This window comes from Lachnoclostridium sp. An76 (assembly GCF_002161355.1).
GTDB lineage: Bacteria > Bacillota > Clostridia > Lachnospirales > Lachnospiraceae > Mediterraneibacter > Mediterraneibacter caccavium.
In genome coordinates this window covers 57,672-173,014 of sequence record NZ_NFHL01000002.1, presented here as the reverse complement: position 1 = coordinate 173,014, position 115,343 = coordinate 57,672, and the positions used below count along the sequence as shown (strand labels likewise).

Below are 115,343 nucleotides of genomic sequence, written 5' to 3'. Positions count from 1 at the left end.
GCGGAAGTGATCTGCAAGACCGCAGACGGGACTGTGGACGGTAAGGGCAATCCGATAGACGGTACAGAGGAAGTGGTTGACTACCGTTCGGTAAAGGGCGAGACGTCATCTGCCGGACTTGTATATGAGAGAAACGGATATGTCCTGGACGGTCCGGAGTACCTGACTCTGTTTGACGGTGAGACCGGAGAAGCTCTTGATACGGTCGATTATGACCCGGGCAGAGGAGATGTGGCTTCCTGGGGCGACAAATACGGAAACCGTGTAGACCGTTTCCTGGCAGGGGTTGCATACCTGGACGGAGAACATCCGAGCGCGGTCTTCTCAAGAGGATATTATACGCGCGCAGTGGTATGCGCATATGATGTAGTAGATGATAAACTGGTCCAGCGCTGGAAGATCGACTCAAATGATGAGGAGAGTGCAGCGCTTTACGGACAGGGCGCGCATTCCCTTACATCTGCGGATGTGGATGGGGATGGATGCCAGGAAGTCGTTTACGGGTCGGCTACCATCGATCATGACGGTACTCTTCTCTATTCGCTCAGCCAGAAAGGCGACCGCCACGGCGGACACGGGGATGCAGAGCGCGTCAGCGACTTCAATCTGAAAAATCCGGGACTGGAAATCTTTATGGTACATGAGAATCATCCGTGGGATGCAGGAGTGGAAATGCACGATGCGGAGACCGGTGATTACCAGTTTGCTCTTCCGACGACAGATGACACAGGAAGAGGCGCGACCGGAGACATCGATCCGCGATATGAAGGAGCAGAGTCCTGGGCGGTTGGCACGAATACATGGAATTCAAGATCCGGAAGACTTGTCTCTCAGGACGGAGAACTGATCTCGGAGACCATCCCGGCGGCAAACTTCATGATCTGGTGGGACGGCGATCTGGGAAGAGAGATCCTGGATCATACCTATGATGACAAGCCGGTTTCCGTAAATATTTCCAAGTGGAACTGGGAGACAGAGAAAGAGGAAGTGCTTCTGGAATCAGATGAAGTATACTCCAATAACGGCACCAAAGGAAATCCATGCTTCCAGGCGGATATTTTCGGCGACTGGAGAGAAGAGGCGGCGTGGAGGACGGCAGACGGAAATGCGATCCGTATTTACACGACGACAGATCTGACAGACTACCGCCTGTACACACTGATGCACGATACTCAGTACAGGACTCAGGTGGCGTGCGAGGCGACAGGCTACAATCAGCCGCCGACAACCAGCTTCTATATCGGATTTGACGAGGATCTGATGAATGTGCCGGTGCCGACGCTGGATATCGTAAACAACCGTCAGGGCGAAGTCGTGGAAGAGCCGGAACAGCCGGAGCTGAACACAGACGAGCTGAAAGATGCGGTCAGTGCGGCGGAAGGGCTTGACTCTTCAGACTATACGGCTGAGAGCTGGCAGGCGCTCCAGGAAGCCCTGGCAGCGGCAAAAGACGCTCTGGCAAATGCATCTGCCCAGGAGGAGATCGACGCGGCATTCGCTGCTCTGGCGGGTGCGCTTGAAGACCTGAAACCGGCAGGCGGTTCCGGTCAGACTCAGGATCCGTCAGATACACCGGATAAGGATACTTCTAAGCCGGACAGCGGGAAGGCTGCGCAGACAGGGGATGATATGTCGGCGATCTGGAGTGTTCTCGCGGTGATGGCGGCGGCAGTGCTGGTATCCGGCGGAGTCCTGGCATACAGGAGAAAGCGCGGATAAATCCCGGCGGTATAAAATTACACATTAGATGGAAAAAGGACAGGATCTGAACGGCAGGTTCTGCCCTTTTTTATTGTACTTGCCGCCGCCCTGTGCTAAAATTTACATGGACAGCCCGGCAGAAGACGGAGCCGGACGGCCGTGACATCTGAAGATTGTTTTGAGGCAGGGACAGCCGGTGGAGGGCAGAACATGATCAATGACGCGATGGAGTTTGCAGCGAAGGCACACGAGGGACAGTTTCGCAAAGGGACGAGGCGGCCCTATATCGTCCATCCCATCGAGGTGGCGGATATCGTGTCCACGATGACAAAGGATGAGGAGGTGATCTGCGCTGCCGTGCTGCACGATACGATCGAGGACTGCCGCGGGATCACATGGGATGTGTTAAAGCTCCGGTTCGGGAGCCGCGTGGCGGACATGGTCGCCCAGGAGAGCGAGGATAAGTCGAAGACATGGGAAGAGCGCAAAGGCGCGACGATCAGCCGGCTGAAAGACGCACCGGTGGAAGTGCAGATGATCGGGCTTGCGGACAAGCTTTCCAATATGCGCGATATCGACCGCGATTACCCGAAGGAGGGGGACGCACTCTGGGCGCGGTTCCGCATGCAGAGCAAAGCGGCCCTGGCGTGGTACTACAAAGGCATACGGGATGTGCTGGAGGAACGGTTCTCCGGCGTGCCGGCATTTGAGGAATACTGCCGGCTTATTGATAAGAATTTCGGACCGGGGTCGGCGCATACGGAGTGGATGAAAAGTGAGAAAGTATAAGAAAGATGGCTGGATACAAGGAAAGGAGACGGGCGGCAGATGGGGACAGGCACAAGAGTAATCTGTTTTGCGAATAACAAAGGAGGGAGCGGGAAGTCAACGACGTGTTCCAATGTGGGGTACGCTCTGGCACAGGCAGGGCACAGGGTGCTCCTGATCGACGGGGATATGCAGATGAACCTTTCCCTTTCCCTTTTTGATGAGGATACTGTGCTGGGGTTTGCACAGGGAGATAAAAATCTTTACGAAGGGATCCGCAGGCAGGATGATCTGGCGGAGTATATCGTACACACGCCCTACGAGGGGCTGGACCTGATCCCGTCCTCCACGCTGATGAGCTCCATAGAATATGAACTGTTCACAAAGTGGCAGAGAGAGTACATCCTGAAAAAAGGGCTTAAAATGACCCGGGAGTCGGGAGAGTATGATTATATCCTGATCGATGCCCCGCCTACGCTGGGCGGATGGGTGATGAATATCCTCTGTGCGTCGGATGAGATCATCATCCCGGTGGAGGCTTCTCCCTGGGGGCTCTTTGGCCTGGGGAATATGTTTGAATTCCTGGACGACGTAAAGGAGATCGCCCCGGACCTGAAGCTGGGCGGCATTGTGATCACAAAGGTAGACACGAGGAAGAATTATTTCCGCCAGACACTTGATACGCTGAAAGAGCTGGATGATGTGAAGGTGTTTGACACCTACATCCGTGTGGACAGCGGGATCGAGTGGTCGCAGGATAATAATGCCCCGGTCATAGCGTATAAGAAGGGGAGCCGGAGCGCGAAGGAATACATGGCGCTTGCGCAGGAGATCGATGCTGCCCGGTAAAACCACGGAAACTGCATGGTAAATAAACTGCATGGCAAATGTCTGCCGGATCCCCGGTAAACAGCGCTGTGCGGCCGCATTATGGAATGAAAGGCAGCAGGATGCATCAGGAATTGCTCAGGGAGCTCTCGGTCATCACGGAAGAGGAACAGAGGATCCTCGACGGACGGCAGGAGATCGACCCGCAGATTTACACAGAAAAGAAGGACATGGTCATTGACAGCGGTAAGCTTCTCCAGAGGGGGAAGCTTATTCAGGTGCGTCCGCATACGAGGTTCGTTCATTTCCCGGAGCACACCCATAATTATATCGAAGTGATCTATATGTGCCAGGGCAGTACGACCCATATCCTGAACGGGCGCGAGGTTGTGTTAAAGGAGGGAGATCTGCTCTTCCTGAACCAGAACGCGGTCCAGGAGATCCTGCCTGCCGGGAGAGATGATATTGCGGTGAATTTTATCATCCTGCCGGAATTCCTTGATACGGCGTTTGAGATGATGGGGAAGGAAGAAAACCAGCTCCGGGATTTCCTTGTCGGCGCGCTCTGCGGGCGGGACGGGGAGACGGGGTGGATGTATTTTCATGTGGCGGACATCCTGCCGGTGCAGAATCTGATAGAAAACATGGTGTGGACGATCTTTTACGATTCGTCCAACAAGCGGAGCTGTACGCAGATCACCATGGGCCTCCTTTTACTCCAGCTTCTGGACTGCATGGACAAGATGGAGTCCGGCGGGCGGAAGTTTGACAATGAGATCACAGCGGCAGTGCTCAGTTATATCGGGGAGCATTATAAGAACGGGACTCTCTCCGAGCTGGCGGAGCAGATGGGATACGACGTATACTGGCTGAGCCGGGAGATCCGCAGGAGAACGGGCAGGACTTATAAGGAACTGCTCCAGGAGAAGCGGATGCAGCAGGCAGTGTATCTCCTGGGGAACAGCCGGATCCCGGTGACAGACATCATCGAGTCCGTGGGCTATGACAATACGAGCTATTTTTACAGGAAGTTCCGCGAGCGGTACGGGATGAGCCCGAAAGAATACAGAGGCAATTTATACAAAATGCCGGAAAAAGATTTGTGAAAAATGCAAGAAAGAACGCTAAAATAAAGAAGAACTGCAAATGAGGACGCTGTTTTATATAAATAGCGTCCTTTTTTTGTCTATTTCTTCTAATTATAATAAAAACAGACAATGATAAGCAAAGAAGGAGGCACAAGAGATGGACAGATATTATTTGGCTGTTGATATCGGGGCATCCAGCGGGCGCCACATGCTTGCCAGCATGCAGGACGGGAAGATGCAGCTCGAAGAGGTGTACCGTTTCCCCAACGGGATGGACGATAAGAACGGCACCCTCTGCTGGGATGTGGACCGTCTTTTCGCGGAGATCAAAAATGGTCTTAAAAAATGTAAAGAGATCGGCAAGATCCCGGTTTCCGTGGCCATCGACACATGGGGCGTTGACTATGTGCTGCTCGATAAAGACGACAGGATCCTGGGCGATACCGTGGGATACCGTGACAGCCGCACAGAGGGCATGGACGAGAAAGTGTATGAGGTGATCCCCCAGGATGAGCTGTACGCTCGGACCGGGATCCAGAAGCAGATCTTTAATACCGTCTATCAGCTCATGGCAGTGAAAGAGTCGCATCCGGAGTACCTGGAGCAGGCAGAGAGCATCCTGATGATCCCGGATTATTTCCATTTCCTGCTCACAGGCGTGAAGAAAAATGAGTACACCAACGCCACGACAGGACAGCTGGTAAGCCCGAAGACAAATGACTGGGACTATGAGCTGATCGAGATGCTCGGGTACAATCCTAAAATGTTCCGCCCGGTATCCATGCCTGGGACCGTGGTCGGAGAATTTACGGAAGAAGTGCAGAAAGAAGTGGGATTCAACTGTACTGTCGTGCTCCCGGCGACCCATGATACGGGGAGCGCGGTGCTGGCCGTCCCGACCAATGACGACGACGCGGTGTACATCAGCTCCGGCACGTGGTCGCTGATGGGCATCGAGCGCAAAGAGGCGGACTGCTCCATGGAGAGCATGAAAGCGAACTTTACAAACGAAGGCGGATATGATCACAGGTTCCGCTATCTCAAAAACATTATGGGGCTCTGGATGATCCAGTCCGTGAAAAAAGAATTTACCGAAGACCTGTCGTTTGCCCAGATCTGCGAGATGGCGTCCAAAGAGACGATCCCCTCGATCGTAGACTGCAATGACGACTGCTTCCTGGCTCCGAAGAGCATGATCAAAGCAGTCCAGGACTTCTGCAGCAGGGCAGGGCAGCAGGTGCCGGAGACTGTGGGCGAGATCTCATCCGTGATCTACAACAGCCTGGCAAAATGCTACGGGGATACGGTGCAGGAGATCGAAGAGATCACCGGAAAGAAATACAGCACCATCTACGTGGTGGGCGGCGGTTCCAATGCAGGCTACTTAAACGAACTCACCGCAAAATATACAGGAAAGAAAGTCTCCGCAGGACCGTCCGAGGCGACCGCCATCGGAAATGTCATCGTACAGATGCTCCATGACGGTGTATTCAAAGACCTGCCCGAGGCAAGGACATGCGTGAGAGAGTCCTTTGACGTTGTAATGTACTAAAGGGGTCAGACCCCTTTGAGGCAAAATATCCAAACAGGAGGAATTAACATGTTAGTTGAAACAAAAGCAAAAATTGGTGTATTTTCAATCGCGTTAGGCGCGTACCTTCCGCAGTTCCCGTCGCTTGTGCCGGAGTTTGAGGCGCAGTATGAGGCATTTAAGAAGACGATCCCGGATACGGTGGAGATCATTGACGGCGGTATGGTGACGACAAAAGAGCAGTCGCAGGCAGCAGGCGACCTGTTCCGCGCGGCGGACGTGGATCTGGTGTTCCTTCAGCTCCTTACATACGCTACATCCTACAACATGCTCCCGGCTGTGAAGGACCTGGATGTGCCGGTTGTGCTCGTGAATATCCAGAAGCTGAAAGCTCTGGACTATGACCACACAGATATCGCGACATGGCTCGGAGAGGGCTATGCGTGCGGCGCTGTGGGCGAGATGGTGGCTGACCTTGAGAGATACGGCAAGAGACATGCGGTGATCACCGGTGTTGTAGAGGGCGGAGATCCGGCTGTCCAGGCGGAGATCGAAGACTGGTGCCGCGCCGCGCAGACGAGAAGGAGATTCCGTGACACGAATATCGCTCAGATCGGCAGGCCGTACCCGGGCATGATGGATCTCTACATTGATGAGTCCAACCTGTACAGAAGGATGCACCTGTATACAAAGCAGTTTGACTGGGAGAAAATGTGGGCCATCGCCGACGATATCACAGACGATAACGCGATCCGCGCGAAAGCGCAGGACATCCTTGATACGTTTGACATCGAGGGCGGCGGAAGCATCGAAGAAGTCTGGGAAATGGCAAAATATGTCGTTGCGTTTGAGAAATGGGTGAAAGACGAGAAACTGGGCCTCATCGCGTCCCACTACGACGGGTTCGCTCAGGGCAAGGCCGGCGTCCTTGACAGTATGCTCATCCCGGCGTTCTCCATGCTGATCAAGCAGGGAACTGCATGTGCGGTAGAAGGCGATATGAAGGTTGCGATGGCGATGAGCATCTTAAAGACGATCTCAGGCACAGGTCAGCTTGCGGAGATGTACTCCATTGACTTTAATGATGATATCGCGATCATCGGCCACAGCGGCTCAGGAGACGCGGATATCTCTGATAAGAAACCGACCATGAAGATCGTGAAAGTGTTCCATGGAAAGACAGGCGGCGGCTACCTGACCCAGTTCTATCCGTACACGGGACCGGTAACTTACCTGGCGATCACACAGGACGGCGACGGACACTTCAAGTTCATCGTGGCGGAAGGCGTCAATGAGGAAGGCCCGATCCTCTCCTTCGGAGATACAAATATGAGGACACGCTTTACATGCGGCGCGAGAGAGTTCGTGACCCGCTGGAGCGAATGCGGCCCGACCCACCACTTTGCCGCTGCTACAGGAAGACATATCGATACGATCCTGAAAGTGGCGAAGATCTTTAATGTACCGGTAGACATTGTCACAAGGTAGCATCAGACAGGAAACCGATAGACAGGAAAGCATCAGACGGGAAGACGGGGCGGTCGGAGAAGTCATGGTTCGGCGAACAGACCGATATCCGGCGGGGCAAAGGTAAAGAGGAAAAATGCAAGGAGCATCACAGCGCTGATAAACAGGATAAATGGGCAGACTTTTTCGGCGCGCTCCGAATCCCGCAGTTTCCGGGCGGTCCAAAAGGCTGCGAGGACAGCGGCATAGAAGATCCCGATGTCGATCAAAGCGAGATCCCTTCCGAGGATCCCGGAATATGTGTAAAACAGCACCGGCACGAGCCATGTCCCGAGCAGCCCTCCGGCAAGGAGGGCGCACCGCATGGCGGGAAAATCCTTTCGGATCCCGGCGGGGAGGAGAAGGCTCCAGACCAGGATCGGGAAGAAGACAAGCTTCATGTGCTCCCATGTGGATTCATTGATCGGAGAAAACAGGGCAACCACAGGGTTCTGCCCGGACCATTCGTAGAAAAAGTGCGACAGAGTCCCTAAAACTGCGCTGAAGATCACGCCTGCCGCAAGATAGATTTTTAGAGATTTCATATTTTCATTATCCATAAAATACCCCCGCATACTGTATTTGCAGAGAAGTCTGTGTAATACAGTATGCGGGGGTATCATGGTTTTATTCGTTTTACCTGTCTTCCGGCAAGCTTGATTTTACCTGTCTTCCGAAAAACTTCATTTTATCTTCCGTCCAGAAAACTGAGGAATGCTTTCGCGGAATAATTCAGGATCAGCGAGCGGGGCACGCCGGCAAGCCTTGCTGCGTCTGCCGCGTATGTAAAATCACCGACATGCTTTGTGCCGTGGCTGTCGCTGGAAAAGAGCACAGGATAATTGAAATGGCAGCAAAGGTTCAGGATCAGCAGGTCGTTGAATTTTGTGTCTCCCCGGTATCCCTCAGGGCTTAAGGAACTGTTGTTGATCTCCAGGAGGACGCGGTGTTCCATAGCAGCCTGAAACAGCCTGAAATAATCCACGGGAAATCTGGTGTCATCACAGTGTCCGATGACAGCTACGCGGGGATTTTTCATGGCGTTGATATAAACCGCTGTATTTTCTTCCTCTGTGCCTGGTTTTATGGCCGGCTTATGCATGCTGGCGATCACATAGTCCAGATGTCCGAGCACACTGTCATCCAGATCCAGATGCCCTTTTCGGTCAATGATATTGGCTTCCGCCCCGTAAAGCATGCGCACGCCCAGGCGCTCCTTCTGTGCGTATGCGAGATTGCGGAAATAGGAGACCCTGCCTCCGCCCAGCGTGGCGGGACCGTGGTCGGATATGCCCAGCATTTTCAGGTTCCGGGCCGCCGCGGCTTTCGCCATATCCGTGATAGTCGCTGCGGAGCCGTGCCCGCTGGCGATGGTATGTGTGTGGATGTCGAATTCATACCGCTCAAGAGGCGCGGAAGGACCTTCTGCTGTATGGCAGCCGTGAAAAATGACGCCCGTATGAGATTGCATAGCCATAAAACAAAGCCTCGCTTTCCTGGCGCTCTCTTTGCATGAGAACGGTAAAATGCATGCAGAGTTCCTGCACTGTTTTTAGTATGGGACATTTCCTATATAATGTCAATGCAGAAACATAAAAATCAAATAAAAAACAACAGAAAACATGTTGGTTTGTGTGGGAAACCCCTGTTTTTCGGCAAAAAGGTCATTTTTTTCTATGCGAAACAGGGCCGGCGTGATATAATAAAAGAAGCAGTTCCGATGGGCGGGAGCGGATGTGAAGGGAGGCATTGCCCCGGGTCCGTACGGGAAGGATATGACGGCACAAAACCAGTAGCTTAACGATGAATCTCACTAAAAACCAACATCAAAACCAGTTGACTATTGTGGGTTTGTGTGGTAATATTCTAGCAGAAACAACACAAAACAAAATGTTTTGTAGAATCCAAGGAGGAGAAAAGATGCAAAACGAATACGAAATCAAAAAAGAAATGTGTGAGATCGGCAGGCGCGTATACAACCGCGGAATGGTTGCTGCAAATGACGGTAACTTTTCCGTAAAGCTTAACGACCATGAGTTTTTATGCACGCCGACAGGAGTCAGCAAAGGATTTATGACACCGGAGTACATCTGCAAGGTTGATGAGAACGGAAATGTGCTCCAGGCAAACAAAGGCTTCAGACCTTCTTCAGAGATCAAGATGCACATGCGTGTATATCAGAAGAGACCGGATGTGAAATCCGTTGTACATGCTCATCCGCTGTATGCTACAACATTTGCTATCGCGGGCATCCCGCTGACACAGCCGATCATGCCGGAAGCAGTTATCGCTCTCGGATGCGTGCCGATCACTCCTTACGGAACACCAGGGACAATGGAAATCCCGGATGCAGTTGAGCCGTACCTCGAGCACTTCGATGCAGTTCTGCTTGAGAACCACGGCGCGCTGACATATTCTGACAGCCTTCTCGCTGCATATATGAAGATGGAGTCCGTAGAGTTCTACGCACAGCTGTTATGGCAGACGATGCAGGTAGGCGGACCGCAGGAGTTCAGCCCGGAGCAGGTTGAGACGCTGTACGAGGTAAGAAGGAAAATGGGACTTCCGGGAAAACATCCGGCTAATCTTTGCCCGAACGCAAAAGCAGGAAAGCCGAGCTGCCATACATGCGGCGGAAGCTGCGCGGCTAAGGCGGCACCGGCAGCAGAAGGGACAGACGCTGACCTGATCGCATCCATCACAAAGAAAGTTATGGAACAGCTGGGAATGTAAGAACAACAAAGTGAGGCAGAGCTATGAACGAACAGGACATCACCAATGCGGTGAGAGCTGTGCTTGACCAGATGAAAGATACAGCTCCCGCACAGGAGAAAAAGCATGTCTGTAAATGTAAAAAGCATGCGATGACTCTGGCACTTGCCAATGCCCTGATCGAAAGAGTAAAGGCAAAGGCAGCCGAGATGGGCGTCAACATTGTCGCTGCTGTCTCGGACAAGGCCGGCAGGCCCGTATCTGTCCAGTGCATGGACGATGCGTACATAGCAAGCTTTGACATTGCAATCAACAAGACCTATACTTCCGCGAGCCTTAAAATGTCCACTGCGCAGCTTGCAGAGTTAAGCCAGCCGGGACAGGACCTCTACGGGATCCAGTTCACGAACAACGGAAAGATCGTGATCTTCGGCGGCGGCGAAGTACTGGAAGCTGACGGACAGATTGTCGGGGCACTCGGAGTGAGCGGCGGAACAGCGGCGGAAGATACCGCGATCGCGGCTTACGGGAAGTCAGTCTTTAAGGAGGTATTAGAGTGTCTGTAAATGAACAGATGGTTCAGGACATTGTGCAGGAGGTTGTGGCAAAGATGCAGATCGCCGCGGATGTATCCGGGGACAGAGGCGTGTTCTCAGATATGAATGAGGCGATCGAAGCAGCGAAGAAGTCACAGAAGATCGTAGCAAGGATGTCTCTGGACCACAGAGAAAAAGTGATCTCCAATATCCGCAAAAAGATCATGGAGAACGCAGAGATCCTGGCGCGTATGGGCGTACAGGAGACAGGCATGGGAAATGTCGGTCACAAGATCCTGAAACACCAGCTCGTCGCTGAGAAGACTCCGGGAACAGAGGATATCACAACGACAGCGTGGTCAGGGGACAGAGGACTTACCCTCATCGAGATGGGACCGTTCGGAGTCATCGGCGCGATCACGCCGTGCACGAACCCGAGTGAGACAGTCCTGTGCAATACGATCGGAATGTTCGCGGCGGGGAACACAGTTGTGTTCAATCCCCATCCGGCAGCGATCAAGACTTCCATCTATGCGATCAACCTCTTAAACGAGGCATCCGTAGAGGCGGGCGGTCCGGACAATATCGCATGCACGGTAGAGCATCCGACCCTTGAGACAAGCAATATCATGATGAAACATAAAGCGATCCAGCTCATCGCGGCGACCGGCGGACCGGGAGTCGTGACAGCGGTACTCTCCTCAGGACGCAGAGGGATCGGGGCAGGCGCGGGAAATCCGCCGGCGCTGGTTGACGAGACAGCGGATCTGAGAAAGGCGGCAGAGGACATCGTAAACGGATGTACTTTTGACAACAACCTTCCCTGTATCGCAGAGAAAGAGATCGTGGCAGTGGACTCCGTCGTTGACGAGCTGATGAATTACATGATCACAGAGCAGGGCTGCTACCTTGCGTCAAAGGAAGAGCAGGACGCTCTCACAGCAGTCGTCCTCAAAGACGGAAAGCTGAACAGAAAATGTGTGGGACGCGACGCGAAGACCCTTCTGGGGATGATCGGCGTGACTGTACCGGACAATATCAGATGTATTACATTTGAAGGTCCGAAGGAGCACCCGCTGATCGCTACAGAGCTCATGATGCCGATCCTCGGCGTTGTGAGGGCAAAGGACTTTGACGATGCAGTGGAACAGGCCGTATGGCTTGAGCACGGCAACCGCCACTCCGCACATATCCATTCAAAGAATGTAGACAATATCACAAAGTATGCGAAAGCGATCGACACAGCGATCCTCGTAAAGAACGGTCCGTCCTACGCGGCGCTCGGATTCGGAGGAGAAGGCTTCTGTACATTCACGATCGCCAGCAGGACAGGCGAAGGCCTTACAAGCGCAAGCACCTTCACAAAAAGAAGACGCTGCGTCATGACCGACAGTTTGTGCATACGATAAGCCATGCGCTTACGGCACAGAAATGGGTATGCAGGCTGGCCTGCAATACACATTTCTGGGACGGAAGCATACGGCGCACGCCGACAGCGAGATGAAGCGGAGCGGAATCGAGCTGTGCATGGCGCAAACCGCCGAAATGCAAGGAAGCATATGGCGCACGCCATCAGCGAGATGAAGCGGAGCGGAATCGAGCTGGCACGGCGCAGACCGCCGAAATGCAAGGAAGCATACGGCGCACGCCGACAGCGAGATGAAGCGGAGCGGAATCGAGCTGGCACGGCGTAAACAGAAATAGGAGGTAGATAACATGGAAATGAATTCCGCTAATGTGGAAGCCGTCGTTAAACAGGTGCTGGAAAGCATGCTGGACAAGAAGATCCCTTCACCGTCCGCACAGCCGGCTGCAAGCCAGGCAATCCCGAAGACAGCACACGTTGCGATGCTGACATCACTTGAGCATTATGACATCAAGGAATTCCCGATCCCGGAAGTGGGAGACGGAGACATCCTCGTAAAAGTAGAAGGCTGCGGTATCTGCGGGACAGATGCCCATGAATTCAAGAGAGACCCGTTCGGACTGATCCCGGTAGCGCTCGGACACGAGGGGACCGGCGAGATCGTCAAGATGGGCAAGAACGTAAAGGCTGACAGCGCGGGCAAACCGCTGAAGGTCGGCGACAAAGTCGTTACATGTATGATCTTTAAGGATGACCCGGATATCGAGATGTTCGACCTGAACAAGAAGAACATCGGCGGGGCTGACGTATACGGACTTCTTCCGGACGATGATATCCATCTGAACGGATGGTTTTCCGATTACATCCTGGTCCGCGAAGGATCTTCCATCTTCAACGTAAGCGACCTGGATCTTGATTCCAGGATCCTCATTGAGCCATGTGCAGTGCTTGTACATGCAGTTGAGAGGGCAAAGACGACAGGAATCTTAAGATTCAACAGCAGAGTAGTCGTACAGGGCTGCGGACCGATCGGTCTGATCTGCATCGCAGTTCTCCGCACGATGGGCATCGAGAACATCGTTGCAGTGGACGGCAACCAGCAGAGACTCGACTTCGCGAAGAAGATGGGTGCTGACAAGTCTGTAAACTTTATGGAGTACAAAGGGATCGACGCTCTTTCAGGAGCAGTGAAGGAAGCCTTCGGCGGACACCTTGCAGATTTTGCGTTCCAGTGCACAGGATCACCGGTAGCACACTCAAATATCTACAAGTTCATCCGCAACGGCGGCGGTTTATGTGAACTCGGATTCTTCATCAACGGCGGAGACGCCACGATCAATCCGCACTTTGACCTCTGCTCCAAAGAGATCACACTGGTCGGCTCCTGGGTATATACACTGAGGGATTACGCGACTACATTTGATTTCCTGAAGAGAGCGCAGGCGATCGGCCTTCCGATGAAGGAGCTGATCACGCACAAGTTCCCGCTCGAGGAGATCAATGAGGCCCACCAGACGAACCTTGCACAGAAAGGCCTTAAGATCGCGATCGTGAATAAATAGGTGAATCATTATGGGAGATGCAGTAGGCATGTTGGAGGTTTTCGGGCTTGCCACAGCTTTTGCGGCGGCGGACGCCGGATGCAAGGCAGGCAATGTATGGCTCGAAAAGTTCGACAAAAACAAACCGGCGAATGCAGATGAACTGCCCGTACCACTGATCGTTATGGTTAAATTCCGCGGAAGCGTATCCGATGTCACGGCGGCGCTTGAGGCGGCAAAGGCAAGAGCCGAAGAGCTTGCGGGTGTTGTGAACGAATATGAGATCGCAAGACCGACAGAGGATACGGAAAAAATGCTGAAGATCACCGGACTGGACAAAGGTGAACCACATATCATCAACGAAAAAGATATCGAAGAGATTTAGGAGGAAATGAACAATGGCAATGGCACAGCAGGCATTAGGAATGGTTGAAACAAGAGGACTTACAGCAGCGATCGAGGCTGCAGATGCAATGACAAAGGCAGCTGAGGTAACACTGGTAGGAACAGAGAAGATCGGAAGCGGACTCGTAACAGTTATGGTGCGCGGAGATGTAGGAGCTGTCAAGGCAGCAGTAGAGACAGGCGCTGACGCTGCAGGAAGACTCGGCGAGCTTGTAGCAACACACGTGATCCCGAGACCGCACAATGACGTAGAGAAGATCCTTCCGTCTATCTAAGCCGGAGTGAATGAGGAAAGTCTTCAGATCACAGTAAAGGAGCAGTCTCATGGGTAAAGCGTATGGATTCTTTGAGATCCCGAGTGTAACGGCAGCGGTAGTTGCCATTGATATCATGTGCAAGACCGCCGAAGTCGAGCTTGTCACATGGGAGAAAAAACTGGGCGGACGACTGGTCACGATCATCATCCGCGGCGACGTATCCGCTGTCAAGCAGGCCATTGAAGCTGCCGCAGCGAACGGAATCAAAGATCCTGTCTGCAAGGTTGTGATCCCGAGCCCTCATGAAGAGATACTCAAGATCGTCAATGACAGTGCAAACAGGGTGAGTTAGGAGGCAGTTTGAAATGGCAGAGGAAAAGAAAACAACAACAGCCAAAGCGCCGGCGAAAACTGTACGAAGAGTGAGAAAGACGGCGCAGAAAGCAGAAACAACGGTTCAGGAACAACCGACGATTCAGAAGGAGGAGAGAAGAATGTCACAGGAAGCATTAGGAATGGTTGAAACAAGAGGTCTGGTAGCATCGATCGAGGCTGCAGATACAATGTTAAAGGCTGCGAACGTAGTTCTCGTAGGAACAGAGAAGATCGGAAGCGGACTCGTAACAGTTATGGTACGCGGAGATGTAGGAGCTGTAAAATCCGCAGTTGAGTCCGGAGCAGAGGCAGCAGGAAGACTTGGCGAGCTCGTAGCTACACATGTGATCCCGAGACCGCACAACGATGTGGAGAAGATCCTTCCGGTCCTGAAATAATCACAGTAATTATTGACAGACCCCGCAGGAAACAGCCGCAGAGACAGGCTGTTTCCTGCATATGAGAAAAACGGATGATGCAGATCCGTTTTTGGAGGAGAATTGAGATATGGATAACAGTAATGTAGCATTAATTACAAAACTGGTCCTGGAAGCAGTTGAAAAGCAGAAATCCTCTGAAGGGGCAGGATACATGGTGCCGATCGGAGTGTCCGCAAGACATATCCATCTTACTCAGGAACATGTGGAAGCGCTGTTCGGTGAAGGATACCATCTGACACGGAAAAAAGGCCTTATGGGCGGACAGTTCGCGGCCAATGAGACAGTGACCATCGTCGGCCTCAAGCTCAGGGCGATCGAAAATGTGCGTGTGCTCGGACCTGTGAGGAAGCAGACGCAGGTTGAGATCTCCGCTACCGATGCGATCCGCCTGGGAGTGAACGCTCCGATCCGGGAGTCCGGAAAGATCGAGGGAAGCGCCCCGATCGCGGTCGTAGGGCCGAAGGGCGCGATCTATCTGAATGAGGGCTGCATCATCGCGATGCGCCATATACATATGTCCCCGAAGGATGCCATGGCGGCAGGAGTGCACGACGGCGATATCGTCTCCGTGAAGGCGGACAATGAGAGAGGAACGATCTTCAACCGCGTGAAGATCCGCGTGGACGACAGCTTTACCCTTGAAATGCATATCGATACGGATGAGGCGAACGCTGCAAAGATTGCGACCGGCGACACGGTGAGGATAATATCATGCTGATAGGGAAAGTTGTTGGAAGTGTTGTTTCAACACGCAAATGTGAAAATTTGATCGGCAATAAATTCATGATCGTAGACGTTCTGGAGCATATGCACTCCGGCGCGAAACAGCTCATCGCCATCGACAAGATCGGCGCGGGCATCGGCGAGTATGTGCTCGTCGCCCAGGGCAGCGCGGCAAGGATCGGCAGCGGGATGCCAGACGCGCCTGTCGATGCGGCGATCGTAGGAATTATTGACGACGGATCAGGACTGGAGTAGTGAAATTATGGATATGAAAGAATTGAGCAGCATATTGCAGCAGAACGGCATCGTTGGCGCAGGTGGTGCGGGATTTCCGACATATGCCAAGCTTGATGAGCGTGCGGATACGATCATCCTGAACTGTGCGGAGTGCGAGCCGCTCTTAAGACTGCACAGACAGCTGCTTGAAAAATATGCGAAAGAGATCATTGATACATTCCATATGATCGGCGAGACAGTCGGTGCAAAGGAAGTTATCATCGGCATCAAGAAAGCGTATAAAAAGACGATCGAGGCAGTGAGCGCCGTGATCGATAAATATCCGGAAGTGAGGCTGGGGCTGCTGGATGAAGTGTATCCGGCAGGCGATGAAGTCGTACTGATCTATGAAGTGACCGGCAAGGTAGTCCGCCCGGGCGGGCTCCCGATCGAGAGCGGTGTCGCGGTGTTCAATGTAGAGACTGTATACAATGTATACAGGGCACTGAACGAGAAGACACCGGTGGAAGACAAGCTGGTGTCTGTCGTAGCGGAAGTTGAGCATCCGGTGACTGTACGCGTGCCGATCGGGACGCCGCTGGATGAGGTGGTCGCGCTTGCAGGCCATGTGACGACACCGAACCCGGTCTACTTTGTAGGCGGACCGATGATGGGAAATATCGGCACAGGAGCGCAGCCTGTCACTAAGACAACGAACGCGATCCTCGTACTGCCGGAGGACCATTATATCATACAGAAAAAATTAAAGAAAAACTCCATCGACATGAAACGCGCAGCAGCGTGCTGCTGTCAGTGTTCGATGTGTACAGATCTCTGTCCGAGACATCTGCTCGGGCATCCGATCGAGCCGAATAAGTTCATGCTTGCAGCCACATGCAAGGATATCCAGGAGCCAAACATCTTTGTAAATACGATGTTCTGCTCATCCTGTGGCGTCTGTGAACTGTATTCCTGTTTCCAGGGCCTTTCACCCAGAAGCCTTATGGCAGAGTACAAGGCAGGCTTAAGGGCAAACGGCATCCGTCCGCCGCAGGTGGAGGCGAAGCCGGTAGGACCGGAGAGAGAATACAGGAAAGTCCCGATGGAGAGGCTGATGGCAAGACTTGACCTGACCAAATACAACAAAGAGGCTCCTCTCGATGAGTCAGAGGTGCCGGTCAAGAGAGTCCGCATCATGCTGAGCCAGCATATCGGAGCGCCTGCGTCAGCTGTCGTAAAAGAAGGCGACAAGGTGACAAAGGGACAGATGATCGCTGAGCCGGCGAAGGGGCTGAGCGTGGGGATCCATGCATCAGTTACCGGTACAGTGACAGAAGTAAATGATAAATATGTGATCATAGAAACTTAGGAAGGACGTGCAGGCAATGAGTAAGGCAATTGGAATGGTAGAATATAAGACTGTTTCAGCAGGTATCACCGCGGCGGACGCCATGGTAAAGACCTCTGAAGTCAGCATAATCGAAGCTCAGACCGTATGTCCGGGCAAATATATTGCGATCATTACAGGTGACTTGAGTGCCGTAAAAGCAGCGGTAGACAATGCCAGAGAGCTGCACGGCTTCCATCTGATCGACAGTTTTGTGCTCGGAAACCCGCATGAATCTATTTTCCCGGCGATCTATGGAGCGGCAAAGATTGAAGATGTGTCCGCACTGGGCATCTTTGAGACATATGATGCGGCATCCATCATCGTGGCAGCGGATGAGGCGGCTAAGACAGCCATCGTAGACCTGATCGAGCTGCGTATCGCAAGAGGTATGTGCGGAAAATCATACATGCTCCTGACAGGAGAAGTAGCTGCTGTTGAAGCAGCGATCGAGAGGGCAAAGGAAGCAGTGAAGGACAGAGGAATGTTCCTCGATTCTTCCGTTATCGCTCACCCGGATGCCCAGATCCGCGATGCAATTTTATAATATGCTATAAAACAGACAGGCTCTCCCCTGCTTATCCCTGCATCACAGCGGCGTAATGAAACCGCCGGAAATTGAGCAGAGCGGCCGGAGGGCCTGTTTTGGCATAAACAGGAGGCAGCGATATGCTTGCGATAGAGAGACGAAATGAGATCCTGGAAAAACTGCAGACCGACAGACGGGTTGTTGTAAGTGAACTGAGCCAGATCTATGATGTCTCTGAGGAGACGATCCGAAGGGACCTTGAGAAACTGGTAAACGACGGATATGCGATCAAAAGTTACGGCGGGGCTGTCATTAATGAAAATGTCAATATCGAACTGCCGTTTAACATCAGAAAGAACCGCAATATCGTAGGGAAGCAGCGCATCGCAGAACTGGTGAGCCGGATCGTGAAGGACGGGGACAGCATCATGCTGGACGCAAGCTCCACGGCAGTGTATATTGCAAAAGCACTGCAGGAGAAGGGCAAAAAGAACCTGACAGTCATTACAAATTCGATCGAGATCATCATCGAACTGTTTGACGCCCAGGACTGGACAGTCATGTCGACAGGAGGGGCGTCCAGGGAAGGGTCTTTTGCTCTTGTGGGACCGCAGACGGATAAGGCGATCCGTTCCTATCATGTGGATAAGGCGATCATCTCCTGCAAAGGGGTCGATGCTGACGCGGGCATGACAGACTCGGATGAACTCCACGCGAATAACAAGGCGACAATGCTGGCAGCGGCGACGGAGAAGATCCTGGCGGTCGACAGCAGTAAATTCGACAAGACTGCATTTACCAATATCGGTCCTCTGGATGACCTTACAATGGTAGTCACGGACGAAAAGCCGGAGGACAGATGGCTCAGGACATTTAAAGAGTCAGAAATAAAATGTATTTATTCTGAATAGAGAGGACAGCTATGAAGAGCTTTGATATTAAGACAAAAATATTTTTCGGGGATCAGGCGCTGGACCGTCTGGCGGAGATCCCTTATCAGAAAGTACTGGTCGTGACAGACCCGTTCATCGCCCAGGGTGAGATGATCGAACTCGTGACAGAGCCTCTTCGGAGAGGAAACAAGGAGTTCGAGATCTTCAAGGACGTTGTGCCGGATCCGCCGATCGAGAAGATCAGCGAAGGCGTCAAAAAGATGCTCGAGTACCGGCCGGATGCCATCGTGGCAGTGGGCGGCGGCTCAGCCATCGATTCATCGAAATCGATCCGTGAGTTCGCCCTGAGGGTAGACCACTATGCAGATGTAGGTCTGATCGCGATCCCCACGACAAGCGGGACGGGTTCAGAGGTGACTTCCTTTGCGGTAGTTACTGACCCGGCAGAACAGGTAAAATATCCCCTTGTATCAAAAGATCTGATGCCCGATGAGGCGATCCTGGACGCGGAGCTGGTAAAGAGCGTTCCGCCGTCGATCACGGCAGATACGGGGATGGATGTGTTTACACACGCTCTTGAAGCATGTGTCAGCACAAACAGAAATGATTTCTCGACCGCGCTCGCAGAGAAGGCGATCGAGATCTGCGGCGTATTCCTTTTAAGGGCATACCTGGACGGGAATGATACGCACGCGCGCCAGAAGATGCATTCCGCATCCTGCCTGGCAGGACTTGCATTCAACTGTGCGTCACTCGGACTGAACCACGGCATGGCGCATCAGCTCGGAGCTACGTTCCACATCCCGCACGGACGCGCGAACGCGATGCTCCTGCCGCATATCATTGAATTCAACAGTGATATCAACAAACACAGCAAGAGCCGCTCTGAATATCTCCCGGCAGTGAAGCGTTACTCCACAGTGGCGCAGATCCTCGGGCTGAGCAGCTATAACAAGATCATGACAGTAAGGTCACTCGTAAACTGGGTACAGTTCATGTTAAAAGAGATGGACATCCCGCTGTCGATCTCCCAGATGGGAACGATCACAGAGGAAGAGTATTTCAAGGCCATTGACCATATGGCGGACGCAGCGCTGGAAGACGCGTGCACCGCGACAAACCCCAGAGTGCCGAGCAAGGCAGATGTGATACAGATCTACAAGAAACTTTGGTAGGAAATCTGTATTTGCGGGGAGCCGGCCGATTGGATGTACGTCCGAAAACAGTGAAGCGCAGATATCGGAGACGTATTCAGCGCGGGAATATGGCTGGCATCGGCTCCGCTCCATGAGGCAGGAAAAACTAGAAAATCTGCAAGTACGCTAAAAACAAAACAGGGCATCGGACAACTCGACTTCGTCTCAGACAATTCCGATGCCCTGTTTAACGCGTACTTGCAGATTTTAAGTTCTTCCAGGCCTCATTCCGAAGTCGCCTCAACCACCCATATCCCCGCGCTGAAAGATGTTCCGAAAAGGCGCTTCGCTGTTTTCTGATTTCGCTCAAGACGGAAGACCCCCGACAAAAGATAATCCTTCCCCCATCCACCAGAAACTTATCACAAGTAGAGAGGCACAGCCTGCTGGGCCAAATCGAACGGCTAATCCTCTTCCGGAAGTCCGTGTTACCTTCCGTTTGGTAAAGCTTCCTGTTCCGCCGTTGAAGCTCCCCTCTCACCCAACTTTCGAAATCCTGCATTTGCCTGCGGGGACCTTCCGATCGGATGCACGCAGAAAACCGTTCCCCTTTGATGCACCTTTCGCGGCGGACGGGGATATGGCGACGGTGACTTGGAGTAATCTGATGGAAAGACTTAAAAGAATGGGATGCGGCGTTAATTTCAAAGCGGATGCCTGAGCCGCAGGCGAATCTTCCGCTTTGAAATTGTCCTTAGCCGTATCCCATTCTTTTTATGTCTTTCCCGGATTACGGAACCGGAACCTGAGCCATATCCCCGCCCGCCGCGAAAACGTCCTTGATCAAATCAACGGTTTTCGGACGGTACATATGAAGGAAGGCTCCCCCACAAATCCAGATTCAATTCCAAAAGTCTGTCTTATCCCTGAGCTCTATATCCCTTGCTCTGAACACGGGATCTTTTCCTTCTTTTTTCTGCTTCATATAATCTTTCATGGCGCGGATCGCCGGGCCGCCCAGGATGAGGATGACGGGCAGGTTGATGAGCGCCATCAGTCCCATGAGCACATCCGCCATATTCCATACAAGGCCGAATTCCATCGTTGCGCCGGCCAGCACGATCAGGGCGGCGATGACGCGGAAGGCATTGATCAGAGCCTTTCCGGGCTTTCTGCCGCAGAGGAACTTCAGTCCCATCTCCGCGTAGTAGAAGTTCCCGATCAGGGTAGTGAAGGCGAACAGGCAGAGTGCGATCGTGATGAATATGGTGCCGAATCCGCCGAGGGAATTGGAAGCGGCGGCCTGCACCCAGGGCATCCCCGCAAGGTCAGCGCCCGGAGCTACGCCGGAGCACAGGAGCATGAACGCAGTGGCCGAGCAGATGAGGATCGTGTCAATGAATACAGAGAGCATCTGCACAAGTCCCTGCTTGACCGGGTGGGAGACAGCCGCGCTGGCAGCCGCATTCGGCGCGGATCCGACGCCGGCCTCGTTGGAGAAGAGGCCTCGTTTGATGCCGTGCATGACGCAGGAGCCTGCGAAGCCGCCAAAGATCGCCTGCAGGTCAAAGGCATTCCCGAAGATATCCGCAAACATCTGCGGGATCGCCTGATAGTGTGTAACAACGATAAAGAGAGAGGCCGCAAGATAGAAGATCCCCATCACAGGGACAAGGACGCCCGTGATCTTTGATATCTGTCTGCTTCCCCCGAAAATCGCTGCGGCGAAAATGAGAGCCAGCACCACGCCTACTGCAAGAGGTGTGTTCTTCGGGTCAAAGAAGCTGTAAGCGCGGAAGGAGTCGGCGATATTAAAGGAAGCGACCAGGTTAAATCCGCCCATATAGGTCAGGATGAGCGTTACTGCGAACAGTACGCCGATCCAGTGCTTTTTGAGCGCCGCCTGGATGTAGTAGGCGGGACCGCCGTAAGAGCTGCCGTCCTCTGCTTTGTGCTTGTAGATCTGGGCAAGCGTGCTCTCGATAAACGCGGACGCGCTGCCGAGAAGGGCGGTCAGCCACATCCAGAATACAGCTCCGGGACCTCCGAGGCAGATTGCGGTCGAGATCCCGGCGATATTGCCTGTCCCCACTCTGGAAGCTGTGGATACCATGAGCGCCTGGAAGGACGAAAGTCCGTTTTTGTCGCTGCCCGGCTGGGCCACAACGCGGAGTGATTCGATAAACATACGGAACTGGACAAAGCGTGTGCGTATGGAAAACCAGATGCCCGCGCCCAGAAGAAGGATGATCAGGATGTAGCTGTAAAGGAGATCGCTGATCGTGTTGATGATTTCTGCAAACAAAATATTTTCCTCTCTTTCTGTCAGCGCTTTCAGACGCGCTGTTGATGAAATTATGTCTTCCGGTGTGAGAGTGACAAGCCGGACTGATATCGCCGGAGAGACACAGACGTTTTTACATTATATAGCATTTCCCGGCCGTTGTCCATATGCGGAGCCATCGGTAACAATCCAGCCGCGCCATTTGGAAAACCGCATAGCCTGAAAGACAAACTGTGGATAAACTGCTATGCAGATGTTATGCAGATCGCGCTTTCCTTTCTTTGCATCAGCGCAGAGTTTGTGTTATCCTAGTATGTACGGTACAATAAAATAAATTAAAAAGATTGATCCATGAAAAGATCAGGAGGGATCCGACATGAAATTGAATAAACTTTTGGAGCGTCTGGAATACGATGTGGTGCAGGGGACGGATGAGGCGGAAGTCACGACCCTTGTCAATGATTCGCGGAAGGTAGAGGATGGCAGTGTCTTCGTCTGCATCAGCGGGGCAGTTTCCGACGGGCACAGATTCGCGGCGGATGTAGCTGCGAAGGGAGCGGCGGCAGTCGTGGTGGAAAAGGATGTGGAAGTGCCGGAGGACGTGACGGTCATCCGCGTGCCGGATACGAGGTATGCGCTGGCGCTCATGTCAGCGGCTTATTTCGGCTATCCGGCGGAGAAGCTGAAGATCATCGGCATTACCGGGACAAAGGGAAAGACAACGACAACTTATATGATCCGTTCCATCCTGGAGGGAGTGGGGCACAAAGTAGGGCTGATCGGAACTATCGAGGCGATCATCGGGGATGAGAAGATCCCTGCGGCGAATACCACGCCGGAATCCTTTACCATCCATCAGTATTTCGCGCGGATGGTGGAGGAAGGCTGCGACAGCGTGGTCATGGAAGTGTCCTCCCAGGGGCTGATGCTCCACCGGACTGCGGGGATCCCCTTTGAGATCGGGATTTTTACGAACCTGGGCAAGGACCACATCGGACCGAACGAGCACAAAGATTTCGAGGATTACAAACGGTGCAAGGCAATGCTGTTCCAGCAGTGCAGGCTCGGCATCGCAAATGTGGATGACAAATATTTCCATGATATCTTCAAAAATGCCACATGCAAAGTGGAGACATTCGGTTTCTCCAAAGACGCGGATCTGCGGGCGGAAAACGTGCAGCTCGTGTCCAGGCCGGGATATCTGGGAGTGGCGTACCATGTTGCCGGACTGATGGACTTTGATGTGGAGATCGATATACCGGGGACATTCAGCGTGTATAATTCCCTGACCGCGATCGCTGTGTGCAGGCATTTCGGCGTGCCGGTGGAGAAGATAAAAGAAGCGCTGAAAAAAGCGAAAGTAAAAGGGCGCATCGAGATGATCAAAGTGTCGGATGAATTCACCCTGATGATCGATTACGCTCACAATGCCATGAGCCTGGAGAGCCTGCTGACGACACTAAAAGAATACCATCCGAAACGGCTTGTCTGCCTGTTCGGATGCGGGGGCAACCGCTCAAAGGACAGGAGATATGAGATGGGCGAGGTGTCGGGACGCCTTGCGGACCTGACGATCATCACATCAGATAACCCCAGGTTTGAGGAGCCCCAGGCGATCATCGATGACATTAAGACCGGGATCGGCAGGACAGACGGAAAATATGTGGAGATCTGCGACCGCAAGGAAGCGATCAAATATGCGATCCAGCACGGGCAGCCCGGGGATGTGATCGTGCTGGCAGGAAAAGGGCATGAGGATTATCAGGAGATCAAAGGCGTGAAGTATCCCATGGATGAGCGGGTCCTGATCGCGGAGGTCCTGGAAGAACTGAAAGAAGGATGAAGACCGAGTGTTTGCGGATGTGATCATAGACATACAACATGAAAAACTGGATAAGATCTTTCAGTACCGCGTGCCGGAGAGTATGGTGGATGAGCTGGAGCCGGGGATGGAAGTGGTCGTGCCCTTCGGCAGGGGCAACCGGCGGATCAAAGGATATGTGACCGGGCTTGCGGAGACGTGTGATTATGACCTCTCGAAAGTGAAGGAGATCCTGGAAATCTCCAGGACCGGGGTGGAGATCGAGGCGAAACTGATCGCCCTTGCCGCGTGGATGAAGGAAAACTACGGGGGCACGATGATCCAGGCACTGAAGACAGTCCTCCCCATCAAGCAGAAAGAGAATGCCAGGGTAAAGAAGAGGCTGAGGCTCCTGCTCGACCGGGAGACAGGGGAGAGGCAGCTCCACTATTATCTGGGGAAGAACCAGAAGGCAAGGGCGCGCCTCATGGCAGCTCTCCTGGACGATCCGGTGCTGGAGTATGAACTGGTGACAAAGAAGCTGAACATCACGGCCTCTGTCATACGGGCTCTGGAGGAGCAGAAGGTGCTTGCCGTGGAATCCGAGCAGGTATACCGAAACCCTGTGAAGCTCTCCGGCAAAAAGGCGGATGAGATCATATATACTGAGGAACAGCGGCATGCCATCGAGTCCTTCCGCAGAGACTACGCGGATGGGAAACGTGAGACTTATCTGATCCACGGCGTCACAGGGAGCGGGAAGACAGAAGTCTACATGGAGATGATCCGGACGGTGGTAGATATGGGGAAGCAGGCGATCGTCCTGATCCCGGAGATCGCCCTGACCTATCAGACGGTGATGCGGTTTTACAGGCGGTTCGGGGACCGGGTATCCATCATGAATTCCCGGCTTTCCGCGGGAGAGCGGTATGACCAGATGATGCGGGCGCGCAGCGGCCAGGTGGACGTCATGATCGGTCCAAGGTCAGCGCTGTTTACCCCGTTCCCGGACCTGGGGCTGATCGTGATCGACGAGGAACATGAACCTACCTATAAGAGTGAACAGACGCCCAGGTACCATGCCAGGGAGACTGCCATAAAGCGGGCGCAGACAGAGGGGGCGAGCGTGGTGCTGGGAAGCGCCACTCCGTCGATGGAAGCCATGTACAGGGCAAGGAGAGGAGAATATGTCCTCTTCGAGATGAAAAACCGGTCCAGGATGCAGGAGCTGGCAGACGTATATACCGTGGATCTGCGGGAAGAATTAAAAGATGGGAACCGGTCGATCCTGAGCAGGAAACTGACAGAACTGATGCGGGACCGGCTGGAGAAGAAAGAACAGATCATGCTCTTCCTGAACCGGAGAGGTTATTCTGGATTTATTTCCTGCCGGGAGTGCGGGCATGTGATCAAATGTCCCCACTGTAGTGTCTCCCTCTCCGTCCACAGAGACGGGAAGATGCGGTGCCATTACTGCGGATATTCCGTGCCCAGGGCGCGGGAGTGCCCGGAGTGCGGTTCGCCTCATATCGGTGAATTCCGGGCAGGGACCCAGCAGATCGAGGATATCGTGAAGGCAGCATTCCCGGAGGCGCGGGGGCTGAGGATGGATATGGACACCACAAGGCAGAAGGACGCCCATGAGAAGATCCTCTCCGCATTTGCCAATGAAGAGGCGGATATCCTGGTGGGGACGCAGATGATCGTGAAAGGACATGACTTTCCGAATGTCACTCTCGTGGGGATCCTGGCAGCGGATATGTCCCTTTATACAGACGACTACCGCTCCGGGGAGCGGACCTTCCAGCTGCTGACCCAGGCGGCGGGCCGGGCGGGACGCGGGGAGAGGCACGGCGAGGTGGTGATCCAGACGTACAGCCCGGACCATTATGCCATCAGGACAGCGGCAGCGCAGGACTACGAGGCATTTTATGAGGAAGAGATCCGGTACAGGGAGCTGATGGGCTACCCGCCGGCGGAGAACCTGCTGGCTGTCTTTGTCTCCTGCGGGGACGAGGCGCTGCTGGAGACGGGATGCCGCTATCTGAAGGAGTACATCCTGCGGGCGCGCGGGCAGACCGGGGCAGAGGTGATCGGTCCGGCGAGCCCGGGCATCGACAAGATCAAAGACGTATACCGGAGAGTGCTCTATGTCAAAGGAGAAAATTATGGAGCGCTCGTGGGGATAAAGGACAGAGTAGAGAAATATATTGAGATAAATTCTGGTTTTGATAAGATGAGGATACAGTTTGACTTTAATCCCATGTAGGAGAGCGGCGCAGAGTGCGCGGCAGGATGCGGGGAGAGAAGAGCCGTCACGCGGGAGGCGCGGGGCGCAGAGAAAAGGAGGAAATTATGGCGATCAGAGAGGTAAGAGAGATAGGAGACGAGATCCTGACAAAGAAGTGCAAGGATGTACCGAAGATGACCCTTCGGACAAAGATCCTGATCGGGGATATGCTGGAGACGATGTACGACAAATGCGGAGTAGGGCTTGCAGCGCCGCAGGTGGGCGTGCTTAAGAAGATTGTAGTCATCGACGTCGGAGAAGGTCCGATCGTGCTGATCAATCCGGAGATCATCGAGACATCCGGGGAGCAGACCGGGGAGGAGGGATGCCTGAGCGTGCCCGGGAAATGGGGGATCGTCACCCGCCCGGAGCATGTGAAGGTGCGCGCCCTGAACCAGGAGATGGAACCCTTTGAGATGGAAGGGGAAGGGCTTCTGGCAAGGGCATTCTGCCATGAGATCGACCATCTCTACGGGCAGCTCTATGTAGAGAAGACAGAGGACGGGCTCCACGATGTGACTTATGAGCAGGATGAAGAGGAAGAAACGGAGGAGTAAGCAGATGCGAGTGATATTTATGGGGACTCCGGATTTTTCCGTGGGGACGCTGGAAGCGCTGATCCGCGCGGGGCACGACGTGTGCCTGGCGGTGACCCAGCCTGACAAGCCGAAAGGCCGGGGGAAGGAAATGCAGTTCCCGCCGGTGAAGGAGACGGCTTTAAAGCACGGGATCCCGGTGTATCAGCCGAGGAGGATCCGTGAGCCGGAATGTGTGGAAGAACTCAGGAAATATAATGCGGACATCATGGTAGTCATAGCCTTTGGGCAGATCCTGCCAAAAGAGATCCTTGAGATGACTCCGTACGGGTGTATCAATGTGCACGCGTCCCTGCTCCCGAAATACAGGGGGGCAGCTCCCATCCAGTGGTCCATCATCAACGGGGAGAGCGTGACCGGGGTGACCACCATGCAGATGGACGAAGGGCTGGACACCGGGGACATGATCTTGAAAAAGGAAGTCCCCATCGCGGAAGACGAGACCGGGGAGAGCCTGCATGACAAGCTGGCCCAGGCGGGCGCAGAACTCTGCGTGGAGACGCTGAAAGCGCTGGAGGATCACACGGCAGTATTTGAGAAGCAGGGAGAGAGCCCGACTGCGTATGCGAAGATGCTTACAAAAGAGATGGGGGATATCGACTGGAGCAGGCCTGCGGTGCAGATCGAGCGTCTGGTGAGAGGTCTGAATTCCTGGCCCAGCGCTTACACGCACTGGAACGGCAAGGTGATGAAGATCTGGAAGGCAAAGGCAGAGGAAGCCAGGCAGGATACGTCAGTACAGCCAGGGACAGTGACCGAGGTCGCGAAGGACCATTTCACAGTGAGCACGGGGGACGGAGTCCTGAGAGTATATGAGGTACAGATACCGGGGAAGAAGAGGATGGAGACAGGTGCATTCCTGAGGGGGTATGCGATGGAGCCGGGCACAGTGCTCGGATAGCACATTGTTCCGCAAATGGCGTCCTGGTACGCTGTTCTGCAGATAACTGTGCCAGATCAGGAGGTTGATATCATGTTTTTCTATTATTATGACTGGACTTATATGCTTGTAGTGATCGGGGCAGTCATCTGCCTCGTGGCATCCGCAAGGGTGAACCGGGTGTTCGCCCGGTATTCCACGGTTCGCAGTCATTCCGGGATGACCGGGCGGGAGGCAGCGGAGCAGATCCTGCGCAGGAACGGGATCTATGACGTGCAGGTGATCCATATCCCGGGGAACCTGACGGATCATTATAACCCGGGGAAAAAGACGCTGGGGCTTTCGGATACAGTCTATAATTCTACGTCCGTGGCAGCCATCGGAGTGGCGGCCCACGAGTGCGGACACGCGGTACAGCATGCCACGGGGTATGCTCCGCTCTCGATCCGCGGGGCTCTGGTGCCGGTGGCTAATATCGGATCCTTTGCCGCATGGCCTCTGATCATTATCGGACTGTTCCTGAACGGCCAGACATCGGCATTGTTCATCAATCTTGGCATCCTGCTTTTCTCTGCGGCAGTGCTCTTTCAGCTCGTGACGCTGCCCGTGGAGTTCAATGCGTCCGGCAGGGCGGTAAAAGTGCTGGAAAACTCGGGGATGCTCTACCCGGATGAGGTAAGTTCGGTGAAAAAGGTGCTGGGAGCGGCTGCCCTTACCTATGTGGCGAGCGCGGCGGCTATGATCCTGCAGCTTCTGCGTCTCCTCATCCTGACAGGAGGAAGAAGAAGGAATGACTAAAACAGTGAATGAGCGGGAACTCGTGCTGGGTATCCTGATGGAGACAGTGGAGAACGGCCAGTACAGCCATATCGTACTCAGGGATGTGCTGGCAAAATACCAGTATCTCTCCAGGCAGGAGCGGGCATTCATCACAAGAGTGTCAGAGGGCACGCTGGAGCACCTGATCGAGATCGACTATATCCTGGATCAGTTCTCAAAAGTGAAAGTAAAGAAGATGAAGCCGGTCATCCGCAATCTCCTGCGCAGCGCGGTCTACCAGCTGAAATATATGGACAGTGTGCCGGACCGTGCCGTGTGCAGCGAGTCGGTAAAGCTGGCGGTGAAGAAAGGATTTTCCGGGCTTAGGGGATATGTAAACGGCGTGCTGCGCAGCGTGGCGAGAGGGATGGATGAGATCAGATACCCATCGGAGGGGACGCGTGCTCTCTCTGTGAGATACTCCTGCCCGGAGTGGATCATCGAGCTCTGGAAGCAGTCGTTCGATGAGGACGTGATCGAGACGATGCTGGCTGATTCCCAGAGGGTGAAGCCGGTCACAGTGCGCTGCTGTCTGAACCGGACGGCGCCGGAGGCGTTCGCGGGGATCATGGAGAAAGAGGGAGTAAAGGCAGAGCCGCACCCATATCTTCCCTATGCGTTCTCTCTCTCGGGCTATGATCATCTGGACAGCCTGGACAGCTTCCGGGAGGGGCTCTTTATGGTGCAGGATGTAAGCTCCATGCTCGTGGGCGAGCTGGCAGACCCTCAGTCAGGGGAACGGGTGATCGATGTGTGCGCGGCGCCGGGAGGAAAGGCGCTGCACATCGCGGAAAAGCTGTATGTGAAAGAGAAGCAGTGTAAAGAGAAAGCGCCGGCAGGAGACGCTGTTATGGGAGAAAGCGCGCCTCTGCGGGGGCATGTGGAAGCAAGGGACCTGACGGAATATAAGACAGACCTTATCCGGGAGAATATCGAGCGCTCCGGGCTTCCGAATATCTCGGCAGTGTGTATGGATGCTTCTGTACCGGACCCGGCGTCTGCGGGGAGCGCGGATATCGTGATCGCGGACCTGCCCTGCTCCGGGCTGGGCGTGCTCGGCAGGAAGACAGACCTGAAATATAAGGCCTCCCCGGAGGGGATCCAAAGCCTCGTTGAGCTGCAGAGGAAAATCTTAAGCTGCGCGAAGGAGTATGTGAGACTCGGCGGAGTGCTGATCTACAGCACATGTACCGTAGATCCGGCGGAGAATATGGACAATGTACACTGGTTCCTGGGGCAGTACCCGGAGTTCTCGCTGGATGATATCAGCGGAAGGCTCTGTCCCGAACTGAGGGACAGTGTGACGGAGAAGGGGTGCATCCAGCTCCTTCCGGGCGTACATCAGTCGGACGGATTTTTTATCGCAAGATTTGTAAAAAGGAAGAAACAGGCATGAAAAAGGACATCCGGGCATATGGATATGAAGAATTAAAAGCAGAGATGCAGGCGCTTGGCGAGAAACCGTTCCGGGCGGGCCAGGTGTATGACTGGCTGCATGTGAAGCTGGCGGACAGCTTTGACGAGATGACGAATCTCTCAAAGGACTTAAGGCGCCGCCTGGAGGAGGAGTATGAGATCCTCCCGGTCATCATGGAAGAGCGGCAGATCTCGAAGCTGGACGGCACGAACAAATTCCTGTTCCGCCTGTATGACGGCAACATGGTGGAGAGCGTGCTCATGCGGTATAAGCACGGGAATTCCGTATGCATTTCCTCGCAGGCGGGATGCCGGATGGGATGCGTGTTCTGCGCTTCCACGATCGGCGGGCTGAAAAGGGACCTTTCCGCGTCAGAGATGCTGGGGCAGATCTACCAGATCCAGAAGATCACAAAAGAGAGGGTGCACAATGTGGTCGTCATGGGCACCGGGGAGCCGCTGGACAATTATGACAATTTCCTCAGGTTTGTGCGGATGCTGACAGATGAGCACGGCCTGAACATCAGCCAGAGGAATGTCACAGTGTCCACCTGCGGCATTGTCCCGAAAATGCTGGAGCTGGCGGAGGAAAAACTCCAGATCACGCTCGCGCTCTCCCTGCACGGCTCGACCCAGGAGAAGCGCAGGAGGCTTATGCCCGTGGCGAATAAATACGAACTGTCCGAGGTGCTCGCGGCATGTGACACGTACTTTGAAAAGACAGGACGCAGGGTGACATTTGAGTACAGCCTGGTGCACGGAGTCAACGATACGGCTGAGGACGCGAGGGAGCTGACAGCGATCCTGAAGCCCCGGAACTGCCATCTGAACCTGATCCCGGTGAACCCGGTGAGGGAGCGTGATTTCGTGCGTCCGAGCAGGAAAAATGCCCTGAATTTCAAAAATAACCTTGAAAAAAGCGGAATTAATGTTACTATAAGAAGGGAAATGGGCTCTGACATCGACGGAGCCTGCGGCCAGCTCAGGCGGCGCTATGCGGAAGGATCCGGAGCGGATATCTCTGCCCGCGGGACGGGCTTTGTATCATCAGGGGAAGCCGGGGCAGGTCAGGACAGCCACAACAGACAGGATTAAGGAGACAGATATGAGGACATTTGCGATAACAGATGTGGGAATGGTGCGACAGGTGAATCAGGATTATGTCTTTGCGACAGACAGACCTCTGGGCATCCTCCAGAACCTGTTCGTGGTGGCGGACGGAATGGGCGGACATCAGGCAGGCGATTATGCGTCAAAATATACGGTGGAAGTGCTCCAGCGGGAGCTTAAGATGAGCGAGGGCGAGGATGTGGAGAAGTGCCTTGTGGCTGCGATCAAGACAGCCAACCGGGAGATCATCAAAGAAGCGTCCCGCGATGAACATCTCAGGGGAATGGGCACGACAGTGGTCGCTGCGACGATCATGAACCAGATGATGTATTTCGCGAATGTAGGAGACAGCCGTCTGTATCTGATCAACCAGGGGATACAGCAGCTTACGAAGGACCATTCGCTTGTGGAGGAAATGGTGCGCCTGGGCGGCATTAAGCCGGAGGAGGCAAAGCACCACCCGGATAAGAATATCATCACAAGGGCCATCGGCGCGAAAGCAGATGTGGACGCAGACTTTTATGAGCACCGTCTGAAACGGGGAGACATCATACTGATGTGTACGGACGGTCTCAGCAATATGGTGGAGGATGAAGAGCTCTTCCATATCGTCCAGGGAGGAAGGGACATCGTGGAAGCAGGGCAGGCTCTTGTGGATGCTGCAAAAGAAAACGGCGGTACGGACAATATTGGAATTGTCCTGATTGAACCGTTCGCAGATGAGGTGAGTGTATTATGATCAGAGAAGGAGTTTATTTAGGGAAGAGGTATGAGATACTGGGACGTATCGGTTCCGGCGGCATGGCGGACGTCTATAAGGGCAAGGACCATAAGCTGAACCGGTATGTGGCGATCAAAGTGCTCAAAAGTGATTACCGGCAGGATGAAGTATTTATCAAGAAGTTCTTAAGTGAGGCGCAGGCAGCGGCAGGGCTGATGCACCCGAACGTGGTCAATGTCTATGACGTGGGGCAGGACCGGGGACTGTACTATATGGTCATGGAACTTGTGGAAGGGATCACGCTGAAGGACTATATCGAGAAGAAAGGCAGGCTTTCAGCGAAGGAGACGATCAGCATCTCGATCCAGATGGTGACAGGCCTCCAGGCAGCTCACAACCAGCATATCATACACAGGGATATCAAACCCCAGAATATCATTATCTCAAAAGACGGAAAAGTGAAAGTCACAGATTTCGGCATCGCGCGCGCAACGACCGCCACACAGACGATCAGCACGAGCGTAATGGGGTCTGTGCATTATACGTCGCCGGAACAGGCGAGAGGCGGAGTGGTGGACCAGAAGAGCGATATCTACTCCATCGGTATCACCATGTACGAGATGATCACAGGCCATGTGCCCTTTGACGGCGACTCTACTGTGTCAGTGGCACTCAAGCATCTGCAGGAGGAGATCAAGTCCCCCGCAGAGGAAGTGCCGGATATCCCGTACAGCCTGGAGTGCATCATCATGAAATGTACCCAGAAAAATCCGGGACTGCGCTATCATGACTGCGCGTCTCTCCTGCTGGATCTGAAGCGGTCTCTCGTGGATCCAGAGGGCGATTTCGTCGTCCTGGGCGCGGCAGGCGGAGATACGGACCGCACGATGGTCATGTCCACGGCGGAGCTGGAGCAGGTACAGGGCAGAGGGCGCGCCGGTTACGATGATGACGACTATGACGATGATTATGATGACGATGACGACGAAGACGAGGAGGATGAGGACGAACGTCTCCGCGGCAGGCGTCAGGGACAGTATGACCGAAGGGGCAGGAAGAAAAACGATGTGAATCCGGACACGAAGCGGATCATGCGTATCCTGATGATCGTGGCGGGCGTGGTGATCGCTCTGCTCGTGCTTTTCCTCGTGGCGAATGCGGCAGGATTTTTCTCAGGTCCGGGTATCGTGGCGACAAAGGAAGAGACTGTAAAAGTGCCGGATGTCCGGGGCATGACTTACGAGGAGGCTGAAAAGGAACTGAAAAAGCATGATCTCGGAATTAAGAAGGCTTCGGAAGAAGAGCCGTCCAATGATTATGACAAGGGCGAGATCAAGAGCCAGAAGCCGGGCGCGGGAGAGAAGGCAAAGAAAAATTCAACAGTTACTGTAGTGATCAGCAGCGGAGAGGCGGCTGAGAAGGTGCAGGTGCCCAATGTAGTGGACAAGAGCGAGGCGGAAGCGGAGAAGCTGCTCCAGGACGCGGGGCTCAAGGTGACAAAGGGAGAACCTCAGAACAGCGATACCATTGCGGCGGGAAATGTGATCTCTTCTGACCCGGCAGCAAACACAGAGGTCGATGAGGGAACGAGCGTTACGATCGTGATCAGCCTTGGCAAAGAAGATGTAAAAGTACCGGATCTGAAGAACCGCAGCGCTGCGGATGCAGAGTCCGCGCTGGCAGCAGCGGGACTCGTGGGCGGCGCATCCCAGGATTACAGCGATACGGTCCCTGCGGGGAATGTCATCTCCCAGAGTCCGGACCCAGGCAGCTCCGTGGAAGCAGGTTCAACTGTGAATTATGTAGTAAGTCTTGGGCCGAAGACCCAGACAGTGGAAGTGCCGGATGTGCTGAAATCTTATCCGGATACAGCGGAGCAGGTGCTCAGTGAATCCGGGCTCAATGCAGTATACGGCGGACAGCAGTACAGTGATTATCCTGAGGGGACGGTCTGCCGGCTGAATCCGGAAGTAGGAGTGAAGGTCGAGAAGGGCAGTACGATCTATTACTGGGTGAGCATGGGACCGGAGGATACCGGTGACGGCGGAGATACCGGCGGCGATCCGGAGCTGGAATAAAGGGCAGCCCGGCGGGGCAGACCTTTCCGGCGGAAGAAAAGAGACAGAAAAACAGAAAGACCGATGACGATGCAGGGTAAGATCATGAAAGGAATTGCCGGATTCTACTACGTTCACGTAGCAGGATCCGGTGTTTATGAGTGTAAGGCAAAAGGGATTTTCCGAAAAGACGGGGTCAAACCTCTTGTGGGAGACAACGTGGAGATGGAAATTACCCACGAGAAAGATATGGAAGGAAATATCATACGCGTCCTTCCGCGGAAGAATGAACTGGTGCGCCCGGCTGTGGCGAATATCGACCAGGCGCTGGTCGTGTTTGCTGTGACAAAACCGAAACCGCATTTTAATCTCCTCGACCGTTTTCTTGTCATGATGGAGACGAAAGGGATACCGGCAGTGCTCTGTTTTAACAAGGCGGATATCGCGGCGGATCCTGAGATCGCGGGATTAAAAGAAGTTTATGAAAGCTGCGGGTATCCGCTCCTGTTTACAAGCGCAAAGGAAGAGGAAAATATCGACAGGCTTAAAGAACTCCTGCGGGGGAAGACGACTGCCATCGCAGGTCCGTCCGGGGTGGGCAAGTCTTCCCTGATCAATCTTCTCCAGAGCGGGGTGAAGATGGAGACAGGGAGCATCAGCCGTAAGATCGAGAGAGGGAAGCATACGACAAGGCATTCCGAGTTGATCATGCTTGGAGAGAGGTCCTACATTATGGACACGCCGGGATTCAGCTCCCTCTATGTAGGTGATATGGAGAAGGAAGACCTGAAATACTGCTTTCCGGAATTTGCACCCTGTGAAGGAAAGTGCCGTTTCAATGGATGCAGTCATATCCACGAGCCCGGATGTGCGGTCAAAGAGGCAGTGGTGGAAGGGAAGATACATCAGATCCGGTATGATGATTATGTGATGATGTACCGGGAGTTACAGGAAAGAAAGAGGTATTAGATGAGAAAGAATATTTTGGCGCCGTCGATGCTCTCGGCGGACTTTAAGATCCTCGGAGAACAGCTGAAACAGACAGAGGAGGCGGGCGCGCAGTATATCCATTTTGATGTGATGGACGGGATCTTCGTGCCGAGCATCTCATTCGGCATGCCGGTGCTCTCGTCTGTGAAAGGCTTCACGGACCAGGTGCTGGACGTGCACCTCATGGTCACTGAGCCCATCCGGTATATAAAGGACTTCGCTGCCTGCGGCGCGGATATCATCACCATCCACCTGGAGGCGTGTGAGGATCCGGGGAAGACTCTGGATGAGATCCATGCATGCGGCGTGCGCGCAGGCATCTCGATCAAGCCGGGCACTCCGGTGGAAGCACTCCTGCCTTATCTGGAGCAGGCGGATATGTTCCTGATCATGAGCGTGGAGCCGGGATTCGGCGGACAGGCATTTATCCCGGAGTCGCTGGGCAGGATCCGGGAGCTCAGGGACATGCTTAACGAGAGAGGGCTTGAAAAAGACGTTGAAGTAGACGGCGGCATCTACCACTCCAATGTGGCGGAAGTGCTGGACGCGGGGGCGAATGTGATCGTGTCCGGGTCAGGCGTCTATAAAGGTGATATCAGAAAAAATACTGCAGGATTTATGGAGATATTGAGGAATCATGAGTAAGCGGACTGTGATCGTAAGCGGAGGGATGCTGGAAAAAGATTTCGCCCTCCCCATCATTAAAAGTGAAGAGACGGAATTTGTGATCGGAGTGGACAGAGGACTTAAGTTTCTCTATGACCATGAGATCAAGCCGGATTATATCGTGGGTGATTTTGACAGTGTGCCAAAAGGGCTGGTGGATTATTACCGGGAAGAGGCAGATGTGCCGATCCGGGAATTTAATCCGGTCAAGGACGCGTCAGATACAGAGATCGCGCTGCGGCTCTGCATCGGGCTGAACCGGAAGGAGATCTGGATCCTGGGCGGCACGGGAAACAGGATCGACCATCTCTGGGCGAATATCCAGTGTCTGCAGATCGCGCTGGACGCGGGGGCGGACGCGCGGATCCTGGACAGCCATAACCAGATCCGCCTCCTGGACAAGGGGATCACACTGAAGCGGGAGGAAGCGTTCGGGAAGTATTTTTCCCTGTTCCCGATGGAGCTCCCGGTGGACGCGCTGTCCATCACCGGAGCGAAGTACCCGCTTAAGAATCATTTCCTCAGGCCGGATGACAGCCTCTGCGTGAGCAATGAATTCGCGGAGGATGAGGTGACGATCTCGTTTTCGTTCGGGAAGGTCATACTGATGGAGACGAGGGATTAGAAGGGAAAAATACTAAAAAAGAGTCGGTTCATCATAACCGGCTCTTTTTTGTGTGGAAAATCGAGATAAAAAATTACGTTTTATTTTTTGGTGGACATTGGAATGAATTCCAGTTTCAGCTGCATTCCTAATCCCTGTGCAAGTTTCTTTACCATACTCAGGCTGGGATTTCTTGTTCCATTTTCAATGCGGCTGATATCTGCCTGCGTGATTCCTGTTCTGGCTGATAAATCTTTCTGAGTCATGTTCTGTTCTACTCTTGCATCGATCATTGCCTGAATAATATCATATTCCGGCTGTAGTGCGTCATATTCAGCGTTTACTTCTGGATTTTGTAATGCTTTTTGTTTATAAGCTTTGTAACTACTCATTGCCATACCTCCGTTCATAATCTTCCTTATATTTTTTTGCCAGCTCCTTTTCTGCTTTTGGTGTTTTCTGCGATTTTTTAACAAATCTTGCACCGGGCATCTTCCATCTTCTGTATCATATAGGATTACTTCATACATTAGTATACTCCCTTTCTTTAATATCATAATATGTTGTATCCGACATATTGTCAAGCCAATGTGCTACGGATCCTGAATTTTTTAATTAATAGGCGCTCGGGGCCAGGGTTGTTTCATGAAAGATTTTTAAAAATATAAGAAGATTGGATTTTATCGGGGGTTATACGTGTTATACAAATACGCGTATAACTCTCGACTTTTTATTCCTGTAGAGGTATAATGTCTATATAGTATAGGTATACTCCACCTATACAGAGAGGAGGACATTATGCCAGTAACTGAGAAAAAGTATCCGGATTGGGTTCAGAAGTATCGGACAAAGGGAACTACTGTGAAGAAAAAAGGAGATTCGTATTATCTCTATAAAAGGACATCCCGACGTGTGAAAGGGAAAAAGTATCCGCAGCCAGTCGATACATATATCGGCGTGATTACTCCGGAAGGAGTCATACAAAGTAATAAAAGAAAAATATCTTTAACAGACGCAGAAGTATGGGAATACGGATTTTCGAAAGCTGTCTGGGAGTTGTGTCCGGATGATTGGAAAAAACCATTGGGGGATGATTGGAAGGATGTACTTGCCATCATTCTCTTAAAACAGTCTCCGACCTCTTATATCCAGAAAACACGGATGATAAAAAAGGAATCGGATTTCCATTATCAGTTTGCAGCTCAGATATCCTCACTTTCCCGTAGGATCCATAAAAAATGGGGCATTGGATTGGAAGAATTACATCAGTTAGAGACAATCTATTTAGTGTGCCTGGATAAAACAGAAATCATTTCGAAAGTGAGTGAGGAGCAGCGGAAACTTCTGGAGAAAATACAAGTGGTGCTGGAAATGTGCTGAAAGAACATTTGTGACAGAAAAGCTGATCCATTATTTCAGGCAGATTCCGGATTACCGGTGCGACAGAGAGAAAAAACATGACCTTGCAGAAATGCTGGTATGTGTCACTCTCGGAGTTCTTTGTGGCAGGACGACGATCCGCAGGAGCCTGAAATGGTGTAGAAACCACCTGGAAGAACTGCGGAAACATATGAAATTGAACTACGGGATTGCCTCGCCTTCCACCATTACCCGGATGCTGTCTGGGATTGATGAGGAATTAGCCTTGTATGCTTTTATGGAATGGATCGGTGAGATCGTGGACTCGAAGAATACCCATCTCGCTATTGATGGGAAAGCATTACGCGGCGCAGCGGAAAAGACGAAAAGCGGGACAGCACCGATGCTGTTGAATGTAGTGGAAACGGTTCGAGGGTTGATACTTGCACAGCTTCCGGTCGATTCAAAGACGAATGAGATTACGGTGATTCCGGAATTGTTGAAACTTCTGGATATCAGAGGGAGTGTTATAACGATTGATGCGATTGGGACACAGACAGCAATCATGGAACAGATACATGAACAGGAAGGGCATTTTGTATTTACAGTAAAGAAAAATCAGCCAGACGCTTATGAGGAGATCCATACGTTCCTGGATAAACTGGAAGAAGAAGCAGAGAAAAAAGGAAAAAGTGAAACTCCAGATCCTGTTATGCAGGATTATCTTGGGAAATATGAAGAGATCAATCAGATGGAAAAAAATCGGGACAGAAATGAGTACAGGACTTGCCAGATATGTAATAATGCATTAAATCTGACGAAAAAACAAAAAGAATGGACATACGTTCAGAGCATTGGGCGGATCAAGCAGGTGAGGATTCCTGTTGAAAAAGACAGCCAGGGGAATGATATCACTCCGACAAAAGAAGAGTTTTTGAAAAAAGGCTCAAGAAGAGTCCCAGTTCCTTCTGCTGAAGAGGGAATTGGAAAAGACATCCAGTGTACGGCACTGATCTCAGACCTTATCCTCACGGCAGAGGAACTGGGAAGCATAAAAAGAATGCACTGGTCAATAGAGAACCGGCTCCATCATGTACTGGACGACACATTCAGGGAAGATCGCTCGCCAGCCAAAAAGTCCCGAAACAATCTGTCGCTCATCAGAAAATTTGCATACAACATCCTGCGCCTGGCAATGTACGAGACAGGTCTGACAAATATAATGACAGAAATGATGGACTGCTTTTGTGACAATGCCACCTTGCGAGAACAGTATGTATTTCAAGGCATAGCCAGTCTGTATTGACTATATATAGAGAATACCTCTGAAAAAAAGTCTTGTAAAGAGATAGAGAGATAGTTTGCGTTTTTTTACGTGATCAGCTTACCAGAAACGATATGGGGATGTAATAATAAGATTATAAAAGGTAGTGCTGCTCATGAATAGTTCATGAAACAACCCTGGCTCGGGGCCCTTTGCTATTGAGGGTTCGCGGGCACTGTGATATAATTCAAATGTTGCAGTGGAACCCGTTCTGTCTGAAAGAAAGGTGTTTCATAATCAGGGAAAACAAAGGAGATAAAGGATAAATGAAACTGGGAATCGTAGGATTACCGAATGTCGGGAAAAGTACATTATTTAACTCATTGACAAAAGCAGGCGCAGAGTCAGCGAACTATCCTTTCTGTACCATTGACCCGAATGTGGGCGTGGTGACAGTGCCGGATAAGAGGCTGGATGTTCTCGGAGAGATGTATCACACGAAGAAGATCATCCCCGCGGCGATCGAGTTCGTGGATATCGCAGGGCTTGTGAAGGGAGCTTCCAAAGGAGAAGGACTGGGAAACCAGTTCCTTGCAAACATCCGTGAAGTGGATGCCATCGTCCATGTGGTGCGCTGCTTTGAAAATACCAATATCGTGCATGTAGACGGAAGTATTGATCCGATGCGCGACATTGAGACGATCAATCTGGAGCTGATCTTTTCTGATCTGGAAATCCTGGAGAGAAGGATCGCCAAGACTGTGAAGCTGTCCAGGAATGATAAGACAGCGGCAAAAGAGCTGGATCTCTTGAATCGTGTAAAAGCGCATCTGGAAGAGAATAAGCTGGCAAAGAGCTTTGTGACTGACGACGAGGACGAGCAGGCGTGGCTTGCGGGCTACAATCTGCTGACAGCGAAGCCGGTGATCTTCGCGGCAAATGTGTCTGAGGATGACCTGGCTGACGACGGCGCTTCCAACTCGGGAGTACAGGCTGTCCGCGAATACGCTGCTCAGGAGGGCTGCGAAGTATTTGTAGTGTGCGCTGAGATCGAGGAAGAGATCTCTCAGCTCGACGATGATGAGAAGAAGATGTTCCTCGATGACCTGGGGCTGGAAGAGTCGGGACTGGAGAAGCTGATCAGGGCAAGCTACCATCTGCTCGGGCTGATCAGCTATCTGACGGCGGGCGAGCCGGAAGTGCGCGCGTGGACCATCACAAGAGGAACAAAAGCGCCGCAGGCAGCAGGAAAGATCCATTCTGACTTTGAGAGAGGATTTATCCGGGCGGAAGTGGTCAGCTATGACGACCTGATGGCATGCGGTTCCCACGCGGCGGCGAAGGAAAAAGGGCTGGTGCGCCTGGAAGGAAAAGACTACGTCGTCAAGGACGGCGATATCATGCTGTTCAGGTTTAACGTATAAAACCAGTTCAGCCCATGTGGCTGTATGGACGGAGGAGTATGGATATGCATTATGACATCAGCTTCCCTAATCTGGGTATTACACTGGATCATGTGGGAAAGGACATTGACGTTTTCGGATTCAAGATCGCATATTACGGCATGATCATCGGGGCGGCGATCCTGATCGGATTTCTCATTGCCACTCATGAGGCGAAGAGGACACGGCAGAACCCGGAAGATTATCTGGATATGGGGATCGTCGGGGTGATCATGGGGATCGCCGGGGCGAGGATCTACTATGTAGTCTTCTCCTGGGATATGTACAGGGACAACCTTCTGGACATTTTTAATCTGCGGGAGGGCGGCCTTGCCATCTACGGCGGCGTGATCGGTGCGGTGATCGCTGTGTTTATCATGGCGAGGGTAAAGCGGCTTTCGCCATTCCAGATCTTTGATACAGTGGCGCTGGCGATCCTGAACGGACAGATGCTCGGGCGCTGGGGCAACTTTTTCAACAGAGAGGCATTCGGAGAATATACGGACAGCCTGTTTGCCATGAGGCTTCCGCTGGACGCAGTGCGCTCCGGGGATGTGACGGAGACTATGCGCCGCAATATAGAAACCATCGGCGGCGTGGAATATATCCAGGTCCACCCGACATTTCTGTATGAATCCGTGTGGTGCGCGGTACTGCTCATTCTCCTGGTACTTTACAGGAAACACAAAAAATACGAAGGAGAGCTGTTCCTTCTGTATGTATTCGGCTATGCGCTGGGAAGAGTATGGATCGAAGGGCTGCGCACGGACCAGCTCCTGCTCCCGGGGATCGGGCTCCCGGTATCCCAGCTCCTTGCAGGGGTGATCGTAGTGGCGGCAGGGGCGGCGCTTCTGTATCTGCGGAAGCATCACAGAAAGATGCCAATGCTTAAGAGCGGAAAAGTCTACGAGCCCATGCCGGATAAGATCGAAGGCAGCAAACCGCCCAGAAAGAAAGACCGGATCTTTAAATTTAAAGAAAAGTAAAAGATATCAATAAATAAAACGCGGAAGTATCAGACGATGCTCCCGCGTTTTTTTAGCTGCCTTTGAATGCTTAATATTCTTTATCCGATTCTGCTTAATAAATGATCTCCACCACGTCTTCGATCCGGCATTCCAGTATCTGACACAGTACTTTTACATTATCTCCGCGTTTCAGATGGTAGAGCGTGCCCTTGTTGAAATTGTAGGTATTGATCAGTTTGTAGGTTGAGATCCCTTTTCCTTTCATCGTAGCCCATAGGGGCTCATAGGAAAAGGAAGGCGCATGGTTCATAAGGTTCCTCCGTCAAAAGTCACGACTCTGTCCGTATAACTCAAAAACTCTGTTTAAGTATGCTGAAAAAGTCAGATGTGTAACTAAAAAAATTATATTTTTAATAAACAACTTGAACATACCTAAGATATTAGGCGCAATACTGTAAGTATTCACTCAAAAGAAAAAATCAATCACTATACATTAGGGAATGTCAGCAATGGAGAAAGGAAAATGGACAGAAAAATGAAAGCAGTTATATCGGTGATGGCAGGAATGCTTGCAGGAGTATTGCTTGTCTGGTTTTTCTGTGTGAACTGCAGTGTACAGATGACTTTGATCAGCAGGATCGGCGAAGTCTGCCTGCTGACTAAGATACCGGCTTCTTTTGAACTGGAATATTACAGTCCGGCGGAAAATAAGATCAGGGTATATGATGAGAATGACAGAGAAGTGGAGGCGGAATATACAGTGAGGGGAGACAGGATCAGCCTCCGGTTTCTGGAAAAACTTAAAAGAGACAGCATTTACCACTGCACTCTGCGAAGAGGAGATCAGTTCATCGTAACGTCCGTGGGAAAGAATCTGAAGAATATGTGCACGCTGTATTTTACGCGCATGAGTATAAGGGACAGGTTTTTTCAGGAACGCAGAAATGAGACGTGGATCGCCGGTGATAATCTGCCGGATATTTATGAGATGCAAAATGGAAGCATCCGCCTGAAAGATATCAGGCTTTTCCTGCAGAATGGGCTGGTGTCGTGGAAGGCAGAAGATCAGACTGGAAGAGTATGACCATGAGATCTGCCTGGATGGTAGGAAGGTGGAAATGAAAGACGGCATGGCGGACTGCCGGGGACTTGCGGCGGGGGAGCATGCGCTGAGGATAGAGATTATGGCGGGAGGGGAAACGCTGGGGTATGAAAAGGATATTTTGATAACAAAGGGAAAATAGACGATGGAGAAAGAAAACAGCTCTGCCGAGTGTATTCCAAACGGGATAACTCGGACAGGGCTGTTTCTGAATTCGAGAATGCCGAAAGGATTTAGGATCTGGTGCGAAAGTATTGAACGAGATCGTAAACGATCTGGATCTCTTTTTCGGTAAGGTGAGAGATATCCAGAGAAACATTGTCCGAGAGACCCAGCAGATAATCGGTTGATACATGGAATAACTGTGCGAGCTCAACAATATAAGTGGTCGAAGGCGTGGAAATGCCCATCTCCCATGCGTTGACGCTGCTGCGGGTAATATTCAGTTTTTTAGCAAGTTCAGTCTGCGTCATGTTGTTGGAAAGACGCAGTTGTTTGATTCTGTCAGCCACCATTTTTTTGTCCTCGTCTTTCTAAAAAATGATAGTAAACTAACCGTAATGATATTGCATTATCAAAAAGATGTTTAAAATTGACAAATGAAATTAAGAATGATAATATGATAGCAACAGTTTTTGATAAATATTCGAGGAAAGAGAGGGAAAAAACATGTTTTGCCATAAGTGCGGAAATGAGATGGGGGACAATGAAAAATATTGTAGCAAATGTGGTGCGGAAAATAAGGAGTACGATGGCGGGAGAGAACAAAATGGAAGATCTGCTCCTTCAATAGAGGCAGAGAATGATTATAATATGCAGCATAAACTGCATAGAACTGGCTCGGAAGAAAGATGTCTTCCGGCATTTATTTTAGGGCTGATTGGCTCAATTATGGGAATATTCGGAGGTTTCTGCGTTACAATGTGCGCATCCATGGCTATGGTAAATATGGGTGGCGCTGCTTTTATATTTATTTTTGGAGGCAGTGTTGTGGGGATGATTGGAGCGTGTCAGTGCTTAAAAAATGTAAAACGAGGTTCAATTTTGCAATTAATCGGAGCGGTGATGATTATAATTTGCGCTTATGGAATTACAGGAGCTGATTTGATGTCGGTCTTAGCATTTTTGCTGCTTTTGATTGGAGGCATAATAGGTCTAGTTGATTATTATGTGATTAAGAAAAAATGATGCCTTATATTGTTACTTCATTTGGAAAGATATCTACATTTACTATTATGCTGGTATGCGGTGTATTAGTGATGTTTCTTCTAGTACATATAAGATTGAGAAAAGATCCTTCGCGAGGAAATGAAGAAGCCTTTATTTTTCCCCAAATAGTATTTTGTGGTATGGCAGGTTTTTTATGGGCGGCAGTGTTTGATTCTGTATTTAAGTTTCAGGAAAATGGGGGTTTTGTTCTTAAAGGAATAACTTTTTATGGCGGACTGCTAGGGGCTTCTATTACCTTATCATTGATACTGCATCTGACAAAGTGTAAAACGGGATATACCATAAATGATTGGTTTTCAAATTTGACAATACCATTTATGGGATTTCATATTTGCGGAAGAATAGGATGCTTTTTGAGCGGCTGCTGCTATGGCAAGATTACAGATAGTTTTGTCGGGGTATATTTTCCTGATATCCCGCAATATGGAATATATCATGGCGGAATGAAGTGTTATCCTACACAGCTATTTGAGGTGGCGGCATTGCTGGTAATATTGGCGGTCGTAATAAAAGTCAGAAAGAGATTTCAAACCTATCTTTTCTTGTATGCTGTGGCACGTTTTTTAATCGAATTTTACAGAGGGGATGACAGAGGGAATTTTTTTGGACCGATTTCACCGGCACAGACAATATCAATAGTGATTGTATTGAGTTTTGTGGGAGTCAGGCTTGGCGGATATCTGAAAAGTAATAGAATAGTTTTAGAAATTGAAAAGTAAAATCTTAAAGAGGTGAAAGGATAATGTATTGTGTGAAATGTGGAAAAGAAATCAAAAACGCGACAGCTTTTTGCCCGTATTGCGGAGATAAGATCATGAACAAAAATACGATGGTCAATAGTAATGGAGTAAAGGAGTATAACGATTTTAGCCGTGATATGGTGATAGCTTTGTTCATTGGCATTTGTATTCTGATTAAAATGATGATCGGGATGGCGGTTCTTATTGTTTGGACACATTGGCCTCTAATAAGCACGATAATTGAAAGCTTTATTAGGAGATGAAAGGGAGAGCATATCAAAGAGGTACGAGATATAAAAGGGGAGTCTTTATAACGAGGTACAATGATGGCAGAGAGTAAAGAGCGGCTTGACGCGATGAAAAATTATTGCGACAGAGCGATCAGGCTGGAACGTGAAGTGAATTTCTGGAATGACCTGATAAATAAAGCAAATCAGAAAATGGATGAATATAAAAATGAACAGATGCGACTGCATAGGGAGATGTCAGAAGCACAGGCTCAGCTTGCGTCTCTAGGATTGGTGAGTCAGCAGAAGGTCAAACAAAAAAGCGAAGAGATACAAAAACATAAAAAGAACTGCAGAGTATCGGCCGTAGTTATTTTTGTGCTGTTGCTTGGAGTTGTTCTGGGTACAGGATTCATTACTATGAATACTATAGATTCTACGCAGTCAATACAGTCCCAACAAAGAATTGTTTTGATGATTTCAATGTTTTTTGGGATGCTTACTTTTTTGGCGCCACCTCTCATAATTTGTATTATTGTTTATGGACTGAATAAAGCAAAACAGAAAAATTTAGTGAGAGAAATAAGCCAAAATGCACTTGATAATGAGGGACGCAGGAAAAAAGCGATTTTACAGGACAGGTTTGAAAAGGCTGAAGAGGAAAGCGGCCAAATCGGACTCTGCCAACAAGTTCTCCGGCAGCAGCAAAGTGAGCTTTCCGAGATAGGGAAGGAAGTGGAGCAGCAAAGAGCCAGGTTTTATGCTCAAGGTGAACTGCCAAAAGTATATCAGAATCTGGAAGCGGTAATTTCATTTTTTTATTATCTTGACAATAAGATTGTAAATGAGATAGATGGAGCGGACGGCATGTATAATAAATACCATCTAGACTGCCAGCATAGAGAGCATATGGCAGAATTAAGAGGAATACGCCATGCTATCGAAGAACATGAACGACATGAACAGATGCGCCATCAGGCACTTATGGGCATGCTTGGTTTTTATGGAACGGTTATTTCAGCTCAGCTTGGGCGAATAGGAAGCGATGTGAGAGAAATCAGAAACATACATAGGAAAATATGGGATTAGTTTTGGCAGAAATGTGAGAAGATAAATTATGGATCGGATAGAGGTATATGAATATATAGAAAAAAATCGTGACTTTCTTTTTCCGAATGATACTTACTCAGAAGAAGAAATAGAAAGAGCGATGCTGTGTATTCCTCAGTATTTAAGAACATCAGTTGAAAGCCTGCGGCTCAAAAAGCCATCCACAGTGCAGCGAATTTCGGTATTTCCAGGGATGCTTGGCGTGGATCGGTTCTATTTGGGAGAAAAGGGGACCGGTTTTTTAAAGTATATAACATTGGGAGGAGTTGGTGTCTGGTGGATACTGGACATTATGTCAGCAAAGAGCAGATGCAGGACATACAACTGTCGGAAGATCCTGGAGCAGATACAGGGGCTGGACGGCGGAAGAAAACAAAATTATAAATGAAAGTTGTTTTATAGTACAAAAAATCAGGAAAGAATTCATGGGTAAGATGATTTTTCCTGATTTTTTTCAAATTAGCGCTTGCGTTGTTTGTCATTTGTATCAACCAGTGATATTATATTAAATAGATAATATATTATATATATATTGAATATATTTGTGATATGGGATAATATATTATCTATGAATGATAAATTTATTTTCAACAAAAAGACACCAAAAGAAATCGACAAGGTCATCGCCGGACGCATCCGCAGTATCCGCCGCAGACGGAAAATATCACAGAAAAGACTGAGTGAAAAATCGGGAGTAAGCTTAGGGTCTGTGAAGCGGTTTGAAAGTAGTGGGGAGATATCTTTGATCTCGCTTACCAAAATTGCTGTGGCGCTGGAACTGGAAGGAGAATTGGAGAGGCTGTTTGAAGATGCACCGTATTTATCAATTGAGGAGATAATGAATGAAGACAACTGACAGGCTGAATGTAATGTATCATGGAAGAAAAGTCGGAACTATGGCGCTTTATAAAGGGCATCTTGCGGCTTTTGAATATGACAGAGAGTGGATTGCCGAAGGATTTTCAATCAGCCCGTTCTATCTTCCGTTGGAACAAAAAGTTTTTATTCCGAAGGCGGACCCGTTTGATGGGCTTTTTGGAGTATTTGCGGACAGTCTCCCGGATGGCTGGGGAAGGCTTTTGGTTGACCGCCTCATGCTGAAAAATCATATGAATCCCTATGAGATCGGAAACCTGGAGAGGCTCGCAATCGTAGGACAGTCCGGTATGGGAGCTCTGTGCTATGAGCCGGAGCGCAGTTTTGAGACAGAAGAAAATCCGATGAATCTGGACGGGATTGCAGAAGAGTGCCGCCGTATTCTTAATACAGAGTCGATGGAGAATCTGGATGAATTGTTCCGGCTGGGCGGCTCTTCGGGAGGAGCAAGACCAAAGATCCTTACGAAGATTGACGGCGAAGAGTGGATTATTAAATTTCCGTCATCGACCGATAAGGCTGATATTGGAAAACAGGAGTATGAATATTCTCTGTGCGCCCGCGAGTGTGGGATACAGATGACAGAGACCAGGCTGTTTCCGTCAAAAAACTGCGCAGGTTATTTCGGAACAAAGAGGTTTGACAGAAGGCGAAAGCAGGATGGCAGAGAGGAGCGCGTTCACATGCTGTCTGCATCTGCAGTGTTAGAAACATCCCATCGTATACCGAATCTTGATTATGAGATCCTTATGAAGCTGACCCTGGAATTGACAAAAGACTTTTCCGAAGTGGAAAAGCTGTACAGGCTTATGTGCTTCAATGTATTTGCCCATAACCGGGACGATCACTCTAAAAATTTCACCTATCTGTATGAGGAAAAAGAAGAAAAATGGGTGCTTTCACCTGCATATGATCTTACCTTCAGCCATTCCATCGGCGGAGAGCACGCTACAACAATCCATGGAAACGGAAAAAATCCAGATGTGTGGGACTGTGCGGCAGTGGCGGATGCGATTGGTATGGACGGCAGGAAAGCAAAGCGGATTGCAGAAGAGGTAAAAGAGTGTGTGAATAGCCGACTGAGGAAATATATTAAAAGAGAATCAAGATAAAAAGCGCTTTTTGAAATATTCGGCATGATGATCCTGCACCCCAAAATATACAAAAAACCCGACCGCCCTCTATGGACTTTTGTCATTTTTGGCGATATAATAAAACCACATGTGAATATTTATATTTTCAATGTAAAATCTAAGGAGGAACAAGAAAATGGCAAGAAAAATGAAGACCATGGACGGTAACCAGGCTGCTGCTCACGTTTCCTATGCGTATACAGAAGTCGCGGCGATCTACCCGATCACACCGTCATCCGTTATGCCGGAGCATGTTGACGAATGGGCAACAGAAGGCAGAGAGAATATCTTCGGACAGACAGTCAATGTCGTAGAGATGCAGTCCGAGGCAGGTGCGGCAGGTGCTGTACACGGATCTCTGGCAGCAGGAGCCCTGACGACAACATTTACAGCGTCCCAGGGACTTCTTCTTATGATCCCGAACCTGTACAAGGTTGCCGGCGAGCAGCTTCCGGGCGTGTTCAACGTATCCGCGCGTGCGCTTGCAAGCCATGCACTTTCCATCTTTGGCGATCACTCAGATGTTTACGCCTGCCGCCAGACCGGAGCAGCTATGCTCTGCGAGTCCAGCGTACAGGAGGTTATGGACCTTACACCGGTTGCACACTGTGCAGCACTGGAAGGAAAGCTTCCTTTCATCAACTTCTTTGACGGATTCCGTACATCCCACGAGATCCAGAAGATCGAGACATGGGATTACGAAGACCTGAAAGACCTGGTAAACATGGATGCGATCGACGCTTTCCGTGCTCATGCACTGAACCCGAACCATCCGTGCCAGAGAGGTTCCGCACAGAACCCGGATATCTTCTTCCAGGCAAGAGAGGCATGCAACCCGTACTACGAGGCAATGCCGGCGATCGTCCAGAATTACATGGACAAAGTAAACGCTAAGATCGGAACAGATTACAAGCTGTTCAACTACTACGGAGCAGAGGACGCTGAGCACGTGATCGTTGCTATGGGTTCTGTCTGCGATACGATCGAGGAGACCATCGATTACCTGATGAAGGCAGGCGAGAAAGTCGGCGTTGTTAAGGTTCGTCTGTACAGACCGTTCTGCGCACAGGCTCTTATCGATGCGATCCCGGATTCTGTGAAGAAGATCTCTGTACTTGACAGGACAAAAGAGCCGGGAGCTATGGGCGAGCCGCTGTACCTTGACGTTGTCGCAGCGCTCAAAGGCTCCAAATTCGACGCAGTGCCGATCTACACAGGACGTTACGGACTTGGTTCCAAGGACACAACACCTGCTCAGATCGTTGCTGTATATCACAATGATGAGAAAGCGAAATTCACTCTCGGTATTGTCGATGATGTGACAAACCTGTCACTGACAGCGGACGAGCCGCTCGTTACAACACCGGAAGGAACGATCAACTGTAAGTTCTGGGGACTTGGCGCTGACGGTACAGTTGGAGCGAACAAGAACTCCATCAAGATCATCGGCGACAACACAGACATGTACGCACAGGCTTACTTCGATTATGACTCCAAGAAGTCCGGCGGCGTTACAATGTCTCACCTACGTTTCGGTAAGCTGCCGATCAAGTCTACATATCTGATCCATCAGGCGAACTTTGTGGCATGCCACAACCCGTCTTATGTGAACAAATACAACATGGTACAGGAGCTTGTTGACGGCGGTACATTCCTTCTGAACTGCCCGTGGGATATGGAAGGACTTGAGAAACATCTGCCGGGACAGGTGAAAGCATACATTGCGAACCACAACATCAAGTTCTACACGATCGACGGTATCAAGATCGGTAAGGAGATCGGACTTGGCGGACGTATCAACACTGTTCTTCAGTCTGCATTCTTCAAACTGGCTGCGATCATTCCGGAGGAAGAGGCGATCGACCTGATGAAGGCGGCTGCCAAGGCTACTTACGGAAGAAAAGGCGACAAGATCGTACAGATGAACTATGACGCGATCGACGCAGGCGCTAAGCAGGTCGTAGAAGTAGCTGTTCCGGAGAGCTGGAAGGACGCTGCTGACGAAGGTCTTGCTCAGCCGAAGGTAGACGAGAACGGCAGAAAAGACGTGATCGATTTCGTTAAGAATATCCAGGCGAAGGTAAATGCTCAGGAAGGAAATACTCTTCCGGTATCTGCATTCAACGATTATGTAGACGGCTCTACACCGTCCGGATCTTCTGCATACGAGAAACGCGGTATCGCAGTGGATATCCCGGTATGGAAGCCGGAGAACTGTATCCAGTGTAACCGCTGTGCATATGTATGTCCGCACGCTGTTATCCGTCCGGTAGCTCTGACAGAGGAAGAGCTTGCAAAGGCTCCGGAAGGAATGGAAGCGATCGACATGATCGGTATGCCGGGCATGAAGTTCTCCATGACAGTATCTGCTTACGACTGTACAGGATGCGGTTCCTGCGCAAATGTATGTCCGGGCAAGAAGGGCGAGAAGGCTCTCGTTATGGAAAACATGGAAGCAAATGCCGGAAAACAGGACTTCTTCGATTACGGAAGAGAGATCCCGGTGAAACCGGAAGTTGTCGCAAAATTCAAAGAGACAACTGTAAAGGGAAGCCAGTTCAAACAGCCGCTGCTTGAGTTCTCAGGAGCTTGTGCAGGATGCGGCGAGACACCGTACGCGAAGCTGATCACTCAGCTGTTCGGTGACAGGATGTACATCGCAAACGCAACAGGATGTTCCTCCATCTGGGGCAACTCTTCACCGTCCACACCTTACACAGTGAACGAGAAGGGACAGGGTCCGGCATGGTGCAACTCTCTGTTCGAGGATAACGCAGAGTTCGGTTACGGTATGCTGCTCGCTCAGAACACGATCCGTGACAGAATGAAAGCAAAAGTAGAGAAGATCGCTGAGATCGCAGAGAAAGAAGAAGTGAAGGCTGCTGCAAAAGAGTATCTTGATACATTCGGATGCGGCGCTACAAACGGAACAGCTACAGACAACCTGGTAGCAGCTCTGGAGGCTTGTGACTGCGACCTTGCTGAGAAGAACGAAGTCCTTAAGAACAAAGACTTCCTCGCTAAGAAATCCCAGTGGGTATTCGGCGGTGACGGATGGGCTTACGATATCGGATTCGGCGGTGTTGACCACGTACTTGCAAGCGGCAAGGACATCAACATCATGGTATTCGATACAGAGGTTTACTCCAACACAGGCGGACAGTCTTCCAAGGCTACGAAGACAGGTGCTACTGCACAGTTCGCGGCAGGCGGTAAAGAGACGAAGAAGAAAGACCTTGCGGGCATGGCAATGAGCTACGGATACGTATACGTTGCACAGATCGCTATGGGCGCTGACTTCAACCAGACAGTCAAAGCCATCACAGAGGCTGAGGCTTATCCGGGACCGTCACTGATCATAGCTTACGCTCCGTGTATCAACCACGGTATCAAGAAGGGTATGAGCAAGGCTCAGACAGAGGAGCAGCTCGCAGTAGAGTGCGGATACTGGAACAACTTCCGGTTCAACCCGGCTGCTGAGGGCAACAAGTTCTTCCTTGACAGCAAAGAGCCGAAGGAAGAGGATTACCAGGCATTCCTTGACGGAGAAGTCCGTTACAATGCTCTGAAGAGAGCGAACCCGGAGAAGGCAGCAAGACTGTTTGCCCTCAACGAGAAGGAAGCTATGGAGAGATACGCATACCTGAAGAAACTGGTAGACGTATACGCTGCTGACGCTGAGTAATCAGAACGCCCGGCGGCAGAAAACCGTATCATAGATAAAAACAGAAAGAAGCCGGAGAGGATCAAAACTCTCCGGCTTTCTTTGCGTGCTGTTTTCAGGATTTATGGCAGTGATCCCCGGATTGGCGGTAAGGAACCGTTCAGCCGCGCCGTTCGGGAAACCGCACAGACAGATGGCTGAACTGCTATAGATGGAAAAAATTACAAGCCCTGATTTCGTTGACAAAAATGCATCCCTCTGGATATAATCTGACCCGTGACAGCGAGTTCCGGCAGGACTGGCCGCCGGAAAACGAATGAAAAGATCACAAAATAAACATTCACCAGGAGGAACCTATGAAGAAAAAAATTTTGGCAGCCGTGATGGGTGCGGCTATGGTGGTCAACGTATCACCGGTGATTACTTTTGCTGAGACTGCGGCTGATAATGGAGCGGTATCTGCAGTAGAGGAAGCGGCAGAGACAGGGGCTGCCGGCGCGGCATCCGGAATCGGAGTGGAGATAACAGGAACGGAGACAGCAGAAGAGCCGTCGGATCATGCACAAGTGACATCAGCAAGAGCTGAGATCACAGATCAGACGTCCCTGGAAGCTGCGATCGCCCAGGGAGGCGCCATCGACCTGACAGGAAAGACGATCACCCTGGAAAGACCGCTGACAATAAGCACCAGCGTGACGGTTACAGGGGGTACGCTGGCGGGAACAGCTGCCGTCGGATACAACAATCTGGTAACGCTTACCGGAGATGAAGTTACACTTGACGGGGTTACGATCATTACGGCAGCGGAAAATAAATCCGCACTGCATGCCTACAGGACTGTGTTCAGGGCAAACAATCTTACGATCGACCACACAAACACAGCGGGCGGGGCGCCGGTCATCATCAATGGCGGGAGCGCGGCATTTACAGGAAACCTTGATCTGAAACTGGGAATGAATTCCTGGTATGGCGTGAACGTGGATAATGCGGCAGCGGATTTCTCAGGCGCGTCCATCGCAAAGATCGATACTCCTGTGGCGACACAGTCAGTCGTGTGCGTGGAAAACGGAGGAAGCGTCCCGGGCAAGGTCGCAGATACAACGGAGGTGGTGACAGCAGACGGACAGACAGCTTATGTGCAGGATGAAGACCTTCCGGGATTTCTGAAAGCGAAAAAGGAGAAAGATGTGGTATCCGTTACACTGCTGCACGATGTGGAGCTGAGTGAGCCGCTTTACCTGGAAGAGCAGATGACAGTCAACGGACAGGGATTCTATTTCAACGGAACGGCTGCGATCGGAAAGGACAATGTGGTGACCGTTATGGCAGAGGCGTCTGACGTGGTGACGCTCAAAGATCTTGGGATCAGGACAGACGCCGCAAATAAGTCGGCACTCCACATTTACAGGTCGCGGGCAGCGCTTCAGGATATTACGCTGGATAACACGGACACAGCAGGCGGAGCAGGGATGATCGTGAACGGCGGAACAGCGGACATTTCCGGCGGGCTTGAGATCATCCTCGGAGAGAATTCCTGGGGAGGCATCAATGTTGACGGGATCAACGGCGAGGCTGAAGTGAATTTTGCGGAAGGATCGAAAGTGACTGTCCAGGATACTTCGGGAAAGGAACTGGACGCGATCTATATCGAGAATGCGGACGTAAACCAGGTGGAGATAAACGGGGCTGAGAATGCAGGGCTGGTACAGGATGAAGACGGGAACTTTGTAACAGAAGACAAAGCGGAGACACCGGATCCGACACCGGAAACCCCTGGGGATCCGGAACAGAAACCGTCCGGGAATGATGGCGGGCAGAAGCCGGACGACATGAACGGCCAGGCTTCCGGCGGAAAGGAAGAGACGGCGAGTCCGAAGACTGGAGACAGCAGCGCCCTCCTTCTTGCGCTGGGTGCGCTGGCGGGATCAGGTGCGGCGGCAGGAGCAGTTGTCCGGAAGAAAAGAGGTATGTAAACTGACCGCAGATAGCGGATACAATAAGAAGAGCGAAAAGGAGCAGATAGAGTCATCTGAAAACTCTGTCTGCTCCTTTTCTTTATGAACTCACGATCACTGTCTGATATCCTGCCCGTTTCAGCCGTCGTTCCATATCCGCCGCCTCATCCAAGGTCGGAAATGTACCTACGGTCACCCGGTAGAGCCCGCCGTCCTGGCTGGTCACTGCGGGGAAATCCTGCTCTAACAGTTCTTTCTGGAGACGGTCTGCATAAGCGCCGTTGCGGAAGGCTCCTGCCTGCACGGTATACTGCGGGATCCCCCCAGAGTGCCCGGGCTCATTTCCGGGACGGCCGGGCGTGTTCCCGCCGCCGGGCATGTTATCTGTATCTCCGGGATCACTGTCCGGGAGCATGTCGTTCCCGATCAGTCCGTTCATCTGAAGCGTATCGAGTATGCCTTCTGCGATGGCAAGGGCGATGCCGCCAAAATTGTCATCGAAAAGCTGGTTGTCAGTATTAGAATTGATAAATCCGGCTTCTACGAGCACGGCGGGCATCCGGGTGCGGCGGAGGACGACCAGGCCCGGGCGCTCCTTGACCCCGAGGTTTACAAAGCCGATGGCCTCCAGCTGTTCGTCTATGTTCTCTGCCATCTGAAGCTTCAGGCCTGATCTGTCGTAGACCAGTGTTTCGACCCCTGACGCAGTGTTGTCGGTCGGGTAGGAGTTGCGGTGGATGGACACAAAGAAGTCCGCACCCGCTTCGTTCGCTTCCATGGCTTTCTGATAAGGGGATTCGTATACATCCGTAGTGCGGGTGTACAGGACATCGATCCCCCGCCCCTGCAGGATCTCTCCCACAGCAAGTGTGAGGGCAAGTGTGTCGTCCTTTTCCTGACGGCCATTGTAGACTGCCCCGGGATCCTTTCCCCCGTGTCCGGCATCCAGCATGATAGAATATGGCATATTTATAGCTCCTTGCATGAGTGTTCTATAGTAAAATATGCGTAAAAAGAAAAAATGATAATAAAACAAAAATGAATCCCATCGTAAAAAAGAAGAATTATGTTGCTTATATTTCCCTGAGATGTGCGGGCGCGGAAGCGATTACTTTGAAAGAGGGAAAGGTGAAATAAAAAAGACTGATAAACAGGGGAAGGTCTTCCCGCAGGTTATCAGTCTTTGGATCCCATTTATTGAGTATCAGATACCACGTCCTTTTCGGAGGCTTCCGCTGTGTCAGACTGTTTGCCCTCTCCGGGCTCTCCTTCTGACACCGGAACTTCCGGCAGATAAACATGCACGCTCTCCACGCGGTTTTTGTCCAGTGATTCCACGACGAGCCGGATACCGTCGTCAGTGATGACCTCGTCCCCTTTTTCCGGCAGGCGGTCGTCCAGGTATTCGATAATGAGGCCGCCGAGGGAATCATAGTCCTCAGACGCAAGCTCCGTGTGGAGACGGTCGTTGACATCGTCCAGGCTCATGGAGCCTTCGATGATATATTCCCGGTCGGAGATCCGGCGTATGAGCTCGTCCTCTGTCTCGTCATATTCATCATGGATCTCGCCCACGATCTCTTCCAGGATATCCTCCAGTGTGATCAGGCCTGCCATCTCGCCGTACTCATCGAGCACGATCGCGATATTAAAGGTAGAGTCCCTCATCTCCACGAGCAGTTCCGAAATACTTTTATACTCATAGGTAAAATGCGGCTTGCGCATGATGTCGCGGATGTGGAAGGGCTGGTTTTTATCATACAGCAGCAGATCCTTCATATTAATAATGCCGATGATATTGTCCTGGGTCTCCTCGTAGACAGGCAGGCGGGTGAACTTGTCCTTGCGGAAGATCTCGATCAGCTCTTCGTAGGTGTTGTCCACGTCCGCAAATGTAACGTGTACGCGGGGAACCATGATGTCCTTTGCGTTCGCATCGCCCAGGTCGAATACATTATAGATCATCTCTTTCTCATCGGACTCTATGATGCCGTCTTCATGGCTGACATCCACGATGGTGCGGAGCTCGTCCTCTGTGATCCCTTTGCCGGACGCATCCGGGTCTACCCGCAGCAGGAACATGATGCCCCGGGAAAACAGATTGATGATAAAGATCACAGGCGTCATGACAGTCATAAAGAAACGGATGACCCCGATATATCTGAGCGCCAGTTTTTCGGCGTTTATCGTTGCGTAGTTTTTTGGCGTGATCTCGCCGAACACAAGGATCGCAACTGTAAGGACTGCGGTCGCGATACTGACCATATAGCCGCCGAATGCGTATGCGAGCGATGTGGCAAGGGCAGATGCGGAGAGGTTGACAATGTTGTTTCCGATCAGGATCGCACTGAGCATCTTGGAAGTATGGTTTTCCGTAACATCGAGCACCATTGCGGCGCGTTTGTCCCCGGAATCTGCCCGTGTCCGCAGTTTCAGCTTGCTCACTGACATCAGCGCTGTCTCATTAGATGAAAAAAATGCAGACAGCATTAAAAGAATTATAAGTATGATTAGTTGAAAACTGTCACCAGAATCCACGGTTTTAATTTCACTCCTTTAATAAAAACACACATAATGGATCATAAAAAAATGTACAGATACTGATTCAGTATACACTGTTTTTGAAGATTATGCAAGATTTGCGGCGGCTGGCTTTACTTTGCCGCCTGTGTGCTCTATAATGAATGTCTAAGAAATAAAAAATAGAAAAAATCAAAATGGATGGAGCAATCTATGGATTTATACAGAGAATTATGTGATGTGGCGGGAGCGCAGAATGTACTTGCGGATGAGCCTATGAGCAGGCATACGACATTTCGGATCGGCGGGCCGGCCGACTATTTTGTCAGTGTGTCCTCCGTGGAGGAGATCAGGGAGGTCCTCGGGGCATGCCGCAGGAATTCAACGGCGTACTATATTATGGGAAATGGAAGCGACCTTCTCGTGGGAGACAAAGGATACAGGGGGGTCATCGTCCAGCTCTTTAAGCGGATGAGCGGGATCCGTGTAGAAGGAGAGCGGATTTACGCCCAGGCGGGCGCTCTGCTCTCAAAGACTGCGGCAGCGGCGTGCGAGGCATCGCTGACGGGGATGGAGTTCGCGTCCGGGATCCCGGGGACCCTGGGCGGCGCCCTCAGGATGAATGCGGGCGCTTACGGCGGCGAGATGAAACATATCGTGGAGTCAGCGGATATCCTTACCCCGGACGGAGAGGTAAAGACTCTGTCTGTGGAGGACCTGGGGATGGGCTACCGCACAAGCGTGATCTCGCGGAATGACTATGTGGCGCTGGGGGCGGTCCTGAAGCTCCAAAAGGGAGACCGGGAGCAGATCCGCGCGCGGATGGAAGAGCTGAAAGAAAAAAGGGTTGAAAAACAGCCTCTGGAATACGGAAGCGCCGGAAGTACGTTTAAACGTCCGGAAGGCTATTTCGCGGGAAAACTGATTGAGGATGCAGGACTTCGGGGCTACCGTGTGGGAGATGCCCAGGTATCGGAAAAACACTGCGGGTTTGTGATCAACAGGGGAAATGCGACCGCAGCAGAGGTGGCGCAGCTTATGGAAGACGTGGCGGACAGGGTAGAAGAGAAGTTCGGCGTGAGGCTGCAGCCGGAAGTTAAGAAGATAGGAGAGTTTTAAAGAATGCGTTTTGTTATAGTTACGGGAATGTCAGGGGCGGGGAAATCAACGGCCCTTAAAATGCTGGAAGATATGGGGTATTTCTGCGTGGATAATCTGCCGATCCCCCTTCTCCCGCGTTTTGTGGAGATGTTCAGGGAGCCGGATGAAGAGGTGAAAAAGATCGCCCTTGGGCTTGACGTGCGGAGCGGGCAGGATTTCTCCGGGCTGAAAGAAGTCCTGGATGAGATGGATGAGCAGGAGATCCAGTATGAGATCCTGTTCCTGGACGCCGGTGACGATGTGCTGGTCAAGCGTTACAAGGAGACGAGGAGACAGCATCCTCTGAGCGGCTCGGGGAGAGTGGACACGGGGATCGCGAAAGAGCGCGAAAAGATCATGTTCTTAAAAATGAGGGCAACTTATATACTTGATACGAGCAAGCTGCTGACAAGAGAGCTTAAGATCGAGCTGGAGAAGCTCTTTGTGGAAGGAAAGAGCTTCTGCAATCTCTATATCACTGTGATGTCTTTTGGCTTCAAGTACGGTATCCCGCAGGACTCGGACCTTGTATTTGACGTGCGTTTCCTTCCCAATCCCTATTATATAGACGGGCTGCGTGAGAAAACAGGAAATGACCCTGAGGTGCAGGATTATGTGATGGAAAATGAAAAATCCCGCATGTTCCTCGATAAGCTGAATGATATGGTTGGATTCCTGATCCCGAACTATATCCTGGAAGGGAAAAACCAGCTGGTCATATCGATCGGCTGCACCGGCGGGAAGCACCGGTCGGTGACTCTGGCGAACGCCCTGTACCAGATACTGGAAGAACAGGGAAATTACGGGGTGCGTATTGAGCACCGGGATATTGGGAAAGATACGATCACGAAAAGGAAGTGAGCCTATATGTCGTTTTCCGGGAGAGTAAAGGAAGAGCTGGCAGGCAGCATCAGCCCGGCGAGGCACTGCCGGATCGCAGAGACAGCCGCATTTATCGGGATGTGCGGGACTGTGGTCATCAACAGCTTTGACAGATACAGTATCAAGATCCATTCCGAAAATCTTCTGGCTGCAAGAAAAGTCTTTACATTGCTGCAAAAAACATTTAATATTAAAGCTGATATTTCTGTAAGGAGAAATATCAGGAAAGGAAGTGCAGCTTACGCGGTTATAGTCAGAAACCACGAAGATGCACTGCGGATCCTTCAGGCAGCGAAGATGATCGGGGATCATCAGGGGAGCGCGGACGATATACAGGCGTTCAGCCCTCTTGTGATCAGGCAGACCTGCTGTAAGAGGGCTTTCCTCAGGGGAGCATTTCAGGCAGCGGGATCTATGAGTGATCCGAAGAAGTCATATCATTTTGAGATCGTGTGCTCATCGCCGGAAGCGGCTGGGCAGATCCGGAGTGTGATATGCAGCTTCGGGCTCGATGCCAAGATCGTGCCCCGCAAGAAGACGTTCGTTGTATACCTTAAGGAAGGAGCCCAGATAGTGGATATCCTGAATGTGATGGAAGCCCATGTATCCCTGATGGAACTTGAAAATGTCAGGATCCTCAAGGAAATGCGAAATTCCGTAAACAGGAAGGTAAACTGCGAGACTGCCAATATCAATAAGACAGTGTCAGCAGCAGTGAAACAGGTAGAGGACATTACATATCTCAGGGATACGGTCGGGTTTGAGAACCTGCCGGAAAATCTGGTCGAGGCGGCGCATGCCCGTTTGGAAAATCCAGAGGCCACCCTGAAGGAACTCGGCGAGGCGCTGACCCCGCCCGTGGGTAAGTCCGGCATCAATCACAGGCTGCGCAGGCTGAGCGAGCTGGCAGACAAGGTAAGGCAGGAACACAAGGAGGATTATTATGATTAAAACACCTGTTGTAGTTAAGACAGAAGAGGGATTTGACGGAAGGCCGATCGCGCTGCTCGTGCAGGAAGCTAGCCAGTATGCGAGCAAGATCTATATCCAGATCGGCGAGAAAAATATCAATGCAAAGAGCATCATGGGCATGATGAGCCTGACTCTTACAGACGGTGAGAAGATCACTGTTGTTACAGAGGGAGAGGACGAGCAGAAGGCAGCGGAAGGCATCCGTACTTTTTTTGCAAACTGCGCATGCTGATGTGAGGGCGTACCCTGTCCGGATACGGGCGGGGAACAGATAAATAGGGAATGTTACGAGGGAGGCTGTGCGGATGGAGTACAGCCTTTTCCATTCGCGGGCACAGGGCAGGGGATGCGCTGCGTCCGTGTGTGGACACGGGGGATACACAGACGGGAGGGATGACAGGGTATGAAAAAAATGTTGTTTATCTATAATCCGAATGCGGGGACAGGAGCTCTGAAACCGAAGATTTCAGATGTGCTGGATATTTTTACGAAAGGCGGGTATGAGGTGACAGTCTATCCGACGCAGAAGGCTCACGATGCAGTGGAAAAGATCCAGTCCTTCCGAGGGGAGTATGACCTGCTCGTCTGCAGCGGAGGGGACGGCACTCTGGATGAGGCTGTGACCGGCATCCAGCTGCGGGGGACGGATATCCCGCTGGGCTATATCCCGGCAGGCACGACAAATGACTTCGCATCCAGCCTCGGGATCTCAAAGGATATCCTGGCAGCAGCGGACACCGCGGTGAACGGCGTGCCTTTTTCCTGCGATGTGGGGCTGTTTAATGGCGATCCCTTTATTTACATAGCTGCATTCGGCCTGTTTACGGATGTGTCCTATGAGACGAAGCAGAGCATGAAAAATATCCTGGGACATCTGGCCTATGTATTGGAAGGTACAAAAAGGATATTTAATATTCCGTCTTACAAGATCAAAGTGACGCATGACGGAGAAGAGTTTGAAGATGAATTTATATTCGGAATGGTGACGAATTCCAGGTCCGTGGGCGGTTTCAAGGGGATCATAGGCACGGATGTAGTATTTGATGACGGTGAGTTTGAGGTGACGCTGATCCGGACTCCGAAAAACCCGCTTGAGCTCAATGAACTGCTTGGCGCGATCGTGATGAAACAGATCAATCCCCAGAGGATGTATTCGTTTAAGTCAGGGTGCGTGCGCTTTGCGTGTGAGGAAGAGATCCCATGGACGCTGGACGGGGAGTTCGGCGGAAAGCACAGGGAGGTCACCGTAACAGACAAAAAACAGGCGCTGAGGATCATGGTCAGACAGGAGATGGCAGCCGGGTTATCCGTCTCGGGACAGGTCTCTGAAAAAGGCTCCGAAAAAGTTTCGGAAAAAAATGAAGAAAATTGATAAAAACACTTGCATTATGAAAAATCATATGGTATATTAATATTCGCTGTGAGGCACTGCTGAACAGCGGATATAAATAAGGCTCCGTGGTCAAGCGGTCAAGACGCTAGCCTCTCACGCTGGAATCAGGGGTTCGATTCCCCTCGGAGTCACTGCATGAAATCCCGTAAGGTCTTGCAAAAAGATCTCACGGGACTTTTTTGCCTGTTTTTCGGCAAAGCAGGATCATAGAGATGATGATAGATTCCTGCGTCTAAATCGGCTTGCGGAAGAAAATAAGATTGTGTTTTTATCATGGATGGGATATAATAGAAAAAGGTTCAAAACAATCAAACAATCCCGGCGGCCGGGGCTGACAGTTCCGGCTGGGAAGTTAGAATTGGAGGAAAAAAGTATGTTAGTATCAGCAACAGAAATGCTTCAGAAAGCAAAAGCAGGACACTATGCAGTGGGACAGTTCAACATTAACAATCTTGAGTGGACGAAGGCGATCCTTCTGACTGCTCAGGAGTGCAATTCTCCGGTTATCCTTGGAGTTTCAGAGGGTGCCGGGAAATATATGACAGGTTACAAGACAGTCGTTGGAATGGTTAACGGGATGCTCGAAGAGCTGAACATTACAGTTCCGGTAGCTCTTCATCTGGATCACGGCAGCTATGAAGGATGTCTGAAATGCGTAGAGGCAGGATTCTCTTCTATTATGTTTGATGGATCACACTATCCGATCGATGAGAATGTAGCTAAGACAACAGAGCTTGTTAAGATTGCACATGAGCACAATATGTCTCTTGAGGCTGAGGTCGGCTCCATCGGCGGAGAGGAAGACGGCGTGATCGGAAGAGGCGAGTGCGCGGATCCGGACGAGTGCAAGAGAATCGCAGATCTGGGTATTGATTTCCTGGCAGCAGGTATCGGAAATATCCATGGCGTATACCCGGATAACTGGGAAGGCTTAAGCTTTGAGACTCTGGACGCCATCCAGCAGAAGACAGGAACTATGCCGCTCGTACTTCACGGCGGTACAGGTATTCCGGATGACATGATCAAGAAAGCCATCGATCTCGGCGTAGCTAAGATCAACGTTAATACAGAGTGCCAGATCGTATTCGCTGAGGCTACACGCGAGTACATCGAGGCTGGCAAGGACAAACAGGGCAAGGGCTTTGATCCGCGTAAACTCCTGAAACCGGGCGCAGAAGCGATCATGGCTAAAGTGAAAGAGAAGATGGAACTGTTCGGATCTGTAGGACAGGCATAAAAAATTTTCAAAAAACACTTGCCTTTTCGGAGTGATTGTTTTATACTGTCACACGTAGACAAGAACAAGGGCGTTCCAAGGCAACTTGGAGTGCCCTTTTTATGTAGGACCCTTACGGGGCCGCTGCAGAGAGTCTGCTTCCGGAACATCCGCGCGGGTGTGAGGGACGGAGGAGCGCGTGATCCGTCTGTTCCCCGGAATGAGCATCGATATGACGAAGAAGGAAGGGATCAATATGAGCACAGAAAAGATCAATGTAGCGAAAATTTTCGGTGAAAATGTTTTCAACGATACTGTGATGCAGGAGCGTCTTCCGAAGAAAGTATACATAAAGCTGAAGAAGACGATCGAGGAGGGCAGGGAGCTGGATCTTGAGACGGCCGACGTCATTGCCCATGAGATGAAGGAATGGGCCATTGAGAAAGGCGCGACTCATTATACGCACTGGTTTCTCCCGCTGACCGGCGTAACGGCCGAGAAGCACGACTCCTTTATCTCCGCGCCGCAGCCGAGCGGCAAGGTGCTGATGAGCTTTTCCGGAAAGGAACTGATCAAGGGCGAACCGGATGCTTCTTCATTCCCGTCAGGCGGATTGAGGGCCACATTCGAGGCGAGAGGCTACACGATGTGGGACTGTACTTCACCGGCGTTCGTGAGAAAAGACGCGGCGGGCGCGATCCTCTGCATCCCGACGGCGTTCTGCTCCTACACGGGCGAGGCGCTGGATCAGAAGACGCCGCTCCTGCGTTCCATGGAAGCGATCAATGCACAGGCGCTGAGGCTCCTGAGACTCTTTGGAAATACGACATCTAAGAAAGTGACGCCCTCTGTCGGCGCGGAGCAGGAATATTTCCTTGTGGATGCGGACAAGTTCCTGCAGAGGAAGGACCTGATCTATACCGGACGCACCCTGTTCGGCGCGATGCCGCCGAAGGGCCAGGAGATGGACGATCACTACTTCGGAACGATCCGCCAGAGGATCGCATCCTTCATGAAGGATGTCAATGAAGAACTGTGGAAAGTGGGCGTGACAGCGAAGACCCAGCACAACGAGGTGGCTCCGGCGCAGCATGAGCTGGCCCCCATCTATGCCGAGGCGAATATCGCGGTGGACCACAACCAGATCATCATGCAGACGCTCAAGAGAGTGGCGTGCCAGCACGGCATGAAGTGCCTGCTCCACGAGAAGCCGTTCAAGGGTGTGAACGGATCCGGCAAGCACAACAACTGGTCCCTGACTACGGATGACGGCATCAACATGCTGGATCCGGGCAAGACGCCGCACGAGAACATCCAGTTCCTGCTGGTGCTCACCTGCATTCTGAAGGCAGTGAACCGTCATGCGGACCTGCTTCGGGAATCCGCAGCGGATCCGGGCAACGACCACAGACTTGGCGCAAATGAGGCGCCGCCGGCCATCGTATCCGTATTCCTGGGCGAGCAGCTGGAGGATGTGATCGAGCAGCTTATCAGTGCGGGCGAGGCGACCCACAGCATCAAGGGCGAGAAGCTGGCCACAAGCGTGCGCACCCTTCCGGAGTTCACAAAGGATGCGACGGACCGGAACCGTACTTCACCGTTCGCGTTTACGGGAAACAAATTCGAGTTCCGTATGGTGGGATCCAGAGATTCTGTTGCTTCCGCCAATATCGTGCTGAACACCATCGTTGCCGAGGCGTTTTCCGAGGCGTGCGACGTGCTGGAGAAAGCGGATGACTTCCAGAAGGCGGTCCACGACCTGATCAAGGAATACGCGGTGGAGAACCAGAAGATCATCTTCAACGGCGACGGATATTCCGAGGCGTGGGTTGAAGAGGCGGCCAGAAGAGGACTGCCGAACATCCGCTCCATGGTGGACGCGATCCCGGCGCTCGTGACGGACAAGTCGATCGATCTTTTCGCGAAGTTCGGCGTATTTACGAAAACCGAGCTTGAGTCCCGTGCAGAGATCCACTACGAGAACTACTCAAAGGCGATCAACATCGAAGCACGGACTATGATCGACATGGCGAGAAAGCAGTTCCTGCCGGCGATCATTAAATATACGAGAACTCTTGCAGATACAGTCAACGCGGTGAAAGAGGCGGGCGCGGATGCGAGCGTGCAGTCCGAGACGCTGGCTGAGATCACGGTGCTTCTGAAAGAGGCGCGTGCGGCGCTGATGGAGCTTGAGAAAGTGACCGGCGAAGTGGCGCAGCTTCCGGACGGACCGGAGAAAGCGAGAGCATACTATGAAGTGGTGCACCCGGCGATGGATGCGCTCCGCGATCCGGTGGATCAGCTGGAGATGATCGTTGATAAAGAGGCATGGCCGATGCCGTCCTACGGCGACCTGATCTTTGAGGTATAGCCGCCAGGATACCGGGCAGCGGATTTGTCCGGAAATATAGTTTAATACAGATACCTGTCTCCCGGCAGGGAAAGATACACCTCTCTCTCTTTCCCTGCCGGGATTTTATTGTGTAACAGTAAAAATAAACCCCCTGCTATGCAGGGGGAGGGCAGATCTTTAGATAAAAGTATGAACTCCTGTGCTAGAATAAAAGTGGGTCTGCAAAACCACAAATAAAATAGCACAGGAGGTCCTAAGAATGGACGTAAATAGTTTAGCTCATACGAAATGGGAATGCAAGTATCACATCGTTTTTGCACCGAAATACCGCAGACAGGTAATCTACAAACAAATAAAAGCCGATGTGGGGCAGATATTGGGAACGCTATGCAGAAGGAAAGGAATAGAAATCATAGAAGCAGAATGCTGCCCAGATCATATCCACATGCTGGTAAGGATACCGCCGAAGTATTCTGTATCAGAAATCGTGGGGTATTTGAAGGGGAAAAGTTCGCTCATGATATTTGAAAAGCATGCGAATCTAAAGTATAAATATGGAAATAGACATTTCTGGTGCCGAGGATATTATGTAGATACTGTAGGGAAGAATACGGCTGCAATTAAAGAGTATATTCAGAATCAATTAAAAGAGGATTTAGAATACGATCAGATGTCATTAGTAGAGTATATCGACCCGTTTACGGGTGAGCCGGTGAAGAAACACAAGAAATAAACCACTTGGAGTGGTAGTGGGAAGTCAAAGCAAACCAGTAAGCCCCTTTTGGGGCTGCGCCGGAAAAATGAAGCACTGAGTAAGCCCCTTTAGGGGCGGCTGTGAATGTGGTGCAGTTGGCAGGCCGTCAGTGCGCCTTCCGGGCGCAAGCAGGTAATGGCCCCTTATAGGGGCAGAGCAAGCCACCGGCTAAGCCGGTGGTCCTGACTGCGATTGACGGAGGAGAGGTTTTCACATATGATAAATAACAGAGGTGTGCAGGATGTACGGCAGACCGTGGAAGGAGGACGGTTATGGCCAGGAAGAAGAAACAGGTGGCGGAATTCCACTATTATCAGATGCCGGAAAACCGTGTGCTGTTCGCTCTGCTGGGAGAAAAATGGAGACAGCAGTATGGACGGGATATTGATTATCTTCATTTTCATAATTATCTTGAGATCGGTTACTGTTACGAAGGCAGCGGTTATATGACTCTTGGGGAGAGGGAAATCAGCTATCATGGGGGAACGTTTACTGTAATTCCGAAAAATTACCTGCATACGACGAACAGTATGCCGGGAAAGCTCAGCAGCTGGGAATATCTGTTTGTGGATGTGGAAAAGTTACTGGAGAAAATGGTTGCGGGAATACCGGGATGTGCGGAGCAGATGGCGCGCAGGATCAACAGTCGTGCTATCTTTACAGAAAGCAGCAAGTATCCTCATCTGGCTGATCTTATCAAAGAGATTATGAATATTATCCGCAGCGGTGAGATGTACTGCAGCAGGAAGCGGAAGGACTTATGCTGCCTTTCTCACCGAGGTGGCGCGGCGAAACGGAGAGAACAGCGAGACATACAGCCAGAATGCCAGAGCAGGGATAAAATTAAAATCCGATAACCTCTTTCTGCGTATTATAGACTATATCAGTGAACACTACGGAGAAGCACTCAAAATAAGTGATATTGCAAAGTGGGCGCATATCAGTGAGACGCAGTTCAGGAGAATGTTTTCCTCGTATATGAATATGAGTCCTCTGGAGTATATCAATGTGGTCAGAATACAGGCGGCCTGCGAGTATCTGAAGAAGACAGACGAGCCTGTGGCGATGATAGCGGCAAAGTGCGGGTTTACTGTCAGCTCTACTTTTAACCGGAATTTCCGGCATATTACGGGGGTCTCTCCGGCTGAATGGCGGAAACGCTCTGAAAATTATGAGCAGCAGATACTGAGATTTCAGATACACTCGGAGGAAGGATGGTAGAAATATGTACAGTTCAAAATTAACGGCACAGGTTGTAAGGGAAAAAAAGTCAGGAACAGGACTGCTCAAAGCGGTGATGATTATATTCGGTGTTCTGTTCGTACTTATGGGAATCGTGTTTTCCAGAGGGTTTATGCTGCCCGGATTCCTTCTTGTGGGACTTTATTTTGTTTATGATGTTTTCAGTCAGAAGGAATATGAGTATACGCTGGAAGGAAGCAATTTTTCGATAGATGTAATACTGGGCAGAAAGCACCGCAGGGAAGCACACGTGCTGAATCTCCAGGAATTGGAAATCGTGGCGCCAAACTGGCATGAAAGTGTGGCAAAATACAGAGTGAAGGGCGGAACGGAAAAACTGAAAAAGTATGATTATACATCTTATAATGATGATATTCCCTATTATACGATGATTATCGTCGAGGACGGGAGAAAAATCAAAATTTTGCTGGATCTGAACAGTGAAATGCTTCATGAGATGAAGAGAATGTGCCCGGATAAAGTATATTTTGCATAAAATATATTATCTGTAAATGGATAAAATCCACAAAAACAATCTCTGCAAGATTAAAAATAGTGCAAAATAGATAAAAATAGTTGAAAATGCACATTATGTGTATGAATATGCAAACATCTGAAGTGGACGTCTTGATATAATTACTCCATAAGAGGTCCTGAACAAAAAAAGATAAGCGGGACACAAAGGAGGTAAGTATATGAAAAAAAGAGTACTTTCAATTTTGCTTGCGGGCGTGATGGCATTTTCACTTGCTGCCTGCGGAGGCGGCTCTGACGAGGGCGACCAGCAAGAAGGCGGCGGAAACAAGCTGACAGTGTTTGCATGGGACCCGGCGTTCAACATTCCGGCTCTGGAAGCAGCGGCAGCTGACTACAAAGAGAATGTGAATTCGGATTTCGAGCTTGAAATCCTTGAGCAGGCTTCATCATCTGATGTTGAGACAGCGGTTACGACGGCTGCATCAGCAGGCGATTTCAGCAACCTGCCGGATATGGTGCTGTTCCAGGATCACTACATCCAGAGATATGTAGCTGATTATCCGGATGCATGGACACCGCTCGGAGACATCGACATCAACTGGGATGATTTTGCAGCTGAGAAACTTGACTACTCCACGATCGACGGCGAGCATTACGGAGTGCCGGTAGACAATGGTACAGTTATCTGCGCGTACCGTACAGATATTCTGCAGGAAGCAGGATATACGATCGACGACCTGACAGGCTGTACATGGGACGAGTTCATGGAGATCGGTAAAGCTGTTTACGACAAGACAGGCAAGGCTCTTCTTTGTATGAACAGCGACGGAAATGACCTTCCGTACATGATGATGCAGGCTGAGGCGTATCCCAGTTTAAGGACGGCAAGCCGTACATCACAGAGAATGAAACTCTTGTAACGATTGTAGAAAAACTGGTTCAGATGGCAAAAGACGGCACACTTCTTATGCCGAACAGCTGGTCTGACTACACAGACAAAGCAATCCAGGGCGATCAGGTTGCAGGTGTTATGAACGGTAACTGGATCATCCCGACGATTGAGAAGGTAGAAGCTAACAGCGGTAAATGGGAGATCACAACAATGCCGACACTTTCCGGTGAAGAAGGATATGCAAGTAACGGCGGCGCTTCCCTGTATATCACATCCAACTGCTCTAATGTTGACCTTGCAAAGGATTTCCTTGCATACACATTCGGCGGCAGCACAGTTACATATGACAATGCTCTGAAAGACGGCGGTGTTATTTCTACATACGCACCGGCAGGTGAGACAGATGTATACAACGAGGGCGTTGAGTACTTCAACAACCAGCCGATCTATGCTGACATCGTTGAGATGGGAACACACGTACAGATCGTTGAGCAGAGCGATTACCACTATTCAGCACGTAACTACGTCGGAACAGCGATTGTAAATATCATAAACGGTGCAGATACAATGGAAGCTCTTCAGGAAGCAGAAGATCAGCTGAACTTCGAGATGGGCAACTAACCTTTAACTAAATATAACGCTGAGAGAAAATGAGACAGGGCGGGGGACGGAGCAATCTGTTACCCTGCCCTGTCTGTCAAAGCGGTCTGCCTGCTGCTGCGGAGCAGACCTTATGAGAGTTAATGACGAAAAGGAGGGGCCCTAAGTGAAACAGAAAAAGAAAATGTCGCTGCTTGCGAAGCAGTCGGCAGCAGGCTGGGTATTTCTGACCCCCGGCTACGATCCTGATTGCCATCATGGCCTTCTGGCCGATGATCCAGGCGTTCATTATGTCACTGCAGACCGGATCCAGTGCAAACATGCATTGGAACGAGCCGATTTTTAACAACTACACAAGAATGTTCTCTGACAAGGTGTTCCTGACATCTGTCGGAAATACATTCCTGTACCTGATCATTCAGGTGCCGATCATGCTGATCCTTGCGATCCTTCTGGCACAGCTCCTGAATAACCAGCACCTGAAATTTAAAGGATTTTTCCGTACATGTGTATTCCTGCCATGTGCGACTGCTCTTGTATCCTATTCAATCATTTTCAAGTCTCTGTTCGCAACAGACGGACTTGTTAACTCGATCCTTGTAAACCTTGGAATTCTGGAACAGAACTATAACTTCCTCGGGAATTCCGCAAGCGCGAAAGTCATTATTATCATCGCCCTGATCTGGAGATGGACAGGATACAACATGGTATTCTACCTTGCCGGACTGCAGAACATCGAGTACTCTGTATATGAGGCGGCAAAGATTGACGGAGCCAACGGATGGAATACTTTCTGGAAGATTACTGTTCCGCTGCTGAAACCTACCATTATCATGACGTTCATTATGTCTATCAATGGTACGCTGCAGTTGTTCGATGAGTCTGTCAACCTGACGAACGGAGGTCCGGCAAACTCGACGATCACCATGTCGCACTACATTTTCAACAATTCATTCGGACAGGGCGCTGTTTCGAACTTCGGATACGCGACAGCAATGTGCTTCTTCGTATTCGTTATCGTAGCAGTCCTGGCATTTATCAATATGAAAGTAGGTGATACACGTGACTGAGAAAAAGAACAGAAGTATGATCCAGCGCCGGCTGATTCCTACTTACATATTTTTGATCATTGTGGCGTTTTTATCTGTATTCCCGTTCTATTGGATGATATCCGCAGCAACGAATACGTCATTCGACGTAGCCAGCGGTAAGATAACGATCGGTACACATCTGATCGAGAACTTCCAGAATCTGCTCTCCAATTATGATCTCTGGCAGGCAATGGGAAATTCTTTCCTGTATGCGGTTGTCCAGACCATTCTGGCGATCCTGATCTGTTCACTGGCGGGATTCGGATTCGAGCTGTATCATGACAAAGGGAAAGATATTGTATTCTCCATCCTGCTTCTTGCGATGATGATTCCGCAGGTTGCAACGATGATTCCGCTGTTCAAAATGCTCTCTGGCATGAAGCTTCTGAACAGTGTGTGGGGCTTTATCCTTCCGTCCCTGTCAACGCCGTTTTTGATCATGATGTTCCGACAGAACTCGAGGAACTTCCCGATCGACACTATGGAGGCGGCGCGTATTGACGGATTGAATGAATTCCAGATATTCTACCGCATGTACATGCCGATGATGAAAGCTACATATGCGGCAGCCGGTGTTATTACATTTATGAATGCATGGAATGCATATCTGTGGCCGAAGGTAATCATGACACAGCCTGACGCGCAGACAATGCCTATGCTGATCGCAAACATGTCATTCGGATATACAACGGATTACGGTATGCTGATGGTCGGCGTCCTGTTCTGTTCTGTACCGACGATGATCGTATTCTTCGTACTGCAGAAACAGTTCGCAGAAGGTATTACAGGTGCCGTAAAATAAAAAGAATAGATGCCCGGGAGGGGGAAAGAAGGCTGCCAGAAATATGGCAGCCTTCTTTATATAATAAACGTAACATGCAGGAGAAAGTGTCAGTTCTGTCTGCGAAATTCAAGCGGCGTAGCCCCGACAGCTTTTTTGAATACGGCGATAAAGTGGCTTGAATCGGAGAAGCCTGTTCTAAGGGCGATATCCTGTATCTCCAGCCGCGGACATGTGATGAGCAGTTCTTTTGCCTTGCTTATGCGGAAAGACGTCAGATACTCATAGGTAGAGCAGTTGAGATAACGGCGGAAAAGACGTGTCAGATACTGGGGAGTGACAAATACTCCTCTGCTCAGGGTTTCCACAGTCAGAGGCATGGAGAAGTTTCTTTCGATTTCTTTTATCACCGGCAGGACGTAGTTCTGATACAGGGGCTCGTCACTTGGACTGCGGATAGCTGTGCTGTCAGCAATGTTAATGAGTATGGCATAACAGTTTACGGACAGCTGCCGGCTGTTAAAGGGGAGCGCGTCGTACATTGCAACACAGTCATCGATCAGACCGGCAATCTGCGCTCCGCGGGCGCTCCCCACGGGGACGACCTGGCGGTTTCCCATGATCTGGGGGATACTTCTTTCGGCTGTGCCGGTAAATGAAGCAAACTTTGTAAACCACAGGCTGTCGTACTTCTCATATGAGTGGCGTATGAAAGGCGCGATCAGGAGCCCTTCGTTCTTCCGGAGAATATATGATCCGGAGGATGTTTCTATCTTACCGGCGCCTTTTTCCGTCTGGAGATAATGATAGAACGGATATCCTCCCGGACGGGTGACATGATCCTGCTCCCAGTCTTTTCCGATCGATTCGAATGTAAAAGGTTCAGTTACGGGGGTGCTGCGAAATATAATAGGCATATGACGCTCTCCTGTTTCGAAATATTATATTTTTTATTTTAACATGTCATACACATGTTTGTCTATTGACTGTATAATAGAGATACCAGTTTAAAGGAGGAAGCAAAATATGAGAACGTTTGATTATATGAAGGTGAAGGATCCGCAATATTTCCGGGACGGAAGAGAAGACGCCCATTCCGATCATGCGTACTACGCATCTGCGGCAGACATGATGGAAGGATCTTCGATGTTTACGGAAAGTCTGAATGGAATATGGAAATTCCATTATGCGAAGAATTATGAGTCGGCAATCCCGGGGTTTGAGAAAGAGGAATACTGCTGTGCGGACTGGGATGATATCCGCGTGCCGGCGCATATACAGATGGAGGGATATGATGCACCGCAGTATGCGAATACACAGTACCCGTGGGAAGGACGCGAAGATATCCGGCCGGGAGAGATTCCGGAGCACTTTAATCCTACGGCAAGCTATGTGAAATATTTCACTGTTCCGGAGAGAATGCAGGGTAAACGTCTCTTCATCTCTTTCCAGGGCGCAGAGAGCGGGATTGCAGTCTGGCTTAACGGAGAATTTGTGGGCTACAGTGAAGATACATTTACGCCATCGGAATTTGAGCTGACCGACTATATAAAAGAGGGAGAAAACAAGCTGGCTGCACAGGTGTTCAAGTGGACTGCCGGAAGCTGGTGTGAAGATCAGGATTTCTACCGCTTCTCGGGAATCTACCGGGATGTATATCTCTATACGGTGCCTGATGTACATATCCGCGATATGAGGATCCGCGCCATTCCGGATGAGTCTCTGGAAAAAGGAACGCTCGAGATCTGCACGGAGACCTGGGGAAAAGGCATGGCCCGCATCCGTCTCGGATATAAGGGGCAGGTCTGCTTTGAGGAAGAGAAAGCACTTGAAGGAAAAAATACCTGGACATGGGAGATTGAGAAACCGGAATTATGGAGTGCAGAGGAACCGAAATTGTATGACCTGACGATCGAGGTATACGATGCTGACGGCAGCCTGTGTGAAGTTATTCCGGAAAAGACCGGGTTCCGCAGATTTGAGATGAAAGACAGTATTATGACGCTGAACGGAAAAAGGATTGTGTTCAAAGGCGCTAACCGCCATGAATTCAGTTCTGTAAACGGCAGGTGTGTCTCTGAGGAGGAACTGCGCAAAGACCTGACTGTGATGAAGCAGAATAATATCAATGCAATACGTACCTGTCATTATCCTGACGCATCTCTGATCTACAGATTGTGTGATGAATACGGGCTGTACATGATCGACGAGACTAACCTGGAATCACACGGATCCTGGGATACGGCACAGGCGACGGGAGACTACGATTATATTGTGCCGAACAACAAACCGGAATGGCTGGACGCAATGCTGGACCGCGCGAATTCCATGTACCAGAGAGATAAGAATCATCCGTCTGTCCTGATCTGGTCCTGCGGCAATGAATCTTACGGCGGAAAAGATATCTATGAGATGTCCCGGTTTTTCCGCGGAGAGGACCCGACCCGTCTGGTACATTATGAAGGAGTATTCCATGACAGAAGTTATAATGATACAAGCGATATGGAAAGCCAGATGTATCCTTCCGTGGAATCAATCAAAGAATTCCTTGCAAAAGACCGCAGCAAGCCGTTTATCTGCTGCGAGTACACACATGCTATGGGAAATTCCTGCGGCGCGATGCATAAATATACTGACCTGACAGATACAGAACCGCTTTATCAGGGCGGATTTATCTGGGATTATATCGATCAGACTATCTGCAAGAAGGACCGGTACGGCAATGAATTCCAGGCATATGGCGGAGATTTTGACGAGCGGCCGACGGACTACAATTTCAGTGCGAACGGCATTGCGTATGGAGGAGACAGAGAACCTTCCCCGAAGATGCAGGAAGTAAAGTTCAACTATCAGAATATTACAGCCGAAGTATCCGCAGAACAGGTGAAGGTTATCAACAAGAATCTGTTCGTGAATACGGATTCGTTTGCATGTATAGTGACAGTAGCCCGAAATGGCGTGCAGATCAGGAAGGAGAACCTGGCAACTGATGTAGAGCCGCTGTGTGAAAAGACATATGATCTTCCGGTACGGCCGGAGATTGTACCGGGCGAATATACGATCACCGTATCTTTCCGGCTGAAAGAGGAGACGATATGGGCTCCTGCAGGCCATGAAGTGGCGTTCGGTCAGTATGTATATGCAGTGAAAGAAGAGAAAAAGCCCTGTGTCAGACCGGTCAGCGTAATCCGCAGCAAGCATAATATAGGTGTGAAAGGTGAGAATTTTGACGTACTGTTCTCTGTACTGGACGGAGGGCTTGTATCCTACCGCTACGCAGGTAAAGAGATGATCAAAGAAATTCCGAAGCCGAACTTCTGGAGAGCTCCGGTCGATAATGATCAGGGCAATCAGATGCCAAAACGCTGTGCACAGTGGAAGATTGCGAGCATGTATCCTTCGCACAAAGACTTCCGGGCAGGAACATACAGCCCGATCCTGGAACCGAAGGTAGAAGAGGGTGTCAGCGAAGCCGGAGTCAGCTGCGTAAAGGTAACATATACATATCTTCTGCCGACAACGCCCGTAAGCGAGTGTACTCTTGCGTATGAAGTAACAGGAGATGGAAAGGTAAAGACGACTTTGTCATATGATCCGGTGAAAGAGCTGGGAGCTATGCCGGAATTCGGAGTAATCTTCAAGTTTGACGCTGATTACGATCATGTCAAATGGTACGGACTTGGACCGGACGAGACTTATTCCGACAGAAAAAGAGGTGCAAAACTGGGAATTTACGAGAATCTTGTGAAAGATAATATGGCAAAATATATCGTACCCCAGGAGTGCGGGGCCAAAGAAGATGTGCGGTATGCATCAGTGACAGACCGCAGGGGAAGAGGCATGCTCTTTGAGATGGATGAAAAGAGCGGGCCGATGATGTTCTCTGCTCTGCCGTATACACCTCACGAACTGGAAAATGCAAAACATCCATATGAACTGCCGCAGGTACATTATACGGTAGTCCGCGCGGCGCTCGGGCAGATGGGCATTGCCGGAGACGACAGCTGGGGAGCGCCTACACATCCGGAGTATCTGCTGGACGTGCGGGACAAGATGGAATTTACATTCAGCTTCAGAGGAATCTGAGAACAGGAGGCGAAAAATGCTAGGAGGACGACTGCTCCACGGAGGAGATTATAACCCGGACCAGTGGCTGACATATCCCGAGGTGTTCGAGGAAGATGTAAGGCTTATGAAAGAAGCGAACGTAAACTGCGTAAGTCTCGGAATCTTTGCCTGGGCATCTCTTGAGCCCGAGGAAGGTACGAACTCGACTGGCTGGATCATATTATCAGCCGTCTTGAAGAAGAAGATATCCAGGTGGTGCTGGCGACTCCGTCCGGCGCCATGCCCCACTGGCTGACACAGAAATACCCGGAGGTGATGCAGGTGCAGGCGGACGGCAGGAGGAATCTGCCCGGCAAGCGGCATAATTTCTGCTATACTTCACCGGTGATGCGAAAGAAGACTGCAGCTGTAGACAGAGAACTTGCAAGGCGGTTCGGAAAGAGAAAAAATGTGATCTTGTGGCACATCTCCAATGAGCTTGGAGGCAACTTCGGAGATTCTACCTGCCATTGCGAACTGTGTCAGGAAGCGTTTCGTGAATGGCTGAAGAAGAAGTACGGAACACTGGACAATCTTAATAATGCATGGTGGAATCATTTCTGGAGTCATACGTATACTGACTGGAGCCAGATCCACAGTCCGGGCCCCTACGGGGAGATGACGAGCACAGCGCTTGTCGTGGACTGGCGCAGATTCTCTACTGAGCAGCTCAGTGACTTCTGTGAAATGGAGATCCGGACGGTGAAGGAAGAGTCGGATATACCGGAGACGACAAATTTTATGGACTTTTTCAAAGGTCTGGATTATAACAGGCTGAAAAAAGGGCTTGATATCATCTCGTGGGACAGTTATCCCTTCTGGCACGAGCAGAAGGATGAAGTCCCGGCAGCAGTGCGCACCGCTGCAAACCACAGTGTTATGCGCGCTCTGAAAAAAGCGCCGTTCCTGCTCATGGAGAGCACTCCTTCTTCCATAAGCTGGAGGGGCAGCAATCCGTTGAAACGACCGGGAATGCATATGCTCGCATCCATGCAGGCGATTGCTCACGGATCTGATTCCGTGCAGTATTTCCAATGGAGAAAGGGACGCGGCGGCTATGAAAAATTTCATGGAGCAGTGTTGGATCATAAGAACGGAAGCAATACCCGGACATTTCGTGACGTATCACAAGTAGGAGCCAGGCTGGCGGCATTGAGTGCAGCGGCGGACAATACGGTGAACCGGCCGAAGGCGGCGATTATCTTTGACTGGGAAAACTGGTGGGCTGTAGAGGACACACAGGGTCCGAGGCTTGATTTTGATTATACAGAGTGTGTGCTCTCCCATTACCGTGCTTTCTGGGAAGCGGGTATAGAGGCGGATCTTGTAAATATGGATGCGGACTTAAGCGGATACAGTCTGGTGTCTGCGCCCCTCAACTATATGTATAAAGACGGCTATGCGGAACGGGTAAGAGAGTTTGTATCCGACGGAGGAATTTATGTGACGACCTGCTTCAGCGGTGAAGTGAACGAGACGGATCTGTGCTTCCTGGAGCATCACCCGCTGGAGGATGTGCTGGGGATTGTGCCCGAGGAGATTGATGCGCCGTCAGAAGAGTTTGAAAACCAGTTTGCTTATGGCGGAACAGAGTATCCGGCAAGACGGCTGTGTGCGATCGTCCGGGCGAAGGAACATACGGAAATATTGTCTGTTTATGAGAAGGACTTTTACGCGCAATGCCCTGTGGTTACGAGAAATACATTTAGCGAAGGAAAAGCATATTACCTGGCTGCCGAATCCGATCTGGAATTTCTCCGGTCATTCTACGGAGATGTATTCAGGGAAGCCGGGCTGAACAATGCCCTCGGCGTGGAGCTGCCATATGGTGTAACTGTGACGGAACGCACCGGAACGGACGGGAAGAAGCTCGTGTTTGTGATGAACTTCAAAAACGAGCCGGTCCGCGTGGAAGGCGTCGGGAGGCAGACAGACGCCGAGAGCGGGAAGGTGTATGAGGGATATCTGGAACTGGGAGCATTCGGATGTATAGTGCTTAACTGACAGGAGAAGCGCAGCAGTCCGGTCAACCTTGGAAAGGCCGGAATGCTGCGCTATATTTTCCGGAATTCTTTTGGGCTTTTTCCGAATTCTTTTTTAAATGCCTTGTGAAAATTAGAATAGTCATTAAATCCGCACAGCATGCACGCATCCATCGCAGGCATGCCGCTGCGGATCATATTGCGCGCCGCGGTAAGCCGCTTCTTGATAATAAACTGAATGAGCGGCATGCCGGTATATGTTTTAAACTGATGGGACAGGTATGATTTGCTGATGAAACAGATTTCCGCCAGTTTCTCCAGCGACAGGTCCTGTGAGAGGTTCTCATTGATATATTCAACGACTCTGTTGATTTTTTTGTTTTCAGTCACATCTCTTCGGATGATATCTGAAGTGTCGAAGTATGCGCGGTTCAGATACACCATAAATTCAACGATGTATATAACTTCCAGAATCTCACTTCCGAAATTCTTATCATCTCTGTTTGCAATGATTTTATCCAGTTGATTTTTAAGCTGTGCTGCAAGACTGCTGTCCGGGCGGATCAGTTTGTATTTCTTGCGGCTTGCATCGGTAAAGCAGGCCGAAAGGTTTGAACCGTATTTCTGCAGGAAGTTCAGAAAATCAGGAGTGATCCAGAGCACATAGCGCTCGTAGGGTTTCCCGGGACTGATGTAAGGACGGTGGATATCCTGATTGTCGGTCAGGAGGATGTCTCCTGTCCTGAGAAGATATGTACGGCCTTCGATATTGTAAGTAACATTTCCTGACACGAAAAAGAAGACTTCGTAAAATTCATGCTCGTGAAAATCAACAGCCGGAGGAACCGTGTCACAGTAATGATGACACTCAAAATCCGGCCGGTTCATAGTCTGTCTTAAGATAACTGCAGAAGGCGGAATCGCAAAAGCTTACAAGGCAAATGTCCTTGAGCGTCAGAACCTTGATCAGGTACACGAGCAGATCCTGGCTGATTTCGGTCCGTGCGACGTGCTGATCAACGGAGCCGGAGGAAATAATCCGCGCGCTACGACAGATAATGAATTCCACTTTGAAGCAAAAGATATCGAAAACTGCAAGACGTTTTTTGATCTGGACAAAAGCGGCGTTGAGTTCGTGTTTGCACTGAACTGGCTGGGAACTCTGCTCCCGACCCAGGTGTTCGCGCCTGATATGATCGACCGCAACGGAAATATCCTGAACATAGCGTCCATGAATGCTTACACACCGCTGACAAAGATCCCCGCTTATTCAGGAGCCAAGGCGGCTATCGTTAATTTCACACAGTGGCTCGCTACCTACTTTGCAAAATCCGGTATCCGTGTCAATGCCATTGCGCCGGGATTTTTTGTAGGAAATCAGAACAGAGGACTTCTGTTTAATGAGGACGGAACTCCGACAGCCCGCACGGCAAAGATCCTTGCCGGAACACCTATGGGAAGATTCGGAGAGCTGGAAGAGCTGGTCGGCGCTGTGCTGTTCCTTGTGAACAACGATGCGGCTGGATTTATCACCGGAGTATGTATTCCGATCGACGGAGGATACGCTGCGTATTCAGGTGTATAAGCAGACAAGTAAAAAGGGTTAGTTTATGAGAGAGAGGGTTAAATAAATGATGAAGAAAAGATATAGAGCAGCTGCGCTCGCGCTGGTGTCCTTACTGCTCCTGGGCACCATGACGGGCTGCGGCAGCTCCTCCTCCGGGGGAGACAAACAGATCATCAGGATCGGACACAATCAGTCTACGAACCATCCGACACACATCGCACTCCAGGCGTTTGAAGAGTTTATCGAGAGTGAACTGGGAGATAAGTATGATGTAGAAGTGTTCCCGAGCGAACTGCTGGGATCCCAGAATGAGATGGTACAGCTGACACAGACCGGCGCGATCAATTTCTGCGTGGCATCCAATTCTCTGCTTGAGACATTCAGCGACAACTATACATTGTTTAACCTGCCGTACCTGTTCGTCTCCAGTGAGGCGTATCACGCATCTATGGATGACGAGAATATTACAGGACCGATCTTTGAATCGACGAAACAGGCCGGTTTTACGGCGGTGACATGGCTGGATGCCGGCACGCGTAATTTCTACACTGTGGATAAGCCGATCGAGACGGTGGAAGACCTCAAAGGTCTTAAGATCCGTGTACAGCAGTCCCCGACTAACATCGAGATGATGGACCGTCTTGGCGGTTCTGCTACGCCGATGGGATTCGGAGATGTGTATACATCACTCCAGGCAAATATCATCGACGGCGCGGAGAATAACGAGCTGGCGCTGACGGACAACGGACACGGGGATGTTTGTAAATACTATTCTTACAGTATGCACCAGATGATCCCTGACATCCTGATCGGCAGCAATGACTTCCTGGATGGTCTGAGCGATGACGAAAGGGCGATCTTTGAGGAAGGATTTGAGCTTGTCAACCAGGTTCAGAGAGAAGAGTGGGTCAAAGCTGTGGAAGAGTCAAAGGACCGCGCGCAGAATGAGCAGGGTGTACAGTTCAATTATCCGGATATAGAGCCTTTCAGAGAAGCATGTCTGCCGATGCATGACGATATGCTTGAAAAGTACCCGGATCTTGTACCGATTTATGATGCGATCCAGGCATATAACGAGCAGTATCCGGCTGACGAGTCATAAGGAGGGGGAGACATGAAAGCATTAAGAAATGTATTGAATAAAATCTTAAACGTACTGGCGGGAGTCAGTTTTATCGCCATGGTCGCCCTGACCTGCTGGCAGGTATTTACCCGCTATGTCCTTCAGAATCCGTCGTCATGGTCAGAGGAACTGGTATCTTACCTGTTTGCATGGGCCAGCCTTTTCGGGGCGTCTCTGATCACAGGAGAGCGCGGACATATGAACATCCCAGTCATTGTAGAAAAAATGGGGGAAAAAGCTCAGAAGTTTTTTGCTATATTTGGTGAGCTGATTGCATTTGCCTTCTCGGCAGTCATTCTCGTCTACGGCGGCATCAAGATCACGGAGCTTGCCATGGGACAGATGACATCGTCTCTCGGCGTTGCTGTCGGAGTGTTTTACATAGTGCTTCCGGTGTGCGGCGTGCTCAATATGATCTATACTGTGCTGAATATCGTGGAGATCAGCAGAGGCACTTATGAAGAGAAGAAGGAGGAGGTGTAAGTTATGGCAATGGAGTCATTATTGATCATTATAGTCATCCTTGCAGTTTTATTGATCATCGGGGTGCCGATCTCGTATGCCATCGGCATTTCCTCACTTGTTTGTATCCTGCAGACAGTATCGCTTGACATATCGGTGGTAACCGGCGCACAGCGTATCTTTGTAGGTATGAGCAAGTTCAGCCTGACAGCGATCCCGTTCTTTATCCTGGCAGGAAATCTTATGAACCAGGGCGGAATCGCAAAGCGTCTCGTAGACTTTGTTATGGCTATACTCGGCAAGATGCCGGGGGCTCTTCTTGTTACTAATATCGGAGCAAATGCACTGTTTGGTGCGATTTCCGGATCTGCTTCCGCAGCGGCAGCGGCAGTTGGAAGCATGGTTGAAAAAGGCGAGGAAGAGCAGGGATACGACAAGGCTCTGTGTGCCGCAACTAACGGAGCATCCGCACCGTCGGGACTTCTGATCCCGCCGTCCAACGCGCTGATCACCTATTCTCTGGCAGCAGGAGGAACATCTGTTGCAGCACTTTTTATGGCTGGATATGTTCCTGGAATCATCTGGGCTATCTGCTGTATGGTCGTTGCTATTCTGATCGCGAAGAAAAAGGGATATAAGGGACTTCCCGGCAAGTTTGACTGGAAAAACCTGGGCGTGTGCACATTGAAAGCTATCCCGTCCTTATCTCTTATCGTTGTCGTGATCGGCGGTATCATCGCAGGTGTGTTCACGGCTACAGAGGGTTCGGCTATTGCCGTAGTATACGCGCTGATCCTTGGTATCTGCTACCGCAATATCACATGGAAATCCTTCTGGAATATCGTGGTTGAGAGCGCGAAGATGAGCGGTATGGTAGTGTTCCTGATCGGTGTGTCCAACATCCTCGGATGGGTTATGTCCTTTACACAGATCCCGCAGGCGATTTCGGCTGCACTGCTCGGTCTGACACAGAATCCGATCATCATCCTTCTGATCATGAACGTGATCCTGCTGATCGCGGGAACATTTATGGACGTTACACCGGCGATCCTGATCTTTACGCCGCTGTTCCTTCCTGTAGTACAGACGTTCGGAATGGATCCGGTACAGTTCGGACTGATCCTTGTCTACAACCTGTGTATCGGTAATATTACACCGCCTGTTGGCAATACACTGTTTGTTGCGATCAAAGTCGGCAGGACCAGCCTGGCAAAGGTTATGCCATATATGCTAAGGTATTATATAGCGATCCTGATCGGACTGCTGCTCGTCACATATGTGCCTGCCGTCAGCCTATGGCTGCCGCAGATGGCGGGACTGCTCTGATAGACCGGCATGCGCCGTCTGTACAGTAGTGACGGGAAATATATGTTAATATAGTTTAAAAGAGGAATAAGATCCGTGCTGTTTTGTGAAAAAAATACACGAAACGGCGCGGATTTGTTATACTGTGAGCAGGATAGAAAAATACCGGGAGGAAAACGATGACATTACATACAATTTTGATTAAACCCGCTTCCGGACTGTGCAATATGCGTTGCAGTTATTGCTTTTACTGCGACGAGATGGACAAACGTGAAGAAGGCATCCGCGGAATGATGTCCGTGGATACTGTAAAAAATCTCATAAAAAAGGCTATGAGACAGGCTGGGGATGAGATATGTTTTGCCTTCCAGGGAGGGGAACCAACCCTCCGGGGACTGGATTTTTTCAGAGAAGTGATCCGGCTTGAGAAGAGGTTCAACAGAAGAGGAATCCGTGTGATTAATACGATTCAGACAAACGGGTTTGCTCTTGACGAAGAGTGGTGCCGGTTTTTTAAAGAACATGATTTTCTGATCGGTCTGTCAGTGGACGGAACACAGGAGATTCATGACCGGTACAGGCATGACGCATCAGGGGGGGCGACTTACGCCCGTGTTAAAAAGGCGGCGGATCTGCTTGACAGCTTCGGCGTGGCCTATAATATTCTCACAGTTGTGACCCGGAGCGTGTCGGAACATACCCGGGAGATATACAAAGAATACAAAAACAACGGATGGGATTACCAGCAGTATATCGCCTGTCTTGATCCGGCGGGGGAAGAGCCGGGAGGCAGGGAATACTCGCTGACGCCGGAAGCTTACGGAAAGTTTCTGACAGAGCTGTTCCGGTTATGGGAAAAGGACTGGAGAAAGGGCAGGGCGCCGTATATCCGCCAGTTTGAGAATTACATCGGAATCCTCGCGGGTATCCCTCCGGAGTCCTGCGAGCAGAGGGGAACCTGCAGTGTGCAGTGCGTAGCGGAGGCAGACGGCAGGGCATATCCCTGTGATTTCTATGCGATGGACGGATACTGTCTGGGAAATTATAACGAGAACAGAATTGAGGAATTCTTTGAGAATGAGACTGCAAAACAATTTGTGCGGGAATCTCTGAAACACGATGAAGAGTGCAGGCAGTGCCGGTGGTTTCAACTCTGCCGGAACGGGTGCCGCAGACACAGAATACGGGATGCCCAGACAGGGACGTACAGAAACTACTTCTGCGGCGGATACAGGATGTTTTTTGAAAAATGCGCACCGAGGATGAAAGAGATTGCCGGCTATCTTAGGAAATAAGACAGCCGGCAATCTCTTTGAATGTCCGGAAACAATCAGGGCGGGCTTCCGCCCCGGTCCTATCCGGTAACAGCGCAGAAGCCTTCCGCGTAGAATGCTCCGCCTGTGGGAAGGCCGTCTGTGAAGACGGTGACTTTATCTCCTTCCTGGCGGAAGAGAACCGGAGTGCCGGTACGCATACATATGACAGATTTCACCGGTTTTTCTGAGACGAGTGTGATCTGTGCCGGAAGAACAGGAGTATCTCCGTATGCGCAGAAAACATATCTTCTATTTTCTTTCTGCGTGTAGAACAGGTTATCTTTGAAATACGGGGCACAGATGCGCGTCCCATATATGCCGTCTCCGTAGATTTTAAGCCATGCGCCCATATCGCGGAGAGACCGGACTGCGGGAGCCGGAAGTTCACCGTCCGGCTGCGGGGCAATGTTAAGGGCAAGATTGCCGCCTTTGCTCACAACATCAAGCAGGAGCAGAACAAGCTGGTGTCCGCTTTTGAATGTATCTGTATAGTGGAACGAAAACTTATTCCCTACAGTCGTACAAGTTTCCCACGGAACATTAAGGGCAGTTTCAGGGACAGTTTTCTCTGGTGTGATGAAGTTTTCATACTCTCCCCCGCAGGTACGGTCAGAGACGATCAGGTGCGGCTGGGAGGAAGAGCGGATCTCCTCCACGATCTCGCCGAGACGGATGTCCTGTCCCAGATTATCGGGGCGCACCCAGCCACCGTCCAGCCAGAGCACATCGACTTTGCCGTAGTTCGTGCACAGTTCCCGGATCTGCTGATGGGCAAACTGTACATATTTCTCCCACAGATCCGGATGTTCACTGACATCATAATTTACGTTTCTGTCAGGTGCAGTGCCAAACTGCGGAGCCCAGTAATACTCGCTGTGCCAGTCCGGCTTGGAAAAGTAGACAGAGATGCCCAGCCCCTGTCTGCGGAATTCCCGGAAGAGAGCGCCGACGATGTCAGCGTCCTTATGTGTATGGAAGGGACAGCTCTCTGCTGTGATCTTATAGTCTGTTGTATCCGTGTCATACATACAGAATCCGTCATGATGCTTTGTTGTAAAAAGCAGGTATTTAAATCCGCAGTCTGCGGCGAGTGCCGCCCATCTGACGGGATCGAATTTTATAGGATTGAAAGTCCGGTTTGCATCCCAGTACTGCTGCTTGCAGGTCTCGATGTCGGCCCATGTCATATCTTCCTGGCTCCATGAGCCGTCTCCGTCGCTTAACGGCCAGCTCTCGTAAGTGCCGAGCTGGCAGCCGGGTGCCCAGTGCATCATCAGTCCCAGCTTCTGGTCCATGAACCATTCCAGATGCTCTCTGACCGCCGCTGATTTCGGGGGGATATATTCCTCCGGTGCAGTATAATTGTGAATACCATTGACAACAAGTGTTTTCGCCATATTTTTGTGCTCCTTTTCTCGTATCCGGCAAAAACAGCCGGGGGTTGATTCTAATATACCGCCCGGCTGTAATGTTTGAAAGAGTTAAATCTTATTATCAGGTGCACTTTTTTTATCTGTGCAGATCGTGAGCGTGGCGGCGAGCCGGCCGTCCGGATCTATGGAAAAGGTCAGACCGCTGTCTCCGCCGAAATGGAGCTGTATCCTCTCGTTTACATTGCGTATGCCGAACCCGTGGGATACTTTCAGATCTACATCTTCGTAGCGAAGGTAGGCGTTCAGCTTGTCCGGATCAGCACCCCTGCCTGTATCGGTGACCTGTACATAGAGATTGTCTCTATCTTCCCATGCCCGCAGGAATACGGTGATACCGGCGTCCTGCCGGGTGATCCCGTGCCGGATCGAATTCTCTACGAGCGGCTGCAGGGTAAACTTGGGGATAAAAATCTCCGTGTCCGGACGGTCTGCCGAGACTTCCAGACGGATTTCCTGACGGAAACGCAGAGTATAAATGGAGATGTATTCCCGTATATTTTCGACCTCTGTCCGGATGCTGACAAGCTGGTCCGGTTCAGTGATGCTATAGCGCATCAGATTAGCGATGGAATCAACGGTAGCGGCGATATCATCCTCTTCACGCATCAGCGCCATGTAATTTACGGTATTCATGGCGTTTAGTACAAAGTGCGGATTCATCTGTGCCTGGAGTGCCCGAAGCTCACTGATCCTCCTTTGTTCCGCAGCCTGCTGGATCTGTCCGGTCAGGCGGTTGACACGGCGGATCAGATCGCTGAAGCTGCTGTTCAGCCTTCTGATTTCCGGGGGTCCCGAACCTGAAAATGCTGACAGGTCTACATTCCGGGTATCTTCGATACGTTCAATCTTCCGTGTCAGCTGTACGACAGGAAGTGTAATTCCCCTGGAGAGCAGGAGAGAAGACAGGGCGCCGATGATCAGGAAGACAAATGAACAGAGCAGATACGGGAGCATCATCGCATGGAGTTGCTCTGTAATATCGCTGTAAGGCGTGAGGAAGAGGAGGTGGAGTCCCCAGTCAAGTTCCGCTGAGCTGTATATATATGAACTGCCATTCAGGTTCAGTTTCTGATGGGAGGTATCGCTCAGAAACTGCTCGGCTGCATCAGACAAGTCCGGCAGAGCGTCCGACTGGTACAGAAGCGCTCCGTCGCGGCTGAAAAGTGCAAATCCGCTGTTTGCAGTAAGCGGATGAAAAGAAAAAATCTGGGGGATGCGGCTTGCCGGCACACTGCAGAGAAGTACTCCGACTCCGTCTTCCAGACGGGGACCGGAATAATGGCTGTTCTGGAGCTTTTTGGCAAAGCAGAGCCGGCCTTCCGTTTCATCTACAAAAATATAATGACGTGCAACCTGATCAAGTGCATGTGTATACCAGTCCTCATTGAGAAAAGTCTCTGCGCTGAAGAGGCGGCTGACGCCCCGGACCGTTGTATTGGACCTGAAAAGAGTGCTTACAGGAAGCTCCGGATTAACATAGAGGACAGAAGAAAATCCTTTATTAGACAGTGCACTCTGGGAATTCAGCGTGTACGCCATCCGGCTGTTCAGTTCAGATTTCGTCTGGAGATCCTCCAGTCTGTCATTGCCTACGGGCATGGAGAGCAGGCTGCCCAGCTCCTCATCCGTAGTATACATATATGTAAGCTGGTCCAGTTCTTGTGTGAAGAGCCGGCACAGAGAGTTGTTGGCGTCTACAAGAGTGTCATAGGAAGTCAGGATCTGTTCGGTAATCGAATACTGGAAGAGTCCGTAAGTGACCAGGTTCAATGTGATCAGTATGCAGGATATGATCAGGCATATGATCATGAAACTGCGTTTGGTGATGCTCATGGATTGCCCTCCTTATCGCTATACTCGGGGGTAAAGTCCCTGGAGCTGTGGAGATTACGATACTCGCTGGGCGTCATCCCGGTCTGCTTTTTAAAGGATCTTGCAAAATAATGCGGATCTTCGTATCCTGACCGTGCACACACATCTTTGATAGGAATCGAGATGTCCTGCAGCAGTTTCTGGGCGCAGAGCAGCCGCTGACGGGAGAGATAGCTGCTGATCGTCTGTCCCATTGCCTGTTTAAAAACCGTACTCAGATAGGGGAGAGACAGATTGGCATGGTCTGCAAGCTGGGAGATGTTAAAGCCGGGATCAGAGAATGATTCCCGGATTACCTGAATACAGTGCGCAACGATCGGCTGCTCATATTCGCTCTTCCTGCTCTGTGCATATGTCATCAGTTCCTGACAGCGGGTATAGATGTAAGAAACACGTTCCCGGGATGAGGAGAGCAGCCAGTATTCATCCGTGCATGTTTTCTTCAGCTCATCAAGCGCAGCTTTGTCCTTGCCAATTTCATTCTGATAGGCAAAAGTGTGGTTAAGAAGTGTGGAGCCGAGAGTCCCGGCGGTATCATGGAGGAGTGCCTCTGCCAGAACTCCGTCATACAGGAAGTCATAGACCGCTTTTTCATCTCCCTGCCTCAGTAAAGAGAGCAGCCGGTCTTTGAGGACCTCGCTTCCCGTCAGACGGCGGATCTGTTTCTTTGCAGCGAGCTCCTTATCGATCTTTTTCAGAAGAGTTTCCAGTTCTTTTATCTTCTGCCGGGTGACCGGTTTGAGGATGTAATCTGTGACACGGTACTGCAGCGCTTTCTGTGCATACTCAAATTCGCTGTGGCCGCTCAGCAGAATGACGCGGGTACCGCGATGGTTTTCGTACAGATAGCGGGAAAGCTCTATACCGTTCATTCGGGGCATTTTGATGTCTGCTACGACTACGTCAGGGGGATTATCTTCAATCATGGAAACGGCATCAAGCCCGTCTGTGGCACAGCCTGACAGCTCACCGTTGAAATCATCCCAGTGAAGCATCTGGCACAGTCCCTCAAGGGCGAGGTAGTCGTCATCTACAAGCAGTATTTTGATCATAAATCTTCTCCTCCTCATTTGCAGTTCTCATTTGTGAGCTATCCGCAATAATCATCGGGTATTATAGCATACAGACGGCAGATTTGTGAATTATTTCCTAAAATTAGTGATCTCGGGTGCTCTTTTTAAGCACATAGCATCAGATAAAAAAGATGCACCTCATATAAAAATTGTGCCGTTGTTGAAGCAGGAATGTGGATGATAAACTTTATGTAGAAAGCACGGAAAGAAAAGGGGGATGTTATGAAAACTTCAACTGCTAACCCGGCTGTCGTGAAAAAAAAGAAAAAAAGTTTCTGGTATGTATTCAAAAAAAATCTTCCACTGACTGTTATGGCGGCACCGGGGCTGATCGTAATGATTCTGTTCCGCTACCTTCCGATGTCGGGACTGCTTCTCGCATTTAAGCGCTTCAGCGTAAGGGACGGCATTTTCGGAAGTGAGTGGACCGGCTTCAAAAACTTTGAATTCCTGTTCAAGACAACAGACGCCTGGATCATCACGAGAAACACACTGCTTTATAACGGTCTGTTTATCCTGCTGGATCTCGTGATGGCAGTGGCTATGGCGATCGGTCTGAACGAACTCCTGAAGAAACGCAGGGCGAAGATCTACCAGACGATCTTCATGGCGCCTTACTTCCTGTCATGGGTTGTTGTTTCGTTTATGGCGTTTTCAATGTTCAGCGTGGACGACGGCCTGTTCAATCATCTGCTTGACTACTTCGGATTCGCCGGGGTAGACTGGTATTCTGATCCTGGAAAATGGCCGTTTATTCTGACGTTTTTCCAGCTGTGGAAGACGATCGGATATTCAACGGTTATGTACCTGAGTTCTCTTACCGGTATTCCGAACGATTACTATGAAGCAGCGGTAATCGACGGAGCGACAAAATGGCAGCAGATCAAAAATATTACGCTGCCATGTCTGAAACCGATGATGATCGTCCTGACAATCCTGGCGATCGGAAGAATTTTCTACGCTGATTTCGGTCTGTTCTTCCAGCTTCCGAGAGATTCGGGACCGCTGTATGACGTGACACAGGTTATTGATACATATGTATACAGGGCGCTCAAAGAAACCGGCAATGTCGGCATGGCATCTGCAGCCAGCCTTTACCAGTCGGTTGTGGGATTTGTCCTTGTAGTAGGAACCAACCTCGTCGTACGTAAAATGGATCCGGACAGCGCATTATTCTGACAGGAGGGGTTATGGATGAGAAGTTTATTTAAGAAGAAAAAGAACAAGGATGAGGGAGTACCTGATCTGACAATAAACCGGATATCTAAAAAAGCCGATATTGCTCTGAATATCTGGTTTGCCATATGGACTCTTATCTGTGTGCTTCCGCTTCTGCTCGTAGTGATCGTATCTTTCAGCAGTGAGCAGAGCATCTTTGAAAACGGGTACAGCTTTTTCCCGTCCGAGTGGAGTCTCGCGGCATATGAGTTCTTCTTTAAACTGGGAGACCAGCTTATCCGTTCTTACGGAATCACAATTTTTGTAACTGTAGTCGGAACAGTATTCAGTCTGGCGATCAGCGCAAGCTTCGCATATGTACTCAGCCGCAGCGACTATGCATACAACAGACTGTTTACACTCCTGATGCTCTTTACCATGCTGTTTAACGGAGGTATCGTTGCCACATATATGGTAAACACACAGCTGCTCGGTCTGGGCAACAGCGTGTGGGCGCTGATCTTCCCGATGTCGTTCAACGCATTCTACATTGTGGTGCTCAGGACATTCTACAAGAGCATACCCGTTGAACTTATAGAAGCTGCGAGAGTGGACGGAGCCAGCGAGTTCAAGACATTTTTCAGGATCGTGCTTCCGCTTTCCAAACCGGGTATCGCAACGATCGGTATGTTTACGATGATCGCATACTGGAACGACTGGTTCCTCGGAATGCTCTACATCGTGGATCAGGAAAAATATCCTGTACAGACACTGCTGTGGAGTATGCAGAACAGTCTGGAATTTATGAAACAGTCTTCGGCAAATGCTCTGGAATATGCAGAGATGGCAGCAAATGCACCGACAGACAGTGGCCGTATGGCTCTTACCGTACTGGTAGTCCTGCCAATCCTTCTGGCGTATCCATACTTCCAGAAATATTTTGTCAAAGGACTTACGGTCGGCGGAGTGAAAGGCTGATATAACACGTATTCAGAACGCAGAAGCGTTTTGGTAAATAATTTCTAAGAGGAGGAAAGATTATGAAACTGAGAACAAAGAGATTGCTCAGCATCGGACTTGCGGCAGCCATGACAGTAGGCCTGCTGGCAGGATGCGGAAAGAAAGGCGGATCAGACAACGGCGGCAGCGACGAGGATGGCATCACGACACTGAAATGGTATATGTCCATCAACCCGGTGGCAGCAGATACAGATAAGGTGATTGAAAAGCTCAACGAGTATACACGTGACAAGATCGGCGTAGAGATTGATTACAATGTAATTGCAAATCCGGACTACAAAGAGAAAATGCCGAACCTGATCAATGCAGGCGAGTATTTCGATATCTGCTTTACAGCAAACTGGACGACAGATTATCTTCAGTTCGTAGGCAAGGACGCATATATGGATATCACAGATCTCCTTCCGGAATATGCAAAAGAAACTTATGATTTTATTCCGCAGGAAGTGTGGGATACAGTGAAAGTAGACGGACAGATCTACGGTGTTCCTTCCTATAAAGAAATGGGATGGCAGGGCGGAATCGTATATAACAGCGATCTCGCAGCTGAATATGGCATCGATATGAGTCAGGTTGCCACACTTGAGGATTACACAAAAGTTCTTGAGACAGTTGCCGAGAAATCAAAGGCAGCAGGACAGGATGTGATCGGTGTATCCGGACTTGTGAACGCATGGCCGATGGCTGCTCCGTATGAGTCTCTTACAGGAAACTCCACACTTCCTGCAGTTGCGGCAGTACCGGAGTATGATAACTTCAAAGATATGGCAGGAGAGACTGTATTTAACCAGTACGCGAGCGAAGAGTACATGAACTACTGCAAAACAGTTTATTCATGGAATAAAGCAGGATACCTTGGCGGCGATCCGGTTAACTATGACAGCGATACAGCAAACCGTGACAATGACTTCAACAACGGCAAGCTGTTCTCCTACTTCATTAAAAATGCACCGGGTAATGTAGAAATGATGTCAAATTCAAGCGGACACGGAGTAGGTTTCGTATCACTGATGGATCCGTTATTTGAGACAACAAGTGTACTCAGCGGCGGTATCCTTGCAATCTCCTCCGCAAGCGAGCATCCGGAGAAAGCTCTTGAGTTCATCAATCTTCTGAACACGGACGAGTATGTTGGAACACTGATCCGTCATGGTATCGAAGGCGAGCACTATACAGCAGTCGGCGAAGACCAGGTTGACAGAACAATGGACGGAACACTTGATCCGGCGGACAACGGATACGACTATACATACGGATGGCAGTTTGGTACACCGTTCAACCAGAAATGGGATATCAGTTATCCGGACAACATTGAAGAACTGTTCCAGGAGTACAATGATGCAGCTATTATCTCCCAGAACAACGGTTTCTCCTTTGATATGACACCGGTAGAGACACAGGTTGCAGCGCTGACTAACGTAATCGCAGAGTACGGTCCGTCTCTTGAGACGGGATCTGTAGATCCTGAGGAATACATCCCGGCATTCCTTAAAGATCTGGAAGCAAACGGGGCACAGGATCTGATCGATGAAGTGACAACTCAGGTTGAGGAGTTTCAGGCATCTAAATAGATAAGATGATTTATAACCGGCACTGCCAGACGGCGTGCCGGTTTTTTTGAGAGGAGTTTGGAGATGAAGCGACCGAATATATTGTTTGTCCTGACGGATGATCAGGGGGCGTGGGCAATGCGCTGCGCCGGGAATACAGATATTTATACGCCGAATCTGGATCGGCTGGCAAAACAGGGAACGAGATTTGACAATTTTTTCTGTGCGTCTCCGGTATGCAGCCCGGCAAGGGCGTCCATACTGACGGGACGTATTCCCTCACGTCACGGAGTCCACGACTGGATCCGCTGCGGAAGTCTTGATAAGGATACACTTGGGGAATATAAAGACCACCCGTATTTCGCCAATGAAGACAAGCCGGTCCGCTATCTGGAAGGTATGACAGCGTACACGGATCTGCTTGCGGACAACGGATACTGCTGCGCCCTTTCAGGTAAATGGCATCTTGGCGACAGCATGAGCCCGCAGCACGGATTTACGGACTGGTTTACAATCGGCAGAGGCGGCTGCCTTTATATGGAGCCGGATGTGATCGAGAACGGTGAACTCAGGATAGAGAATCGTTATATTACAGATTTAATAACGCAGCATGCACTGGAAAATATTGATAAATATTCGGAGCGGTATAAGGATTCAGATCAGCCGTTTTATATAAGTGTGCATTATACGGCGCCCCACGACCCGTGGGATGCAGATCAGCATCCGGCAGAGTATGTAGAGATGTACCGTGACTGCCAGTGTACGGCGACTCCGGACGAACCGCTCCATCCTAACCGTATCCCTACGGCTCCGGGAGGAACAGGCGAGGAGAGAAAACGTCTTCTGCGGGGATATTATGCTGCGGTGACGGCGATGGATGCAGGCGTAGGCAGGCTTCTTGACCGTCTGGAAGAGCTGGGGATCGCGGATGATACACTGGTGATCTTTACCGCGGACAACGGCATGAATATGGGACATCACGGCATCTGGGGAAAAGGCAACGGAACGTTTCCGTTCAATCTGTTCGATACGGCTGTCAAGGTTCCGTTCATTGCCCGCTGGAAAGGCGTGATTCCTGAAGACAGGGTAACGGAGAGTATGTGCAGCCATTACGATATCATCCAGACCCTGAAAGATCTGCTCAAGCTTGACGGTGACCTTCCGGAGGGACTGCCGGGCAGGAGTTTTGCTCCTGTGCTGACCGGAGCATCGGACACGGATAATCATGTTGTTATCCTGGATGAGTATGGATCAAGCAGGATGATCCGCAACCGTGAATGGAAGTATATCCATCGTTATCCGTATGGCCCGGATGAACTTTATCATTTGTCGGAAGATCCGGAAGAGAAAGAGAATCTGATCGGACTTCCGGAATATGAAGAAATCCGGTGCGGGCTGTTTGACCGGCTGCAGAAGTGGTACATGAAATATGCGGATCCGGCTGTGGACGGCTCAAGAGAAGCCGTGACCGGAATGGGGCAGCTGCGCCGTCCGGGTGTATATTCCGAAGGCAGGCAGGTGTATGCTGAAACAGCAAAATATCAGAAATAACAAACGTTGATTTGATAAAGCAGAATGAAGAAGGAACCGCGCGGTTTTGTATTTGCTCCCTTTGACGGGGGACGACAGAACCGCGCGAAGTGCGTTTCGGGAGAAAGTGTTCCGGCTGCGTGTGCCGGATCGTACAGACAGACGGTATGAAAATATGAGAAAACAATATTGATTTCGCCGGCGTCATGTACTAAGATGTGAGTCAGGTATGAGTTTAGAGTTTGTGAGGACAAGCGAAGAGAAATATCAGATTCCGACTGTGAGGCCGGAAGAAGGGAGACATCACTATGCAGTCATCAACAGAACTTAGAAGCCTGTTAAACAGGATCGACCACCGGGGGTATCCGGCATATAAAGATACAAAGGGCGCTTACCAGTTCCCAGGCTATATATTGTCTATCGACCATGTGCAGGGAGACCCTTTCGCTTCACCATCAAAGGTGAGCGTACGCGTGGCCGGGCGCACCGCGGGATTCCCGCAGGAACTTTATGGAGGAGACCATCAGAGGATTGCTCTGCAGGATGAGCTGACGAGGCAGTTCGGCAGACGGGCGGAGCAGTTCGCATTTAAGGCGAAAGGATCCGGGAAGAGCGGACTTATCTCGGTGAGCCGCTGCGGGCAGGAAGTGCTGGAGCGGACGGCCTGCCGGATCGATCCAAAGAGCGGGGATGTGGTGCTCCGCATGGAGATCGGATTCCCGGCCAACGGGCGGACTATCAATGCGCGGGAGCTGGAGAAGATCCTCTTTGACTTCGTACCGGAATGCGTGAAGCACGCGCTGTTCTATAAAAATATGGACGCGAAGCGGCTGCGCGCCATCGTTGACCTGGCGGAGGATCAGCATTTCATCCGGGAAATGCTGCCGAAGCTCGGGCTGTGCGCGTTCGTGGCGGACGGGAGCACCCTGCCCCGGGAGTCCGGCATTTCCGCACGCCCCATGAAAGGCGGCGTGGTGTTCCGGTCGCCCGATGAACTGAAAGTAGAACTGGACCTGCCCCACCGGGGGAAGATCACCGGCATGGGCATCCGCAGGGGGATCACCCTGATCGTGGGCGGCGGATACCACGGGAAATCCACCCTTCTTAAAGCGCTGGAACTGGGCGTGTACGACCATATCGCCGGGGACGGCCGGGAGTATGTGATCACGGACGATACGGCCATGAAGATCCGGGCCGAGGACGGGCGCAGCATCCGGAAGACCGACATTTCCATGTTCATCAATGATCTGCCGAACGGGAAGGATACGGTGAAATTCTGTACGGAGGACGCCAGCGGCAGCACGTCCCAGGCGGCCAATGTGGTGGAGAGCATCGAGGCCGGGGCGTCCCTCCTGCTGATCGATGAGGATACGAGCGCCACCAACTTTATGATTCGGGATGAGCTTATGCAGCGGGTGATCCACCGGGATATGGAGCCGATCACGCCGTTCATCGACCGGATCCGGGAACTGTATGAGAACTATGGCATTTCCACGGTGATCGTGGCCGGCAGCTCGGGATCTTATTTCCACATCGCGGACACGATCATCCAGATGGACCGGTATGTGCCGAAGGACATTACGACTTACGCGAAAAAAGAGGCGGAGAACTTCCCCATGATCAGTGCGCCGGAGGAGCCGGCGGCGAAGCCGGATCTCGGACGCTGCCCGCGGCCGGACAAGGCATTCAGGGGCAATGACAGGATCAAGATGAAGACGCTCGGGAAAGAAGGCGTGATGATCAACCGGGAGACCATCGATCTGCGGTATGTAGAGCAGATCACGGACAGCGAGCAGGTGACGGCGCTCGGGTACTGCGTGCGGTATGCGCAGAAGCATCTGCTAGATGGAAGGAAGGACCTGCGGCAGATCGTGGCGGAGCTGGAGCAGGCGATTGAAAAAGGTACTCTTGCGGCACTCTGCGAGAGCACGTCGAGCATCGCCTGCATGGCAAGGCCGAGACGGCAGGAGATGTTCGCCTGCTTTAACCGCTGCAGGAGCCTGAAGCTATAGTGCGGCAAAGGCTGCAGATAAGCTTCAAAGAGAGAAAAACGCGGAATAAAAATAAACGGGAGAGAAAGAGATGGAGTTATATAACGGAAGACCGGAACATACGGAGGGCAGACTGGAGAAAGAACTCCGCGTATACGATCTGCTGGATTCCCTGGGCGTGTCCTACGCGCGGGTGGACCACGAGGCGGCCATGACCATGGATGCCTGCGAGGAGATCGACCGGACGCTCAGCGATGGCGTGGAGGAAGGCGTGTCGATCTGCAAGAACCTGCTCCTCTGCAACCGGCAGGAGACGGATTTTTATCTGCTGCTCATTCCGGGGGACAAGCCCTTTAAGACGAAATATCTGTCCGCCCAGATCGGTTCCGCAAGGCTGTCCTTTGCCAAAGCGGAATATATGGAAGCCTATCTGGATATCACGCCCGGGTCGCTCAGCGTAATGGGGCTGATGAACGACCATGAGGGGCGGGTGCGCCTTCTGATCGACGAAGATGTGCTGAAGCCGGCGTATTTTGCCTGCCATCCGTGCATCAATACGTCAAGCCTCCGGTTCGCTACAAAGGATCTGACGGATAAAGTGATCCCGGCCATGGACCACGAACCGACGATCGTGAAACTCTGACGGGAGAAGCGGAAAAGAGGAAAGCCATGAGATTTTTTCATTTATCGGATCTTCATATCGGGAAACAATTACATCACTATAATCTCCGGGAGGACCAGGAACACATCCTCTCGGAGATCGTTTCTTATGCGGAGGCCCTGCGCCCGGATGCGGTGGTGATCGCCGGGGATATTTATGACAAGACCGTGCCGTCCGGCGAGGCGGTGGCGATTTTTGACGATTTCCTCACACGGATGTCGAAGATCCGGCCGGAGATCCCGCTGCTGATCATCGCGGGAAACCATGACTCCGCCCAGCGTCTGGACTATGCGAGCCGGCTGCTGGGGAGCCACCGGATCCATATCGCCGGCCGGGCGCCGGAAACGGAGGATGAGCATCTGAAGAAGATCACGCTGGCGGATGAACACGGGAACGTGAACTTTTACCTGATGCCTTTCCTAAAGCCCGGGTATGTGCGCGGCCTGAATGGGGGCAGCCTGCCGGAAAATTATACGGAGGCGGTGCGGATCGTGCTGGAACGGGAGAAGATCGATCCGCGGGAGCGCAATGTGATCGTTTCCCATCAGTTTTATACCGGGAAAGATGACGCCGCGGAGGAAACGCTCCGGCCGGAGACCTGCGATTCCGAACAGCTGAGCGTGGGCGGCATCGACAACGTGGATATTTCCGTCCTGAGAGACTTTGATTACGCGGCCCTCGGGCATCTCCACGGCGCCCAGAAGGTTGGCCGGGAGACGGTCCGCTACTGCGGGACGCTTCTGAAATATTCGGTCAGCGAGGCAGAACAGGAGAAGACGCTCCATCTGGTGGAACTGGGTGAAAAGGGCGCGCCGGTGAAGGTGGAGAAGCTGCCCCTTCATCCGCTGCGGGATGTGCGCCGGGTGCGCGGGAACCTGGATGATATTTTAAAAGAAGCGGATCCGCGGCACCGGGATGATTACGTAAGTGTGGTGCTCACCGATGAGACGGACCCGTATAAACCGAAAGAGCAGCTGCAGAAAGTGTACGGCCATATCCTGGAAGTGCGGATGGACAACACCCGCACACGGAAGAAGCTGGAGTTTGACGACGATGAGATCTGGCTGGGCGATCCGGCGCAGGTGTTCGCGGATTTCTACCGCGAGATGCAGGGCCGGGATCTGACGGGCGAGGAGCGCGGGATCGTGGATCAGGCGTATGATCATGCAAAGGGGGATGAGCAGTGAGACCGGTCAGACTTACCATGTCTGCGTTCGGATCCTATTCCGGCGTGGAAGTTATTGATTTTACAGTGATAAAAGGCGGACTCTTTCTCATTGCCGGCGACACGGGCGCCGGGAAGACGACCATCTTTGACGCCATCACCTACGCGCTCTATAACCGGACAAGCGGCGGGGTGCGCGACGGCAATATGATGCGCAGCCAGTATGCGGACGAAAGCACGGATACCTATGTGGAATACACCTTTTCCGGCAGGGAGGGCGAGTACACGGTGCGGCGCAATCCTGAATATATGCGGGCCGGCAAACGGAAAAATGCGGACGGCACCGTGCGTCTGGTAAAGGAGACGGCGAAAGTGAGCCTGCTTCTGCCCGACGGGAAGGAATTTCAGGGGAAGAAGCGGGAGACGGACCAGAAGATCGAAGAGATCCTGGGGCTGGACGCCGGACAGTTCACCCAGATCGCCATGATCGCCCAGGGCGAATTCCTTCAGTTGCTGCACGCGGGATCTCGGGAGCGGCGGAAGATCTTCAGCAAGATCTTCCAGACCCGGATCTACTGGAAGATGCAGGAGGAATTGAAAGAGCAGGCGAAAGAACTCTATGTCAGCCTGAAGGAAAACGAGGCGGATATCCGGCGGGAGATTGAACGGGTGGATGCATTTCATGATCCGGACCTGCGCTGGCAGGAGATCGCCGGCATGGAAATGCCGCCGGCAGAGGAGACGCAAAACACATTAAAGGAGATTATCCGGGCGGGGAAGAGCTGTCTGTCAGAATTGGCGAAGGAAGAAAAGCAGCTTCAGGAACAGGCGGAGGCGCTCCGTACCCAAAAAGACCTGAACCGGGTGGCGGAAGAGATCTCATCGCTGGAAACCTGGCAGAAGGAACACAGTGAAGATGAAAGACAGCTCGGAGAGAAACTTAAGGAGCTGGAGGAAGCGTTTGGCCGGGACGAACCGGGGCTTCAGGAACGGATCGCCGGACTGCGCGAGATGCTGCCCCGGTATGAGACGGTCCGCCGGATGAGCGCGGCGTGCGCGGAATGGACGGAGAAGATGGCTGAATGCATGGAGGCGTGCCGGAGGGCCGCGGCTGAATATGAGGACCGGTATGAGCGGTTCTTCGTGGGACAGGCCGGCCTGATGGCGCGGGAACTGGAAGAGGGAAAGCCCTGCCCCGTGTGCGGCTCTGTCCACCATCCCCATAAGGCGGAACTGCCGGACGGCGTCCCGGACCAGAATGCGGTGGAACAGGCGAAGAAGCGCCGGGACCAGGCGGAGTCCCGCCGGGCAGGGATCCAGGAAGAATATCAGAAGGCAGCCGCGGCGCTGGCGGCGGAGAAGAAGGCGCTGGGGGAAGATCCGCCGGCGTACGAAGAGGCGAAAGCGCAGCTGGCCGGCGCAGAGAAAGAACTGGACAGCCGGAAGGCGGCCGTTGCGCGGGTGCGGGAGCAGCACCGGGAATGTGCGGAAGAGAACCGTCGGAAAGCCGGACAGCTTGAAAGCCTGCGAAGCCGGCATGCGGAGACGGCGAAAAGGCTGGAAGAAGAGAAAGAAGCTTTTTACAGCGAGATCCGGAACCAGCAGTTCAAAGACCAGGAAGAATACCGGGCGGCGAAGCAGTGGATCGATGGCTGGCAGCAGAAAGAGCAAAAAGTGAAGGAATACGACACAAAAGTCATCCAGTGCCGCACCCGGATCGAGACGCTGGAGAACCAGGCCGGCGAAAGGAAGCGGGAAGATCCCGCTCCGGACCAGGAACGGGAGAAGGAGCTTAGCCTTGCAGTGAAAGACCTCCGCAGGCGGTCCATGGATCTTCACGGCCGGAATGAGACGAATAAAAGTGCGTATGAAAACCTGAAAAAATATTTCACATCCCAGGAGGAACTGCGGAGAATATACGAGGTGATCGGCAACTTAAGCCGCACGGCCAACGGCAACTTAAGCGGCAGTGCCAAGCTGGACTTTGAGACATACGTGCAGCGCCGGTATTTCCGCCAGATCATCCAGGCGGCGAACCGGCGGCTCGCCCGCATGACGTCCAATGAATTCATCCTCCAGTGCCGGGATATCCGGGCGCTGGGAAGCCAGGGCCAGGCGGGGCTCGACCTGGACGTCTATGACCTGGTCAATGACTCGGTCAGGGATGTGAAGTCCCTGTCCGGCGGCGAGTCCTTCATGGCGGCGCTTTCCATGGCGCTGGGCCTTGCGGACATCGTGCAGAATACGGCCGGGGCCGTGAACCTTGAGACCATGTTTGTAGACGAGGGGTTCGGGTCCCTGGACGATGCGGCCCGGGAGCGGGCCATCCAGATCCTGAAGGAACTGGCGGGAGAAAAAGACCTGGTGGGGATCATTTCCCATGTAAATGAATTAAAAGAGCAGATCGACTGGAAGCTCAATGTCATCAAGACGGAGCGGGGCAGCCGGACAGAGTGGTCGCAGTGAAATGAATGAAGAACGCCGGTGTGCAGGTGTTCAGGGGGTCAAGTCCCCTGGACACTCTGCATACCGGCGATTGTGTTTTTCTTGTGCTACATTTTCAGATACTGGATGCTGTACGGCGGCATGGAAAGCTGTCCGTTCAGTGTTACGGTATCCGTCTCCGCTGCAGCTTCGGGATACGTCATGATCCGCTCGAATGTTCCGTTCAGCTCGTGGCTTCCGGCGGAAAATTCCGCATCGGACGCATTGATCGCCACGAGGACGCGCTCACGGTCGGTCTTCCGCTCGAATACAAGCTGGTGGTTGGTGATCACGACGTTGTGGTAGGATCCGTTGCAGAGGGCGTCGCTCTCCCTGCGAATGGCGATCAGTTCTTTGATCAGGTCTGTCAGTTCATTCGGCTTCGGCTCCTCAAAGCAGGGGCGCAGGGCATAGTCGTTGTCCGGCGCTTTCTGGCCTTCCTCGCCCCACTCGCTTCCGTAATATATGCAGGGGATGCCCGGCATTCCGAAGAGCAGCCCGTAAGCCAGCGGGATATGCTTCTTGTTGGTCAGGATCGTGGCCAGCCGGGAGACGTCGTGGTTGTCCGCGAACGTCATCAGATGCTTGCCCCGGTAAATGCACCACTGCTCCGGACCGTACTGGCGGTTCAGGGAGTGTGCGATCTCGAACATGTTCATGCTGTTGAAGCTGGAGTAAAGTCCCTTGTAACACTCATAATTCGTGCAGCTGTGCAGCATCTCGTCATTGACGATCAGGTTGTAGTCGCCGAAAAGCACCTCGCCGATCAGGGCGAAGCCCGGTCTGATCTCCTCACAGTAGCGGCGGAGCCGTTTCATGAAATTGTGGTCCAGGCTGTACGCCACATCGAGACGGAGCCCGTCGATGCCGAACTCCTCGATCCACATTTTTACACATTCCAGAAGATAGTCAACGACAGCCGGGTTCTGCAGGTTCAGTTTGACCAGTTCATAGTGGCCTTCCCAGCCCTCGTACCAGAAACCGTCGTTGTAGCCGCTGTTGCCGTCAAAGTTAATGCAGAACCAGTCTTTGTAGGGAGAGTCCCATTTTTTCTCCTGGACGTCTTTAAATGCCCAGAAGCCCCGTCCCACGTGATTGAAAACGCCGTCCAGCATGATCTTCACATCGTGGTCGTGGAGTGTCTGACAGACTTCCTTAAAATCATCGTTCGTTCCGAGGCGGCAGTCAATCTTTTTGAAATCCCTCGTATCATAACCGTGGTTGTCCGACTCAAAGATCGGATTCAGGATGATCGAGCCGATCCCCAGTTCCTGGAGATATTCCGCCCAGTCTGCAAGCTTCAGGATGCGATGCTCAGTAACGCCGTCATTGTGAACGGGCGCGCCGCAGAAGCCGATGGGGTAGATCTGATAAAAAGTTTCATTATAAGCCCACATAAATTCAGTACCTTCCTTGTGTTTGATAACGTAAAGCCGGTTGCCCCGGCACTGTCTTACATTGTATCATATTTTGTAAGGAAACAAAAGCAAAAACACCTGCCGGACGCTTTCTCTGAATTGACACCGGGCCGATGCAGGGATATACTGAAAATATAGTATTCATCCGGCGAATTGTTTGAAAATATGGAGGGAACGGCATGAAAAAACGCATATCATCCATAAGAAAAATATTTGTAACCGTATTGGCAGCGGCGCTCATATCTGGCATGACGGTCCCGGCGGCAGCATTTGCGCAGGAAGCGGAGACTCAGGAAGATCCTGTGATCATGGAAGAAGAAAATTCTGAAACAGAACTTCAAAAGGCAGAGACGCCGGAAGAGGAAGAGATCACAGACGCGGAGACGCCGGAAGAGGAAGAAAGTACGGATACGGAGAAAGCGACAGAAACAGAAACCGAGGAACTGACAGACACGGAAGATCCGACAGAACTAGAGGATCCGGAAGAGGAAAATCCGACAGAACCGGAGGACCCAGAAGAGGAAGAGCCGGCAGAACCGAAGAATCCGGAAGAGGAAGATCCTACAGTGCCGGATAACCCCGGGACGGAGGATCCAACGGAGAATCCGGAAGGCGAGGATCCTGCCGGAACAGAAACGCCGGGAACAGAAACGCCTGTGATTCCGCCGGTTACGATCCCGCCGATGGCGATGGCAGTGCCGATGGATACGTCAGATTCCATGTATGCGCAGCTGGAGCAGTTCCTGACACTCATTGCGGACCGGTTCCAGATTTATACGGTTGCGGTTGTAGAACTGACAGATCCGACCAATCCTTCCGACCCGTCTGCATGGCAGCCGACGGTTCCGGAAGAAGCGGTAGAGGTGTCGCTTGCGATCCCGGAGGGCTATGATCCCTCAAGGACTGTTGTGGCCGAGATCGGGCAGAGCGCTGGCTCGCAGATGCCGGCGTGGACAGAAATTACTTATCAGAACATAAACGGCGGCGCTGTATTTAAGACAGACCACAGCGGGCTGTTTGTGATCGCTGAAGAAAAGCAGTGGAAAGATATCCCTGCATCCCTTGAGATGACGTCAAAAGTTGACCGGCTGGAGCTGACAAAAGTATATCCGTCAGACTCCCGTACATCCGGCGCACTGCCGGCGTCCCTGAAATACAGCACGTCAGTTCCGCTGACCGGCGACGACTACTCCGTATTTATCTGGGGCGCCATCACGGTTCTGGCGGCAGCAGCGGTGATCGCGGGGATCATTATCATAATAAAAAGAAGAAAATAAAGAAAAATCTTGACACAGGGTTTTGGCCGGACTATAATATTACAGCATGACTAAAGGAGAAACAGTATGCGCCATAGCCCCGGAGTATGCTGATTTCACATATACAAGTAAATGTTATCTGATGATTTTATAGGAGGAACACCCATGAAAACTTATATGGCTAACCCTGACAAGATTGAAAGAAAATGGTATGTGGTTGACGCTGAGGGATGTACACTGGGACGTCTTGCTTCTGAAGTGGCTAAGGTGCTCAGAGGAAAGAACAAACCGGAGTACACACCGCACATTGATACAGGCGATTATGTGATCGTTGTAAACGCTGAGAAAGTGAAAGTTACAGGAAAGAAACTTCAGCAGAAGGTTTACTATAATCACTCCGATTATGTAGGCGGTATGAAAGAGACTACACTTGCTGAGATGATGGCAAAGAAACCGGAGAAAGTGATCGAGCTGGCTGTTAAGGGAATGCTCCCGAAAGGACCTATGGGAAGAAGCATGATCAAGAAGCTTCATGTCTACGCTGGCCCAGAGCATGCAAATCAGGCTCAGAAGCCGGAAGTACTGACATTTTAGTTAGAGGTTGAAAGGAGGATATAACAGTGGCTAACGCAAAATATTACGGAACAGGAAGAAGAAAAAAATCAGTTGCAAGAGTATACCTTGTACCGGGAACGGGCAAGATCACGATCAATAAAAGAGACATCGACGAGTATCTCGGACTTGAGACTCTGAAAGTTGTCGTTCGCCAGCCGCTCGTTGCGACAGGCACAACAGACAAATTCGACGTACTCGTAAACGTAAAAGGCGGCGGTTACACAGGACAGGCAGGCGCGATCCGTCACGGTATCGCAAGAGCTCTTCTTGAGGCTGACGCTGATTACAGACCGGTACTTAAGAGCGCAGGATTCCTGACACGTGACCCGAGAATGAAAGAGCGTAAGAAGTACGGCCTCAAAGCCGCCCGTCGTGCTCCGCAGTTCAGCAAGCGCTAAACTTTATCAAAAGTGGTCAAAAACCCCGGAACTACGCGGTTTCCGGGGTTTTTCCTTTTCAAATGGTTTGACGCAATTTGACAGAACGAAGCCTCTTTTAACCCGTTTTCTATGGGTTAAATGGTGGACAACCACCCCAAAAAGAGGGCTTATGGGTTAAAAAATAGGACAACCGAGACGCGATTTTGGGATGCCAAGGGGATGTTTATTTATACATCTCCAAGAGACCTTTTTCGTGAAAACGGTTTGTCTGAATTTGACCTAATTTGAACAAAAGAGAATAAATCTAATCGCCAAGCGCTCAGTATTTTCTACTGGGCGCTTTTTGCGTTTCCGGGGAATTTCATTCCGGGATAAGAAAAGGCCGTCACTTTCAATTTTTGAAGTGGCGGCTTTTTCTATTTCCAGAAGCCATAGAACAATTCAGAAATGAGGTGAAGTCATTGAACACGCAAATCATCGCCATCGCCAACCAGAAAGGCGGCGTTGGCAAGACAACCACCTGCGCGAACCTGGGGATTGGGCTGGCGCAGGCCGGAAAGAAAGTGCTGCTGATCGACGGGGACCCGCAAGGCAGCCTGACCATCAGCCTGGGCCACCCCCAGCCGGACAAGCTGCCCTTTACCCTGTCCGACGCGATGGGCCGTATCCTGATGGACGAGCCGCTGCGCCCCGGCGAGGGTATCCTGCACCACCCGGAGGGCGTTGACCTGATGCCCGCAGACATCCAGCTCTCCGGCATGGAGGTCTCCCTGGTGAACGCCATGAGCCGAGAGACCATCCTGCGGCAGTATCTGGACACGCTCAAGGGACAGTATTCCCATATCCTGATTGACTGCCAGCCATCCCTGGGTATGCTCACGGTCAACGCCCTGGCCGCCGCCAACAGGGTCATAATCCCCGTTCAGGCGGAGTACCTGCCCGCCAAGGGCCTGGAACAGCTGCTCCAGACCGTAAACAAGGTGAAGCGGCAGATCAACCCCAAGCTCCAGATCGACGGCATATTGCTGACGATGGTGGACAACCGCACCAACTTCGCCAAGGAGATTGCCGCCCTGCTGCGGGAGACCTATGGCAGCAAAATCAAGGTGTTCGGCACCGAGATTCCCCATTCTGTCCGGGCAAAGGAGATCAGCGCCGAGGGCAAAAGCATTTTTGCCCATGACCCTAATGGCAAGGTGGCCGAGGGCTATAAGAATCTGACCAAGGAGGTGATAAAACTTGAAAAGCAGCGCGAAAAAAGTAGAGCTGGCTCCATACGATGATTTGTTTTCCACCGAGGAAAGCCGCCAGGATGCCAAGCTGGAGAAGATACAGGAAATTCCGCTGTCTGAGCTGCACCCATTTAAGGGGCATCCCTTCAAAGTCAAGGATGACGAGGCCATGATGGAGACCGCCGACAGCGTTCGGCAGTATGGTGTTCTGGTTCCGGCGATCGCCCGCCCGGACCCGGAGGGCGGCTATGAGCTGGTTGCCGGTCACAGGCGGCACCGGGCCAGTGAGCTGGCCGAGAAAGAAACCATGCCTGTCATTGTCCGAGACCTGGACGATGATGCTGCCACTATCATCATGGTGGACAGCAACTTACAACGTGAAAGCCTGCTCCCCAGCGAAAGGGCCTTTGCTTACAAGATGAAGCTGGAGGCTATGAAACACCAAGGCGCACGGGGGGACTTAACTTCGTCCCAACTTGGGACGAAGTTGCGTGCAGATGAATTGTTGGCGCAGCAGGCTGGTTCGAGTAGGAACCAGGTGCAGCGCTATATCCGCCTGACGGAGCTGATTCCCGAACTGCTGGATATGGTCGATGAAAAGAAAATCGCCCTCAATCCGGCTTATGAGCTGTCCTTTCTCAAAAAAGAAGAACAGCGGGATTTGCTGGACGCGATGGACAGCGAACAGGCTACCCCCTCTCTCTCCCAGGCTCAGCGACTCAAGAAATACAGCCAGGAGGGACATCTGACCCTCGATATGATGCGCGTCATCATGGGTGAGGAAAAGAAAAGTGATCTCGACAAAGTGACTTTCACCTCCGACACCCTGCGGAAGTATTTCCCCAAAAGCTATACGCCCCAGCGGATGCAGGAAACCATTATCAAACTGCTGGAGGCGTGGCAGAAGAAGCGCCAGAGAGACCAGGAACGATGAAAGGAGCCGCCTATGAGGGATATTTCAGCCCGTGAGCTGAAAGGACACAATATCTTGGCCGTAGAGCGTTTTCAGGACAGCACCCGCTGGATGATCGAGTTTTCCGTTCAGCGCCCTTGTTCCTACGGCTGCCCCGGCGATGATATGCGGCTGTTTCTTACGGAGGACGGGTATCAGGCCGCCCTCGTAAGCCAGAAGCGTCGGGAAATCAAAATCAAGCGGTATGCCCGTGTGATCGAGGGCCATGTGCTCGACTTCAAACCGGACAAGCGCCGCCGCCACCCGTAAACTCATTATCACTACGAAAGGAAAGGAATGAATATGTGTACTGTCCAGAGCATCAAAGATGCCATCCGGGAAAGTTGCCAGTCCCAGTATGATATGGAATCCACCGACATTGACCGGGTTTTGCAGACCCTCCCGTTTTCGGAGCATGAGCCGATGTTCAGTCATCCGCCGAAGTACAAGCGTCCTTACCGGCCCTGGCAGAACAACAAAAACAGCTGAAAGCCACAGTCTTTTTCACGAAGGATTGTGGCTTTTTTCATGCCCTAAAATTAGAAAGGAGTGAAGTCAATGGCCGTTTTTCGCATTGAACGGACCAAAGATTATACCGTGATGAGCAATCATCACCTGCGGAACCACGAACTATCCCTCAAGGCAAAGGGGCTTCTTTCCATGATGTTATCCCTGCCTGATGACTGGAACTATACTACCCGTGGACTTGCGAAAATCTGCAAGGAGGGCGTTGATGCCATCGGCAGTGCGCTGCGGGAGTTGGAAACCGCCGGTTACATCGTGCGGAACCAGCTGCGGGACCAACAAGGCCGGATCAGCGACACCGAGTATGTGATTTATGAGAAACCCCAGCCCAGGCAGCCAGAAACGCCAAGGCCGGATACGGCTGTACCAGATACGGCTTCACCAGATACGGAAAACCCGTATCTGGATAAACCGGATACGGAAAAGCCCGCAGAATTAAATATAGAGAAACCAAATACTCAAAAACAAAATACTCATGGAGCAAGTACCGATTCCATTCCCTTCCGGGAAACAGCGGCAGCACAGCTGCCGGAACGGAAAGGAAGGGATGCGATGTCTGTCTCAGAGATAGAAAATTATCGGGAATTGATTCTGGAGAACATCGAGTATGACTATCTGTGCAGAGAGTTTTCGACCTACCGTGAGGACCTGGACGAGATTGTGGAGCTGATGGTGGAGACCGTTTGTGCCAAACGTAAAACCACTCGGATCGCTGGCAGCGACTTTCCCCATGAAGTCGTGCGCTCCCGGTTCTTGAAGCTGGATAGCGAGCATATCCGATTTGTCATGGACGGTATGCAGAAAAACACCACGGAGGTCCGCAATATGAAACAGTATTTGCTTGCAGTGCTGTTCAACGCGCCCACCACGATCAGCAATCACTACACCGTACAAGTCAATCACGATATGAACACAGGCGGCTGGTAAACAGCCGCTTTTCTGTTGCCCGGCAATACCGGGAGAAAGGATTTTGCCATGAAACGACCTCTTGCCTACATTACGGCTCCCTGGAGCAACAACCAGTATGAGAACGCCGAGAACGCTGCCACCTACTGCCGCCAGGTGTACGACGCCGGGTATTCGCCCATCTGCCCGGTTCTGTTCTTGTCCACCTTCCTCAAGGACGAGATTCCCCAGGAACACAAGGACGGGCTGGATATGGTGCGAGACTATCTGCGCCGGTCCCATGTGCTGGTGGTCTGCGGCCACGGCATCGACGAGACCGTGAAGAATGACATCGCCACCGCTGAGCGCCTGCGGATCACCGCTACCACCCTGGACGGTATCCTGACTGTGAAAGGCCAGGGACGCGGGAAAGGAGGTGCGCGCCATGCCTGAGCGTAAGACCGTGGGCCAGCTGATGGAGGAAATGCGGCTCAAGGCCGGGGCGCAGAACTACCACGGCCATGAGTACATGGATTTGGAGCGGTTTGCCGAGGACACCCGGCACATGATTATCTTCGATGTGCTGACCCACGATTCGCCGGTGGGCTGGAAAGGCGAACGGACCCGCCTGTTTCTGACGGAGGCCGGATACCAGAAAAGCCTGGAGAACCAGGAAAAGGGCCACATCAAGATTCTCAGCCATGCCAAGGTGCGCCAGGGACATCTGTACTATGACCGCTCCGATCAGCTGCGTTGAAAGGAGCCTGCCATGATGAAATACCTGCTGCGGCGGCTGGTGGTCCCGCCTTAGTATCAAGCGCCACCCCTGCAAAATCCGTGGAAAGGAGGCGATGACCTATGCAGGAGGAAGTGGAAAACAGGACTTTGACGCTGGTAGTCAGCGGAACAAAGTTTACCGGGCGGCTGTTTAAGGCCGCCATCACCAAGTACCTTGCCCACCGCAAGGAAAAGAAGCTGCAAAAGCAGAAAAGCCGGGATACCCCCGTGATTCCCCACGGCAAACAGACGGTGAAGCAGCTGATCGGCCAGAATCAGGGCGTTTCCAACATCGAGATCACCGACCCCTCCATCAAGGAGTTTGAAAAGATCGCCCGGAAATACGGCGTTGACTATGCGGTGAAGAAGGACCGCAGCAGCTCCCCGCCCAAGTACCTGATCTTTTTCAAAGGCCGCGATGCGGATGCCCTGACCGCTGCCTTTACCGAGTACACCGGCAAGAAGGTCAGAAAGGCGCAGAAAACAGAGCGTCCGTCCGTGCTGGCAAAGCTGAGCCAGTTCAAAGAGCTGGTGAAACACGCCGTTGTGGACCGGAACAAGCGGAAGGAGCTGGAACGATGAAGATGAAAAAGCAACTTGACATCAAAAAGCTCCTTTTGCTGAATATGCCCTATATCCTGATGGGGCTGTTCGCAACCAACTTCGGTGAAGGATGGCGGATGGCCGTGGGTGCGGACGCTTCGGCAAAAATGCTTTCGTTCTTCTCCACGCTGCCGGTGGCGCTGGCCAGCTGGTGGCCCAGCCTGCACCCTTTGGACCTGCTGGTGGGGCTGTGCTGCGGCGCTGGCCTGCGATTGGCCGTGTATCTCAAAAGCAAGAACGCCAAGAAGTACCGGCACGGTATGGAGTATGGCAGCGCCCGCTGGGGCACCCATGAGGACATCGCACCCTACATCGACCCGGTGTTCCAGAACAATGTGATTCTGACTAAAACCGAGAGCCTGACCATGAACAGCCGCCCCAAGGACCCCAAGACCGCCAGAAACAAAAATGTGCTGGTGATCGGTGGCTCCGGTTCCGGCAAGACCCGCTTCTGGCTGAAACCGAACCTGATGCAGATGCACAGCTCCTATGTGGTGACAGACCCAAAAGGCACCATCCTGGTGGAGTGCGGCAAAATGCTTCAGCGCGGCACACCCAAGCTGGGCAAGGACGGCAAGCCCATGAAGGATAAGCACGGCAAGGACATCTATGAGCCTTATCGGATCAAAGTCCTCAATACCATCAACTTCAAGAAGTCCATGCACTATAATCCCTTTGCCTACATCCACTCCGAAAAGGACATCTTGAAACTGGTCACGACGCTGATCGCCAACACCAAGGGCGAGGGCAAGGCCGGGGACGATTTTTGGGTTAAGGCCGAGACGCTTTTGTACTGCGCCCTCATTGGGTATATCCACTACGAGGCCCCGGTGGAGGAACAGAATTTCTCCACCCTCATCGAGTTCATCAACGCGATGGAGGTCCGGGAGGATGACGAGGAGTTCAAGAACCCCGTGGACCTGATGTTTGACGCGCTGGAGGCAGAGAAGCCCAACCACTTCGCCGTCCGTCAGTACAAAAAGTACAAGCTGGCTGCGGGCAAAACCGCAAAATCCATCCTGATTTCCTGCGGTGCGCGCCTTGCCGTGTTCGACATCGCGGAGCTGCGGGAGGTCACGGCCTACGACGAGCTGGAGCTGGATACCCTGGGAGACCGGAAAACCGCCTTGTTCTTGATTATGAGCGACACGGACGATAGCTTTAACTTCCTGATCTCCATGTGCTACACCCAGCTGTTCAATCTGCTCTGCGAAAAAGCGGACGATGTGTACGGCGGGCGGCTGCCGGTCCATGTGCGGTGCCTCATTGACGAGGCCGCCAATATTGGACAGATCCCTCGGCTGGAAAAGCTGGTTGCCACCATCCGAAGCCGTGAGATTTCCGCCTGCCTGGTGCTGCAAGCACAGTCCCAGCTCAAAGCTATCTACAAGGACAACGCCGATACCATCATCGGCAACATGGATACCTCCATCTTCCTGGGCGGCAAAGAGCCGACAACCCTCAAGGAGCTGGCCGCCGTGCTGGGCAAGGAGACCATCGACACCTACAACACCGGCGAGAGCCGGGGCCGCGAGACATCCCATTCTCTTAACTACCAAAAGCTCGGCAAAGAGCTTATGAGCCAGGATGAACTGGCCGTCATGGACGGCGGCAAGTGTATCCTCCAGCTGCGCGGTGTGCGGCCTTTCCTCTCGGACAAGTACGACATCACCAAGCACCCCAATTACCCGTACACCGCCGACGCGGACCCCAAGAACGCCTTTGACATCGAGGCGTTCCTGTCCACCCGGCTCAAGCTCAAGCCCAACGAGGTCTACGATGTGTATGAAGTAGACGCAGAGGGCGTGTAAATCTGTTCCGCTGTGAAAGACCTGCTAATAAAAGTCAAGTAGAAATTTCAGATTTTTAGGGAGGCGAAAAAATGCAATACAAAATCAAGCCGCTGAGCATCTCAAAATTAAAACGGCGGCCAGCCAGATGGTATAGAGTGTAAAAATCAGTCGTGCTCCAGGGATTCCAAGTAGGCTTTCACAGAAGCGTAGTAGATGCGCAGGAACTTGTTGGCAGAGGCCATCATGTAGACACGATATGGCTTGCCTTCAGAGCGTTTCTTGTCCATGAACTGGTACACCGGCTCGTCTATTGGAGCACATTGCAGGATGACGCTCATCACCAGAAAGAGCGTCCTGCGCAGTGAGGCAGATCCTCGCTTGGAAATGCTACGGCTACGGACATCTATTTGACCGGATTGGTAGGGCGGGGCGTCAATACCCGCAAAGGCAACCAACGCTTTTTTGGAATGAAAACGGCGTACATCGCCAATTTCAGCCAGGAGTTGAGGGCCGAGGGTTGGGCCAACACCAAACATCCCCATCACTACAGGATACTCCGGCAGAGAAGCTGCCAGGGATTGCATCTCCTGTTTGAGAGCAGCTAACGCGGAAGAAGTTGTCTGGAGTTGAGAAATGGCCTGTTCTACCAAAAGTTTTGCCGTATCCGTTTTCGGTATGACACCGAAGTGTCTGCAAGCAGAGGCATAAATATCCAGCGCCTTATCCTCGCTGAAATTGTAGCCGTGCTTTCTGCACCACTTCTGGTATTGGGTAGTAAAGGCCTTCTCAGACCGGCCACAAACGCACTCGCAATGCCAAAAAGTAGCGACAAAGTCCACCCACTTCTCGCTGCCATCGGCGCGGGGCGGACTGGTAAACAAGCGATTTGCGTCTGGGAAGGTGGTGTCCAGCAGGGAGATCAGGTTATTCTTCAGCATGGTCTGAACTTTGGAATACTGTTGGTACTGCCGGTAGCAGATTTTCAGCATGAGTCGGGTATCCTCCTCCGGGATATATCTCGGCAATGTGAGCCAGTGGTCAAGACCGTAGTTGGCCAGCTTTACGGCATCCTTTTTGTCGGTTTTGGCCCGTCTTAAACTGTTGTTTCCGTAGTCATGCACCAGCATTGCATTGACTACCGAGACATAAAGGCCCGCGTCGTGGAGCAGCCAGGCCACCGGAGCATGGTAATTACCCGTGGATTCCATCACCACACGGGTCTCGCCGTCCAGGCTTTTGAGCAGTCCTGCCAGCTCGCTCAGTTCATTGGCGGTGTGACGTACTTCAAAGGGTGAAACCACTACCTCTCCGAAGGGCCGCATGACTGCAATCATGCTCTTACCCTTGGAAACATCGATGCCAACGCAGTTCATTCACATTCCTCCAATACAAAGAATCTGCAACCGGAATCCATCTTTTCTCGCTGCCGATTCAATCTATTGTGTGACACGAACTCTCCGACATCCGGTGGTTCAACCTGCTTAAATCGAACGCTGCAACGAGAGGATGGCTAACAGTCTTTCACACGGACATACAAGCCCAAGGAGTGATTGGTCAGCCAGTTGCTCCTCTCATTGTAGCTTAGGCACGAGATGGAGGGAAAGCCGGACTGGCTGTCCGGCTTTCCTGTCCAAATTTATTGTAATAGGAGTGATCTTATCTACCCGCCTCAACCGCCCCGGATGGGGCCATCGGCGTACAAAGCGGACAATCACCAAAAAATAATGAAAAAAGGAGGACAGCCGGAATCAGGCCCCGGAAACCGGGTGCCGATTGTTCCGGCTTTTGTATGCCTATGAATGACTAAATCAAACTTTTCAAATGATTCCGGCTAACTATAATTTATGGCATTTTTCAATCAGGCTATCACCGTTCTTCAGACCCTCGTTATCGCTCTGGGCGCTGGTCTCGGCATCTGGGGTGTCATCAACCTGCTGGAAGGTTACGGCAACGACAACCCCGGTGCGAAGTCCCAGGGCATGAAGCAGCTCATGGCTGGCGCTGGCGTCGCCGTGGTCGGCATGGTCCTCGTACCCCTGCTCTCCAGCCTGTTCACCGTCTGATCGCTCCCGTCGTTAAGCTGTCATAAGAAATCCTTGCCGCCCCTGCCCCCAAGCGGGGGCGGCTGAAAGGAGGTTGACACCGTATGGATTTCTTACTCGATGCCCTTACTGACTGGCTCAAGGAAATGTTGGTAGGCGGCATTATGAGCAACTTATCGGGGATGTTCGATAGCGTGAACCAGCAGGTCGCAGACATTGCGACACAGGTGGGCCAGACCCCTCAGGGCTGGAACGGGAGTATTTTCAGCATGATCCAAAATCTCTCCAACTCCATCATGGTGCCGATTGCTGGCGTGATCCTGGCTATCGTGATGACGCTGGAGCTGATTCAGATGATTACCGACAAGAACAACCTGCATGATGTGGACACCTGGATGATCTTCAAATGGGTGTTCAAATCTGCCGCTGCCATCCTCATCGTCTCAAACACCTGGAACATCGTGATGGGCGTGTTTGACGCAGCTCAAAGTGTGGTGGCGCAGGCGGCGGGCATCATCGGTTCCGACGCTTCCATCGACATCTCCTCTGTCATGACCGATATGGAGTCCCGGCTGATGGATATGGACCTGGGGCCGCTGTTCGGCCTGTGGTTCCAGTCGCTCTTTATCGGCATTACCATGTGGGCGCTTTACATTTGTATCTTTATCGTGATTTATGGCCGTATGATTGAGATTTACCTTGTGACCTCGGTGGCTCCCATCCCTATGGCCACCATGATGGGCAAGGAATGGGGCGGTATGGGCCAGAACTATCTGCGCTCGTTGATCGCCCTGGGCTTCCAGGCATTTCTCATCATCGTCTGTGTGGCGATCTACGCCGTGCTGGTGCAGAGTATTGCCACCGAATCCGACATCATTATGGCCATCTGGAGCTGCGTGGGCTATACGGTCCTGTTGTGCTTTACGCTCTTTAAGACCGGCAGCCTCGCAAAATCCGTTTTCAATGCACATTAACCAGGAAGGAGGTAATCCCTTTGGCTTATGTACCTGTACCCAAGGATCTTACGAAAGTCAAAACCAAGGTCGCGTTCAACTTAACCAAGAGGCAGCTTGTCTGCTTCGGCGGCGGTGCGCTGATCGGCGTACCGCTTTTCTTCCTGCTCCGGGGGCCTGTGGGAAACAGCGTGGCTGCCATGTGTATGATGCTGGTCATGCTGCCCTTCTTCATGCTGGCGATGTATGAAAAACACGGTCAGCCCCTGGAAAAGATCGTGGGCAATATCATCAAGGTGGCCGTCATCCGGCCCAAGGAGCGCCCGTATCAGACCAACAACTTCTATGCCGTTTTGGAACGGCAGGAAAAACTCGACAAGGAGGTGTATGACATTGTTCACGGTAATCAAAAGCTGGCTGCACCGGCTGTTCGGAAAAGACGAAAAGACCGCGCAGCCGGTTAATCAGAAAAAGATGAAAAAGCTGTCCCGCGCCGACAGAAAGCAGATCGAGGCTGCCATTGCCCGTGCCAATCGCACAGACAAAAAGAAAAAATCGGCTCAGGACAGTATCCCCTATGAACGGATGTGGCCGGACGGCATCTGCCGTGTGGCAGGCAGCCGCTACACAAAGACCATCCAATTCCAGGACATCAACTATCAGCTCTCGCAGAACGAGGACAAGACAGCGATCTTCGAGGGCTGGTGCGATTTCCTCAACTACTTCGACAGCTCCATTCAGTTCCAGCTGTCCTTTTTGAACCTGGCAGCCTCTGAGGAGACCTTTGCCCGCGCCATCAACATTCCTCTCCAGGGGGATGATTTTGACAGCATCCGGGTGGAGTACACCACCATGCTGCAAAACCAGCTGGCAAGAGGCAACAACGGTCTTATCAAGACCAAGTACCTGACTTTCGGCATCGACGCCGACAGCCTCAAGGCCGCCAAGCCCCGTCTGGAGCGCATTGAGACCGACATTCTCAACAACTTCAAACGCCTGGGCGTGGCCGCCGAGACCCTGGACGGCAAGGCGCGGCTGGCACAGCTTCACGGCATTTTCCACATGGATGAACAGGTGCCGTTCCGCTTTGAATGGGACTGGCTGGCTCCGTCCGGTCTGTCCACCAAGGATTTCATCGCGCCGTCCGGCTTCGAGTTCCGCACCGGCAAACAGTTCCGTATGGGTAAAAAATACGGGGCTGTTTCTTTTTTGCAGATCCTCGCCCCGGAGCTGAATGACCGGATGCTGGCGGATTTTCTGGATATGGAAAGCTCTCTGATCGTCAGCCTGCATATCCAGTCCGTAGATCAGATCAAGGCCATCAAGACGGTCAAGCGGAAAATCACCGACCTGGATAAATCCAAAATTGAGGAACAGAAAAAAGCCGTCCGCGCCGGATATGACATGGACATCATTCCCTCCGACCTTGCCACCTACGGTGCCGAGGCCAAGAAGCTCTTGCAGGATTTGCAGAGCCGAAACGAGCGAATGTTCCTTGTGACCTTCCTGGTGCTGAACACGGCGGACAATCCCCGGCAGCTGGGCAACAATGTGTTCCAGGCCAGTTCCATCGCACAGAAGTACAACTGCCAGCTGACAAGGCTTGACTTCCAGCAGGAAGAAGGGCTGATGTCTGCGCTGCCCTTGGGCCTCAATCAGATCGAGATTCAGCGGGGGCTGACCACCAGTTCCACGGCTATCTTTGTTCCGTTCACCACCCAGGAGCTTTTCCAGAACGGCAAAGAGGCGCTGTACTACGGTATCAACGCCCTGTCCAACAACCTCATCATGGTGGACCGCAAGCTGCTGAAAAACCCCAATGGACTGATTCTCGGCACCCCTGGTTCCGGCAAGTCCTTCAGCGCCAAGCGCGAGATCGCCAACTGTTTCCTGCTCACCAATGATGACATCATTATCTGCGACCCGGAGGCCGAGTACGCGCCCTTGGTGGAGCGCCTGCATGGGCAGGTCATCAAGATTTCGCCCACCAGCAGCAATTACATTAACCCTATGGATTTGAACCTGGACTACTCGGACGATGAAAGTCCGCTGTCTCTCAAGTCCGACTTCATCCTGTCTCTGTGCGAGCTGATCGTAGGCGGCAAAGAGGGCTTGCAGCCGGTTCAGAAAACCATCATTGACCGCTGTGTGCGGCTGGTGTATCAGGACTATCTCAATGACCCCCGCCCGGAGAATATGCCCATCCTGGAGGACCTCTACAACCTGCTGCGGGCGCAGGACGAGAAAGAGGCGCAGTACATCGCCACGGCGCTGGAAATCTATGTGACCGGCTCCCTCAATGTGTTTAACCATCAGAGCAATGTGGACATCAACAACCGTATCGTCTGCTACGACATCAAGGAGCTGGGCAAGCAGCTGAAAAAGATCGGTATGCTGGTGGTCCAGGACCAAGTGTGGAACCGCGTTACCATCAACCGTGCTGCCCACAAATCCACCCGTTACTACATCGACGAGATGCACCTGCTGCTGAAAGAGGAACAGACCGCCGCCTACACGGTGGAGATTTGGAAGCGGTTCAGAAAATGGGGCGGCATCCCCACCGGCATCACGCAGAATGTCAAAGACTTGCTTTCTTCCCGCGAGGTGGAGAACATCTTTGAGAACTCCGACTTCGTGTATATGCTCAACCAGGCGGGCGGGGACCGGCAGATTCTCGCCAAGCAGCTGGGCATTTCCCCTCACCAGCTTTCCTATGTGACCCACTCCAGCGAGGGCGAGGGCCTGCTGTTCTATGGCTCCACGATCCTGCCTTTCGTGGACCATTTCCCCAAGAACACCGAGCTGTACCGCATTATGACCACCAAACCCCAGGAACTGAAAAAGGAGGATGAATGACCATGAAACCCAACACCGAACTGAATACCATGATGTTTTTTGACGATGCCCTGGAGGGTGAGCGCACCCAGCTGCTCACCGAGCTGGCCGATGCCGTCAGCGAGACCCGCACGGCGGCGGATCAGGCTGCGGAGCTGAACGAGGACGGCGAAGCGGGCCTGCTGCGCCTGACGGAAATCTGGTGCGCCATGAACGGCGTCCCGGCCATCGTCATCTTCGAGGGCGGGCAGTCCGAGCTGCTGGCCAATGTGGTGGCGCAGATCTACGCCCATCTGCTTCAGCACCCCTCCCGTGACCCTGTGGGGCTGGCCGTCTATGTGGAGCTGCGCTACATGACGGCCTCCCTCATGTTGGGGGAATGGTTTGAATAAGGAACCGCGCCTGCGCTTTACGGACGAGGAACGGGCTGACCCGGCTCTGGAGAAGCCCATCCGTAAGGCGGACAAGGCCGCCGCCAAAGCAGACAAGGCGCAGGCCAAAATCCCCAAAAAGCAGGTCCGGCAAAAGACGGTGGACCCGGAGACCGGCAAAGTGACCACCAAGCTGGTGCTGGAGGACAAGAAGAAGCCGCCCTCCAAATTGTCCCATGCGGTGCGGGATACCCCCGCCAATGCCGCTCTGGGGAAGCTCCACAAGGAAATCCGGGAGACCGAACAGGACAATGTGGGCGTGGAGAGCGCCCACAAGTCCGAGGAGGCTGCCGAGACCGGCGTTAGGCTTGCACGGGAAGGCTACCGCAGCCACAAGTTGAAGCCCTACCGCAAGGCGGCCCAGGCCGAGCAGAAGCTGGAGAAGGCCAATGTGAACGCCTTGTATCAGAAGTCCCTGCGGGAAAATCCCCAGCTTGCCAGCAACCCCATCTCCCGCTGGCAGCAGAAACAGGCCATCAAAAAGGAATACGCTGCCGCCAAGCGCGCCGGTCAAGCTGTCGGGAACACCGCCAAGACTGCGGAGGCCACCGGCAAGGCGGCCAAGACGGTCAAGGAGAAAGCCCAGCAAGCGGGCGCGTTTGTCATGCGCCACAAAAAGGGCTTTTTGATTGCGGGTGCGATCTTCCTGCTGGTCTGTATGCTGCTCAACACCATGTCCTCCTGCTCCATGATGGCGCAGAGTATCGGTTCCGTGGTGTCCGGCACCACCTACCCGTCGGATGATCCTGAGCTGGTGGCGGTGGAGGCCGACTACGCTGCCAAAGAAACGGCCTTGCAAGCCGAGATCGACAACATCGAAAGCAGCCATCCGGGGTATGACGAGTACCGCTATGACCTGGATATGATCGGGCATGACCCCCATGAGCTGGCAGCCTACCTGTCCGCCGTGCTGCAAGGCTATACCCGGCAGAGCGCCCAGGCCGAGCTGGAGCGCGTGTTCGACGCACAGTATGAACTGACGCTTACCGAGGAAGTGGAGATACGATACCGCACCGAAACTTCCACGGACCCCGTGACCGGCGAGACGACCACCGAGGAAGTCCCGTATGAGTATTACATTCTGAATGTGAAGCTCACCAGCAAGCCCATATCTTCCGTGGCTTCGGAGCTGCTAACCCCGGAACAGCTGGAAATGTACCAGGTGTACCGGCAGACGCTGGGCAACAAGCCGCTGATCTTCGGCGGCGGCTCCCCGGATACGAGCAACTCCGAGGACCTGACCGGCGTGGTATTCGTCAACGGCACCCGCCCCGGCAATCAGGCCGTGGTGG

General features: G+C 51.6%; 108 protein-coding genes, 1 tRNA gene and 3 pseudogenes (2 of these 112 cut by a window edge). 96 read left to right on the top strand and 16 right to left on the bottom strand.

Features of this window, described 5'->3' with window-relative positions:
* The 6 genes from B5G27_RS05035 to B5G27_RS05010 form a co-directional block, all read left to right on the top strand.
* On the top strand, positions 1-1,719 hold the 3' end of the coding sequence (locus B5G27_RS05035) for a rhamnogalacturonan lyase family protein (RefSeq protein WP_143449647.1). It extends 1,728 nt beyond the left edge of the window; the window shows 1,719 of its 3,447 coding nt (coding positions 1,729-3,447); the start codon falls outside the window, past its left edge; its stop codon occupies positions 1,717-1,719.
* Positions 1,720-1,911: 192 nt separating this feature from the next.
* A complete protein-coding gene (locus B5G27_RS05030; protein ID WP_087177852.1) occupies positions 1,912-2,490 on the top strand; it encodes an HD domain-containing protein in 579 nt (192 codons plus the stop codon).
* A gap of 39 nt (positions 2,491-2,529) precedes the next feature.
* Positions 2,530-3,318, top strand: coding sequence for a ParA family protein (locus tag B5G27_RS05025; RefSeq protein WP_087177851.1), 789 nt, complete (start codon positions 2,530-2,532; stop codon positions 3,316-3,318).
* A 101-nt stretch (positions 3,319-3,419) separates the two neighbouring features.
* On the top strand, positions 3,420-4,403 hold the full coding sequence (locus B5G27_RS05020; RefSeq protein ID WP_087178150.1) for an AraC family transcriptional regulator: 984 nt from the start codon (positions 3,420-3,422) through the stop codon (positions 4,401-4,403).
* 139 nt (positions 4,404-4,542) lie between these two features.
* The gene (rhaB, locus tag B5G27_RS05015) at positions 4,543-5,937 is read left to right on the top strand and encodes a rhamnulokinase (protein ID WP_087177850.1); all 1,395 of its coding nucleotides are present in this window, start codon (positions 4,543-4,545) and stop codon (positions 5,935-5,937) included.
* A 48-nt stretch (positions 5,938-5,985) separates the two neighbouring features.
* The gene (locus B5G27_RS05010) at positions 5,986-7,404 is read left to right on the top strand and encodes an arabinose isomerase (protein ID WP_087177849.1); all 1,419 of its coding nucleotides are present in this window, start codon (positions 5,986-5,988) and stop codon (positions 7,402-7,404) included.
* A 62-nt stretch (positions 7,405-7,466) separates the two neighbouring features.
* On the opposite strand, the gene B5G27_RS05005 is transcribed toward B5G27_RS05010, so the two are convergent.
* Both B5G27_RS05005 and B5G27_RS05000 read right to left on the bottom strand, forming a co-directional pair.
* Positions 7,467-7,982 (bottom strand): DUF6512 family protein, encoded by a 516-nt coding sequence (locus B5G27_RS05005; protein WP_087177848.1) that lies wholly within the window; start codon positions 7,980-7,982, stop codon positions 7,467-7,469.
* Between the two features lie 128 nt (positions 7,983-8,110).
* Positions 8,111-8,899, bottom strand: coding sequence for a phosphatase (locus tag B5G27_RS05000; protein WP_242958235.1), 789 nt, complete (start codon positions 8,897-8,899; stop codon positions 8,111-8,113).
* Positions 8,900-9,342: 443 nt separating this feature from the next.
* Here B5G27_RS05000 and B5G27_RS04995 point away from each other — a divergent pair, with 443 nt between their 5' ends.
* From B5G27_RS04995 to B5G27_RS04930, 14 genes are all read left to right on the top strand, one after another.
* Positions 9,343-10,155, top strand: a complete 813-nt coding sequence (locus tag B5G27_RS04995) for a class II aldolase/adducin family protein (protein ID WP_087177847.1) — start codon at positions 9,343-9,345, stop codon at positions 10,153-10,155.
* A gap of 23 nt (positions 10,156-10,178) precedes the next feature.
* The gene (locus B5G27_RS04990) at positions 10,179-10,700 is read left to right on the top strand and encodes a GlcG/HbpS family heme-binding protein (RefSeq protein WP_087177846.1); all 522 of its coding nucleotides are present in this window, start codon (positions 10,179-10,181) and stop codon (positions 10,698-10,700) included.
* On the top strand, positions 10,691-12,079 hold the full coding sequence (locus B5G27_RS04985; protein ID WP_087177845.1) for an aldehyde dehydrogenase family protein: 1,389 nt from the start codon (positions 10,691-10,693) through the stop codon (positions 12,077-12,079). The genes B5G27_RS04990 and B5G27_RS04985 overlap by 10 nt, the downstream gene beginning before the upstream one ends.
* Before the next feature lie 307 nt (positions 12,080-12,386).
* Positions 12,387-13,598 carry a zinc-binding dehydrogenase gene (locus B5G27_RS04980; RefSeq protein ID WP_087177844.1) on the top strand — a complete coding sequence of 404 codons (1,212 nt, stop codon included), beginning with the start codon at positions 12,387-12,389 and terminating at the stop codon, positions 13,596-13,598.
* Between the two features lie 10 nt (positions 13,599-13,608).
* Positions 13,609-13,962 carry a BMC domain-containing protein gene (locus B5G27_RS04975; RefSeq protein WP_087177843.1) on the top strand — a complete coding sequence of 118 codons (354 nt, stop codon included), beginning with the start codon at positions 13,609-13,611 and terminating at the stop codon, positions 13,960-13,962.
* A gap of 19 nt (positions 13,963-13,981) precedes the next feature.
* Complete coding sequence (locus B5G27_RS04970; RefSeq protein WP_191375718.1) at positions 13,982-14,257, top strand: BMC domain-containing protein; 276 nt, start codon at positions 13,982-13,984, stop codon at positions 14,255-14,257.
* Between the two features lie 49 nt (positions 14,258-14,306).
* On the top strand, positions 14,307-14,591 hold the full coding sequence (locus B5G27_RS04965; protein ID WP_087177841.1) for a BMC domain-containing protein: 285 nt from the start codon (positions 14,307-14,309) through the stop codon (positions 14,589-14,591).
* A 142-nt stretch (positions 14,592-14,733) separates the two neighbouring features.
* A complete protein-coding gene (locus tag B5G27_RS04960; protein WP_143449243.1) occupies positions 14,734-15,012 on the top strand; it encodes a BMC domain-containing protein in 279 nt (92 codons plus the stop codon).
* A 109-nt stretch (positions 15,013-15,121) separates the two neighbouring features.
* Positions 15,122-15,772, top strand: coding sequence for a phosphate propanoyltransferase (pduL, locus tag B5G27_RS04955; protein WP_087177839.1), 651 nt, complete (start codon positions 15,122-15,124; stop codon positions 15,770-15,772).
* Positions 15,766-16,032, top strand: coding sequence for a EutN/CcmL family microcompartment protein (locus B5G27_RS04950; RefSeq protein ID WP_087177838.1), 267 nt, complete (start codon positions 15,766-15,768; stop codon positions 16,030-16,032). Before pduL ends, B5G27_RS04950 begins: the two co-directional genes overlap by 7 nt.
* Before the next feature lie 7 nt (positions 16,033-16,039).
* The gene (locus B5G27_RS04945) at positions 16,040-17,362 is read left to right on the top strand and encodes a 4Fe-4S dicluster domain-containing protein (protein WP_087177837.1); all 1,323 of its coding nucleotides are present in this window, start codon (positions 16,040-16,042) and stop codon (positions 17,360-17,362) included.
* 16 nt (positions 17,363-17,378) lie between these two features.
* A complete protein-coding gene (locus tag B5G27_RS04940) occupies positions 17,379-17,927 on the top strand; it encodes a BMC domain-containing protein (protein WP_087177836.1) in 549 nt (182 codons plus the stop codon).
* A gap of 122 nt (positions 17,928-18,049) precedes the next feature.
* Positions 18,050-18,820, top strand: a complete 771-nt coding sequence (locus B5G27_RS04935; RefSeq protein ID WP_087177835.1) for a DeoR/GlpR family DNA-binding transcription regulator — start codon at positions 18,050-18,052, stop codon at positions 18,818-18,820.
* A gap of 11 nt (positions 18,821-18,831) precedes the next feature.
* A complete protein-coding gene (locus B5G27_RS04930; RefSeq protein WP_087177834.1) occupies positions 18,832-19,977 on the top strand; it encodes a 1-propanol dehydrogenase PduQ in 1,146 nt (381 codons plus the stop codon).
* Positions 19,978-20,839: 862 nt separating this feature from the next.
* On the opposite strand, the gene B5G27_RS04925 is transcribed toward B5G27_RS04930, so the two are convergent.
* Positions 20,840-22,243, bottom strand: a complete 1,404-nt coding sequence (locus tag B5G27_RS04925; RefSeq protein WP_087177833.1) for an alanine/glycine:cation symporter family protein — start codon at positions 22,241-22,243, stop codon at positions 20,840-20,842.
* 355 nt (positions 22,244-22,598) lie between these two features.
* Here B5G27_RS04925 and B5G27_RS04920 point away from each other — a divergent pair, with 355 nt between their 5' ends.
* The 12 genes from B5G27_RS04920 (at position 22,599) to B5G27_RS04865 (ending at position 36,193) form a co-directional block, all read left to right on the top strand.
* A complete protein-coding gene (locus tag B5G27_RS04920) occupies positions 22,599-24,065 on the top strand; it encodes a UDP-N-acetylmuramoyl-L-alanyl-D-glutamate--2,6-diaminopimelate ligase (protein ID WP_087177832.1) in 1,467 nt (488 codons plus the stop codon).
* Positions 24,066-24,072: 7 nt separating this feature from the next.
* Positions 24,073-26,292 (top strand): replication restart helicase PriA, encoded by a 2,220-nt coding sequence (gene priA, locus B5G27_RS04915; RefSeq protein WP_087177831.1) that lies wholly within the window; start codon positions 24,073-24,075, stop codon positions 26,290-26,292.
* Positions 26,293-26,378: 86 nt separating this feature from the next.
* Positions 26,379-26,870 carry a peptide deformylase gene (def, locus tag B5G27_RS04910; RefSeq protein WP_087178148.1) on the top strand — a complete coding sequence of 164 codons (492 nt, stop codon included), beginning with the start codon at positions 26,379-26,381 and terminating at the stop codon, positions 26,868-26,870.
* 4 nt (positions 26,871-26,874) lie between these two features.
* Positions 26,875-27,810 (top strand): methionyl-tRNA formyltransferase, encoded by a 936-nt coding sequence (fmt, locus tag B5G27_RS04905; protein ID WP_087177830.1) that lies wholly within the window; start codon positions 26,875-26,877, stop codon positions 27,808-27,810.
* Positions 27,811-27,882: 72 nt separating this feature from the next.
* Positions 27,883-28,587, top strand: coding sequence for a zinc metallopeptidase (locus B5G27_RS04900; RefSeq protein WP_087177829.1), 705 nt, complete (start codon positions 27,883-27,885; stop codon positions 28,585-28,587).
* On the top strand, positions 28,580-30,004 hold the full coding sequence (gene rsmB, locus B5G27_RS04895; protein ID WP_087177828.1) for a 16S rRNA (cytosine(967)-C(5))-methyltransferase RsmB: 1,425 nt from the start codon (positions 28,580-28,582) through the stop codon (positions 30,002-30,004). The genes B5G27_RS04900 and rsmB overlap by 8 nt, the downstream gene beginning before the upstream one ends.
* Positions 30,001-31,119, top strand: coding sequence for a 23S rRNA (adenine(2503)-C(2))-methyltransferase RlmN (gene rlmN / locus B5G27_RS04890; protein ID WP_087177827.1), 1,119 nt, complete (start codon positions 30,001-30,003; stop codon positions 31,117-31,119). The genes rsmB and rlmN overlap by 4 nt, the downstream gene beginning before the upstream one ends.
* 10 nt (positions 31,120-31,129) lie before the next feature.
* Positions 31,130-31,873 carry a Stp1/IreP family PP2C-type Ser/Thr phosphatase gene (locus tag B5G27_RS04885; protein ID WP_087177826.1) on the top strand — a complete coding sequence of 248 codons (744 nt, stop codon included), beginning with the start codon at positions 31,130-31,132 and terminating at the stop codon, positions 31,871-31,873.
* A complete protein-coding gene (pknB, locus tag B5G27_RS04880; RefSeq protein WP_087177825.1) occupies positions 31,870-33,933 on the top strand; it encodes a Stk1 family PASTA domain-containing Ser/Thr kinase in 2,064 nt (687 codons plus the stop codon). The genes B5G27_RS04885 and pknB overlap by 4 nt, the downstream gene beginning before the upstream one ends.
* A gap of 69 nt (positions 33,934-34,002) precedes the next feature.
* Positions 34,003-34,881 carry a ribosome small subunit-dependent GTPase A gene (gene rsgA / locus B5G27_RS04875; protein ID WP_087178147.1) on the top strand — a complete coding sequence of 293 codons (879 nt, stop codon included), beginning with the start codon at positions 34,003-34,005 and terminating at the stop codon, positions 34,879-34,881.
* A complete protein-coding gene (gene rpe, locus B5G27_RS04870) occupies positions 34,882-35,547 on the top strand; it encodes a ribulose-phosphate 3-epimerase (protein ID WP_087177824.1) in 666 nt (221 codons plus the stop codon).
* A complete protein-coding gene (locus B5G27_RS04865; protein ID WP_087177823.1) occupies positions 35,540-36,193 on the top strand; it encodes a thiamine diphosphokinase in 654 nt (217 codons plus the stop codon). Before rpe ends, B5G27_RS04865 begins: the two co-directional genes overlap by 8 nt.
* Positions 36,194-36,273: 80 nt before the next feature.
* Here the strand turns inward: B5G27_RS04865 and B5G27_RS04860 are convergent, their stop codons facing one another.
* Positions 36,274-36,570 (bottom strand): helix-turn-helix domain-containing protein, encoded by a 297-nt coding sequence (locus tag B5G27_RS04860; protein ID WP_087177822.1) that lies wholly within the window; start codon positions 36,568-36,570, stop codon positions 36,274-36,276.
* Between the two features lie 400 nt (positions 36,571-36,970).
* Here B5G27_RS04860 and B5G27_RS04855 point away from each other — a divergent pair, with 400 nt between their 5' ends.
* From B5G27_RS04855 to lgt, 4 genes are all read left to right on the top strand, one after another.
* Entirely contained in the window at positions 36,971-37,552 is a 582-nt protein-coding gene (locus B5G27_RS04855; RefSeq protein WP_087151332.1) for a hypothetical protein, read from the top strand.
* Between the two features lie 10 nt (positions 37,553-37,562).
* On the top strand, positions 37,563-38,837 hold the full coding sequence (locus B5G27_RS04850; RefSeq protein WP_242958172.1) for an ISAs1 family transposase: 1,275 nt from the start codon (positions 37,563-37,565) through the stop codon (positions 38,835-38,837).
* A gap of 284 nt (positions 38,838-39,121) precedes the next feature.
* The gene (ychF, locus tag B5G27_RS04845; RefSeq protein WP_087177821.1) at positions 39,122-40,219 is read left to right on the top strand and encodes a redox-regulated ATPase YchF; all 1,098 of its coding nucleotides are present in this window, start codon (positions 39,122-39,124) and stop codon (positions 40,217-40,219) included.
* A gap of 44 nt (positions 40,220-40,263) precedes the next feature.
* A complete protein-coding gene (gene lgt / locus B5G27_RS04840; protein ID WP_087177820.1) occupies positions 40,264-41,223 on the top strand; it encodes a prolipoprotein diacylglyceryl transferase in 960 nt (319 codons plus the stop codon).
* Between the two features lie 94 nt (positions 41,224-41,317).
* Here lgt and B5G27_RS04835 read toward each other — a convergent pair whose 3' ends face one another.
* Positions 41,318-41,515, bottom strand: a complete 198-nt coding sequence (locus B5G27_RS04835) for a helix-turn-helix domain-containing protein (protein ID WP_087177819.1) — start codon at positions 41,513-41,515, stop codon at positions 41,318-41,320.
* Between the two features lie 213 nt (positions 41,516-41,728).
* Between B5G27_RS04835 and B5G27_RS04830 the strand changes: the two genes are divergently transcribed.
* Complete coding sequence (locus tag B5G27_RS04830; RefSeq protein ID WP_087177818.1) at positions 41,729-42,289, top strand: hypothetical protein; 561 nt, start codon at positions 41,729-41,731, stop codon at positions 42,287-42,289.
* A 34-nt stretch (positions 42,290-42,323) separates the two neighbouring features.
* Positions 42,324-42,449, top strand: a complete 126-nt coding sequence (locus tag B5G27_RS16575; RefSeq protein ID WP_275533028.1) for a hypothetical protein — start codon at positions 42,324-42,326, stop codon at positions 42,447-42,449.
* Between the two features lie 91 nt (positions 42,450-42,540).
* On the opposite strand, the gene B5G27_RS04825 is transcribed toward B5G27_RS16575, so the two are convergent.
* Positions 42,541-42,822 (bottom strand): helix-turn-helix domain-containing protein, encoded by a 282-nt coding sequence (locus B5G27_RS04825; protein WP_087177817.1) that lies wholly within the window; start codon positions 42,820-42,822, stop codon positions 42,541-42,543.
* Between the two features lie 154 nt (positions 42,823-42,976).
* On the opposite strand from B5G27_RS04825, the gene B5G27_RS04820 reads away from it, so the two are divergent.
* From B5G27_RS04820 to nifJ, 8 genes are all read left to right on the top strand, one after another.
* Positions 42,977-43,495: a zinc ribbon domain-containing protein gene (locus tag B5G27_RS04820; protein WP_087177816.1), complete on the top strand. Its 519-nt coding sequence runs from the start codon at positions 42,977-42,979 to the stop codon at positions 43,493-43,495.
* Positions 43,492-44,256, top strand: coding sequence for a prolipoprotein diacylglyceryl transferase (locus B5G27_RS04815; protein ID WP_087177815.1), 765 nt, complete (start codon positions 43,492-43,494; stop codon positions 44,254-44,256). Before B5G27_RS04820 ends, B5G27_RS04815 begins: the two co-directional genes overlap by 4 nt.
* A 23-nt stretch (positions 44,257-44,279) precedes the next feature.
* Entirely contained in the window at positions 44,280-44,540 is a 261-nt protein-coding gene (locus B5G27_RS17035; RefSeq protein WP_087177814.1) for a zinc-ribbon domain-containing protein, read from the top strand.
* Positions 44,541-44,600: 60 nt separating this feature from the next.
* Positions 44,601-45,593 (top strand): hypothetical protein, encoded by a 993-nt coding sequence (locus B5G27_RS04805; protein WP_087177813.1) that lies wholly within the window; start codon positions 44,601-44,603, stop codon positions 45,591-45,593.
* Between the two features lie 28 nt (positions 45,594-45,621).
* Positions 45,622-46,002, top strand: coding sequence for a TM2 domain-containing protein (locus tag B5G27_RS17030; RefSeq protein ID WP_087177812.1), 381 nt, complete (start codon positions 45,622-45,624; stop codon positions 46,000-46,002).
* Between the two features lie 180 nt (positions 46,003-46,182).
* Complete coding sequence (locus tag B5G27_RS04795) at positions 46,183-46,470, top strand: helix-turn-helix domain-containing protein (RefSeq protein WP_087177811.1); 288 nt, start codon at positions 46,183-46,185, stop codon at positions 46,468-46,470.
* Entirely contained in the window at positions 46,457-47,602 is a 1,146-nt protein-coding gene (locus B5G27_RS04790; protein WP_087177810.1) for a type II toxin-antitoxin system HipA family toxin, read from the top strand. Before B5G27_RS04795 ends, B5G27_RS04790 begins: the two co-directional genes overlap by 14 nt.
* Positions 47,603-47,759: 157 nt before the next feature.
* Complete coding sequence (gene nifJ, locus B5G27_RS04785; protein WP_087177809.1) at positions 47,760-51,308, top strand: pyruvate:ferredoxin (flavodoxin) oxidoreductase; 3,549 nt, start codon at positions 47,760-47,762, stop codon at positions 51,306-51,308.
* On the opposite strand, the gene B5G27_RS04780 is transcribed toward nifJ, so the two are convergent.
* Positions 51,309-51,533, bottom strand: coding sequence for a hypothetical protein (locus B5G27_RS04780; protein WP_087177808.1), 225 nt, complete (start codon positions 51,531-51,533; stop codon positions 51,309-51,311).
* Between the two features lie 110 nt (positions 51,534-51,643).
* On the opposite strand from B5G27_RS04780, the gene B5G27_RS04775 reads away from it, so the two are divergent.
* Positions 51,644-53,260: an LPXTG cell wall anchor domain-containing protein gene (locus B5G27_RS04775; RefSeq protein WP_087177807.1), complete on the top strand. Its 1,617-nt coding sequence runs from the start codon at positions 51,644-51,646 to the stop codon at positions 53,258-53,260.
* 82 nt (positions 53,261-53,342) lie between these two features.
* Here the strand turns inward: B5G27_RS04775 and B5G27_RS04770 are convergent, their stop codons facing one another.
* Positions 53,343-54,209: an N-acetylmuramoyl-L-alanine amidase gene (locus tag B5G27_RS04770; RefSeq protein ID WP_087177806.1), complete on the bottom strand. Its 867-nt coding sequence runs from the start codon at positions 54,207-54,209 to the stop codon at positions 53,343-53,345.
* A gap of 227 nt (positions 54,210-54,436) precedes the next feature.
* Entirely contained in the window at positions 54,437-55,780 is a 1,344-nt protein-coding gene (locus B5G27_RS04765; RefSeq protein WP_087177805.1) for an HlyC/CorC family transporter, read from the bottom strand.
* Between the two features lie 195 nt (positions 55,781-55,975).
* On the opposite strand from B5G27_RS04765, the gene murB reads away from it, so the two are divergent.
* The 16 genes and pseudogenes from murB (at position 55,976) to B5G27_RS04690 (ending at position 69,576) form a co-directional block, all read left to right on the top strand.
* Positions 55,976-56,881, top strand: a complete 906-nt coding sequence (gene murB / locus B5G27_RS04760) for a UDP-N-acetylmuramate dehydrogenase (protein ID WP_087177804.1) — start codon at positions 55,976-55,978, stop codon at positions 56,879-56,881.
* A 3-nt stretch (positions 56,882-56,884) separates the two neighbouring features.
* Positions 56,885-57,763, top strand: coding sequence for an RNase adapter RapZ (gene rapZ / locus B5G27_RS04755; protein WP_087177803.1), 879 nt, complete (start codon positions 56,885-56,887; stop codon positions 57,761-57,763).
* Between the two features lie 6 nt (positions 57,764-57,769).
* On the top strand, positions 57,770-58,735 hold the full coding sequence (gene whiA, locus B5G27_RS04750; protein WP_087177802.1) for a DNA-binding protein WhiA: 966 nt from the start codon (positions 57,770-57,772) through the stop codon (positions 58,733-58,735).
* Positions 58,728-58,988: an HPr family phosphocarrier protein gene (locus tag B5G27_RS04745; RefSeq protein WP_087177801.1), complete on the top strand. Its 261-nt coding sequence runs from the start codon at positions 58,728-58,730 to the stop codon at positions 58,986-58,988. The genes whiA and B5G27_RS04745 overlap by 8 nt, the downstream gene beginning before the upstream one ends.
* 171 nt (positions 58,989-59,159) lie before the next feature.
* Positions 59,160-60,128, top strand: coding sequence for a diacylglycerol/lipid kinase family protein (locus B5G27_RS04740; RefSeq protein WP_087177800.1), 969 nt, complete (start codon positions 59,160-59,162; stop codon positions 60,126-60,128).
* A gap of 80 nt (positions 60,129-60,208) precedes the next feature.
* Positions 60,209-60,280: transfer RNA gene (locus B5G27_RS04735), tRNA-Glu, on the top strand.
* Positions 60,281-60,522: 242 nt separating this feature from the next.
* Positions 60,523-61,386 (top strand): class II fructose-1,6-bisphosphate aldolase, encoded by an 864-nt coding sequence (gene fba, locus B5G27_RS04730; protein ID WP_087177799.1) that lies wholly within the window; start codon positions 60,523-60,525, stop codon positions 61,384-61,386.
* Between the two features lie 235 nt (positions 61,387-61,621).
* Positions 61,622-63,736: a glutamine synthetase III family protein gene (locus B5G27_RS04725; RefSeq protein WP_087178145.1), complete on the top strand. Its 2,115-nt coding sequence runs from the start codon at positions 61,622-61,624 to the stop codon at positions 63,734-63,736.
* Between the two features lie 241 nt (positions 63,737-63,977).
* The gene (gene tnpA / locus B5G27_RS04720) at positions 63,978-64,451 is read left to right on the top strand and encodes an IS200/IS605 family transposase (protein ID WP_087177798.1); all 474 of its coding nucleotides are present in this window, start codon (positions 63,978-63,980) and stop codon (positions 64,449-64,451) included.
* 293 nt (positions 64,452-64,744) lie between these two features.
* Positions 64,745-65,329, top strand: coding sequence for an AraC family ligand binding domain-containing protein (locus B5G27_RS16365; protein ID WP_087177797.1), 585 nt, complete (start codon positions 64,745-64,747; stop codon positions 65,327-65,329).
* A complete protein-coding gene (locus B5G27_RS04710; protein WP_242958234.1) occupies positions 65,253-65,693 on the top strand; it encodes a helix-turn-helix domain-containing protein in 441 nt (146 codons plus the stop codon). The genes B5G27_RS16365 and B5G27_RS04710 overlap by 77 nt, the downstream gene beginning before the upstream one ends.
* Positions 65,694-65,697: 4 nt before the next feature.
* The gene (locus B5G27_RS04705; protein ID WP_087177795.1) at positions 65,698-66,210 is read left to right on the top strand and encodes a hypothetical protein; all 513 of its coding nucleotides are present in this window, start codon (positions 65,698-65,700) and stop codon (positions 66,208-66,210) included.
* Between the two features lie 199 nt (positions 66,211-66,409).
* On the top strand, positions 66,410-67,111 hold the full coding sequence (locus tag B5G27_RS16360) for an ABC transporter substrate-binding protein (RefSeq protein WP_242958233.1): 702 nt from the start codon (positions 66,410-66,412) through the stop codon (positions 67,109-67,111).
* Between the two features lie 23 nt (positions 67,112-67,134).
* On the top strand, positions 67,135-67,704 hold the full coding sequence (locus B5G27_RS16355; protein ID WP_242958232.1) for a hypothetical protein: 570 nt from the start codon (positions 67,135-67,137) through the stop codon (positions 67,702-67,704).
* A gap of 163 nt (positions 67,705-67,867) precedes the next feature.
* Positions 67,868-68,753: pseudogene (locus B5G27_RS04695) on the top strand (carbohydrate ABC transporter permease).
* 16 nt (positions 68,754-68,769) lie between these two features.
* Positions 68,770-69,576, top strand: a complete 807-nt coding sequence (locus tag B5G27_RS04690) for a carbohydrate ABC transporter permease (protein ID WP_087178144.1) — start codon at positions 68,770-68,772, stop codon at positions 69,574-69,576.
* An 89-nt stretch (positions 69,577-69,665) separates the two neighbouring features.
* Here the strand turns inward: B5G27_RS04690 and B5G27_RS04685 are convergent, their stop codons facing one another.
* Positions 69,666-70,472 carry an AraC family transcriptional regulator gene (locus tag B5G27_RS04685; RefSeq protein ID WP_087151339.1) on the bottom strand — a complete coding sequence of 269 codons (807 nt, stop codon included), beginning with the start codon at positions 70,470-70,472 and terminating at the stop codon, positions 69,666-69,668.
* A gap of 109 nt (positions 70,473-70,581) precedes the next feature.
* Here B5G27_RS04685 and B5G27_RS04680 point away from each other — a divergent pair, with 109 nt between their 5' ends.
* From B5G27_RS04680 to B5G27_RS17025, 3 genes and pseudogenes are all read left to right on the top strand, one after another.
* Complete coding sequence (locus B5G27_RS04680; protein WP_087177794.1) at positions 70,582-73,641, top strand: glycoside hydrolase family 2 TIM barrel-domain containing protein; 3,060 nt, start codon at positions 70,582-70,584, stop codon at positions 73,639-73,641.
* 16 nt (positions 73,642-73,657) lie between these two features.
* Positions 73,658-75,399, top strand: a pseudogene (locus B5G27_RS04675) (beta-galactosidase); the annotation flags it as partial.
* A 144-nt stretch (positions 75,400-75,543) separates the two neighbouring features.
* A complete protein-coding gene (locus B5G27_RS17025; RefSeq protein ID WP_442911427.1) occupies positions 75,544-75,666 on the top strand; it encodes a hypothetical protein in 123 nt (40 codons plus the stop codon).
* A gap of 50 nt (positions 75,667-75,716) precedes the next feature.
* Here B5G27_RS17025 and B5G27_RS04670 read toward each other — a convergent pair whose 3' ends face one another.
* Positions 75,717-76,532 (bottom strand): AraC family transcriptional regulator, encoded by an 816-nt coding sequence (locus B5G27_RS04670; RefSeq protein WP_087177793.1) that lies wholly within the window; start codon positions 76,530-76,532, stop codon positions 75,717-75,719.
* A gap of 13 nt (positions 76,533-76,545) precedes the next feature.
* Here B5G27_RS04670 and B5G27_RS04665 point away from each other — a divergent pair.
* The 5 genes and pseudogenes from B5G27_RS04665 to B5G27_RS04645 form a co-directional block, all read left to right on the top strand.
* Positions 76,546-77,229 (top strand): annotated as a pseudogene (locus B5G27_RS04665) (SDR family oxidoreductase); the annotation flags it as partial.
* A 46-nt stretch (positions 77,230-77,275) separates the two neighbouring features.
* Complete coding sequence (locus B5G27_RS04660) at positions 77,276-78,313, top strand: TRAP transporter substrate-binding protein (protein ID WP_330398980.1); 1,038 nt, start codon at positions 77,276-77,278, stop codon at positions 78,311-78,313.
* A gap of 12 nt (positions 78,314-78,325) precedes the next feature.
* Positions 78,326-78,817, top strand: a complete 492-nt coding sequence (locus tag B5G27_RS04655; protein WP_087177792.1) for a TRAP transporter small permease — start codon at positions 78,326-78,328, stop codon at positions 78,815-78,817.
* Between the two features lie 3 nt (positions 78,818-78,820).
* A complete protein-coding gene (locus B5G27_RS04650; RefSeq protein ID WP_087177791.1) occupies positions 78,821-80,122 on the top strand; it encodes a TRAP transporter large permease in 1,302 nt (433 codons plus the stop codon).
* A gap of 158 nt (positions 80,123-80,280) precedes the next feature.
* Positions 80,281-81,396, top strand: a complete 1,116-nt coding sequence (locus B5G27_RS04645; protein ID WP_087177790.1) for an anaerobic sulfatase maturase — start codon at positions 80,281-80,283, stop codon at positions 81,394-81,396.
* Positions 81,397-81,455: 59 nt separating this feature from the next.
* Here the strand turns inward: B5G27_RS04645 and B5G27_RS04640 are convergent, their stop codons facing one another.
* The 3 genes from B5G27_RS04640 to B5G27_RS04630 form a co-directional block, all read right to left on the bottom strand.
* On the bottom strand, positions 81,456-82,814 hold the full coding sequence (locus B5G27_RS04640) for an alpha-L-fucosidase (RefSeq protein WP_087177789.1): 1,359 nt from the start codon (positions 82,812-82,814) through the stop codon (positions 81,456-81,458).
* Positions 82,815-82,898: 84 nt separating this feature from the next.
* Complete coding sequence (locus B5G27_RS04635; RefSeq protein ID WP_087177788.1) at positions 82,899-84,683, bottom strand: sensor histidine kinase; 1,785 nt, start codon at positions 84,681-84,683, stop codon at positions 82,899-82,901.
* A complete protein-coding gene (locus B5G27_RS04630) occupies positions 84,680-85,774 on the bottom strand; it encodes a response regulator transcription factor (protein WP_162611188.1) in 1,095 nt (364 codons plus the stop codon). The genes B5G27_RS04635 and B5G27_RS04630 overlap by 4 nt, the downstream gene beginning before the upstream one ends.
* Positions 85,775-86,017: 243 nt before the next feature.
* Here B5G27_RS04630 and B5G27_RS04625 point away from each other — a divergent pair, with 243 nt between their 5' ends.
* From B5G27_RS04625 to B5G27_RS04590, 8 genes are all read left to right on the top strand, one after another.
* On the top strand, positions 86,018-86,974 hold the full coding sequence (locus B5G27_RS04625; RefSeq protein WP_242958230.1) for an ABC transporter permease: 957 nt from the start codon (positions 86,018-86,020) through the stop codon (positions 86,972-86,974).
* Positions 86,975-86,989: 15 nt separating this feature from the next.
* Entirely contained in the window at positions 86,990-87,931 is a 942-nt protein-coding gene (locus B5G27_RS04620) for a carbohydrate ABC transporter permease (protein ID WP_087177786.1), read from the top strand.
* A gap of 62 nt (positions 87,932-87,993) precedes the next feature.
* Positions 87,994-89,544 (top strand): ABC transporter substrate-binding protein, encoded by a 1,551-nt coding sequence (locus tag B5G27_RS04615; protein WP_242958229.1) that lies wholly within the window; start codon positions 87,994-87,996, stop codon positions 89,542-89,544.
* A 63-nt stretch (positions 89,545-89,607) separates the two neighbouring features.
* A complete protein-coding gene (locus B5G27_RS04610; RefSeq protein ID WP_087177785.1) occupies positions 89,608-91,074 on the top strand; it encodes a sulfatase-like hydrolase/transferase in 1,467 nt (488 codons plus the stop codon).
* 287 nt (positions 91,075-91,361) lie between these two features.
* Positions 91,362-93,065, top strand: coding sequence for an ABC-ATPase domain-containing protein (locus B5G27_RS04605; RefSeq protein WP_087177784.1), 1,704 nt, complete (start codon positions 91,362-91,364; stop codon positions 93,063-93,065).
* Positions 93,066-93,135: 70 nt separating this feature from the next.
* Entirely contained in the window at positions 93,136-93,687 is a 552-nt protein-coding gene (locus B5G27_RS04600) for a prolyl-tRNA synthetase associated domain-containing protein (RefSeq protein ID WP_087177783.1), read from the top strand.
* 26 nt (positions 93,688-93,713) lie between these two features.
* The gene (locus tag B5G27_RS04595; protein WP_087177782.1) at positions 93,714-94,892 is read left to right on the top strand and encodes an exonuclease SbcCD subunit D; all 1,179 of its coding nucleotides are present in this window, start codon (positions 93,714-93,716) and stop codon (positions 94,890-94,892) included.
* The gene (locus tag B5G27_RS04590; protein WP_087177781.1) at positions 94,889-97,336 is read left to right on the top strand and encodes an AAA family ATPase; all 2,448 of its coding nucleotides are present in this window, start codon (positions 94,889-94,891) and stop codon (positions 97,334-97,336) included. The genes B5G27_RS04595 and B5G27_RS04590 overlap by 4 nt, the downstream gene beginning before the upstream one ends.
* Positions 97,337-97,422: 86 nt before the next feature.
* Here B5G27_RS04590 and B5G27_RS04585 read toward each other — a convergent pair whose 3' ends face one another.
* Positions 97,423-98,751 (bottom strand): alpha-amylase family glycosyl hydrolase, encoded by a 1,329-nt coding sequence (locus tag B5G27_RS04585; protein WP_087177780.1) that lies wholly within the window; start codon positions 98,749-98,751, stop codon positions 97,423-97,425.
* Positions 98,752-98,951: 200 nt separating this feature from the next.
* On the opposite strand from B5G27_RS04585, the gene B5G27_RS04580 reads away from it, so the two are divergent.
* From B5G27_RS04580 to B5G27_RS04525, 11 genes are all read left to right on the top strand, one after another.
* A complete protein-coding gene (locus B5G27_RS04580; RefSeq protein ID WP_087177779.1) occupies positions 98,952-100,049 on the top strand; it encodes a hypothetical protein in 1,098 nt (365 codons plus the stop codon).
* 144 nt (positions 100,050-100,193) lie between these two features.
* Positions 100,194-100,622, top strand: coding sequence for a 50S ribosomal protein L13 (rplM, locus tag B5G27_RS04575; protein ID WP_087177778.1), 429 nt, complete (start codon positions 100,194-100,196; stop codon positions 100,620-100,622).
* 26 nt (positions 100,623-100,648) lie between these two features.
* Complete coding sequence (gene rpsI / locus B5G27_RS04570; protein WP_087177777.1) at positions 100,649-101,041, top strand: 30S ribosomal protein S9; 393 nt, start codon at positions 100,649-100,651, stop codon at positions 101,039-101,041.
* 443 nt (positions 101,042-101,484) lie between these two features.
* A complete protein-coding gene (locus tag B5G27_RS04565) occupies positions 101,485-102,306 on the top strand; it encodes a ParA family protein (protein ID WP_002576359.1) in 822 nt (273 codons plus the stop codon).
* Positions 102,263-103,189 carry a ParB/RepB/Spo0J family partition protein gene (locus B5G27_RS04560; RefSeq protein ID WP_002576358.1) on the top strand — a complete coding sequence of 309 codons (927 nt, stop codon included), beginning with the start codon at positions 102,263-102,265 and terminating at the stop codon, positions 103,187-103,189. Before B5G27_RS04565 ends, B5G27_RS04560 begins: the two co-directional genes overlap by 44 nt.
* Before the next feature lie 12 nt (positions 103,190-103,201).
* Positions 103,202-103,477, top strand: coding sequence for a DUF5720 family protein (locus B5G27_RS04555; RefSeq protein WP_002576357.1), 276 nt, complete (start codon positions 103,202-103,204; stop codon positions 103,475-103,477).
* 288 nt (positions 103,478-103,765) lie between these two features.
* Positions 103,766-104,659 (top strand): DUF6017 domain-containing protein, encoded by an 894-nt coding sequence (locus tag B5G27_RS04545; RefSeq protein WP_002576355.1) that lies wholly within the window; start codon positions 103,766-103,768, stop codon positions 104,657-104,659.
* Positions 104,660-104,707: 48 nt separating this feature from the next.
* Positions 104,708-105,070 carry a DUF7768 domain-containing protein gene (locus B5G27_RS04540; protein WP_002578791.1) on the top strand — a complete coding sequence of 121 codons (363 nt, stop codon included), beginning with the start codon at positions 104,708-104,710 and terminating at the stop codon, positions 105,068-105,070.
* Entirely contained in the window at positions 105,063-105,374 is a 312-nt protein-coding gene (locus tag B5G27_RS04535) for a DUF5720 family protein (RefSeq protein WP_002576353.1), read from the top strand. The genes B5G27_RS04540 and B5G27_RS04535 overlap by 8 nt, the downstream gene beginning before the upstream one ends.
* Positions 105,375-105,475: 101 nt before the next feature.
* A complete protein-coding gene (locus tag B5G27_RS04530) occupies positions 105,476-105,976 on the top strand; it encodes a PcfB family protein (RefSeq protein WP_002576352.1) in 501 nt (166 codons plus the stop codon).
* A gap of 2 nt (positions 105,977-105,978) precedes the next feature.
* Positions 105,979-107,808, top strand: a complete 1,830-nt coding sequence (locus B5G27_RS04525; protein WP_026649524.1) for a VirD4-like conjugal transfer protein, CD1115 family — start codon at positions 105,979-105,981, stop codon at positions 107,806-107,808.
* A 146-nt stretch (positions 107,809-107,954) separates the two neighbouring features.
* Here the strand turns inward: B5G27_RS04525 and B5G27_RS04520 are convergent, their stop codons facing one another.
* The gene (locus B5G27_RS04520; RefSeq protein ID WP_002382856.1) at positions 107,955-109,163 is read right to left on the bottom strand and encodes an IS110-like element ISEnfa110 family transposase; all 1,209 of its coding nucleotides are present in this window, start codon (positions 109,161-109,163) and stop codon (positions 107,955-107,957) included.
* Between the two features lie 471 nt (positions 109,164-109,634).
* On the opposite strand from B5G27_RS04520, the gene B5G27_RS04515 reads away from it, so the two are divergent.
* From B5G27_RS04515 to B5G27_RS04490, 6 genes are all read left to right on the top strand, one after another.
* Complete coding sequence (locus B5G27_RS04515) at positions 109,635-109,853, top strand: Maff2 family mobile element protein (protein WP_002588903.1); 219 nt, start codon at positions 109,635-109,637, stop codon at positions 109,851-109,853.
* 83 nt (positions 109,854-109,936) lie between these two features.
* The gene (locus tag B5G27_RS04510) at positions 109,937-110,806 is read left to right on the top strand and encodes a VirB6/TrbL-like conjugal transfer protein, CD1112 family (protein ID WP_002578790.1); all 870 of its coding nucleotides are present in this window, start codon (positions 109,937-109,939) and stop codon (positions 110,804-110,806) included.
* 20 nt (positions 110,807-110,826) lie between these two features.
* The gene (locus B5G27_RS04505) at positions 110,827-111,249 is read left to right on the top strand and encodes a PrgI family protein (RefSeq protein ID WP_002578789.1); all 423 of its coding nucleotides are present in this window, start codon (positions 110,827-110,829) and stop codon (positions 111,247-111,249) included.
* Between the two features lie 10 nt (positions 111,250-111,259).
* The gene (locus B5G27_RS04500; RefSeq protein WP_002578788.1) at positions 111,260-113,641 is read left to right on the top strand and encodes a VirB4-like conjugal transfer ATPase, CD1110 family; all 2,382 of its coding nucleotides are present in this window, start codon (positions 111,260-111,262) and stop codon (positions 113,639-113,641) included.
* Positions 113,638-114,012: a DUF3851 family protein gene (locus B5G27_RS04495; RefSeq protein WP_033126285.1), complete on the top strand. Its 375-nt coding sequence runs from the start codon at positions 113,638-113,640 to the stop codon at positions 114,010-114,012. The genes B5G27_RS04500 and B5G27_RS04495 overlap by 4 nt, the downstream gene beginning before the upstream one ends.
* Positions 114,005-115,343, top strand: partial view of a CD1108 family mobile element protein gene (locus B5G27_RS04490; protein WP_076779153.1) — the 5' portion only. Its footprint extends 398 nt past the window's final position; the window shows 1,339 of its 1,737 coding nt (coding positions 1-1,339); its start codon is at positions 114,005-114,007; its stop codon lies beyond the right edge, outside the window. Before B5G27_RS04495 ends, B5G27_RS04490 begins: the two co-directional genes overlap by 8 nt.

Excerpts from the sequence above, each read along its gene's own strand:
- B5G27_RS05030 (WP_087177852.1), top strand. The coding sequence starts at position 1,912 with ATGATCAATGACGCGATGGAGTTTGCAGCGAAGGCACACGAGGGACAG.
- B5G27_RS05025 (WP_087177851.1), top strand. The coding sequence starts at position 2,530 with ATGGGGACAGGCACAAGAGTAATCTGTTTTGCGAATAACAAAGGAGGG.
- B5G27_RS05020 (WP_087178150.1), top strand. The coding sequence starts at position 3,420 with ATGCATCAGGAATTGCTCAGGGAGCTCTCGGTCATCACGGAAGAGGAA.
- rhaB (WP_087177850.1), top strand. The coding sequence starts at position 4,543 with ATGGACAGATATTATTTGGCTGTTGATATCGGGGCATCCAGCGGGCGC.
- B5G27_RS05010 (WP_087177849.1), top strand. The coding sequence starts at position 5,986 with ATGTTAGTTGAAACAAAAGCAAAAATTGGTGTATTTTCAATCGCGTTA.
- B5G27_RS05005 (WP_087177848.1), bottom strand. The coding sequence starts at position 7,982 with ATGGATAATGAAAATATGAAATCTCTAAAAATCTATCTTGCGGCAGGC.
- B5G27_RS05000 (WP_242958235.1), bottom strand. The coding sequence starts at position 8,899 with ATGGCTATGCAATCTCATACGGGCGTCATTTTTCACGGCTGCCATACA.
- B5G27_RS04995 (WP_087177847.1), top strand. The coding sequence starts at position 9,343 with ATGCAAAACGAATACGAAATCAAAAAAGAAATGTGTGAGATCGGCAGG.
- B5G27_RS04990 (WP_087177846.1), top strand. The coding sequence starts at position 10,179 with ATGAACGAACAGGACATCACCAATGCGGTGAGAGCTGTGCTTGACCAG.
- B5G27_RS04980 (WP_087177844.1), top strand. The coding sequence starts at position 12,387 with ATGGAAATGAATTCCGCTAATGTGGAAGCCGTCGTTAAACAGGTGCTG.
- B5G27_RS04975 (WP_087177843.1), top strand. The coding sequence starts at position 13,609 with ATGGGAGATGCAGTAGGCATGTTGGAGGTTTTCGGGCTTGCCACAGCT.
- B5G27_RS04970 (WP_191375718.1), top strand. The coding sequence starts at position 13,982 with ATGGCACAGCAGGCATTAGGAATGGTTGAAACAAGAGGACTTACAGCA.
- B5G27_RS04965 (WP_087177841.1), top strand. The coding sequence starts at position 14,307 with ATGGGTAAAGCGTATGGATTCTTTGAGATCCCGAGTGTAACGGCAGCG.
- B5G27_RS04960 (WP_143449243.1), top strand. The coding sequence starts at position 14,734 with ATGTCACAGGAAGCATTAGGAATGGTTGAAACAAGAGGTCTGGTAGCA.
- pduL (WP_087177839.1), top strand. The coding sequence starts at position 15,122 with ATGGATAACAGTAATGTAGCATTAATTACAAAACTGGTCCTGGAAGCA.
- B5G27_RS04950 (WP_087177838.1), top strand. The coding sequence starts at position 15,766 with ATGCTGATAGGGAAAGTTGTTGGAAGTGTTGTTTCAACACGCAAATGT.
- B5G27_RS04945 (WP_087177837.1), top strand. The coding sequence starts at position 16,040 with ATGGATATGAAAGAATTGAGCAGCATATTGCAGCAGAACGGCATCGTT.
- B5G27_RS04940 (WP_087177836.1), top strand. The coding sequence starts at position 17,379 with ATGAGTAAGGCAATTGGAATGGTAGAATATAAGACTGTTTCAGCAGGT.
- B5G27_RS04935 (WP_087177835.1), top strand. The coding sequence starts at position 18,050 with ATGCTTGCGATAGAGAGACGAAATGAGATCCTGGAAAAACTGCAGACC.
- B5G27_RS04930 (WP_087177834.1), top strand. The coding sequence starts at position 18,832 with ATGAAGAGCTTTGATATTAAGACAAAAATATTTTTCGGGGATCAGGCG.
- B5G27_RS04920 (WP_087177832.1), top strand. The coding sequence starts at position 22,599 with ATGAAATTGAATAAACTTTTGGAGCGTCTGGAATACGATGTGGTGCAG.
- def (WP_087178148.1), top strand. The coding sequence starts at position 26,379 with ATGGCGATCAGAGAGGTAAGAGAGATAGGAGACGAGATCCTGACAAAG.
- fmt (WP_087177830.1), top strand. The coding sequence starts at position 26,875 with ATGCGAGTGATATTTATGGGGACTCCGGATTTTTCCGTGGGGACGCTG.
- B5G27_RS04900 (WP_087177829.1), top strand. The coding sequence starts at position 27,883 with ATGTTTTTCTATTATTATGACTGGACTTATATGCTTGTAGTGATCGGG.
- rsmB (WP_087177828.1), top strand. The coding sequence starts at position 28,580 with ATGACTAAAACAGTGAATGAGCGGGAACTCGTGCTGGGTATCCTGATG.
- rlmN (WP_087177827.1), top strand. The coding sequence starts at position 30,001 with ATGAAAAAGGACATCCGGGCATATGGATATGAAGAATTAAAAGCAGAG.
- B5G27_RS04885 (WP_087177826.1), top strand. The coding sequence starts at position 31,130 with ATGAGGACATTTGCGATAACAGATGTGGGAATGGTGCGACAGGTGAAT.
- pknB (WP_087177825.1), top strand. The coding sequence starts at position 31,870 with ATGATCAGAGAAGGAGTTTATTTAGGGAAGAGGTATGAGATACTGGGA.
- rsgA (WP_087178147.1), top strand. The coding sequence starts at position 34,003 with ATGCAGGGTAAGATCATGAAAGGAATTGCCGGATTCTACTACGTTCAC.
- rpe (WP_087177824.1), top strand. The coding sequence starts at position 34,882 with ATGAGAAAGAATATTTTGGCGCCGTCGATGCTCTCGGCGGACTTTAAG.
- B5G27_RS04865 (WP_087177823.1), top strand. The coding sequence starts at position 35,540 with ATGAGTAAGCGGACTGTGATCGTAAGCGGAGGGATGCTGGAAAAAGAT.
- B5G27_RS04860 (WP_087177822.1), bottom strand. The coding sequence starts at position 36,570 with ATGGCAATGAGTAGTTACAAAGCTTATAAACAAAAAGCATTACAAAAT.
- B5G27_RS04855 (WP_087151332.1), top strand. The coding sequence starts at position 36,971 with ATGCCAGTAACTGAGAAAAAGTATCCGGATTGGGTTCAGAAGTATCGG.
- ychF (WP_087177821.1), top strand. The coding sequence starts at position 39,122 with ATGAAACTGGGAATCGTAGGATTACCGAATGTCGGGAAAAGTACATTA.
- lgt (WP_087177820.1), top strand. The coding sequence starts at position 40,264 with ATGCATTATGACATCAGCTTCCCTAATCTGGGTATTACACTGGATCAT.
- B5G27_RS04835 (WP_087177819.1), bottom strand. The coding sequence starts at position 41,515 with ATGAACCATGCGCCTTCCTTTTCCTATGAGCCCCTATGGGCTACGATG.
- B5G27_RS04830 (WP_087177818.1), top strand. The coding sequence starts at position 41,729 with ATGGACAGAAAAATGAAAGCAGTTATATCGGTGATGGCAGGAATGCTT.
- B5G27_RS16575 (WP_275533028.1), top strand. The coding sequence starts at position 42,324 with ATGAAAGACGGCATGGCGGACTGCCGGGGACTTGCGGCGGGGGAGCAT.
- B5G27_RS04825 (WP_087177817.1), bottom strand. The coding sequence starts at position 42,822 with ATGGTGGCTGACAGAATCAAACAACTGCGTCTTTCCAACAACATGACG.
- B5G27_RS04820 (WP_087177816.1), top strand. The coding sequence starts at position 42,977 with ATGTTTTGCCATAAGTGCGGAAATGAGATGGGGGACAATGAAAAATAT.
- B5G27_RS04815 (WP_087177815.1), top strand. The coding sequence starts at position 43,492 with ATGATGCCTTATATTGTTACTTCATTTGGAAAGATATCTACATTTACT.
- B5G27_RS17035 (WP_087177814.1), top strand. The coding sequence starts at position 44,280 with ATGTATTGTGTGAAATGTGGAAAAGAAATCAAAAACGCGACAGCTTTT.
- B5G27_RS04805 (WP_087177813.1), top strand. The coding sequence starts at position 44,601 with ATGATGGCAGAGAGTAAAGAGCGGCTTGACGCGATGAAAAATTATTGC.
- B5G27_RS17030 (WP_087177812.1), top strand. The coding sequence starts at position 45,622 with ATGGATCGGATAGAGGTATATGAATATATAGAAAAAAATCGTGACTTT.
- B5G27_RS04795 (WP_087177811.1), top strand. The coding sequence starts at position 46,183 with ATGAATGATAAATTTATTTTCAACAAAAAGACACCAAAAGAAATCGAC.
- B5G27_RS04790 (WP_087177810.1), top strand. The coding sequence starts at position 46,457 with ATGAAGACAACTGACAGGCTGAATGTAATGTATCATGGAAGAAAAGTC.
- nifJ (WP_087177809.1), top strand. The coding sequence starts at position 47,760 with ATGGCAAGAAAAATGAAGACCATGGACGGTAACCAGGCTGCTGCTCAC.
- B5G27_RS04775 (WP_087177807.1), top strand. The coding sequence starts at position 51,644 with ATGAAGAAAAAAATTTTGGCAGCCGTGATGGGTGCGGCTATGGTGGTC.
- B5G27_RS04770 (WP_087177806.1), bottom strand. The coding sequence starts at position 54,209 with ATGCCATATTCTATCATGCTGGATGCCGGACACGGGGGAAAGGATCCC.
- murB (WP_087177804.1), top strand. The coding sequence starts at position 55,976 with ATGGATTTATACAGAGAATTATGTGATGTGGCGGGAGCGCAGAATGTA.
- rapZ (WP_087177803.1), top strand. The coding sequence starts at position 56,885 with ATGCGTTTTGTTATAGTTACGGGAATGTCAGGGGCGGGGAAATCAACG.
- whiA (WP_087177802.1), top strand. The coding sequence starts at position 57,770 with ATGTCGTTTTCCGGGAGAGTAAAGGAAGAGCTGGCAGGCAGCATCAGC.
- B5G27_RS04745 (WP_087177801.1), top strand. The coding sequence starts at position 58,728 with ATGATTAAAACACCTGTTGTAGTTAAGACAGAAGAGGGATTTGACGGA.
- B5G27_RS04740 (WP_087177800.1), top strand. The coding sequence starts at position 59,160 with ATGAAAAAAATGTTGTTTATCTATAATCCGAATGCGGGGACAGGAGCT.
- fba (WP_087177799.1), top strand. The coding sequence starts at position 60,523 with ATGTTAGTATCAGCAACAGAAATGCTTCAGAAAGCAAAAGCAGGACAC.
- B5G27_RS04725 (WP_087178145.1), top strand. The coding sequence starts at position 61,622 with ATGAGCACAGAAAAGATCAATGTAGCGAAAATTTTCGGTGAAAATGTT.
- tnpA (WP_087177798.1), top strand. The coding sequence starts at position 63,978 with ATGGACGTAAATAGTTTAGCTCATACGAAATGGGAATGCAAGTATCAC.
- B5G27_RS16365 (WP_087177797.1), top strand. The coding sequence starts at position 64,745 with ATGGCCAGGAAGAAGAAACAGGTGGCGGAATTCCACTATTATCAGATG.
- B5G27_RS04705 (WP_087177795.1), top strand. The coding sequence starts at position 65,698 with ATGTACAGTTCAAAATTAACGGCACAGGTTGTAAGGGAAAAAAAGTCA.
- B5G27_RS16360 (WP_242958233.1), top strand. The coding sequence starts at position 66,410 with ATGAAAAAAAGAGTACTTTCAATTTTGCTTGCGGGCGTGATGGCATTT.
- B5G27_RS16355 (WP_242958232.1), top strand. The coding sequence starts at position 67,135 with ATGGCAAAAGACGGCACACTTCTTATGCCGAACAGCTGGTCTGACTAC.
- B5G27_RS04690 (WP_087178144.1), top strand. The coding sequence starts at position 68,770 with ATGATCCAGCGCCGGCTGATTCCTACTTACATATTTTTGATCATTGTG.
- B5G27_RS04685 (WP_087151339.1), bottom strand. The coding sequence starts at position 70,472 with ATGCCTATTATATTTCGCAGCACCCCCGTAACTGAACCTTTTACATTC.
- B5G27_RS04680 (WP_087177794.1), top strand. The coding sequence starts at position 70,582 with ATGAGAACGTTTGATTATATGAAGGTGAAGGATCCGCAATATTTCCGG.
- B5G27_RS17025 (WP_442911427.1), top strand. The coding sequence starts at position 75,544 with ATGAACTTCAAAAACGAGCCGGTCCGCGTGGAAGGCGTCGGGAGGCAG.
- B5G27_RS04670 (WP_087177793.1), bottom strand. The coding sequence starts at position 76,532 with ATGAACCGGCCGGATTTTGAGTGTCATCATTACTGTGACACGGTTCCT.
- B5G27_RS04660 (WP_330398980.1), top strand. The coding sequence starts at position 77,276 with ATGATGAAGAAAAGATATAGAGCAGCTGCGCTCGCGCTGGTGTCCTTA.
- B5G27_RS04655 (WP_087177792.1), top strand. The coding sequence starts at position 78,326 with ATGAAAGCATTAAGAAATGTATTGAATAAAATCTTAAACGTACTGGCG.
- B5G27_RS04650 (WP_087177791.1), top strand. The coding sequence starts at position 78,821 with ATGGCAATGGAGTCATTATTGATCATTATAGTCATCCTTGCAGTTTTA.
- B5G27_RS04645 (WP_087177790.1), top strand. The coding sequence starts at position 80,281 with ATGACATTACATACAATTTTGATTAAACCCGCTTCCGGACTGTGCAAT.
- B5G27_RS04640 (WP_087177789.1), bottom strand. The coding sequence starts at position 82,814 with ATGGCGAAAACACTTGTTGTCAATGGTATTCACAATTATACTGCACCG.
- B5G27_RS04635 (WP_087177788.1), bottom strand. The coding sequence starts at position 84,683 with ATGAGCATCACCAAACGCAGTTTCATGATCATATGCCTGATCATATCC.
- B5G27_RS04630 (WP_162611188.1), bottom strand. The coding sequence starts at position 85,774 with ATGATCAAAATACTGCTTGTAGATGACGACTACCTCGCCCTTGAGGGA.
- B5G27_RS04625 (WP_242958230.1), top strand. The coding sequence starts at position 86,018 with ATGAAAACTTCAACTGCTAACCCGGCTGTCGTGAAAAAAAAGAAAAAA.
- B5G27_RS04620 (WP_087177786.1), top strand. The coding sequence starts at position 86,990 with ATGAGAAGTTTATTTAAGAAGAAAAAGAACAAGGATGAGGGAGTACCT.
- B5G27_RS04615 (WP_242958229.1), top strand. The coding sequence starts at position 87,994 with ATGAAACTGAGAACAAAGAGATTGCTCAGCATCGGACTTGCGGCAGCC.
- B5G27_RS04610 (WP_087177785.1), top strand. The coding sequence starts at position 89,608 with ATGAAGCGACCGAATATATTGTTTGTCCTGACGGATGATCAGGGGGCG.
- B5G27_RS04605 (WP_087177784.1), top strand. The coding sequence starts at position 91,362 with ATGCAGTCATCAACAGAACTTAGAAGCCTGTTAAACAGGATCGACCAC.
- B5G27_RS04600 (WP_087177783.1), top strand. The coding sequence starts at position 93,136 with ATGGAGTTATATAACGGAAGACCGGAACATACGGAGGGCAGACTGGAG.
- B5G27_RS04595 (WP_087177782.1), top strand. The coding sequence starts at position 93,714 with ATGAGATTTTTTCATTTATCGGATCTTCATATCGGGAAACAATTACAT.
- B5G27_RS04585 (WP_087177780.1), bottom strand. The coding sequence starts at position 98,751 with ATGTGGGCTTATAATGAAACTTTTTATCAGATCTACCCCATCGGCTTC.
- B5G27_RS04580 (WP_087177779.1), top strand. The coding sequence starts at position 98,952 with ATGAAAAAACGCATATCATCCATAAGAAAAATATTTGTAACCGTATTG.
- rplM (WP_087177778.1), top strand. The coding sequence starts at position 100,194 with ATGAAAACTTATATGGCTAACCCTGACAAGATTGAAAGAAAATGGTAT.
- B5G27_RS04555 (WP_002576357.1), top strand. The coding sequence starts at position 103,202 with ATGAGGGATATTTCAGCCCGTGAGCTGAAAGGACACAATATCTTGGCC.
- B5G27_RS04545 (WP_002576355.1), top strand. The coding sequence starts at position 103,766 with ATGGCCGTTTTTCGCATTGAACGGACCAAAGATTATACCGTGATGAGC.
- B5G27_RS04540 (WP_002578791.1), top strand. The coding sequence starts at position 104,708 with ATGAAACGACCTCTTGCCTACATTACGGCTCCCTGGAGCAACAACCAG.
- B5G27_RS04535 (WP_002576353.1), top strand. The coding sequence starts at position 105,063 with ATGCCTGAGCGTAAGACCGTGGGCCAGCTGATGGAGGAAATGCGGCTC.
- B5G27_RS04530 (WP_002576352.1), top strand. The coding sequence starts at position 105,476 with ATGCAGGAGGAAGTGGAAAACAGGACTTTGACGCTGGTAGTCAGCGGA.
- B5G27_RS04525 (WP_026649524.1), top strand. The coding sequence starts at position 105,979 with ATGAAAAAGCAACTTGACATCAAAAAGCTCCTTTTGCTGAATATGCCC.
- B5G27_RS04520 (WP_002382856.1), bottom strand. The coding sequence starts at position 109,163 with ATGAACTGCGTTGGCATCGATGTTTCCAAGGGTAAGAGCATGATTGCA.
- B5G27_RS04515 (WP_002588903.1), top strand. The coding sequence starts at position 109,635 with ATGGCATTTTTCAATCAGGCTATCACCGTTCTTCAGACCCTCGTTATC.
- B5G27_RS04510 (WP_002578790.1), top strand. The coding sequence starts at position 109,937 with ATGGATTTCTTACTCGATGCCCTTACTGACTGGCTCAAGGAAATGTTG.
- B5G27_RS04500 (WP_002578788.1), top strand. The coding sequence starts at position 111,260 with ATGAAAAAGCTGTCCCGCGCCGACAGAAAGCAGATCGAGGCTGCCATT.
- B5G27_RS04495 (WP_033126285.1), top strand. The coding sequence starts at position 113,638 with ATGACCATGAAACCCAACACCGAACTGAATACCATGATGTTTTTTGAC.